98 protein-coding genes, 4 tRNA genes and 2 pseudogenes (1 of these 104 only partly in view) are annotated in these 114,225 nt (G+C 60.2%); 37 read left to right on the top strand and 67 right to left on the bottom strand.

From position 1 onward, the window contains the following. From flgK to PKE98_RS12530, 12 genes are all read right to left on the bottom strand, one after another. Positions 1-543, bottom strand: the start of a protein-coding gene (flgK, locus tag PKE98_RS12585) for a flagellar hook-associated protein FlgK (RefSeq protein ID WP_271195637.1). The gene continues 1,488 nt to the left of window position 1, outside the view; the window shows 543 of its 2,031 coding nt (coding positions 1-543); its start codon is at positions 541-543; its stop codon lies off the left edge, out of view. Between the two features lie 35 nt (positions 544-578). Beyond that, positions 579-1,829 carry a flagellar assembly peptidoglycan hydrolase FlgJ gene (gene flgJ / locus PKE98_RS12580; protein WP_271195636.1) on the bottom strand — a complete coding sequence of 417 codons (1,251 nt, stop codon included), beginning with the start codon at positions 1,827-1,829 and terminating at the stop codon, positions 579-581. Between the two features lie 11 nt (positions 1,830-1,840). Beyond that, positions 1,841-2,941, bottom strand: a complete 1,101-nt coding sequence (locus tag PKE98_RS12575; RefSeq protein ID WP_271195635.1) for a flagellar basal body P-ring protein FlgI — start codon at positions 2,939-2,941, stop codon at positions 1,841-1,843. Positions 2,942-2,950: 9 nt separating this feature from the next. Beyond that, the gene (gene flgH, locus PKE98_RS12570; protein ID WP_271195633.1) at positions 2,951-3,661 is read right to left on the bottom strand and encodes a flagellar basal body L-ring protein FlgH; all 711 of its coding nucleotides are present in this window, start codon (positions 3,659-3,661) and stop codon (positions 2,951-2,953) included. Positions 3,662-3,788: 127 nt separating this feature from the next. Further along, a complete protein-coding gene (gene flgG, locus PKE98_RS12565; protein ID WP_271195632.1) occupies positions 3,789-4,574 on the bottom strand; it encodes a flagellar basal-body rod protein FlgG in 786 nt (261 codons plus the stop codon). A gap of 46 nt (positions 4,575-4,620) precedes the next feature. Beyond that, on the bottom strand, positions 4,621-5,361 hold the full coding sequence (locus PKE98_RS12560; protein ID WP_271195630.1) for a flagellar basal body rod protein FlgF: 741 nt from the start codon (positions 5,359-5,361) through the stop codon (positions 4,621-4,623). A gap of 194 nt (positions 5,362-5,555) precedes the next feature. Further along, positions 5,556-6,887 (bottom strand): flagellar hook protein FlgE, encoded by a 1,332-nt coding sequence (gene flgE / locus PKE98_RS12555; RefSeq protein ID WP_271195628.1) that lies wholly within the window; start codon positions 6,885-6,887, stop codon positions 5,556-5,558. Positions 6,888-6,921: 34 nt separating this feature from the next. Next, complete coding sequence (locus tag PKE98_RS12550) at positions 6,922-7,599, bottom strand: flagellar hook assembly protein FlgD (protein WP_271195627.1); 678 nt, start codon at positions 7,597-7,599, stop codon at positions 6,922-6,924. Between the two features lie 20 nt (positions 7,600-7,619). Further along, positions 7,620-8,072, bottom strand: coding sequence for a flagellar basal body rod protein FlgC (gene flgC / locus PKE98_RS12545; RefSeq protein WP_271195626.1), 453 nt, complete (start codon positions 8,070-8,072; stop codon positions 7,620-7,622). Between the two features lie 14 nt (positions 8,073-8,086). Then, positions 8,087-8,491 carry a flagellar basal body rod protein FlgB gene (gene flgB, locus PKE98_RS12540; protein ID WP_271195625.1) on the bottom strand — a complete coding sequence of 135 codons (405 nt, stop codon included), beginning with the start codon at positions 8,489-8,491 and terminating at the stop codon, positions 8,087-8,089. A 284-nt stretch (positions 8,492-8,775) separates the two neighbouring features. Beyond that, positions 8,776-9,603 carry a protein-glutamate O-methyltransferase CheR gene (gene cheR, locus PKE98_RS12535; RefSeq protein ID WP_271195624.1) on the bottom strand — a complete coding sequence of 276 codons (828 nt, stop codon included), beginning with the start codon at positions 9,601-9,603 and terminating at the stop codon, positions 8,776-8,778. A 48-nt stretch (positions 9,604-9,651) separates the two neighbouring features. Further along, positions 9,652-10,584 (bottom strand): chemotaxis protein CheV, encoded by a 933-nt coding sequence (locus PKE98_RS12530; protein ID WP_271195623.1) that lies wholly within the window; start codon positions 10,582-10,584, stop codon positions 9,652-9,654. 79 nt (positions 10,585-10,663) lie between these two features. Between PKE98_RS12530 and flgA the strand changes: the two genes are divergently transcribed. The 4 genes from flgA to PKE98_RS12510 all read left to right on the top strand — a co-directional run bounded on the left by flgA (position 10,664) and on the right by PKE98_RS12510 (position 13,301). After that, on the top strand, positions 10,664-11,422 hold the full coding sequence (flgA, locus tag PKE98_RS12525; protein WP_271195622.1) for a flagellar basal body P-ring formation chaperone FlgA: 759 nt from the start codon (positions 10,664-10,666) through the stop codon (positions 11,420-11,422). Between the two features lie 164 nt (positions 11,423-11,586). Then, entirely contained in the window at positions 11,587-11,925 is a 339-nt protein-coding gene (gene flgM / locus PKE98_RS12520) for a flagellar biosynthesis anti-sigma factor FlgM (protein ID WP_271195621.1), read from the top strand. A gap of 56 nt (positions 11,926-11,981) precedes the next feature. Continuing rightward, a complete protein-coding gene (locus PKE98_RS12515) occupies positions 11,982-12,452 on the top strand; it encodes a flagella synthesis protein FlgN (RefSeq protein ID WP_271195620.1) in 471 nt (156 codons plus the stop codon). Between the two features lie 63 nt (positions 12,453-12,515). Continuing rightward, a complete protein-coding gene (locus PKE98_RS12510; RefSeq protein WP_271195619.1) occupies positions 12,516-13,301 on the top strand; it encodes a flagellar brake protein in 786 nt (261 codons plus the stop codon). Between the two features lie 57 nt (positions 13,302-13,358). Here the strand turns inward: PKE98_RS12510 and PKE98_RS12505 are convergent, their stop codons facing one another. From PKE98_RS12505 to PKE98_RS12490, 4 genes are all read right to left on the bottom strand, one after another. Beyond that, entirely contained in the window at positions 13,359-14,663 is a 1,305-nt protein-coding gene (locus tag PKE98_RS12505; RefSeq protein WP_271195618.1) for an MFS transporter, read from the bottom strand. Positions 14,664-14,721: 58 nt separating this feature from the next. After that, positions 14,722-15,963, bottom strand: coding sequence for a glutamine synthetase family protein (locus PKE98_RS12500; protein WP_271195801.1), 1,242 nt, complete (start codon positions 15,961-15,963; stop codon positions 14,722-14,724). Positions 15,964-16,216: 253 nt separating this feature from the next. Continuing rightward, a tRNA-Arg gene (locus PKE98_RS12495) sits at positions 16,217-16,291 on the bottom strand. 133 nt (positions 16,292-16,424) lie between these two features. Beyond that, a complete protein-coding gene (locus tag PKE98_RS12490; RefSeq protein ID WP_271195617.1) occupies positions 16,425-19,910 on the bottom strand; it encodes an indolepyruvate ferredoxin oxidoreductase family protein in 3,486 nt (1,161 codons plus the stop codon). Between the two features lie 200 nt (positions 19,911-20,110). Here PKE98_RS12490 and PKE98_RS12485 point away from each other — a divergent pair, with 200 nt between their 5' ends. Continuing rightward, a complete protein-coding gene (locus tag PKE98_RS12485; RefSeq protein ID WP_271195616.1) occupies positions 20,111-20,584 on the top strand; it encodes an Lrp/AsnC family transcriptional regulator in 474 nt (157 codons plus the stop codon). On the opposite strand, the gene phnN is transcribed toward PKE98_RS12485, so the two are convergent. Next, entirely contained in the window at positions 20,581-21,135 is a 555-nt protein-coding gene (gene phnN / locus PKE98_RS12480; protein WP_271195615.1) for a phosphonate metabolism protein/1,5-bisphosphokinase (PRPP-forming) PhnN, read from the bottom strand. The genes PKE98_RS12485 and phnN overlap by 4 nt on opposite strands. Before the next feature lie 404 nt (positions 21,136-21,539). Here phnN and PKE98_RS12475 point away from each other — a divergent pair, with 404 nt between their 5' ends. After that, on the top strand, positions 21,540-21,866 hold the full coding sequence (locus PKE98_RS12475) for an Arc family DNA-binding protein (protein ID WP_110617953.1): 327 nt from the start codon (positions 21,540-21,542) through the stop codon (positions 21,864-21,866). Positions 21,867-21,954: 88 nt separating this feature from the next. Here PKE98_RS12475 and mgtE read toward each other — a convergent pair whose 3' ends face one another. Beyond that, positions 21,955-23,397 (bottom strand): magnesium transporter, encoded by a 1,443-nt coding sequence (gene mgtE, locus PKE98_RS12470; RefSeq protein ID WP_271195614.1) that lies wholly within the window; start codon positions 23,395-23,397, stop codon positions 21,955-21,957. A gap of 318 nt (positions 23,398-23,715) precedes the next feature. Here mgtE and bamE point away from each other — a divergent pair, with 318 nt between their 5' ends. Further along, a complete protein-coding gene (gene bamE / locus PKE98_RS12465) occupies positions 23,716-24,204 on the top strand; it encodes an outer membrane protein assembly factor BamE domain-containing protein (RefSeq protein ID WP_271195613.1) in 489 nt (162 codons plus the stop codon). Positions 24,205-24,245: 41 nt separating this feature from the next. Here the strand turns inward: bamE and PKE98_RS12460 are convergent. The 21 genes from PKE98_RS12460 to PKE98_RS12360 all read right to left on the bottom strand — a co-directional run bounded on the left by PKE98_RS12460 (position 24,246) and on the right by PKE98_RS12360 (position 46,976). Continuing rightward, a tRNA-Arg gene (locus tag PKE98_RS12460) sits at positions 24,246-24,322 on the bottom strand. A 94-nt stretch (positions 24,323-24,416) separates the two neighbouring features. Further along, positions 24,417-24,493 (bottom strand) — tRNA-Arg (locus tag PKE98_RS12455). A gap of 106 nt (positions 24,494-24,599) precedes the next feature. After that, positions 24,600-24,690: transfer RNA gene (locus tag PKE98_RS12450), tRNA-Ser, on the bottom strand. A gap of 61 nt (positions 24,691-24,751) precedes the next feature. Further along, a complete protein-coding gene (gene csrA / locus PKE98_RS12445; protein ID WP_003283978.1) occupies positions 24,752-24,937 on the bottom strand; it encodes a carbon storage regulator CsrA in 186 nt (61 codons plus the stop codon). 195 nt (positions 24,938-25,132) lie between these two features. After that, positions 25,133-26,368 carry an aspartate kinase gene (locus PKE98_RS12440; RefSeq protein WP_271195611.1) on the bottom strand — a complete coding sequence of 412 codons (1,236 nt, stop codon included), beginning with the start codon at positions 26,366-26,368 and terminating at the stop codon, positions 25,133-25,135. Positions 26,369-26,455: 87 nt separating this feature from the next. Beyond that, complete coding sequence (gene alaS / locus PKE98_RS12435; RefSeq protein ID WP_271195610.1) at positions 26,456-29,080, bottom strand: alanine--tRNA ligase; 2,625 nt, start codon at positions 29,078-29,080, stop codon at positions 26,456-26,458. A 167-nt stretch (positions 29,081-29,247) separates the two neighbouring features. Further along, on the bottom strand, positions 29,248-30,249 hold the full coding sequence (ltaE, locus tag PKE98_RS12430; protein ID WP_271195609.1) for a low-specificity L-threonine aldolase: 1,002 nt from the start codon (positions 30,247-30,249) through the stop codon (positions 29,248-29,250). An 80-nt stretch (positions 30,250-30,329) separates the two neighbouring features. Beyond that, positions 30,330-31,349, bottom strand: a complete 1,020-nt coding sequence (gene astE, locus PKE98_RS12425) for a succinylglutamate desuccinylase (protein WP_271195608.1) — start codon at positions 31,347-31,349, stop codon at positions 30,330-30,332. Between the two features lie 31 nt (positions 31,350-31,380). Next, positions 31,381-31,668: a topoisomerase II gene (locus tag PKE98_RS12420; RefSeq protein WP_271195800.1), complete on the bottom strand. Its 288-nt coding sequence runs from the start codon at positions 31,666-31,668 to the stop codon at positions 31,381-31,383. 13 nt (positions 31,669-31,681) lie between these two features. After that, on the bottom strand, positions 31,682-33,049 hold the full coding sequence (gene astB / locus PKE98_RS12415) for an N-succinylarginine dihydrolase (protein WP_271195607.1): 1,368 nt from the start codon (positions 33,047-33,049) through the stop codon (positions 31,682-31,684). After that, positions 33,046-34,509, bottom strand: a complete 1,464-nt coding sequence (gene astD, locus PKE98_RS12410) for a succinylglutamate-semialdehyde dehydrogenase (protein ID WP_271195606.1) — start codon at positions 34,507-34,509, stop codon at positions 33,046-33,048. The genes astB and astD overlap by 4 nt, the downstream gene beginning before the upstream one ends. Next, entirely contained in the window at positions 34,506-35,537 is a 1,032-nt protein-coding gene (aruG, locus tag PKE98_RS12405) for an arginine N-succinyltransferase (RefSeq protein ID WP_271195605.1), read from the bottom strand. Before aruG ends, astD begins: the two co-directional genes overlap by 4 nt. 11 nt (positions 35,538-35,548) lie before the next feature. After that, positions 35,549-36,562 carry an arginine/ornithine succinyltransferase subunit alpha gene (gene aruF / locus PKE98_RS12400; protein WP_271195604.1) on the bottom strand — a complete coding sequence of 338 codons (1,014 nt, stop codon included), beginning with the start codon at positions 36,560-36,562 and terminating at the stop codon, positions 35,549-35,551. A gap of 101 nt (positions 36,563-36,663) precedes the next feature. Beyond that, the gene (locus tag PKE98_RS12395; RefSeq protein WP_271195603.1) at positions 36,664-37,884 is read right to left on the bottom strand and encodes an aspartate aminotransferase family protein; all 1,221 of its coding nucleotides are present in this window, start codon (positions 37,882-37,884) and stop codon (positions 36,664-36,666) included. Between the two features lie 352 nt (positions 37,885-38,236). Continuing rightward, on the bottom strand, positions 38,237-39,217 hold the full coding sequence (gene argR, locus PKE98_RS12390; RefSeq protein ID WP_271195602.1) for a transcriptional regulator ArgR: 981 nt from the start codon (positions 39,215-39,217) through the stop codon (positions 38,237-38,239). A gap of 89 nt (positions 39,218-39,306) precedes the next feature. Further along, positions 39,307-40,071, bottom strand: coding sequence for an ABC transporter ATP-binding protein (locus tag PKE98_RS12385; RefSeq protein ID WP_271195601.1), 765 nt, complete (start codon positions 40,069-40,071; stop codon positions 39,307-39,309). A gap of 61 nt (positions 40,072-40,132) precedes the next feature. After that, positions 40,133-40,831, bottom strand: a complete 699-nt coding sequence (locus PKE98_RS12380; protein WP_271195600.1) for an ABC transporter permease — start codon at positions 40,829-40,831, stop codon at positions 40,133-40,135. Continuing rightward, a complete protein-coding gene (locus tag PKE98_RS12375) occupies positions 40,828-41,517 on the bottom strand; it encodes an ABC transporter permease (protein WP_271195599.1) in 690 nt (229 codons plus the stop codon). The genes PKE98_RS12380 and PKE98_RS12375 overlap by 4 nt, the downstream gene beginning before the upstream one ends. A gap of 116 nt (positions 41,518-41,633) precedes the next feature. After that, positions 41,634-42,413, bottom strand: a complete 780-nt coding sequence (gene aotJ / locus PKE98_RS12370; RefSeq protein WP_271195598.1) for an L-arginine-binding protein AotJ — start codon at positions 42,411-42,413, stop codon at positions 41,634-41,636. A gap of 571 nt (positions 42,414-42,984) precedes the next feature. Then, positions 42,985-44,946 carry an acetate--CoA ligase gene (acs, locus tag PKE98_RS12365; RefSeq protein WP_271195597.1) on the bottom strand — a complete coding sequence of 654 codons (1,962 nt, stop codon included), beginning with the start codon at positions 44,944-44,946 and terminating at the stop codon, positions 42,985-42,987. A 476-nt stretch (positions 44,947-45,422) separates the two neighbouring features. Then, positions 45,423-46,976, bottom strand: a complete 1,554-nt coding sequence (locus PKE98_RS12360) for a sigma-54-dependent transcriptional regulator (protein ID WP_271195596.1) — start codon at positions 46,974-46,976, stop codon at positions 45,423-45,425. A gap of 251 nt (positions 46,977-47,227) precedes the next feature. Between PKE98_RS12360 and phhA the strand changes: the two genes are divergently transcribed. Next, a complete protein-coding gene (phhA, locus tag PKE98_RS12355; RefSeq protein ID WP_271195595.1) occupies positions 47,228-48,013 on the top strand; it encodes a phenylalanine 4-monooxygenase in 786 nt (261 codons plus the stop codon). Positions 48,014-48,034: 21 nt separating this feature from the next. Then, positions 48,035-48,376, top strand: a complete 342-nt coding sequence (locus PKE98_RS12350; RefSeq protein WP_271195594.1) for a 4a-hydroxytetrahydrobiopterin dehydratase — start codon at positions 48,035-48,037, stop codon at positions 48,374-48,376. Positions 48,377-48,464: 88 nt separating this feature from the next. On the opposite strand, the gene arfB is transcribed toward PKE98_RS12350, so the two are convergent. From arfB to PKE98_RS12320, 5 genes and pseudogenes are all read right to left on the bottom strand, one after another. Then, complete coding sequence (arfB, locus tag PKE98_RS12345; RefSeq protein ID WP_271195593.1) at positions 48,465-48,878, bottom strand: alternative ribosome rescue aminoacyl-tRNA hydrolase ArfB; 414 nt, start codon at positions 48,876-48,878, stop codon at positions 48,465-48,467. Between the two features lie 26 nt (positions 48,879-48,904). Further along, on the bottom strand, positions 48,905-50,287 hold the full coding sequence (locus PKE98_RS12340; protein ID WP_271195592.1) for an amino acid permease: 1,383 nt from the start codon (positions 50,285-50,287) through the stop codon (positions 48,905-48,907). Between the two features lie 292 nt (positions 50,288-50,579). Then, on the bottom strand, positions 50,580-51,677 hold the full coding sequence (gene hppD / locus PKE98_RS12330; RefSeq protein ID WP_271195591.1) for a 4-hydroxyphenylpyruvate dioxygenase: 1,098 nt from the start codon (positions 51,675-51,677) through the stop codon (positions 50,580-50,582). A gap of 366 nt (positions 51,678-52,043) precedes the next feature. Further along, positions 52,044-54,466, bottom strand: a pseudogene (locus PKE98_RS12325) (EAL domain-containing protein). Positions 54,467-54,596: 130 nt separating this feature from the next. After that, complete coding sequence (locus PKE98_RS12320; protein WP_271195590.1) at positions 54,597-54,824, bottom strand: DUF3820 family protein; 228 nt, start codon at positions 54,822-54,824, stop codon at positions 54,597-54,599. 381 nt (positions 54,825-55,205) lie between these two features. On the opposite strand from PKE98_RS12320, the gene PKE98_RS12315 reads away from it, so the two are divergent. Continuing rightward, on the top strand, positions 55,206-55,913 hold the full coding sequence (locus tag PKE98_RS12315; protein ID WP_271195589.1) for a 4'-phosphopantetheinyl transferase family protein: 708 nt from the start codon (positions 55,206-55,208) through the stop codon (positions 55,911-55,913). 77 nt (positions 55,914-55,990) lie between these two features. Here PKE98_RS12315 and PKE98_RS12310 read toward each other — a convergent pair whose 3' ends face one another. From PKE98_RS12310 to PKE98_RS12300, 3 genes are all read right to left on the bottom strand, one after another. Then, on the bottom strand, positions 55,991-56,983 hold the full coding sequence (locus tag PKE98_RS12310; protein ID WP_271195588.1) for a type II secretion system F family protein: 993 nt from the start codon (positions 56,981-56,983) through the stop codon (positions 55,991-55,993). A 155-nt stretch (positions 56,984-57,138) separates the two neighbouring features. Continuing rightward, positions 57,139-58,740 (bottom strand): ATP-binding protein, encoded by a 1,602-nt coding sequence (locus tag PKE98_RS12305; protein ID WP_271195587.1) that lies wholly within the window; start codon positions 58,738-58,740, stop codon positions 57,139-57,141. A 39-nt stretch (positions 58,741-58,779) separates the two neighbouring features. After that, complete coding sequence (locus PKE98_RS12300) at positions 58,780-59,508, bottom strand: response regulator (RefSeq protein ID WP_271195586.1); 729 nt, start codon at positions 59,506-59,508, stop codon at positions 58,780-58,782. Between the two features lie 882 nt (positions 59,509-60,390). Between PKE98_RS12300 and PKE98_RS12295 the strand changes: the two genes are divergently transcribed. The 5 genes from PKE98_RS12295 to PKE98_RS12275 all read left to right on the top strand — a co-directional run bounded on the left by PKE98_RS12295 (position 60,391) and on the right by PKE98_RS12275 (position 67,115). Further along, positions 60,391-63,300 carry a ribonucleoside-diphosphate reductase subunit alpha gene (locus PKE98_RS12295; RefSeq protein WP_271195585.1) on the top strand — a complete coding sequence of 970 codons (2,910 nt, stop codon included), beginning with the start codon at positions 60,391-60,393 and terminating at the stop codon, positions 63,298-63,300. Positions 63,301-63,630: 330 nt separating this feature from the next. Continuing rightward, on the top strand, positions 63,631-64,878 hold the full coding sequence (locus PKE98_RS12290) for a ribonucleotide-diphosphate reductase subunit beta (RefSeq protein ID WP_271195584.1): 1,248 nt from the start codon (positions 63,631-63,633) through the stop codon (positions 64,876-64,878). A 436-nt stretch (positions 64,879-65,314) separates the two neighbouring features. Continuing rightward, positions 65,315-65,767: a PAAR domain-containing protein gene (locus PKE98_RS12285; protein ID WP_271195583.1), complete on the top strand. Its 453-nt coding sequence runs from the start codon at positions 65,315-65,317 to the stop codon at positions 65,765-65,767. Beyond that, the gene (locus PKE98_RS12280; RefSeq protein ID WP_271195582.1) at positions 65,764-66,729 is read left to right on the top strand and encodes a hypothetical protein; all 966 of its coding nucleotides are present in this window, start codon (positions 65,764-65,766) and stop codon (positions 66,727-66,729) included. The genes PKE98_RS12285 and PKE98_RS12280 overlap by 4 nt, the downstream gene beginning before the upstream one ends. Next, positions 66,726-67,115 carry a hypothetical protein gene (locus PKE98_RS12275; RefSeq protein WP_271195581.1) on the top strand — a complete coding sequence of 130 codons (390 nt, stop codon included), beginning with the start codon at positions 66,726-66,728 and terminating at the stop codon, positions 67,113-67,115. The genes PKE98_RS12280 and PKE98_RS12275 overlap by 4 nt, the downstream gene beginning before the upstream one ends. 378 nt (positions 67,116-67,493) lie before the next feature. Here PKE98_RS12275 and PKE98_RS12270 read toward each other — a convergent pair whose 3' ends face one another. Beyond that, positions 67,494-68,021 carry a hypothetical protein gene (locus PKE98_RS12270; protein ID WP_271195580.1) on the bottom strand — a complete coding sequence of 176 codons (528 nt, stop codon included), beginning with the start codon at positions 68,019-68,021 and terminating at the stop codon, positions 67,494-67,496. Between the two features lie 586 nt (positions 68,022-68,607). Between PKE98_RS12270 and PKE98_RS12265 the strand changes: the two genes are divergently transcribed. From PKE98_RS12265 to PKE98_RS12250, 4 genes are all read left to right on the top strand, one after another. Then, complete coding sequence (locus PKE98_RS12265; RefSeq protein WP_271195579.1) at positions 68,608-70,017, top strand: PAAR domain-containing protein; 1,410 nt, start codon at positions 68,608-68,610, stop codon at positions 70,015-70,017. 596 nt (positions 70,018-70,613) lie between these two features. Then, on the top strand, positions 70,614-71,000 hold the full coding sequence (locus PKE98_RS12260; protein ID WP_271195578.1) for a hypothetical protein: 387 nt from the start codon (positions 70,614-70,616) through the stop codon (positions 70,998-71,000). Positions 71,001-71,081: 81 nt separating this feature from the next. Further along, a complete protein-coding gene (locus PKE98_RS12255) occupies positions 71,082-71,465 on the top strand; it encodes a hypothetical protein (RefSeq protein WP_271195577.1) in 384 nt (127 codons plus the stop codon). Between the two features lie 109 nt (positions 71,466-71,574). After that, the gene (locus tag PKE98_RS12250) at positions 71,575-71,958 is read left to right on the top strand and encodes a hypothetical protein (RefSeq protein WP_271195576.1); all 384 of its coding nucleotides are present in this window, start codon (positions 71,575-71,577) and stop codon (positions 71,956-71,958) included. Between the two features lie 523 nt (positions 71,959-72,481). Here PKE98_RS12250 and PKE98_RS12245 read toward each other — a convergent pair. After that, the gene (locus PKE98_RS12245) at positions 72,482-73,225 is read right to left on the bottom strand and encodes a class I SAM-dependent DNA methyltransferase (protein WP_271195575.1); all 744 of its coding nucleotides are present in this window, start codon (positions 73,223-73,225) and stop codon (positions 72,482-72,484) included. Between the two features lie 186 nt (positions 73,226-73,411). On the opposite strand from PKE98_RS12245, the gene PKE98_RS12240 reads away from it, so the two are divergent. From PKE98_RS12240 to PKE98_RS12230, 3 genes are all read left to right on the top strand, one after another. Further along, the gene (locus PKE98_RS12240) at positions 73,412-74,212 is read left to right on the top strand and encodes a hypothetical protein (protein WP_271195574.1); all 801 of its coding nucleotides are present in this window, start codon (positions 73,412-73,414) and stop codon (positions 74,210-74,212) included. A gap of 22 nt (positions 74,213-74,234) precedes the next feature. After that, entirely contained in the window at positions 74,235-74,738 is a 504-nt protein-coding gene (locus PKE98_RS12235; RefSeq protein WP_271195573.1) for a hypothetical protein, read from the top strand. Between the two features lie 450 nt (positions 74,739-75,188). Next, complete coding sequence (locus PKE98_RS12230; RefSeq protein WP_271195572.1) at positions 75,189-75,515, top strand: DUF3077 domain-containing protein; 327 nt, start codon at positions 75,189-75,191, stop codon at positions 75,513-75,515. 232 nt (positions 75,516-75,747) lie between these two features. Here PKE98_RS12230 and PKE98_RS12225 read toward each other — a convergent pair whose 3' ends face one another. Continuing rightward, a complete protein-coding gene (locus PKE98_RS12225; RefSeq protein ID WP_271195571.1) occupies positions 75,748-76,278 on the bottom strand; it encodes a hypothetical protein in 531 nt (176 codons plus the stop codon). Between the two features lie 219 nt (positions 76,279-76,497). On the opposite strand from PKE98_RS12225, the gene PKE98_RS12220 reads away from it, so the two are divergent. Further along, positions 76,498-77,082 carry an MFS transporter permease gene (locus tag PKE98_RS12220; RefSeq protein WP_271195570.1) on the top strand — a complete coding sequence of 195 codons (585 nt, stop codon included), beginning with the start codon at positions 76,498-76,500 and terminating at the stop codon, positions 77,080-77,082. A gap of 284 nt (positions 77,083-77,366) precedes the next feature. Here PKE98_RS12220 and PKE98_RS12215 read toward each other — a convergent pair whose 3' ends face one another. Continuing rightward, positions 77,367-77,897: an acyl-CoA thioesterase gene (locus PKE98_RS12215; protein ID WP_271195569.1), complete on the bottom strand. Its 531-nt coding sequence runs from the start codon at positions 77,895-77,897 to the stop codon at positions 77,367-77,369. A 215-nt stretch (positions 77,898-78,112) separates the two neighbouring features. Here PKE98_RS12215 and PKE98_RS12210 point away from each other — a divergent pair, with 215 nt between their 5' ends. Together PKE98_RS12210 and PKE98_RS12205 are read left to right on the top strand one after the other, a co-directional pair. Next, positions 78,113-78,856, top strand: coding sequence for a Crp/Fnr family transcriptional regulator (locus PKE98_RS12210; protein ID WP_271195568.1), 744 nt, complete (start codon positions 78,113-78,115; stop codon positions 78,854-78,856). 834 nt (positions 78,857-79,690) lie between these two features. Further along, positions 79,691-88,306 carry a glycoside hydrolase family 94 protein gene (locus tag PKE98_RS12205; protein WP_271195567.1) on the top strand — a complete coding sequence of 2,872 codons (8,616 nt, stop codon included), beginning with the start codon at positions 79,691-79,693 and terminating at the stop codon, positions 88,304-88,306. A 165-nt stretch (positions 88,307-88,471) separates the two neighbouring features. Here the strand turns inward: PKE98_RS12205 and PKE98_RS12200 are convergent, their stop codons facing one another. Beyond that, positions 88,472-88,648 carry a hypothetical protein gene (locus PKE98_RS12200; RefSeq protein ID WP_271195566.1) on the bottom strand — a complete coding sequence of 59 codons (177 nt, stop codon included), beginning with the start codon at positions 88,646-88,648 and terminating at the stop codon, positions 88,472-88,474. A 439-nt stretch (positions 88,649-89,087) separates the two neighbouring features. Between PKE98_RS12200 and PKE98_RS12195 the strand changes: the two genes are divergently transcribed. Then, a complete protein-coding gene (locus tag PKE98_RS12195; RefSeq protein ID WP_271195565.1) occupies positions 89,088-90,119 on the top strand; it encodes a sensor domain-containing diguanylate cyclase in 1,032 nt (343 codons plus the stop codon). Positions 90,120-90,267: 148 nt separating this feature from the next. Here the strand turns inward: PKE98_RS12195 and uraH are convergent, their stop codons facing one another. Then, the gene (gene uraH / locus PKE98_RS12190; protein ID WP_271195564.1) at positions 90,268-90,678 is read right to left on the bottom strand and encodes a hydroxyisourate hydrolase; all 411 of its coding nucleotides are present in this window, start codon (positions 90,676-90,678) and stop codon (positions 90,268-90,270) included. Between the two features lie 16 nt (positions 90,679-90,694). Beyond that, positions 90,695-91,189, bottom strand: coding sequence for a GlcG/HbpS family heme-binding protein (locus PKE98_RS12185; RefSeq protein WP_373877854.1), 495 nt, complete (start codon positions 91,187-91,189; stop codon positions 90,695-90,697). Positions 91,190-91,333: 144 nt separating this feature from the next. On the opposite strand from PKE98_RS12185, the gene PKE98_RS12180 reads away from it, so the two are divergent. Both PKE98_RS12180 and PKE98_RS12175 read left to right on the top strand, forming a co-directional pair. Beyond that, a complete protein-coding gene (locus PKE98_RS12180; protein ID WP_271195562.1) occupies positions 91,334-92,005 on the top strand; it encodes a heavy metal response regulator transcription factor in 672 nt (223 codons plus the stop codon). After that, a complete protein-coding gene (locus PKE98_RS12175; protein WP_271195561.1) occupies positions 92,002-93,360 on the top strand; it encodes a heavy metal sensor histidine kinase in 1,359 nt (452 codons plus the stop codon). The genes PKE98_RS12180 and PKE98_RS12175 overlap by 4 nt, the downstream gene beginning before the upstream one ends. A gap of 296 nt (positions 93,361-93,656) precedes the next feature. On the opposite strand, the gene PKE98_RS12170 is transcribed toward PKE98_RS12175, so the two are convergent. After that, on the bottom strand, positions 93,657-94,433 hold the full coding sequence (locus tag PKE98_RS12170) for an alpha/beta fold hydrolase (protein WP_271195560.1): 777 nt from the start codon (positions 94,431-94,433) through the stop codon (positions 93,657-93,659). Positions 94,434-94,508: 75 nt separating this feature from the next. Continuing rightward, on the bottom strand, positions 94,509-95,141 hold the full coding sequence (ycaC, locus tag PKE98_RS12165; RefSeq protein WP_271195559.1) for an isochorismate family cysteine hydrolase YcaC: 633 nt from the start codon (positions 95,139-95,141) through the stop codon (positions 94,509-94,511). 157 nt (positions 95,142-95,298) lie between these two features. Between ycaC and PKE98_RS12160 the strand changes: the two genes are divergently transcribed. After that, positions 95,299-96,204: a LysR family transcriptional regulator gene (locus tag PKE98_RS12160; protein WP_271195558.1), complete on the top strand. Its 906-nt coding sequence runs from the start codon at positions 95,299-95,301 to the stop codon at positions 96,202-96,204. 200 nt (positions 96,205-96,404) lie between these two features. On the opposite strand, the gene PKE98_RS12155 is transcribed toward PKE98_RS12160, so the two are convergent. Next, the gene (locus PKE98_RS12155; protein ID WP_271195557.1) at positions 96,405-98,090 is read right to left on the bottom strand and encodes an amidase; all 1,686 of its coding nucleotides are present in this window, start codon (positions 98,088-98,090) and stop codon (positions 96,405-96,407) included. Positions 98,091-98,218: 128 nt separating this feature from the next. On the opposite strand from PKE98_RS12155, the gene PKE98_RS12150 reads away from it, so the two are divergent. After that, on the top strand, positions 98,219-99,136 hold the full coding sequence (locus PKE98_RS12150; RefSeq protein WP_271195556.1) for a bestrophin family protein: 918 nt from the start codon (positions 98,219-98,221) through the stop codon (positions 99,134-99,136). Between the two features lie 43 nt (positions 99,137-99,179). Here PKE98_RS12150 and PKE98_RS12145 read toward each other — a convergent pair whose 3' ends face one another. From PKE98_RS12145 to PKE98_RS12135, 3 genes are all read right to left on the bottom strand, one after another. Further along, positions 99,180-99,788 (bottom strand): M24 family metallopeptidase, encoded by a 609-nt coding sequence (locus PKE98_RS12145; RefSeq protein ID WP_271195799.1) that lies wholly within the window; start codon positions 99,786-99,788, stop codon positions 99,180-99,182. A gap of 50 nt (positions 99,789-99,838) precedes the next feature. Beyond that, a complete protein-coding gene (locus tag PKE98_RS12140) occupies positions 99,839-100,078 on the bottom strand; it encodes a DUF6434 domain-containing protein (protein WP_271195555.1) in 240 nt (79 codons plus the stop codon). 154 nt (positions 100,079-100,232) lie between these two features. After that, complete coding sequence (locus PKE98_RS12135; RefSeq protein ID WP_271195554.1) at positions 100,233-101,051, bottom strand: alpha/beta fold hydrolase; 819 nt, start codon at positions 101,049-101,051, stop codon at positions 100,233-100,235. A gap of 223 nt (positions 101,052-101,274) precedes the next feature. Between PKE98_RS12135 and PKE98_RS12130 the strand changes: the two genes are divergently transcribed. Continuing rightward, the gene (locus PKE98_RS12130; RefSeq protein WP_271195553.1) at positions 101,275-102,306 is read left to right on the top strand and encodes a putative urea ABC transporter substrate-binding protein; all 1,032 of its coding nucleotides are present in this window, start codon (positions 101,275-101,277) and stop codon (positions 102,304-102,306) included. A 179-nt stretch (positions 102,307-102,485) separates the two neighbouring features. Here PKE98_RS12130 and PKE98_RS12125 read toward each other — a convergent pair whose 3' ends face one another. The 3 genes from PKE98_RS12125 to PKE98_RS12115 form a co-directional block, all read right to left on the bottom strand. Then, complete coding sequence (locus PKE98_RS12125; RefSeq protein ID WP_271195552.1) at positions 102,486-102,734, bottom strand: DUF1145 domain-containing protein; 249 nt, start codon at positions 102,732-102,734, stop codon at positions 102,486-102,488. 74 nt (positions 102,735-102,808) lie between these two features. Next, complete coding sequence (locus PKE98_RS12120) at positions 102,809-104,179, bottom strand: DUF1254 domain-containing protein (protein ID WP_271195551.1); 1,371 nt, start codon at positions 104,177-104,179, stop codon at positions 102,809-102,811. 1 nt (position 104,180) lies between these two features. Further along, positions 104,181-105,968 carry an alkyl/aryl-sulfatase gene (locus PKE98_RS12115; protein ID WP_271195550.1) on the bottom strand — a complete coding sequence of 596 codons (1,788 nt, stop codon included), beginning with the start codon at positions 105,966-105,968 and terminating at the stop codon, positions 104,181-104,183. 98 nt (positions 105,969-106,066) lie between these two features. On the opposite strand from PKE98_RS12115, the gene PKE98_RS12110 reads away from it, so the two are divergent. Beyond that, positions 106,067-106,957 carry a LysR family transcriptional regulator gene (locus PKE98_RS12110; RefSeq protein ID WP_271195549.1) on the top strand — a complete coding sequence of 297 codons (891 nt, stop codon included), beginning with the start codon at positions 106,067-106,069 and terminating at the stop codon, positions 106,955-106,957. 115 nt (positions 106,958-107,072) lie between these two features. On the opposite strand, the gene PKE98_RS12105 is transcribed toward PKE98_RS12110, so the two are convergent. Then, positions 107,073-107,921: a cache domain-containing protein gene (locus PKE98_RS12105; RefSeq protein ID WP_309298751.1), complete on the bottom strand. Its 849-nt coding sequence runs from the start codon at positions 107,919-107,921 to the stop codon at positions 107,073-107,075. Positions 107,922-108,052: 131 nt separating this feature from the next. Here PKE98_RS12105 and PKE98_RS12100 point away from each other — a divergent pair, with 131 nt between their 5' ends. Further along, complete coding sequence (locus tag PKE98_RS12100) at positions 108,053-108,481, top strand: hypothetical protein (RefSeq protein ID WP_271195548.1); 429 nt, start codon at positions 108,053-108,055, stop codon at positions 108,479-108,481. A 112-nt stretch (positions 108,482-108,593) separates the two neighbouring features. On the opposite strand, the gene PKE98_RS12095 is transcribed toward PKE98_RS12100, so the two are convergent. The 3 genes from PKE98_RS12095 to PKE98_RS12085 form a co-directional block, all read right to left on the bottom strand. After that, entirely contained in the window at positions 108,594-109,391 is a 798-nt protein-coding gene (locus tag PKE98_RS12095) for a phosphodiesterase (RefSeq protein WP_271195547.1), read from the bottom strand. A 144-nt stretch (positions 109,392-109,535) separates the two neighbouring features. After that, complete coding sequence (locus PKE98_RS12090) at positions 109,536-110,060, bottom strand: cytochrome b (RefSeq protein ID WP_271195546.1); 525 nt, start codon at positions 110,058-110,060, stop codon at positions 109,536-109,538. Continuing rightward, positions 110,057-111,127: a catalase family peroxidase gene (locus PKE98_RS12085; RefSeq protein ID WP_271195545.1), complete on the bottom strand. Its 1,071-nt coding sequence runs from the start codon at positions 111,125-111,127 to the stop codon at positions 110,057-110,059. Before PKE98_RS12085 ends, PKE98_RS12090 begins: the two co-directional genes overlap by 4 nt. A 157-nt stretch (positions 111,128-111,284) precedes the next feature. On the opposite strand from PKE98_RS12085, the gene PKE98_RS12080 reads away from it, so the two are divergent. The 4 genes and pseudogenes from PKE98_RS12080 to PKE98_RS12065 all read left to right on the top strand — a co-directional run. Next, positions 111,285-111,797 (top strand): sigma-70 family RNA polymerase sigma factor, encoded by a 513-nt coding sequence (locus PKE98_RS12080; RefSeq protein WP_271195544.1) that lies wholly within the window; start codon positions 111,285-111,287, stop codon positions 111,795-111,797. After that, complete coding sequence (locus PKE98_RS12075; RefSeq protein ID WP_271195543.1) at positions 111,794-112,552, top strand: anti-sigma factor family protein; 759 nt, start codon at positions 111,794-111,796, stop codon at positions 112,550-112,552. The genes PKE98_RS12080 and PKE98_RS12075 overlap by 4 nt, the downstream gene beginning before the upstream one ends. Positions 112,553-112,650: 98 nt before the next feature. Continuing rightward, a complete protein-coding gene (locus PKE98_RS12070; protein ID WP_271195542.1) occupies positions 112,651-113,913 on the top strand; it encodes an NAD(P)/FAD-dependent oxidoreductase in 1,263 nt (420 codons plus the stop codon). Positions 113,914-114,023: 110 nt separating this feature from the next. Then, positions 114,024-114,225 (top strand): annotated as a pseudogene (locus tag PKE98_RS12065) (IS256 family transposase); the annotation flags it as partial.

Here is a 114,225-nt window from a genome sequence, read left to right as displayed (position 1 = left end):
GTCGTTATAGCTGGCCACGCTGGCGGCCATGGAGTTCACCTGAGTGGTCAGGGCGCTGAGTTGCTGATTGATCAGGCTGTTCTGCTTGTCCAGTTGGTCGTACATGGTGTTGAACGAGTCCGACAGCCCGGCCGCCTGCGACAGTACCGCCTCGCGCGCAGCCGTGGAGGACGGGTCTTGCGAGGCGGTTTGCAGGGAGGCAAAGAACTTCTGCAACGCCGGGCTGATACCCGTGGTGCTGTTGGACAGCAGCGAGTCGAGCTGCTCGATCTGGCTTTTGAACGACTGCAGCTCAGTATTGGAGCTGGTGGCGGTGCGTACCTGATTGGTAAGGAAGTCGCTGGCCAGGCGGCGAACGTCCACCACCTGACTGCCGGAGCCGATATACCCGGCACCGGTGAACTGGGCAATATTGGTCTGCTGCACCGACTCCTGGCGCGAATAGCCTGGGGTGTTGACGTTGGTGATGTTATGCCCGGTCACCGTCAGGGCAGTCTGCGCACTGCGCAGGCCCGACAGCCCAATTGATAACAAGTCAGCCATGTCTATTCCTCGCTAAAAACATCATCACAGCATCCTTACAAACGCGTGGCGGTGGTTTCGCCCGCGGCGATGGTCTGGTACGTCTGCATCTGTTTGGCGATCTGCGCCACTTTATTGGCGTACTGCGGGTCGGTGGCATAACCGGCCTGCTGCAGCTCGCGCACGAACTGTTTCGGGTTGGCGGTCTTGTCCAGCGCCTTGTCGTAGCGGTCGTTGTCCTGCAGGAAGCTCACGTAATCGTTGAAGCTTTCCTGAAAGCTGTCGTAGGAGCGAAATGCCGCCGCTTCCTTCACCGCCTGGCCACCTTTGTATTCTGTGGTTACTGCGCGAGCCGAATCGCCGTCCCAGCCGCCTGCGGCCTTGATGCCGAACAGGTTGTGACTGCTGGAGCCGTCGGAGTCACGAATGATCGACTTGCCCCAACCGGTTTCCAGCGCGGCCTGGGCCACCAGGTACGCTGGGTCTACGCCGATCTTGGCGGCCGCTTGCTGGGCCATTGGCAGCATGGTGGAAATAAACTCGTCAGCCGACTTGAAGGCCGCCTTGCCCGGCGCCAGCGGCGGCTGCGCCAGACGCCGGCCGGAGCTGGCATCGATGGCGTTGAGGTCCACCTTCTTGCTGCTGCCAATGGCCGTGCTGTTGCTGGTGTTGTTGGCAGCCAGCCAGTCGTTCTGAGCCAACGGTTTACCGTCGTTGGTGGCGCCCGCTGTTGTAGTTGGGACAATGCCTGCCAGCAAACGGTCGGACAATGTTCCCGGCAGCGACAGGCGGCGCTTGTTGAGCAGCTTGCTGTCGTCACGGTTTTTATCCACTGCCGGCAATTCTTTGATGGCGTGGCTGGTGAGCGTCTTGTTGGAGGTGTCGCTGGCGGTGGTGGCGCCGGCAGCCGCCGTCGCGTTGACGGCATTGACCTCATCGCCATGGGCAAAGGGGTTGGCCTTGTGCGTGGGGGCTTTCATTTTCGACATTTGCCGCGCCAGCACATCGGCCAGACCAATACCGCCCTCTTTGGACATTTTGACCGCCAGCTCCTGGTCGTACATTTGCTGGTAGGTCTTGGCCTCGTTGCTGTTCATGAAGTTGCCTTCGGAGAAGGCTTCGTTGGCCGAACGCATGGCCTTGAGCATCTGGTTGAGAAACAGCGACTCGAATTCCTGGGCAACTTTCTTGATATTGCCTTCGCTGTCGCGGTCCTGACCGACTTTGAGGTTGGCCAGGCGATTGAGGTCGCTGTAGGCGCCGCTGTCGAGCTTGGAGCCAATCCCGGATGTCAATTTTGCGTCCATGGTTTGCCTCCTTAAATCACGATCAAATCGGCTTGCAAGGCGCCGGCTTGTTTCAAGGCCTCGAGAATGGCCATCAGGTCAGACGGCGACGCGCCGACCTGGTTAACCGCCCGTACGATTTCATCCAGCGTGGTACCGGGGCCGAATTTGAACATCGGCTTGGTTTCCTGATCCGCACTCACTTTCGAGCGCGGGACTACGGCGGTCTGACCGTTGGACAAGGCACCCGGCTGGCTGACAATCGGGTCTTCGGTGATGCTCACGGTCAGGCTGCCGTGGGTAACGGCGGCCGGCTGAACTTTGACGTTCTGGCCGATGACGATGGTGCCGGTACGCGAGTTGATGATGACCTTGGCCACCGCTTGGCCGGCATCCACTTCAAGGTTTTCCAGAATCGACAGGTAGTCCACGCGCTGGTTGGGGTCCAGCGGCGCGCTGACGCGAATCGAGCCGCCGTCGATAGCCTGGGCCACGCCTGGGCCGAGCAGTTCGTTGATCTGGTCAACCATATGCTTGGCGGTGGTGAAGTCCGGGCGATTGAGGTTAAGGGTCAGGGTGTTGCCCTGGTCGAAGCCGCTCGGCACCGGCCGCTCTACGGTCGCGCCGCTGGGAATGCGGCCGGCAGAGGGCACGTTGACGGTGATTTTCGAGCCATCGGCGCCCTGGGCATCGAAGCCACCCACCACCAAATTGCCTTGGGCAATGGCGTATACGTTGCCGTCGATACCTTTCAACGGCGTCATCAGCAGGCTGCCGCCACGCAAGCTCTTGGCGTTACCGATGGACGAGATCGTCACGTCGATGGTTTGCCCCGGCTTGGCGAACGCCGGCAGGTCGGCATGGATGGACACCGCCGCGACGTTTTTCAATTGCACGTTGCCGCCTGCAGGCACCTTGATGCCGAACTGGGCCAGCATGTTGTTGAAGGTCTGCACGGTAAACGGCGTTTGCGTGGTCTGGTCGCCGCTGCCGTTGAGGCCGACTACCAGGCCGTAGCCGATCAACTGGTTGGCGCGCACGCCCTGGATGGTCACCAGGTCTTTGATCCGCTCAGCCTGCACCGCCGAAGTGGCGAGCAGGAGACAGCAGGCGGTAAGCAGTCGTTTGATCATGACCGGCACTCAGAAAGGGAACAGCGGGCTGCTGAAGAAGCGGTCGAACCAACCCGGCTGGTTGGCATCGGCAAAAGCGCCGGTTCCCGAATAGGTAATGCGCGCATCGGCCACGCGGGCGGACGACACGGTGTTGTCGGTAGCGATGTCATCGGCGCGCACCAGGCCGGCAATGCGCACCAGCTCGTCGCCGGTATTGAGTGTCATCCACTTCTCGCCGCGTACTGCCAGAATGCCGTTGGGCAGAACTTCGGCGATGGTCACGGTGACCGAGCCGGTCAGGCTGTTGCTCTGGGCGGCGGTGCTTTTACCCACGGCTTTACGCGAGCCGGCATAACCGGCGTCCAGGCTCAGCTCCTGGGCATTGAGCGGGTTGATGCCAACACTGGGGTTGTCCACCGACACGCCGCCGCCAAACAGCGAGGTCAGGCCGATGGTGGTGTTGCTGTTCTTGGCGATGTCGGAGTTGGCCGCTTTGCTGGCCGAGGTGCGCTCGTTCAGGGTGATGGTAATGATGTCACCCACACGATAGGCCTTGCGGTCGCCATACAAGTTGTTTTCAAAACCGGTCTGGTAGATCGAGCCATTGTTCTGCGCAGCCGGCAGCGGGGTGCGCGGCAGCACTGGCGCGTAGTACGGGTCGTTCGGCTTGGCTGTAGGCGCGACGCAGCCGCCAAGAGCAACGAGGCCAAGCAGGGGAAGAAGAACAAGCCGTTTCATAACGCGTACCTCACATATTTTCTGCACAGAGCAAACGCAACACACAGTGCCCAACCCAAGCGAACCACCCACTGCCTACCAGCTCCTTATGGCGGGCCAAACGGGCCATGGCTAACCCGGCCGGCGGTTAAAGATTCTGGGTAATAAACGACAGCATCTGGTCGGCGGTGGAAATCACCTTGGAGTTCATTTCGTAGGCGCGCTGGGTGGTGATCATGTTCACCATCTCCTCCACCACGCTGACGTTGGAGTTTTCCAGGGTGTTCTGTTCGATGGTGCCCAGGCCGGTCAGGCCGGGAGTGCCAACCTGCGGCGCACCGCTGGCAGCGGTTTCCAGGAACAGGTTTTTGCCGATGGCTTCCAGACCGCCCGGGTTGATGAAGTCGGCGGTTTGAATGTTGCCCACGATCTGCGGTGTCGGGTTGCCGGCGGTGGTCACCGAGGCGGTACCGTCCTCACCCACGGTGAAGGTGCGCGTTTCGGCGGGAATCACGATGGCTGGCTCCAGCGGGAAGCCGTTGGAGGTGACGACCTGGCCGTCGGAGTTCAGGTGAAAACTACCGTCGCGGGTGTAAGCGATGGTGCCGTCAGGCTGCAAAACCTGGAAGAAACCACGACCGTTGACCGCCATGTCCAGCGGCTGCTCGGTGGTTTGCAGGCTGCCGATGGTGAACATTTTCTGCGTGCCGGCAATGCGCACACCGGTACCTAATTGCAGGCCGGAGGGCAGTTGGCTGTCCTGGGTGCTCTGCGCGCCGGGTTGACGGCGGATTTGGTAGAGCAAGTCCTGGAATTCGGCGCGGTCACGTTTGAAACCCGTGGTCGACACGTTGGCCAAGTTGTTGGAAATGGTCGTCAGGTTCATGTCCTGGGCGGACAAACCGGTTTTACTGACCCACAGAGCCGGAAGCATGAATGTTCTCCTCGGGCGCCGACATCACGGCGCCGCGTACTGATATTTAGCTAAGTTGCAAAACACGAGCCAGGGATGTGGCGTCGTCTTCGGCCGTTCGCATCATCTTCACTTGCAGTTCGAACTGGCGGGACAGTGAGAGGATCGAGGTCATCTCCTCCACCGCATTGACGTTACTGGTTTCGACAAAGCCCGATTCCAGCTTGACGCTGTCGTCGGCCAGCAGCGGGTCGCTGCCTTTGTAATGGATCATGCCGTCCACGCCCTTTTCCATCTGCTTGAGGTCGGGGTTGACCAGCTTGATGCGGTCCACCTCGGCCAGCACATTGGGGGCTTCGCCCAGGGCGCGAATGGTGATGGTGCCGTCCTGGCCGATTTCCACTTTCTGTTCCGGCGGAACGGCAATCGGCCCGCCATTGCCCAAAACCGGCAAACCGGTGCCGGTGCGCAATTGGCCCAGGCCATCGATTTTCAGGCTGGCGGTACGTACATAGGCCTCTTTGCCGTCCGGCGTTTGCACGGCCATCCAGCCCTGCCCGCTCACGGCTACATCCATAGGATTGCCAGTGTCTTGCAGGGTGCCGGGGGTGAAGTCGGTACCGGGGCGTTCGCTCATGGCGTAGACCCGTGACGGAAAGCTGTCGCCGAACACCTGCATCGAACGCGCTTGTTCGAAGTCACGGCGAAAACCGTTGGTGGAGATGTTCGCCAAATTGTTGGCATGGGCCCGCTGAGCCATTGTGTTCTGGCTAGCCCCTGTCATCGCGACGTAAAGCATTTTATCCATGGTATTTCTCCGAGATCGGGCCCTGCCAAACGCTGGCGGCCTGCGGCTCTATGCAAGCTACAAAGCAGGCATCGTGCCAATCTCGAAAAAATTATGTACACCATTGATAAACAAGGTTTTTTACAAACAACAAAGGGCTTCCGAGGAAGCCCTTTGCAGGTGTGCGGCGACGGTTTGCCGCCGGCGGCAACGCGTTAACGCAGGTTGATGATGGTTTGCGTGACTGCGTTTTCGGTTTCGATGGTTTTGGCGTTGGCCTGGTAGTTACGCTGCGCCACGATCAGGTCGACCAGCTCGGTGGAGATATCCACGTTGGAGGCCTCCAGCGCGCCGGCCGTCAACGAACCCAGGGTGCCGGCACGCGGCGTACCAATTACCGGCTCACCCGAATCGGCGGACTGCACCCACTGGGTTTTGCCCACGGGCGTCAGGCCTTGCACGTTGGCGAAGTTGGCCAGAATCACCTGCCCCTGAATCTTCGACTGGCCATTGGTGTAACGGGCGAAGATCTGGCCGGTATCGTCAATTTCCAGGCCCGACAGTTGGCCGGTGGTGTAACCGTCCTGAGTAACGGCGTTCACCGCGAAGGCGCTGGAAAACTGCGTGGAGCCGCGAATATCGAAAGAAATCGCAGCACTGGCAGTGGCACCGTTGGACGACCAGGTAGCCGGGGTAGCGCCGTCGGACTGCGCCGGCACCCAACCATCGATGCTCAGCTTGTTGTTGGCAAAACTGATGCCGGCCGTGGTCGGGGTGATGTTGGCCAGGTCCAGTTGCCCGGCGCCATCGAACGGGATGGTCACGCTTTCAGGCACGGTGCTGGTCGGGTCTTGCGGGTTACGCCCGTCGATCAGCACGTTCATGGTCCAGTTGTTGGCCACCGGCGGCGCGGCGGTTGGGTCGGCATTGTTGAGGAAGTACTGCGTCATCACGTGGGCGTTGCCCTGCGCGTCGTAGATATTCACCGAGGTCGACGAGGTGTAGCTGGTCGGGTCCGCCGGGTCGAACGGCGTGGTGGTCGGCTTCAGGCTGCTGGAGTTCAGGTTGAAGCTCTGGGTAATGGCCGTGGTCGCCTTCGGCGCCTGGTTGGCGGTCTGAATACTCAGGTTGCCGACCACGCCGTTTTGAATCTGGCCATTGGCATTGACCGAGTAGCCCTGCAGGTTATAGCCGTTGTTGTCGACGATATTGCCGGCCTTGTCGGTACCAAAGTAACCGGCACGGGTGTAGCTGATCGAACCGTTATTGCTGGTGATGAAAAAGCCGTTGCCGTTGATACCCATGTCCAGGGCGTTTTCGGTGTAGTCGATGGTGCCCTGGTTGAACAGCTGGGCCACGTTGCCGAGCAACACACCGCTACCGATGGCGTTGCTGCTGGAGGCCAGCATGGACGAGGAATACAGGTCCTGAAATTCGGCACGGGACTGTTTAAAGCCCACGGTGCCGGCGTTGGCAATGTTGTTACCAGTGATATTCAGGTCACTGGAGGCGGCTTTGATACCGCTGAGTCCGATATTGAACGACATGGGATGCTCCTGAAACGGCCGGGGTTGCCGGCGGTTATTGACCGATCACTTGAACTTTGGAAATGCCGATGCTGCCCAGGCCCGCGAGGTTGAGCAGCATTTCGCCGCCGTTGATCCCCAGGGTGACGCTATCGACGTTGGCCGGCAGACTGGTGCCCATGGCCACTTCTTTGCCGTCGACCGATGCAATGGCATCGAAGCTGTAAGTACCAGGTGCCATGACATTGCCGCTGGAATCTTTGCCGTCCCACATAAAGGTGATCTGGCCGGTTTTCTGTTGGCCCAGGTTGATGCGCGATACCTGGTTGCCTTTGCTGTCGAGCACGTTGACGTAAAGGTTGTCGGTACCGTTGGTGAGCGCAATGCTGCCTTTGAACGTTTCGCTGGTATCGACCACCGCAGTATCGGTGGAGAGGATGACCTTGCGACCCACCAGCGACGAGGCTTGCAGCGCCTGCGAGGACTGGGTGCTGGAAAGAATGCTCTCCACGCTGGTGTTGAGATTGTCCAGGCTTTCCACCTGAGTGAACTGGGCCAGTTGCGCCACGAATTCACTGTTGGTTTGCGGGTCCAGCGGGTTCTGGTTGTTCATCTGGGCTACCAGCAGTTGCAGGAACTGATCCTTGCCCAGGGTCTTGTCCGTGGTAGTAGTGTCCTTGACGGCATACTGGTCCAGTACCGAACTCTGGGTGCTTACACTATCGACGGCCATTTCTTTCCCCTACGTTCGAATTACTGACCCAGGGTCAGAACCTTGGTCATCATTTGTTTGGCGGTATTCATCATTTCGGTGTTGGTCTGGAAGGCGCGGCTGGCGGAGATCATGTCGGCCATCTCTTCCACTACGTTGACGTTGGGGTAGTAGACGTAACCGTCTTTATCCGCCGCCGGGTGGTTAGGCTCGTAGCGCGGCATCAGGCTGCTCTGGTCTTCCACTACCGCGGTGACCTGCACGCCACGACCGGAGTTGTCCTGGTCGGCGAACAGCGAGGTGCTGCTGCCAGCCTGTTGCGCTTGCTGGTCGGTGAACATGGTGGCGAATACCGGGTGGCGGGCGCGGTAGGTTTTGTCCACGCTCGAGGACACGGTTTCGGCGTTGGCGATGTTGCTGGAGATGGTGTTCAGGCGGGTGGTCTGAGCACTCATGCCGGTACCGGCGATATTGAAGACACTGGAAAGGGACATGGGGGTCGTCTCCGTTATTCGCCGCGAATCGCAGCAACAAGGCCTTTGAATTTGGCGTTCAGCAGGGTGAAGCTGGCTTGGAACTGCACAGCGTTTTCTGCGTAGTTGGATTGTTCGATCTGCTCATCGACAGTGTTCTGGTCCACCGAGGGTTGCGTCGGCACCCGGTAGTTCAGCCCGGCATTACCGGCGTCCAGCCCTTCAGCGGCAATGTGGCCGGTGTTGGTGGTCGCCAGCGAGAACGCGCCGTGGTTCTTTTCCGCCTGGGCGGCAAGCACCGAAGCGAAGTCCAGATCACGGGCCTTGAAGTTCGGGGTATCGGCGTTGGCGAGGTTGTTGGCCAACACTTCGGCACGCTGGGAGCGATAGCCCAATGCCTTTTCGTGAATGCCGAGTGCTGAATCGAAGCTGATGCTCATGGTGCGAACCTTGCCAACTGGCGAACTGGATTTGCGTGCAAGACAATTAGCAAACCCTGTGCCAACTTATTTAAGCCTTATAAATCAATAGATTGACAAATAATCGGGCGAAAAAACCAACCACAACGGCAAGGGTTTTCCGCTGCCCGGCAATGGCAACGGGTTTTGTGGCTAAGGGTTTTGCCGCTTGTGGCAAAAGCGGCAACCGAGCGGTCGGGCAAAACGTGCGGGCATAAAAAAGGAGGCCAATTGGCCTCCTCTCTCGACGTCCCGCAGAAACGACGTCACTTCACCTTGTAAATGATGCCCGGGCTGCACTGCACCATCTGGTAATGATCGGGTAACCCATTCAGCGCCTCCGAAGCGCCGAGAAACAGGTAACCACCGGGTTTGAGCGTGGCGTGAATGCGCAGCAGGATGTCTTTCTTCACCTCGGCGGAAAAGTAGATCAACACGTTGCGGCAGAACACGATGTCGAACTTGCCGAGGCTCGCGTAGCTGTCCAACAGATTGAGCGCTCGGAACTCCACACGGGTGCGAATCGCCGGCTTGATGGCAAAACGACCGCCGCCCTTGGGGTCGAAGTAACGCTGCAGGCGTTCCTGCGACAGACCACGGCCAATGGCCAGGCTGTCGTACTCCCCGGACTTGCAGGCTTGCAGCATGGCGCTGGACAAATCGGTCGCCACAATCTGCACGCCGCCTTTCAGCTGACCGAGGTTGGTGCGCTCGAACTCATCGGTAGCCATCGATAGCGAATACGGCTCCTGCCCCGAGGATGAAGCCGCCGACCAGATGCGCAACCGCGCACTGGGGTTGGCCTTGAGCAGTTCGGGGTAGACACGGTTCTTCAGCACTTCGAAGGGATAGGTATCGCGAAACCACAGGGTTTCATTGGTGGTCATGGCATCAACCACCTGCTCGCGCAAACCGCCGCGCGGCATGCTTTGCATGCGTTGCACCAGCTCGCCGAGGGTTTTGATGCTGTTCTGCTCCATCAGCTTGTTCAGCCGGCTGGAAACCAGGTACTGCTTATTGGCACCCAACACGATGCCACAGGCCTTTTCCAGGAAAATCCGGAACTGCTCAAAATCCACGTTACCTGAAGACACTAGCGCTGCCTCACCATACATATAGGTTGCTATAGGGCCGCAAGGCCCTTAGCCCTCATCCGAAACTTTGATGCGCTCAACCACGCGGGAAGCCAGGTCGTCTGGACGGAATTTGGCGAGGAAGTCATCAGCCCCCACCTTTTTCACCATCGCCTGGTTGAATACGCCCGACAGGGAAGTATGCAGGAGGATATGCAGCTTCTGCATGCGCGAATCCGCGCGGATCTCCGCTGTCAGGGTGTAGCCATCCATTTCCGGCATCTCGATATCGGAAATCAGCATGATGAATTCGTCTTCCGGACGCTTGCCCTCGTCTGCCAACTTGCGCAGGAATTCCAGGGCTTGTCGGCCATCGTTCAGGGCGGTTACTTCAACACCCACAGATTGCAGACAACGGGTGACCTGCTTTCGTGCCACCGACGAGTCGTCGACGATCAACACGTGTTTGGTCACCGCCTTGCCCTGGGTCTCGACATCGATCACACCGGCGCTGATCACTTCCGAGATCGGCGCCACCTCGGCGAGGATTTTCTCCACGTCGATGATTTCCACCAGTTGCTGGTCCAGGTGGGTCACGGCGGTCAGGTAATGATCGCGCCCGGTACCCTTGGGTGGCGGATGAATCTCTTCCCAGTTCATGTTGACGATGCGCTCCACCGAGCGCACCAGAAAGCCCTGAACCTTGGTGTTGTATTCGGTGATGATGACGAAAGCACTGCTCAGGTCCGAGAGGCCTGAACGGCCGGTCGCCATCGAGAGATCAAGAATAGGAATGGTGCCGCCACGAATGTTGGCCACGCCGCGTACCACCGGGCTCGATTTCGGCATGATGGTGAGCTTGGGACACTGCAGCACCTCTTTCACCTTGAACACGTTGATGCCGTACAGCTGCTTGCTATCCAGGCGGAATAACAACAGCTCCAGTCGGTTCTGACCCACCAACTGCGTACGCTGGTTAACCGAGTCCATCACTCCGGCCATACCCTGCCCCTCTTTAAGTTTGACCACCGTGCCCCTGCTTAGCCTAGCAGCCGGCACGGGCTTTGCTTTGAAGCTGACTATGAAACTGAAAACGCCACTTTTTCGACACTTCTCAATCCGGCCGCACGTGCTGCATGGATCATGGCTGGCTTTGCTGGCATTTGGCCACATTAATTACGCAGCTGCTGCGCTGACATTACCTGAACAACTTATCGGCGCAAGCCAAGGGTTTCTTGAGGTCATGGTTCAGGACTATTTAGAGCGTAGCGAAATTGAAGCCCGGCAAGAGATTCAAATCAAACCACTCGACCCGCGGTTGCAATTGGCCTTCTGCGACCAGGACTTGACCACCGCACTGGAAAGCCCGGCCCAACCGGTTGGGCGCGTCACCGTGAGGGTCAGCTGCGAAGGCTCGACGCCCTGGACCGTATTTGTGCCGGCCCAGGTAAAACTGTTTAGAAAGGTGGTGGTTGCCATTCGCCCACTAAAACGCACCGATGTGCTGAGCGAAGATGATGTGGCGTTGGTAGAACGCGATGTCGGTTTACTGACGCAAGGCTACCTCACCGATATGAACCAGGCGCTTGGCACGCGGCTCACACGCAGCGTGATGCCCGATCAGGTGTTGGCACCGGTGCTGGTGGAGATGACCGAAGCCATTCGCAAAAGCGACCAGGTGGTGATCAGCGCCAAAAAAGGCGGCATCAATGTGCGCATGCCGGGTGAAGCGTTGTCCAAGGGCGTGATTGGCGAACAGATCCGCGTCCGTAATCTGAGCTCAAACCGGGTAATCCGCGCTCGAGTGGTAGGCCCGGGCCAGGTCGAAGTACCCATGTAAGGTAAGCGGCCAGATCAAGGTTTTTTAAGCAATTTGCCGTGGCTTTTCATACACTGACGGCCTGTAGGACGCGGTAAACGGCCTGGTTAAAAAAGAATTAAAGTTTTCTCAACCAGCGCCGACAAGCTAGGCAAGCGTCCAAACACCGTCTGAGGTTTTGCATCATGGCCATCGATATCAACCGGCTAAACAATGCCGCCGCGTCCACCAGCACCAGTCGTACCAATACGACCCAAACTGGTAGCCGCAACGATGCCGCGACCGCTACACAGCCCGCCGCACCGGCCAATGCAGCCGAAGCCAGCACCGCTAAAACCGGTGAATCGGTGCAGTTGAGCCAGCAGGCACAGCAGTTGCAGAAAGTAACCGACAAACTTAGTGAGCAACCGATTGTCGACAAAGAACGCGTCGCCCGCCTGAAACAGGCCGTGGCCGATGGCAGCTATCAGGTCGACAGCAAACGCGTAGCCAGTAAACTGCTCGATTTCGAATCCCAGCGTTAATCCCGTCTCGGGCGACTCTGGGGGTGTTGTTGGACGCCTAACTCCGAGAGTTCGCCATGCACGATACGACCCTGCTGCACCTGTTCAAGCAAGACATCGGCACCGCCTCGCAGTTACTTGAACTGATCGACGCCGAATTCCAAGCCCTCACCGACCGCGACCTGCCGTTGCTGGAAAGCATTCTGGCGAACAAGCAGCCGCTGCTTGCCGTTCTCGGCCAGCATGGCGGTGAACGCAACAAGCTGCTTACCTCCCTCAAGCTCAGCCCCGACCAGGCAGGCCTCAACGCCATCGCCGAACAATCGTCTGTGGGCGGCGAATTGCTTGAGCGCGGTGCCGAGCTCAGTGCCCTGCTGGAGCGCTGTCAGGCCGCCAACACCCGCAATGGTCGATTGATTCGCGTGAACCAGGCCTCGGTCGGCGGCATGCTCGGTATTCTGCGCGGCAACTCCGATACCCCAGGGCTCTATGACAGCCGTGGCGGTGCCGCTAGAATCGGCCAGCAGCGCCCGCTCAGTCAGGCCTGATAACTTAATTACAAGAAGGCGCAGGGGGCGTGCAGGCACAATGCCAGTATGCTAAAACCCCTTATGGATCGTGCCACCGTATTTAGCTTCGGAGAATTCTGGACCGTGTCCAACCCCTTCGCCGCGGGTGATGGCCCGCAACCACCGAAAGTCCTAAAAGCTCCGTTGGAAGTTTTTGCTGCTCTTCGCCAGTTGGAAGAACACCGCGACCCACTGATCATCACCTTCCATGAACGCAGCATGCGTTTTCAGACCTTTATCATCCAGATCAACCGCGAACGCGGCGTGTTGGCTCTGGATGAAATGGTGCCCAACGATGGCGAACGCTTTCTGAAAGCAGGCGAAAGCTTTCGCATTGAAGGGTTTCACGAAGGCGTGCGCATCGCCTGGGAATACACGCAGCAGGTGCAGGTCGGGCAAATGGAAGGCTCGAACTGCTACTGGTGCCCGATGCCGACCGAGGTGTTGTATCACCAGCGTCGCAACGCCTACCGCGCTCCGCTCAAACAAGCGCAGCCGGTGAATATCGAGCTCGGTGGCGACCGCCTGAGAGTGCCGGTCAAGGGCGTGCTGCTGGATATCTCCGCCACTGGTTGCAAACTGCGTTTCGCCGGCGATGCCAGCAAAAGCCTGCAGCCTGGTCAGGTGTATGAACGCCTAATGGCGCAGTTGCCATTCGGGGCGATCACCACAGCGGTGGAGTTGCGCCATCTGGTGTACGACGAAAAACTCGATATGACCTTTGTCGGCATGCGCTTTCACCGCATGAATGGCCTGGAACAACGGCAGATCGACCGCTTCGTTTACCAACTGCAACGCGAAGCGCGGCGCGACGATATCGACGACTGACGCCACGCCGCCAACAAAAACGCCACCTCAAGGGTGGCGTTTTCATTTGCGTCTCGATCAGGTCGATTTGGTATCGGCCGGATCTTCCACCGTTGTCGGTTGGGTTTGCATCTGGTCCTGCACAATCTGCTCGGTCACACGCGGGTCCAGCGCAGCCACCAGGGGCGAGCTGGTCATGTTGTCGGGCATCGACATATGGTGCAGCGGCGCATCCTCCACCTGGTGCAGGTGGGTGACCGCATCAGGGCGAATACGCAGCACCAGCACCGCCGCACAGAAGCACACGAACGCAAACAGCATGTTGGGGCCGAACTGGCGCATCAGGCCGCCAGCCACCAACGGGCCGATACAGGCACCCACGCCGAAGGTCACCAGCAGAATCGCCGTCAACGACACGCGCCGCTCGCCTTCCACATGGTCATTGGAAAACGCCACCGCCAGTGGATACAGACTGAACTGCAGCAGGCTGAGCACAAAACCCACCGGTATCAGCACCTCCAGCGGCACGGTAGGCATAACCGCCAGCGGCAGCGCCGCCAGCACCAGCAGACCGGCGCAGCCACGGATAAGCACGGCACGATCATGGCGGTCAGATAACCAGCCCAACGGCCATTGCACGACCAGCGCCGCCAATACGCAGCAACCCATAAACAAACCGACCTGCTCGTTGGTCAGGCCCTGACGTGCCGCGTACAGCGGCGCCAACCCGTAGAACGAACCGATGACCAGACCGGACACCAATGTGGTGGTTAGAGACTGCGGCACCCGCTTGATAAAAAACCGCGGCTCCAGCGGCGCAGGCCGCATGGGCGCCGGGTGAATCTTGCGGGTAACCGCCACCGGCACCAGGCAGAGGGAAAAACACATCGCCACCAGAATCAGCAGCTCCAGCCCCAGGGCCGGGTGCAGCACCAGCACCAGTTGCCCGAGCACCAAACCCAGATACGAGGCGATCATGTACCCGGAAAACACCAGGCCGCGCTGACTGGCCTCAGCTTGTTCGTTAAGCCAGCTCTCGATGACCATGTACTGGCACATCATGCCCACACCGACGATGGCCCGCAGCACCACCCAGGCCGGCAGCCAGTCGATCAGCCCGTGCCCCAGCACGGCCGCAGTCACCACCCCCGCGCAGGTGACGTAGGCGCGAATATGGCCCACCCGCGCAATCATGCGGTGCCCCACCTTGCCGCCTAACACCAGGCCAAAGTAATACGCCGCCATCAGGGCACCGACCCATAGCGAGTCGGTTTTATCGGCGGCCAGGCGCAAGCCCAGGTAGGTGCTTAAAAGACCCGACCCGATCAGCATCAACAGGCTGGCGAAATAAAGCGCTCGAAAAGACTTCCAGATTCGACGCATTGGCTTTCCGAGCGGCTCCTTGAATGAGTGCCAGGCCCAATGGCCTGGCGGGTAACGCTTAGGCTTGGGCCGCCAACACACGACGCTCCCAAGGGGTGATTTCATCGAAGAAGCTGGTGAGCTCCATCGTCTTAGTAGCAATGTAGCCGTCAATGAACTCGTTGCCGAACATCTCGCGCGCTAGGTCGCTGCGCTGCAGGCGGTCAATTGCGGCCTGCATCGTAGACGGTAACCGCAAGGCATCCGGCACGTCGAATTCGCCTTGGATGGCGTCTGTCGGTTGCAGTTCCTGCTCAATGCCATACAAGCCTGCTGCCAAGCTGGCAGCCAGCGCCAGATAAGGGTTGGCGTCGGCACCGGGCAAGCGGTTTTCCACCCGCCGCGCCGCTGGCGAACTGGCTGGAATGCGCAGGCCCGCCGCACGGTTGTCATGCGACCAACAGGCATTGTTGGGCGATGCGTAGGGATGGAACAGGCGCTGATACGAATTCACGTTGGGCGCAAACAGTAAGGTGAAATCCGCCATGGCAGCCTGCTGCCCGCCAATAAATTGATAGAACGCCGGCGTCGCCTCACCCTGTTCGTCGCTGAAAATATTCCGCCCGCTACCCTGCTCCACCACGCTTTGGTGAATGTGCATCGAGCTGCCCGGCGTGTGAGCCAATGGCTTGGCCATGCAAACCACGGTTACGCCGTGCTTGAGCGCTACCTCCTTGAGCATGTGCTTGAACAGGAACGTCTGATCGGCCAGCAACAGCGCATCGCCGTGCAGCAGGTTGATCTCGAACTGACTCACGCCCATCTCATGCATAAAGGTATCGCGCGGCAGGCCCAGGGCCGCCATGCAGCGATACACCTCATTGAAGAACGGGCGCAGACCGTTGTTGGACGACACGCCAAACGCCGAGCAGCCATCTTCGCGGCGACCATCCAGGCCCAGCGGCGGCTGGAACGGCCGCTGCGGATCCGGGTTCGGCGCAAACACAAAAAACTCCAGTTCGGTCGCCACCACCGGCGCCAGACCACGGGCGCTGTACTGGGCCAGCACGCGCTTGAGCAGACCGCGGGTCGACAATCCCGAGCTGCTGCCATCGAACTCATCGGCATCGCAGATGGCCAACGCGCGCGGCACGTCGCTCCAGGGCAGACGGTGAATTTGCGTAGGCTCGGCGACCAATGCCAGGTCGCCATCGTCCCCGCCATAGAACGGCGCCGGCGGGTAGCCGCCCATAATGCATTGCAACAACACACCTCGCGCCAGCTGCAGCCGGCGACCCTCCAGAAAGCCGGCGGCCGTCATCACTTTGCCGCGAGGCACACCGTTGAGGTCAGGGGTTACGCATTCAATTTCGTCGATGCCGGCCAACTGGTCGGCATAGGAACTGGGGCCATCTGTACTCATCACTTGTTGTCCTTGTTAGAGCCTGTCCGCACGCTAGCGCAGGCGCGTACAAAATACGCATCAGGTGTTCAGGATTTCAAGCAGCGCACACAGATAAACCGCCGCCGGTGCTGGCAGCAGAAATGGCGAGAAGGAAAAGCGCGGATGGAGATGGCGTCCCCTGCTGGAGTCGAACCAGCATCTAGCCCTTAGGAGGGGCTTATTCTATCCATTGAACTAAGGAGACAGACACGCAGAGCCGGCAACGCTTCCGACCGGGCGGCATGTTAACGGCGAGCAGCGTTTTTGTCATGTGTTTGCCCGGCGCAAAAAAACGCGGTCGCCGTGGGCGAATGGCGACCGCGTGAGCCGTGCTGCGATCAGGCAGCCGCCACGTACAGCGTGGACGGTGCGTTGCTCTCGTCACGCAACGTACGACGCAGCTCTTCGGCCTGATGGGTGACGGCCAGCAATGCCTGATCCTTGACGTGGCCGTAACCGCGAATACGTTCCGGCACTCGCGCCAGCGCCAAGGCACTGTGGCGTTTGGCGTCGCTCAGGCGCTGCACGATCAACTCCACATCGCCTTCGTACGCGGTAATCAACTCCCGCTCCAGAAGACGCTCATGGCTGTAGCCAAACGGATCCAGCCGAGTGCCGCGCAGGAATTTAAACCGGGCCAGCAGCGCGAATGCCTGCAACATCCAGGGCCCGAAGCTGCGTTTGCGCAACTCGCCGGTACGCGGGTCACGCTTACTCAGCCATGACGGCGCCAGGTGAAACTGCAGCCGATAATCGCCTTCGAATTGCGCAGTGAGTTGCCGGTTGAATTCGCCGTTGCTGTAGAGGCGCGCGACTTCGTATTCGTCCTTGTAGGCCAGCAGCTTGAAGTAGTTGAACGCCACCGCTTCAGTCAGCGCCAACGGCTGGCCGGGGAACACACGCACCTCGGCTTCGCGAACGCGGTTGAGCAGCTTCAGGTAGCGCTCGGCGTAGGCATCGTTCTGATACTCACGCAGCGTGGCGGCATTGCGCTCGATGCGTTGTTCAAGGGTTTGCTCCTTGTCAGCCAAGTGCGCGGCCGCATCGGGTTTTGCCAACTTGGCCACGGCTTCAGGCGCAAACGCCGCGCGACGGCCCCACAGAAACGCCTGCTGATTGAGCGCCACCGCCACCGAGTTTAACTCGATGGCCTGGTTGATCGCTTCTGCACTCACCGGCACCAAGCCCTGTTGGTAGGCGAAGCCGAGCATAAACAGGTTGGTGGCGATGCTATCGCCCATCAAGCCGGTGGCCAGTTCGGTCGCTTCGACAAAATGGGTTTTGCTTGCCCCCACCGCTTCGACGATGGCCTGTTGCATGGCTGCGCCGGGAAACTCGGCGTTGGGGTTGCGGGTGAACTCGGCCGTCGCTGCTTCGTGACTGTTCACGACCGCATGGGCGATTTGCTCGTTGAGTTTGGCCAAGGCTTCTTCGCTGGCCGCCACCACCAGATCGCAGCCCAACAGCAGATCGGTTTCGCCAGCGGCGATGCGCACCGCGTAGATATCGTCCTGCGCAGCGGCGATGCGGATATGGGTAATCACCGGGCCGAATTTCTGCGCCAAGCCGGCTTGGTCGAGCACGCTGCACCCTTTGCCTTCAAGATGCGCCGCCATGCCGAGCAAGGCGCCAACAGTGGTCACCCCGCTGCCACCAACGCCGGGCAGCAGAATGTTATAGGGCCGCTCCAATGTAGGTTGTACGGGCTCAGGCAGTGACGGAAAGTCGGCACCATGGCCCAAGGCTTCGGGTTGACGCAGACGGCCGCCGTGCACCGTGACAAAGCTCGGGCAAAAGCCATCGACGCAAGTGAAATCCTTGTTGCAGGAATTCTGGTCGATTTCCCGTTTGCGCCCTTGCGCCGTTTCCAGCGGCAGCACCGACAGGCAATTGGATTTCACACTGCAATCGCCGCAGCCTTCGCACACTGCAGAATTGATAAACGCGCGCTTGGCCGGATCGACCAACTTGCCGCGTTTACGCCGCCGACGTTTTTCCGTGGCGCAGGTCTGGTCATAGATGATCACCGACGTGCCTTTGAACTCGCGCAGTTCACGTTGCACCGCATCCAGTTCGCGGCGGTGGTGGAACGTGACAATCGGGGCAAAGCCGGCGCGGCTTGGGTACTTGTCTGGCTCGTCGGAAACCAGCGCAATACGTTTAACGCCTTCGGCAAACACTTGCTGGCTCAGTTGATCAACGCGCAGTTCACCGTCAATGGGCTGGCCGCCGGTCATGGCCACGGCGTCGTTATAGAGAATCTTGTAGGTGATATTCACCCCGGCAGCGACCGCCGCACGCAGCGCCAATTGGCCGGAGTGAAAATAGGTGCCGTCGCCGAGGTTCTGGAAGATATGCGGGGTGTCGGTAAAGGGTGCCTGACCGATCCACGTGGCGCCCTCACCACCCATTTGGGTAAAGGTGTCGGTGTTACGGTCCATCCATTGCGTCATGTAATGGCAGCCGATTCCGCCTTGCGCGCGGCTGCCCTCTGGCACTTTGGTAGAGGTGTTGTGCGGGCAGCCGGAGCAGAAATGCGGAGTGCGCACGGTCGTGTGTTTAGGCGCGGCCAGGGCTTTTTCCTTGGCGGCCAGAAAAGCCAGGCGCGACTCGATTTGCTCGCTGGAATAGATCGGCGCCAGGCGCTTGGCAATGGCGCGGGCAATCATTGCCGGTGTCAGTTCGCTGAGGTTTGGCAGCAGCGACACGCCCTCTTCGTCAAACTCGCCGACCACCCGCGGGCGTTTATCCACCGGCCAGTTGTAGAGCTGCCCGGTGAGCTGGTCCTCGATGATGCTGCGCTTCTCCTCTACCACCAGGATCTCGTCCAGGCCCTGGGCAAATTCATGCACGGAAACCGGCTCCAGCGGCCAGCTCATGCCGACTTTGAGAACCCGCAGTCCCACTTGCGCGCAAAGGTCGTCGTCCAGGCCGAGATCAACAAGCGCTTGGCGCACGTCCAGATACGACTTGCCGGTGGTGATAATGCCCAGCCGCGGATTAGGCGAATCGAGCTTCACCTGGTTGAGATTGTTCGCCAGAGCAAAAGCACGAGCGGCGTAGATCTTGTAGGTGTTCAGGCGTTTTTCCTGCACCAGGGGCGGGTCTGGCCAGCGGATATGCACGCCGTCTTCGGGCAGTTGGAAATCGCTCGGCACCTGCACACTGACGCGCAAGGGATCGACGTCGACCACGGCGGAGGAGTCGACGTTTTCGGCGATGGTCTTCAGCGCCACCCAGCAACCGCTGTAGCGCGACAGCTCCCAGCCAAGAATGCCGTAGTCCAGAATTTCCTGAACGTTGGCCGGGTTAAGCACCGGAATCGAGGCGGCGATAAACGCATGCTCGCTCTGGTTGGCGATACTAGAAGACTTGCAGCCATGGTCATCGCCGGCCAGCAGCAGAACGCCGCCATGGGCCGAAACGCCGGCGGAGTTGCCGTGTTTGAAGACGTCCCCACAGCGGTCTACACCCGGCCCTTTGCCGTACCACATGGCGAACACGCCGTCGTAGCGCGCGCCGGGAAACAGGCTGGTTTGCTGACTGCCCCACACGGCCGTGGCGGCCAACTCTTCGTTGACGCCAGGCTGGAAGTGAATGTGGTTGTCTTGCAAAAAGGTTTTGGCTTCCCACAGGCTCTTGTCGAGATTGCCCAGGGGCGAGCCGCGATAGCCGGAAATAAAGCAGGCGGTGTTCAGGCCATGGGCACTGTCGCGCTGTTTTTGCAGCATCGGCAGACGGGTAAGCGCCTGGGTGCCGGTGAGGTAGAGATGACCGGTTGCGAGTCGGTACTTGTCATCCAGGCGGATCTCGGCCAGTGACATAGCGGGCGCTCCTTTTATTTTTATGGCGACCTGGGCGGCGACGGTGAACGCCCCCCTTGCTTGTTTCGAGCAGGATCACTGCCCTAAACGTATGGCTAAGAATATGACTGGACGGTTCAGCTTTTTTCTTTCTATTTGCGAGCCTTCACGCCACTCTTGTGCATGAACTATCCAATAAAAAGAACAATCGGGAATGAGTCATGCAGAACCCTCTTAGCCCTATCGATCGGAAGATTCTTCGCTTGCTGCAACACAATGCTGATTTGTCGGCGGCTGAAGTTGCAGAGAAGGTCGAACTGTCGCAGTCACCGTGCTGGCGACGCATTCATCGCATGCAAGAAGAAGGACTGATCGAGCGCAAGGTGGCCCTGCTAAACCCCACGTTGCTTGGTTTTTCCATCACGGTGTTCGTCAACATCAAACTCTCGGCCCACGGGCGCAACAACCTCACCGAGTTCGAGGAGGCGATTGTGGGTTATCCGCAGGTGCTGGAGTGCTTCACCATGGCCGGAGGCTCGGATTACCTGCTCAAGGTGGTGGCCAAGGACATCGCCAGCTACGAGCGCTTTTTGCGCGACCAACTTCTGCAGCGCCCCCATGTGCTGGAGGCGCATTCAAATATCGCGATGAGCGAGGTGAAGCGCACCACCGAGCTGCCGCTGGATCTGGTTTAGCGGCGCTGTTGCGCGATCAGATCGAGCAGCTCGGCAACGGTGCGCTCGAAGTGCGAAGAGTTGTCCAGTAGATGTAGGGACTGATCCTCATCACCTTCGGGCTGAAACTGCCCGTTGCGCGCCAGGCGCGCGTCGATTTCCGCCACGGACTCCCGCCCGCGCGCCAGCAGACGCTGGCGCAGTACGGCGGGGTCGACCATGAGCAGAATCGCCAGCATATTGGGATAGCGGCGCCGCGCCTCGGGCAGGTAGGCACGTGAGCCATTGACCAACACATCGTGCCCGGCCGCCAGCCAGTCATTTATCTGCACAGGTATACCGTAAGCCAAGCCATTGGCGCGCCAGCTCATGGCAAAGGCGCCCACCGCTTCCATACGGTCAAATTGTTCGGGACTCACAGCTTCGGCCTCCTCGCCCACCGCTTCGGCCGAACGCGTTATCACGCGCCGCACGATATGGCAGCCTTGAGCCTCAAGGGCCGGGCGCGCAGCCTGCAGCAGGCTGTCTTTGCCTGAGCCGGACGGCCCGATCAGATAAATCAGTGTGCCCATCTACTAATACCTCAAGACCACTGCGCAGCCTGGCGCGCCATCGGGCGGCAATCTTGCCTGAACGTCACCAAATGGTGACGAACAAAATGGTGAAACCGCTCTAATCTGCAGCCTTGCACCTGTGACACCAGGCAGAACATCGGCTTTACTACGCAGCACGCGAGTACCAAATTAATCGACTTTGACAAGTGGCGCGCATTTTCGACAGTTGGTGCTGGCACAAAGCCTTTAGTCAGTTCAAAATGTGACACAGATTTGGCGTCAAATAACTGATGCAGTGACTGCTAAGTCAACAGGGGTTTCTTCACTCCCCGTTGAACGGCTAGTGCTAATGATGGTCAAACCGGTGACAATCATGCAGCCAAGTGCCAGCATCGCTTCCCTGAACTAACCGGTTTAAATGTATGCGCCCTATGAAACAGGCTATTTATTCCAGCCGTACGGCTGACAAGTTCGTCGTTCGCTTACCCGATGGCATGCGCGAGCGCATCGCGGATGTGGCTCGTAATCATCACCGCAGCATGAACTCCGAGATCATCGCTCGTCTGGAACAGAGCATGCTCCAGGAAGGCTCGTTGGACGAAGACCTGAGCATGCGCCTGGATAGACCGGAACTTTCGTTGCATGAGCGCGAGCTGCTGCAACGGTTTCGCCAACTGTCCCGTCGTCAGCAAAACGCTTTGGTTTCTCTGATCGCCCACGATGCCGAGATGAATGCAGAAGAGGCCTAAGTCGGCCCGATGCTTCACTGACTAGCTTCGATAAAAAAACCGCCAAGTTGGCGGTTTTTTTATGTCTGGCAGCTTGGTTAAAGCTGGCTTACAGCAGGAACAATGTCGCCAGGCCGAGGAAAATAAAGAAGCCGCCACTGTCGGTTACGGCTGTGATCATCACACTGGAACCCAGCGCCGGATCGCGCCCCAGGCGAGTGAGCGTCATGGGAATCAGCACGCCCATTAACGCTGCCAACAAGAGGTTCAGCGTCATGGCCGCTGTCATCACAATGCCCAGCGACCAACTGCCATAGAGCATGTAAGCAACTACGCCGATCACCCCGCCCCAGACCACGCCATTGAACAGCGACACCGCCAATTCCTTGCGCATCAGTCGCGAGGTATTGCCGGTGCTTACCTGGTCCAGCGCCATCGCGCGCACGATCATGGTGATCGTCTGATTACCCGAGTTGCCGCCGATGCCCGCCACGATCGGCATCAACGCCGCCAGCGCTACCAGCTTCTCGATGGAGCCTTCGAATAGCCCGATAACCCGCGACGCAATGAACGCGGTAATAAGGTTGACGGCCAGCCAGGCCCAGCGGTTACGTAGCGATTTCCACACCGAGGCGAAGATATCTTCCTCCTCGCGCAGACCCGCCATATTCAACACTTCGGTTTCGCTTTCTTCACGAATCAAGTCGACCATTTCGTCGATGGTCAGACGGCCGATCAGCTTGCCGTTCTTGTCGACAACAGGCGCGGAAATCAAGTCATAACGCTCAAACGCTTGCGCGGCGTCGTAGGCATCTTCGTCCGGATGAAAACTTACCGGATCATCGGCCATTACCTCAGCCACCTGCTTGTCCGGATCATTTACCAAAAGGCGCTTGATCGGCAGCACGCCTTTGAGGACGCCATCGTAATCGACCACGAAGAGCTTGTCGGTGTGGCCGGGCAGCTCTTTCAACCGACGCAGATAGCGCAACACGACTTCCAGGCTGACATCTTCGCGGATGGTGACCATCTCGAAGTCCATCAGTGCCCCGACCTGATCCTCCTCGTAGGACAACGCCGAACGCACGCGCTCGCGTTGTTGCGCGTCGAGGGTTTCCATCAGCTCGTGAACCACATCGCGCGGCAGTTCGGGCGCAAGGTCGGCGAGTTCGTCTGCGTCCATGTCCTTGGCGGCAGCAAGAATCTCGTGATCGTCCATGTCGGCGATCAGTGTTTCTCGCACCGAGTCAGATACTTCGAGCAGGATGTCGCCGTCGCGCTCGGCTTTGACCAACTGCCATACGGTCAGACGGTCATCGAGCGGTAATGCTTCGAGAATGTGGGCAACGTCGGCGGAGTGGAGGTCGTCAAGCTTGCGTTGCAACTCGACGAGGTTCTGCCGGTGGACCAGGCTTTCAACCCGCTCCTGATGCTGGCCTTCCTGACGGTGCGTCAGGTCTTCGACCAGCCTGTGCCGATGCAGCAGCTCAACGACTTGTGCGAGTCGGTCCTGCAGGCTTTCTTGCGGCTTTTTTGCTTCTACTTCTGTCATAGCACACTCCACCCCCAGCGGCAGAGCGCGCCAAAGGGATCAATCAGTCAATTCTTGATTGGTAAAGCGAGGTTTTGAGCTACTACTGGGTAAGTCCATGATGGCAATCCATAAGCCTCGGCGAGGCTGACCGGCAAATGATACCACTGCTCCAAGGCTTTGCATGCGACAAAATCTAGGCAAGAACAAGCGCTTGCGCCACAAAGCTAGGATTATTCTGAATCATGTGTACGACGTATTGGAAAGCGCTTGAGGCACGCCAGCTCGAATAAAAAACAGGCGTAGGGTGATCCTCCAACCGTCACGGAGGACACGTTCATGCGCTTATCCCCTCTCCTGCTAGCCGCCGCTATATCCCTATCCCCTTTCGCACTGTTCGCCGCCACTGTGCACCGGTGCGAGGACCACCACGGCCACATCACTTTTACCCATCTCGGCTGCCCTGGCGACCAGCAATTGCTTTTGCAGACTGCAGACAACCCACTGCCCGGCACTGTTCCACCAGCAGTCAAGACGCCAGAAAAAACGGCTAATAAAGGGATCGCTAACAAACCGCTCTACTCCATATCCGGCACCGCAGAACGCCAGGACGGCTGCGGCAATCAGGTCACCGCCAGTGCCCGACGCAAAGCAATGATCAACAAGGAAGTGCGAAGCGGAATGACGCGAGCCGACGTCGAAAGCATGCTGGGCAAACCCGACGCAATCAGCAGCCAGAATGGCAAAGTGCGTTACAGCTACGTGGACAAGCAAAGCGGCCGAAAGCGCAGCGTGAGTTTTGATGGCGACGATTGTGTAAAACCGTAGGCAATAAAAAAGGGCCTGCATTTCTGCAGGCCCTTTAAATATGGTGCACTCAGGAGGATTCGAACCTCCGACCGCTCGGTTCGTAGCCGAGTACTCTATCCAGCTGAGCTATGAGTGCAAAGTACAACTTTTAACTACTGTTCAGAGACTCTGATGCTACATCTCTGACTTAAACTGCCTACTTGTTTTAGCAACAAATGAGGCTATTTAAATGGTGCACTCAGGAGGATTCGAACCTCCGACCGCTCGGTTCGTAGCCGAGTACTCTATCCAGCTGAGCTATGAGTGCATTGTGGAGCAAATTATAAAGCTTCGAAATTGATCGTCAATCAATTTTTCCAGTAATTTCAACGACTTAGCGTAAAACCCTAGAACATCAATTTCGTTGAAATTAATGGCGGAGAAGGGGGGATTCGAACCCCCGACACCCTTTTGAGGTGTACTCCCTTAGCAGGGGAGCGCCTTCGGCCACTCGGCCACCTCTCCGCAACACGGGGCGCATGATATCCATGTTTTCCCCGTTTGCAAAGCCAAAAATTGATAAAAATTAGTGGCTTGGTTCTTGGTCCTTCTCTTTCTGGATGCGCTGGTAAATTTCCTCACGGTGCACAGCGACTTCCTTCGGCGCATTTACGCCAATTCGCACCTGATTACCTTTAACGCCCAACACGGTGACAGTGACATCGTCACCAACCATCAGGGTCTCTCCGACCCGGCGAGTCAGAATCAGCATTCCCTTTCTCCTTACGGATTTCAGTTCAGGACAACTAGACAGTCTGCAAAATTAAAATGGTGACGGCAGCGGTGCATATCAACCTACGCCGCTGCCGTCACCCAAGTATTGACTAGTGTAGGCAGAAAGAAAGTTCAACCTACCCTGCCAAAAAGACAAAAGGCGCGGAATCAACCGCGCCTCTCGAATAATCGCTTATTCGCCCTGCCGTGCCGGGGCGTCCAGCTCAAAAGCCGTGTGCAGTGCACGCACTGCCAGCTCAAGGTATTTCTCTTCGATCACCACCGACACCTTGATTTCCGAGGTCGAGATCATCTGGATATTAATGCTTTCCTTGGCCAGTGCCTCAAACATGCGGCTGGCAACGCCGGCGTGGGAACGCATGCCGACGCCAACGATCGATACCTTGGCAATCTTCAGGTCACCACTGACTTCACGCGCATTGATCTCGCGCGCGGTCTGCTCCAGCACTTGCTGGGCGTTCTGGTAGTCGTTGCGGTGCACGGTGAAGGTGAAGTCGGTGGTGTTATCGTGCGCGACATTCTGCACGATCATGTCCACTTCAATGTTCGCAGCGCTGATCGGGCCGAGAATTTTGAAGGCTACACCGGGGGTATCCGGCACGCCACGGATGGTCAGCTTGGCTTCGTCGCGGTTGAAGGCGATGCCGGAGATGATCGGCTGTTCCATGGATTCCTCTTCATCAATAGTAATAAGGGTGCCCGGACCCTCTTGGAAGCTGTGCAGCACGCGCAGCGGGACGTTGTACTTGCCGGCAAATTCCACCGAGCGAATCTGCAACACCTTGGAACCCAGGCTGGCCATTTCCAGCATTTCTTCGAAGGTGATCTTGTCCAGGCGGCGTGCCTGGGGCACTACGCGCGGGTCCGTGGTATAGACACCATCCACGTCGGTATAAATCTGGCATTCATCTGCCTTCAATGCTGCCGCCAGCGCCACACCCGTGGTGTCGGAGCCGCCGCGGCCTAGCGTGGTGATGTTGCCCTGCTCGTCCACACCCTGAAAACCTGCCACAACCACTACACGACCGGCTTTGAGATCGGTGCGAATCTTCTGATCGTCGATCTGCAGAATGCGCGCCTTGTTGTGCGCGCTGTCGGTAAGAATGCGAACCTGGTTGCCGGTGTAAGACACCGCCGGCACACCGCGTTTAATCAGCGCCATGGCCAACAGAGCAATGGTCACCTGCTCACCCGTGGACACCATCACATCCAGCTCGCGCGGAACCGGTTGCTCGCTAATTTGCTTGGCCAGGTCGATCAGGCGGTTGGTTTCCCCGCTCATGGCCGACAACACGATCACCAGCTCATTGCCGGCCTCGTGGAATTTCTTGACCTTCTCGGCCACCTGCTCGATACGCTCGACGGTGCCGACGGAGGTGCCCCCAAACTTCTGTACGATCAAAGCCATTTGCAGCTGCCTCAGCCCCTCATTAATCAATCGCCTCGACCCGTTGCCAACACCTGCTGGGCGGCAGGCGGCAACATGAGCCGAGCGTTATAGGCCCTGTTCGACGAAGGGCGCGGTCAGTGCCAGCGCGGCATCCAGTGCGCCGGCGTCAACGCCGCCACCCTGCGCCATGTCCGGGCGACCACCGCCCTTGCCGCCAACCGCCTGGGCGGCCTGCTTCATCAAATCACCAGCCTTGAGCTGCGCGGTCAGGTCTTGGGTAACGCCTGCGACCAGCACAACTTTGTCATCGCTCACCCCGCCAAGCAGGATCACTGCGCGGCCGAGCTTGTTCTTCAGTTGGTCGACCAGCGCCAGCAGCGCTTTGCCATCCAAACCATCCAGACGATGGGCGAGTACCTTCACGCCTTTCACATCTACTGCCGAACCGGAGAGGTCATCACCGGCCGCGCTGGCGGCCTTGGCTTTGAGTTGCTCCAGTTCTTTTTCCAGCTGGCGGTTGCGCTCGACCAGACCACCCAACTTGTCCAGAAGGTTGTCACGGTTACCTTTGACCAGCACCGCCGCTTCTTTCAGCTGTTCTTCCGCGCCATTCAAGTAGGCCAGCGCCGCAGCGCCAGTGACTGCTTCGATACGACGCACGCCAGCGGCCACGCCGCCTTCACTGATGATTTTGAACAGCGCGATATCGCCGGTGCGCTCGGCGTGAATACCGCCGCACAGCTCAACCGAGAAGCTACCGCCCATGCTCAATACGCGCACGTTGTCGCCGTACTTCTCGCCAAACAGCGCCATGGCGCCTTTGTTCTTGGCGGTTTCGATATCGGTTTCTTCGGTTTCAACTGCGGTGTTCTTGCGAATTTCGGCGTTGACGATGTCTTCCAGCGCCTTGATCTGCTCGGGCTTGATGGCCTCGAAGTGGCTGAAGTCGAAGCGCAGACGCTGGCTATCCACCAGAGAGCCCTTCTGCTGCACATGCTCGCCCAATACCTGACGCAGAGCGGCGTGCAGCAAGTGAGTAGCCGAGTGGTTCAGCGAAGTGGCTTTGCGCACATCCGCCTCAACCGTGGCCTCTACCGCGGCGCCAACATTCAAGCTGCCTTCGGTCACCAAACCATGATGCAAAAACGCGCCGCCGGCTTTGGTGGTGTCACGTACATCGAAGCGCACACCAGATGCCTGCAGGAACCCACAGTCGCCAATCTGGCCACCAGACTCGGCGTAGAACGGCGTCTGGTCGAGAACCACAACGCCCTCCTCGCCCGCAGCCAGGGCGTCGACTGCTTGCCCGGCCTTAAACAGGGCCAGCACCTTAGCGCTTCCGCTGGTGGCCTTGTAGCCGAGGAATACGGTTTCGCTGTCGACTTTGACGAGACTGTTGTAGTCCATTGCGAACGAGCTTGCCGAGCGAGCGCGCACACGCTGGGCCTCCATTTCGCGCTCGAAGCCGGCTTCGTCCAGGGTCAGCTCACGTTCACGGGCGATATCGCCGGTGAGGTCCATCGGGAAACCGAAGGTGTCGTACAGCTTGAAAATCACTTCGCCCGGAATCACGGTGCCTTTGAGCTCGGCCAGATCCTGCTCGAGAATCTTCAGCCCCTGCTCCAGGGTTTTGGCGAACTGCTCTTCTTCGGTTTTCAGCACGCGCTCGATATGCGCCTGCTGCTGTTTCAGCTCCGGGAACGCTTCGCCCATTTCGGCTACCAAGGCGGCAACAATTTGGTAGAAGAAGCTACCCTTGGCGCCCAGCTTGTTACCGTGACGGCAAGCGCGGCGAATGATGCGACGCAGCACGTAGCCGCGGCCTTCGTTAGACGGCGTTACGCCGTCGGCGATCAGAAAACCGCAGGAACGGATATGGTCAGCCACCACTTTCAGCGAAGGCTGATCGTCGTTGCTGCAGCCAATGGCCTTGGCGCAAGCGGCCAGCAGGCTTTGAAACAGGTCGATTTCATAGTTCGAATGCACGTGTTGCAGCACGGCACTGATGCGCTCCAGGCCCATGCCGGTGTCTACCGACGGCGCCGGCAACGGATGCAACACGCCATCGGCAGTGCGGTTGAACTGCATGAAAACGTTGTTCCAGATCTCGATGTAGCGATCGCCGTCTTCTTCTGGCGAGCCGGGTGGGCCGCCCCAAATATCAGCGCCGTGGTCGAAGAAAATCTCGGTGCAAGGGCCGCATGGGCCGGTGTCGCCCATGGTCCAGAAGTTGTCGGACGCGTAAGGCGCGCCTTTGTTGTCGCCAATACGGACCATGCGCTCAGCCGGCACGCCGACTTCCTTGGTCCAGATGTCGTACGCCTCGTCGTCGCTGGCATACACCGTCACCCAAAGTTTTTCCTTGGGCAGGTTAAGCCACTTTTCCGAGGTCAAAAATTGCCAAGCGTAATTGATCGCGTCGCGCTTGAAGTAGTCGCCGAAGCTGAAATTGCCCAGCATTTCGAAGAAGGTGTGGTGACGTGCGGTGTAACCGACGTTTTCCAAGTCGTTGTGCTTGCCGCCGGCCCGTACGCACTTCTGGCTGCTGACGGCACGGGTGTAGGCGCGTTTTTCCTGGCCGAGGAAGCAGTCCTTGAACTGGTTCATGCCGGCGTTGGTGAATAGCAGCGTCGGGTCATTGCCCGGAATCAACGAACTGGAAGCAACACGGGTATGACCCTGTTCTTCGAAGAAGCGGAGGAAGGCTTCACGGATTTCTGCGCTTTTCATAAATTTTTCCACGGGAAAGGCGGCGATCTAATTAGGTACAGCGCGCGATAGGGCTAATGGCTACCGCTTTTAGGCCGGCAAAGGGCCGCATTATATCGGCCCGCGGCCCACGGTATAGTGTCATTGTTTGATAGTTAGGGCAGTTTTCCAGCAGTTTTTTACGCCGGTTATCCGGCAAACGCCTTAAACGCTTCAATCACTTGCTCGATATCGGCTCGACTGACATCCAGGTGCGTCACTAGACGTAAACGCTCGGAAGCCGAAATGGTAATGCCACGCTCAGCCAGAAACGCCTTCAGCGCAGGCGCCCGCTCAGCCATCTGCACATAAACCATATTGGTCTGAACCGGCTCTACGCTGTAGCCCAGCTCCAGCAAACCAGAGGCCAAGGCCGCCGCATTGGCATGGTCATCGGCCAGACGCTCCACCTGATGTTCCAGCGCATACAGGCCCGCCGCCGCCAGAATACCGGCCTGCCGCATCCCGCCGCCGACCATCTTGCGCAGCCGCCGCGCCTTGCCGATCAACTGCTCGCTGCCCAGCAGCACCGAGCCAATCGGCGCACCCAGCCCCTTGGACAGGCATACCGATACCGAGTCGAAATACTGGGTAATTTCCCTCGGCGCCACGCCTTGTTTCACTGCTGCGTTGTACAGGCGCGCGCCGTCCAGATGCAGTTGCAAACCATGGGCCTTCGTCAACTTGCGGGCTTCAGCCAGGTAGCTAAGCGGCAGCACTTTGCTCTGCATGGTGTTTTCCAATGCCAGCAGACGAGTGCGGGCGAAGTGGAAATCGTCCGGTTTGATCGCGGCGGCAACTCGCGCGAGGTCCAGCGAACCATCAGCTTCTACCTGCAAAGGTTGCGGCTGAATCGAGCCCAGCACGGCCGCGCCGCCGCCTTCGTATTTATAGGTGTGCGCTTCTTGGCCAACGATGTACTCGTCGCCACGCTCGCAGTGCGCCATTAGGCCGAGCAGGTTGCTCATGGTGCCGCTGGGCACGAACAGCCCCTGGGCAAAGCCCAATTGCTGCGCCAGGTACGCTTGAAGGCGGATAACCGTGGGGTCCTCGCCGTACACGTCGTCGCCCACGGGGGCCCGCAACATGGCCTCGCGCATACCAGCAGTGGGTTGGGTGACGGTGTCGCTACGCAAATCGATAACGGGCATTACAGGTCTCCTTCACGGCGGACCCACGACCCTAAAGCAGCCGCCCGAGAGCGGCAAGAGGCTCTACGACTAAATAGCGACTAAAGCGCAGCGGCGCTGGTGGGCACCACGAGAATGCCGGCACGCAGGCCGTTTTTCACCTTGGGATTGGGGAAGATAATCCGCGTCCCCTTTTCTTCCACCACCCAGCGCATGCCGGCGATATCTTCGGCCAACAGATAGCCTATCGGCAGTTCGCTGAAGTTTTCGATATCGGCGGGCAGGTTCAGGTGAAAGGAGTCGCTGTGCTTGATGATTTCCCGGGCCACGGCAAACAGTTGCAGGCCGTCAAGGTTGTCGGGCTCAAGCGCCGGCTCGGTGTTCTCGATCAGGCACTTGAGGCGCGCTTCCAACATCTCCAGGTTAATGCCATCGTTCTGGCCAAACGCCCGAGCCTTACCCAACTCCAGCGTGAACGCCTCGGCGTTTAACTGCGCATAGGTGTAGGCACTGAAGGTGATCGAGGCCTTGCTTTGCAACAGTACCGCAGCCACGCCAGCGGCCTTCAGGCGAGCCAGTTCCAGCGCCGAGTGCCTGCAGCCCTCGCGCCACGGATAAAGCGCGAACTGCTCGATTTTCGAACCACGGATGGCGGTATGCAGGTCGTAATGCAGACGCTGCCTCGGCACATCGGCCGGGGCCTGATTGAAAAAAGTCGCGCTCAAGCGTTCCAGCTCACAGGCACGCAGCGCTTCAAAACCACTGCTTTGCTCGTGCCGGCCGTTGAACAGGCGATTGATATCCTGCTCGACATAACGCTCGCCCTTGCGCATAGCCTCAGGGTTACCGAATAGAAACAGAATGCGCGCCCGCGGTTTTAGCTCACCACGGGCAATGCCGTGCAGCAGGCGGTCGAGCAGTTCGATCGGAGCGGTTTCGTTGCCGTGAATACCGGCAGACAGGAGCAAATCAAGGCCGCTGTCCAACCCCGCCGGCGGGGTGATTTCCAATGCACCCTCGGCCAGCCAGCGCAGCCGCGCGCCCTCGGGCGTCAGCTGAATCTTGGCGGCCGGCTCGCGGCCTACCAGGGTCAGTTCCAGCAATTTGCCGAGGGCTAGCATCAGATAAGTTCCGTCTTAGTGAATGCAGGTATCAGTGATTGCAGTCCGGACCATGCACATGGTCGTCTTCGTCATCCAATACGCCGGCCGGCTCCATTTCCAGTTCCAGGCTCACTAGGTTGGTTGCCAGCGGGCGCAACAGCAGATTGGCGTACTCCTCGTCGCCCTCTTCCACGTCCACGCCGATGATCAACTGGCCACGGCCGTCTTGCTGAATCCACACTTCCTTGCCTTGCCAGATCACGGCAAAGCGGGTGCAGGAGGTTTCCAGCTGGGTGCCGTCGGTATCTTCGAGGATAAGTTGCAGGCTATCGGACATGGTCAAAACACTCTCAATTAAGCTGGAAGGGGTACACAGAGCCTAGTTTAAGGATCTGGGTCAGCTCATCCAATGCCGAACGGCATTCGACGAGCAGTTGCGGGTCAGCCAGATCGCTCTCGGCCATACGGTCGCGGTAATGCTTGTCGACCCACAGATTAAGGGTGTCGAACAGGGATGGCGTCATGATCACACCGCTGTTGACCGCGTTCAGTTCGGGCTCTTTGAGCGCCACGCGCAATCGTAAACACGCCGGGCCGCCGCCGTTTTGCATACTCTGCTTAAGATCGAACACTTTCACCTCTCGGATCGGTCCGTCGTCTGCAGTCAAACGCGACAAGTACTGCCACACACGCTCGTTGTTGCGGCACTCCTCCGGCACGATCAACAACATGCTGCCATCAGCGCGCGACAGCAGTTGGCTGTTGAACAGGTATGAATGCACAGCGTCTTCAACGCTCACAGCATCGCGCGGTACGCACACCGCTTGCAGGCGGCCACCACGGCGGCTGAGCTTGTCATGCAATTCGGCCAGCACTTTATCGGTCTCCAGGAACGCGTCCTGGTGATAGAACAGCACTTCGCCGTTGCCGACCGCGATCACGTCGTTATGGAATACGCCCTGGTCGATTACCGCCGGGTTCTGCTGGGCGTACACCACGCCGGAATCGTCAAGGCCATGCAAGCGGGCGACCGCCTGGCTGGCCTCCAGCGTCTGGCGCGCCGGATAGCGCTGCGGGCCGGGGAAACGCGCGTCGAAGGCGCTGCGGCCGAACACGAAAAACTCCACACCCGCATCACCGTAGTCTTTGCAGAACCGGGTGTGGTTGGCCGCGCCCTCATCGCCGAACTGGGCGACGGCAGGCAAGGCGGCGTGGTGAGCGAAGTGCGTCGGGTCGGCAAACATCGCCCCCAGAATGCGGCTGGTGGTCGGGTGCTCCAGACTGCGGTGAAACTTGCAGTTGAGGTTGGCTGCGGTGAAATGCACCTTCCCATCACGAGTGTCGGCGCTGGGGCTCACCGTGCAAGCGTTGGCGGTCCACATGCTGGATGCCGAGCAACTGGCAACCAATAAGGGCATCGCCTCTTTGGCGGCTCGGGCAATTACCTCGGCATCACTGCCGGTAAAGCCGATACGGCGCAGCGCGGCAACGTCCGGGCGTTCTTGCGGAGCGAGCACGCCCTGCTTGAAGCCCATCTCCATCAACGCCTTCATCTTCGCCAGGCCTTGCTTGGCGGCCTCTTGCGGGTTGGACACCTGCTGGCTGTTGCCTTGCGAGGCAACGTTGCCATACGACAGCCCGCCATAGTTATGGGTGGGGCCAACCAGGCCGTCGAAGTTCACTTCATAGGCGTTGTTGCTAGAGGTAGTGACGCTCACAGACTGACTCCCGGTGTCAGGGTTGCAGGCAGGCTCAGGCTCTCGCTTTCCAGCGAGGCAACGGGGTAGGCGCAATAATCAGCTGCGTAATAGGCACTGGCGCGGTGGTTGCCCGAGGCGCCCACGCCGCCGAACGGTGCCGAGCTGGCAGCGCCGGTCAGTTGCTTGTTCCAGTTGACGATGCCGGCGCGGCTTTCCAGCCAGAACTGCTGATATCGCTCGGCCGAATCCGACAGCAAACCTGCGGCCAGGCCGTACTGGGTGTTGTTGGCCTCGCGGATGGCGGCGGCGAAGTCGGCGTAGCGAATCACCTGCAGCAGCGGCCCGAAGAACTCTTCGTCCGGGCGCTCGGCCACGGCCGTTACGTCGAGAATGCCGGGAGTCAGCAACGCGGCGTTTTCCAGCGGCTGACTCATCGCCAGCAACGCCGTAGCCCCCGTGCTGAGCAAATGCGCCTGCGCCTTGAGCAGATGGCGCGCCGCATCCAGAGAAATCACCGAGCCCATAAAGGGCGCAGGCTGCGCGTCGAACGCGCCTACCTGAATGGTCGCGGCCACGGCCACCAGGCGCGCCAGCAAGGCATCGCCCCACTCGCCCTGCGGCACCAGCAGGCGGCGCGCGCAGGTGCAGCGCTGACCAGCGGAAATAAACGCCGACTGAATAATGGTGTACACCGCTGCGTCGAGGTCTTTCACCTCCTCCACCACCAGCGGGTTATTGCCGCCCATTTCCAGGGCCAGAATCTTGTCCGGGCGCCCGGCGAATTGTTGGTGCAGCAAGTTACCGGTACGACTGGAGCCGGTGAAGAACAGCCCATCGATACCGCCATGGGCCGCCAGCGCCACGCCCGTGTCACGACCACCCTGCACCAGGTTCAGCACGCCAGCTGGCAGGCCGGCTTCAATCCAGCACTGCACCGTCAGCTCGGCGACCTTGGGCGTCAATTCACTCGGCTTGAACACCACCGCGTTCCCGGCCAGCAATGCCGGCACGATATGACCGTTGGGCAGGTGCCCGGGGAAGTTATACGGACCAAACACCGCCACCACGCCGTGGGGCTTGTGGCGCAGCACGGCGGTGGCGTCGGCCAGCGGGCCGCTCTTCTCGCCGGTGCGCTCGCGGTAGCTCTGCACCGAGATGGCCACCTTGTTGACCATGCTGGTGACTTCGGTGGCCGATTCCCACAGCGGCTTGCCGGTTTCTTCACCGATAGTACGGGCCAGTTCGTCGCTGCGGGTTTTCAGTGTGGCGGCGAAGCGCTCAAGCACCGCAATGCGCTCATCCAGCGACAACCGGGCCCAGGCGGGAAATGCCTCACGGGCGGCCTGCACAGCGGCATCCACCTGGGCGGCGGTGGCGGCGTTGGCGCTCCACACCACGGCCTGGGTCACCGGGTTCAGCGATTCCAGGGCTTCACCGGCACCGGCTTGCCAGGCGCCTGCGATGTAATGGCTGCTCATCGGTTCAGCTCCTTGTTTTCCACCGCCAGCGGCACAGCACGCACCTGATCACCGGCTTTCAATTGCAGACGTTTGGCCGTGGCCTGATCCACCACCAGCGTGCCCGCCGCCAAGCGTGCCGGCGCGGCAGTAATGCGGCATTCCTCACGCTTGCGGTTATGCATCAGGAAGGTGGTGGCATCGTCGCCCGGAGTGCCAATGGCCAGCACCAGTGCCTGGCTATCACGCACCGCGCGAATCTTGTTGGTTTCGGCTTCGATGGCTGGGCCGGCGTCGAAAATATCGACGTAGCCCTGGTAGCTGAAACCTTCGGCCTTGAGCATGTTCAAGGCTGGCTCGGTATCGGGGTGCACGCGACCGATGATGTTGCGCGCCTCTTCTGAGAGAAAGCAGGTGTACAGCGGAAACTTGGGCATCAGCTCGGCGATAAACGCCTTGTTGCCCACGCCAGTAAGGTAGTCGGCGCGGGAGAACTCCATTTTGAAGAAGTGCCGGCCCAGGCTTTCCCAGAACGGCGAACGCCCCGCCTCGTCAGACATGCCGCGCATTTCGGCAATGATCTTGTTGCCGAACAACTGCGGGAATTCGGCGATAAACAGAAAACGCGCCTTCGACAACAAGCGGCCATTAAGGCCCGTACGGTGGTCGGCCTTTAAAAATAGCGAGCACAGTTCCGAGTTGCCGGTCAGGTCGTTGGCCAGAAACAGTGTCGGAATTTCGCGGTAAATATCCAGCTCCTGCGAGGCACTTACCGTGAGCCCCACGCGGTAGTTGTACCAAGGCTCACGAAGGCCAACAGCGCCAGCAACGGCGGAAATACCCACCACCTCGCCGTTATCGTCTTCGAGCACAAACAGGTAGTCGGCATCGGCACGGGTGGCTTCGCCGCGAAAGGCCTTTTCGGCCCAACCCACACGGTGGGCCAGGCGCTCTTCATTGGCGGGCAAAGTAGTCAAGCCAGCGCCGGTACTGCGGGCCAGGTTGATCAGGGCAGGCAAGTCGGCACTGCGCACGGGACGAACGATCATGGCTATTCCTCTTAAACCGCAACCAGGCGCACGCTTGCGCCCTCACCGACGCCCAAGGCCTCAGCAACATCAGCACTCAGGTTCACCGGCTTGCCCGGCACCCAATCCAGTTCAACCACCACGGCGCGGAAATCCTGCAACTGGCCGTTGGCAACTAGATAAAGGCGACCCTTGCCCGGCTCGCCGACCCGCGCGGGCACCACTCGGCTCTGCGCAATCGAGCGAATGCCCGAGGTGCGCGCATGCAGGGTCGGGCCGCCGTCGAAGATGTCGATGTAATGGTCGGTTTCAAAACCTTCGCGCATCAGAATATCGAAGGTGATCTGCGCACGCGGGTGCACCTGGCCCATGGCTTCCTGGGCGGCGTCCGGCAGCAGCGGCACATAGATCGGGTAATGGGGCATCAGCTCGGCGAGGAAGGTGCGGCTTTTCAGGCCGCACAAGCGCTCGGCTTCGGCGTAATTGAGGTCGAAGAAGTTGCGGCCCACGGCATCCCAAAACGGCGAATCGCCCTGCTCGTCGCTGTGGCCAACAATTTCCACCACCACCGCATCGGCAAAGCGCTCCGGGTGGCTGGCCACAAACAACAGGCGACCACGGGAATTGAGTTCGGCCCACGGCGAATCCACCAGCGGTTGTTCGACGTAGAAGCTGGTAAGCAGGCTATTGCCCGTCAGGTCGTGACACAGCGACAGCACGTGGATCTTGTTGTGGATCGACAGCGAGCGCGAGGCGTGCACAAAGGTTTCGTTACGGAAGCTGTAGAACGGCTCGGAATACCCGGCCGAAGCCACCACCCCGGAGCAGCCGACCAGGCGGCCGGTGTCGGTGTCTTCCAGCACGAAGAAATAGCTCTCTTCACCGTTAAAGCTTACTTCCGCGGCAAACGAGGCTTCGGACGCAGCGATCTTGTCGCCCAGCCGACCGGCATCGTCCGGCAGCGAAGTAACACCAACCGGGCTGTCCGCAGCCAGACGTTGCACGTCAGCCAAGTCAGCCATTTGCGCAGGGCGCATCACCAGCATGGTGTTACTCCTTAAATTCTCTTTTGAAATGAAAGCAGAACGCTGGGGACACCAACCTCTCCCGCCAGCGCGGGAGAGACCTCAGCGTTCCGTTGTAGCCGTCAGGCTTGGGTAAGCTTGGCCACGGCGCGCTCGAAGCGGTCGAGGCCTTCGTCGATGTCCGCATCCGGAATCACCAGACTTGGGGCGAAACGCACCACGTCGGGACCGGCTTGCAGCACCATCACGCATTCTTTTTCGGCGGCGTTGAGCACGTCGCGCGCTTTGCCTTTCCAGGCATCGCTCAGGGCCGCACCGATCAATAGGCCCAGGCCACGCACTTCGGTGAAGATGCCGTACTTGGCAGCAATCGCTTCAAGTCGTGTTCTGAAGCGCTCGTGTTTGGCTTTTACGCCATTGAGCACTTCAGGGGTGTTGATCACGTCGACCACGGCACCGGCCACGGCACAGGCCAGCGGGTTGCCGCCGTAGGTGGTGCCGTGCACGCCCACCGCCAGGTGCGCGGCGATTTCGGTGGTGGTGAGCATGGCGCCAATTGGGAAACCGCCGCCCAGGCTTTTCGCGCTGGTGAGGATGTCCGGCGTCACACCGTAGTTCATATAGGCAAACAGCTCGCCGCTGCGGCCCATGCCGCTCTGCACTTCGTCGAATACCAGCAGCGCGTTGTGTGCATCACACAGTTCACGCACGCCCTGCAGATACGCCTGGTCAGCCGGCAGAATGCCGCCCTCGCCCTGAATAGGCTCCAGCACCACGGCGCAGGTTTTGTCCGAGATGGCGGCTTTCATGGCGGCCAGGTCGTTGAACGGTACGTGGGTCACGCCCTCGATCTTCGGCCCAAAACCATCGGAATACTTCGGCTGACCGCCCACTGTTACGGTGAACAGGGTGCGACCGTGGAAGCTGTTGGTGGCGGCGATGATTTCGAATTTCTCGGCACCATACACATCGTTGGCATACCGACGGGCCAGCTTGAAGGCGGCCTCGTTGGCCTCGGCGCCGGAGTTGGCGAGGAACACGCGCTCGGCGAAGGTGGCATCCACCAGCTTGTGCGCCAGGCGCAGGGCCGGCTCGTTGGTGAACACGTTGGACACATGCCAGATCTGGTTGGCTTGTTCAGTGAGTGCTTTTACCAGTGCCGGGTGGGCATGGCCCAGGGAATTCACCGCGATGCCGCCAGCAAAGTCGATCAGCTCTCGGCCGCTCTGATCCCAGACTCGGGAACCCTCGCCGCGCACCGGAATAAAGGCTGCCGGGGCGTAGTTGGGAACCATCACCTGATCGAAATCGGCGCGCTGTACCTGCACTTGCTCAACGGACATCGAAGCTCTCCTGACAAGGACCGCCGACCCCACAGGTCGGCGTTGGAATGAATTGTAGGGACTGATTTGGGGAGGGCATTGTCGGCATGCGACAACTTCTTATAGCGCCAACCCGCGAATTTTCGAGGCTTTCATAAACGCGACAGAAGGTGTCGCGAAGGCGCAGTCTAAACGCTGTTGCCAGGATGACCAACGATCAGCTGCGCGCCGCTGCTACAGCGTTAAAAATGCGTTTTGAATGCTCATGGGCGTAGGGCGAATATCGCCGCAGGCGATATCCGCAGCTTCACGATCGGCGAATAGGCGGATATCCGCTTTGCGGATATTCGCCCTACGTCCGCACAGACCCGGCTTAGCCGCGCTCGGAAGGAATGGAGCTCAACTCGAACGGGCTGCTGCTGCGCCGCTGGTTGCGGTCTTCGCGCGGGGTGGCGCCGAAGAAGTTGCGGTAGGCGCTGGAGAAGTGCGGGCCGGAGGAGAAGCCGCAGGACAGGCCGATCTGGATGATCGATTTGCTGGTTTGCATCAGCAACTGGCGGGCTTTGTTCAAACGCAGTTCCAGGTAGTACTGGCTGGGAACGCGGTTGAGGTATTGCTTGAAGATGCGCTCCAACTGACGTCGCGACACACAGACGTGCTGGGCAATTTCGTCGGTGGTCAACGGCTCTTCGATATTGGCTTCCATCAACAGCACGGCCTGAGTCAGCTTCGGGTGGCTGGAGCCCAGGCGGTTTTGCAACGGAATACGCTGGCGCTCACCGCCTTCACGAATGCGCTCCACCACCAGCTCTTCCGATACTGCGCCAGCCAACTCGGCACCATGGTCGCGGGCCAACACCGCCAGCAGCAGATCCAGCACTGCCAGACCACCACAGGCGCTGAGGCGATCACGGTCCCAGTCAAACAGATGGCTGGTGGCGATCACTTTGGGGAAACGTTCGGTGAAGTCGTCCTGCCAGCGCCAGTGCACGGCGGCGCGGTAGCCGTCGAGCAAACCCAACTGTGCCAAGGGATACACACCGGCGGACAAACCGCCAATCACGCAGCCGGCCCGCACCACCTGTTTCAATGCACTGGAGAGCGCCGGGGCCAGATGGCCAGGCGGCTCGTCGGCAAGCAAAAACAGTTTCTGACAGCCCTCCAGCTTGCCCGCCCACGGCTCGCCCGGCAGGCGCCAGGCGCCCTCGGCGGCGGGCTCGGCCTGCAGAAACACCAGTTCATAAGCCACATCCGGGTGCACCCGCTGGGCGACACGCAGGGCTTCTTCGGCCAGCGCCAGGGTCATGGCCTTGGTGTTGGGCCAGAGGAGAAAACCAATTCGGTGGGCAGTCATGGCTGGCAGTTTAGGCTCTGTTTGCATGCATTCACATGCGAGGTGTGCTGCCCGTTAGGCAGTCTTGGGTTCATTCACCGCGCTGAAGCTTACTTCAAGCTGCCGGAAAGAAATTGCTTCAAACGATCGGACTGCGGATTCACCAGCACTTCTTTCGGGCACCCGCGCTCTTCCACAACGCCCTTGTGTAGGAATACCAACTGGTTGGAGACCTCACGGGCAAAGCCCATCTCGTGGGTGACCACCACCATGGTGCGACCTTCCTGGGCAAGGTCCTGCATCACTTTCAGCACTTCGCCGACCAACTCCGGGTCAAGCGCCGACGTCGGTTCGTCGAACAGCATCACTTCCGGCTCCATCGCCAGCGCCCGGGCAATGGCCACGCGTTGCTGTTCGCCGCCGGACATATGCGCCGGGTAGGCGCCCTTGCGATGGGCCACACCCACCTTGTTCAGGTAGTGCTCGGCCTTTTCGATGGCCTCTTTTTTCGGCACGCCCAGTACATGCACCGGCGCTTCGATAATGTTTTCCAGGGCGGTCATATGCGCCCACAGATTGAAGTGCTGGAACACCATCGACAGGCGCGAACGCATACGCTGCAACTGCTTGGGGTCGGCCGCCTTCAATGCGCCTTCCTTGTTCGCCACCAGTTTCAGCTCTTCGCCGTTGAGCAGAATCTTGCCGCCATGGGGCTGTTCCAGCAGGTTGATGCAGCGCAAAAACGTACTTTTGCCCGAACCACTGGAACCGATGATGCTGATCACATCGCCAGCCTTGGCCGCCAGCGACACGCCCTTGAGCACTTCATGGCTGCCGTAGCGTTTATGCAGGTCTTGGACTTCGAGTTTGTACATGGTTCAGGTTCTCGACAGGCAATGGTTCAGCCGCAGCTGGCGTTGCTAAAACGGAAAATTCTCAGGCCTTGCGTGGCGCCAGATAAGCCAGCCAGCGGCGCTCGGCCAGCTTGAACAGGCGCACCAGCACGAAGGTCAGGCACAGGTAAATGGCACCGGCAGTGATATAGGCCTCGAAGGCCAGATAGAACTGCGAGTTGATGGTTTTTGCCGCACCGGTGATGTCCACCAGGGTGACGATGGACGCCAGGCTCGTGGTGTGCAGCATCATGATCACTTCGTTGCTGTACTGCGGCAGCGCCCGGCGCAGGGCCGATGGCAGCAGAATGCGGCGGTACAGCTTGGCGCGCGACATGCCCATGGCCTTGGCTGCTTCAATTTCACCGTGGGGAATCGACTTCAGGCTGCCGGCCAGAATCTCGGCGCTGTAGGCGCTGGTGTTGATGGCAAACGCCAGGCAAGCGCAGAACGTGGCATTGGAAAGGTACGGCCACAGCATGCTTTCACGCACCGCGGCAAACTGCGCCAGCCCGTAATAGATGAGAAACAGCTGCACCAGCATCGGCGTGCCGCGGATCACATAGGTGTACAGCCAGGCTATGGCATTCACCAGCGGCTGCTTCGACACCCGCATCAAGCCCAGCGGAATGGCAGCTGCCAGGCCGAACGTCAGCGAAATCGCCAGCAGCTTCAGGGTAATCAGGATGCCACCCAGGTACAGGTGGATGTTTTCCCAGATAGGCGAGAAATCGAAAATCATAATTCAGCCACCTTCATGCCTACCGAATAGCGTTTTTCCAACGCCCGTAACAGCAGCAGCGACACACTGGTAATCGCCAGATACAACGCTGCCACCACCAGGTAGAAGGTGAACGGCTGATGCGTGGCATCTGCGGCGTTCTTGGCCTTGAACATCATGTCCTGCAGGCTCACCGTGGACACCAGCGCAGTGGCCTTGACCAGCACCAGCCAGTTATTGGTGAAACCAGGGATGGCAAAACGGATCATCTGCGGCACCAGCACGCGAAAGAACACTTGCATGCCACTCATACCGTAGGCCGCACCCGCTTCGCTCTGCCCTTTGGGGATTGCCATAAAGGCACCGCGGAAAGTTTCCGACAGGTACGCCCCAAAGATAAAACCCATGGTAAATACGCCAGTGGCGAACGGGTCGAGGTCGATGTAGTCCTCAAAACCCAGCAGCGGCGCCACCCGGTTCACCACGTCCTGACCACCGTAGAAAATCAGCAGAATCAACACCAGGTCGGGAATGCCACGAATCACTGTGGCGTAGGTTTCGCCCAACAGCGCCAGCCACTTGATCGGCGACAAACGAAACGCCGCGCCGATCAGGCCGAGCACAATCGCCAGTGCCATCGAGGTCAGCGCCAGGGAAATGGTCAGCCATGCGCCATCAAGAATGGTCGAGCCGTAGCCGTTGAGCATAAGAAAAGCCCGCTAGGTGAGAAGTGCTGTGCCGCTCCAACGGAAATCGGCGACCCAAATAAAAAGTGGCACATCCCCGGAGTTATCGAGCCTGTGCCACTTTCAGTGAGTGCTAGTTACTTGCCGTAAACGTCGAAGGCGAAGTACTTGTCTTGCACTTGTTTGTATTTGCCGTTGGCGCGGATGGCCAGGATGGCAGCGCTGATCTTGTCGGCCAGGGCCTTGTCACCCTTGCGCACAGCAATACCCTGGCCTTCGCCGAAGTATTTTTCTTCGGTGAAGTCGGGGCCGGCGAAGGCAAAACCTTTGCCCGCGTCGGTTTTCAGGAAACCGTCATCGATGTTCACCGAATCCGCCAGGGTGGCGTCCAGACGGCCCGAGGTCAGGTCCAGGAACACTTCGTTCTGCGAGCTGTAACGCACGATTTCGGCGCCGGCCGGAGCGAAGACTTCGGTGGCATAACGGTCGTAAACGGACGAACGCTGCACGCCGATTTTCTTGCCTTTGAGATCGCTCAGCGGGTCGTTGATAACGGTACCGGCCTTCATCGCCAGCTTGGCTGGGGTGGAGTAGTACTTGCCGGTGAAATCCACGGACTTCTTGCGGTCGTCAGTGATGGACATGGACGACAGAATGGCGTCGAACTTGCGCACCTTGAGAGCCGGAATCAGGCCGTCGAACTCTTGTTCGATCCACTTGCACTGCACTTTCATCTCTTCGCACAGGGCCATGCCGATGTCGTAGTCAAAGCCGGTGATCTTGTCGTCGGGCGTTTTGAAGGCGAAGGGCGGGTAAGCCGCTTCGATACCGATACGCAGGGGCTTGGCATCATCGGCCATGGCAAGTGGCGACAGCAGGGACACCGCCAGGGCGCCGAGAAGGGCGAGCTTCTTCATCGTGGACTCCTTCGAATAGGTCGAGCGCTGGATGGCAGGCTGACCGTGAAATTATAGGAAGAGTCGCCATCTTTGCCGGGGGGATAACCCGAAAGGACGAAGCTCATCGGCCGACGCGCGAGTGGCGGCGTCTGGGTGGCGGCATTCTAACGACACCCCCAAAGCCGATATTTCTTCAATGCGACAACTAATTACAAAAGGGCTTGGCGCGGGATTCAGACTATTGACAGGCGCCACCAAAACAGGCAGCGCGCAGAGGATGGGTAAACGAGAAACTACAGCAAGTTTTGGGCCTGTTTTTTAGTAAGCCTTGCCAGAACTGGGTTGTTACCCAAAATGGATTTTTAGCCGGGTGGAAAAACGCCCCTCAAACGTGCGTACTGTTTCCGATTGCCCCGTTGCAGATCGAGGGTGCTACCGCCGCCATCAAAGGCGGATAAATCTCCGTAGGGTGTGCTTTGCGCACCACGCGTTCTCCGCGTGGCCACCATGGTGCGCATAGCACACCCTACGAAAAGCAAAAAAAACGCCCGCATGATTGCGGGCGCTTTTTTGGTGGGGCGGCTAAGCGTCAAGCCACCGCTTGCTGCATCGCCTTGTGCTCATCGATCAGATGCTGCACCACACCTGGGTCCGCCAGGGTGGAAATATCCCCCAGGCTGTCGTACTCGGCCGTGGCGATCTTGCGCAGGATGCGGCGCATGATCTTGCCCGAGCGGGTCTTGGGCAGGCCCGGCGCCCACTGGATGACGTCCGGCGCGGCAATCGGGCCGATCTCTTTGCGCACCCAGGCCTTGAGCTCCTGGCGCAGCGCTTCGTTCGGCTCTTCGCCGCCGTTGAGCGTCACGTACACATAGATGCCCTGCCCTTTGATGTCGTGCGGCATGCCGACCACCGCAGCTTCCGCCACTTTCGGGTGGGCCACCATGGCGCTTTCGATTTCGGCGGTGCCCATGCGATGGCCGGATACGTTGAGCACGTCGTCGACGCGGCCGGTAATCCAGTAGTAACCGTCTTCATCGCGACGGGCGCCGTCACCGGTGAAGTACATGCCACGGAAGGTTTTGAAGTAGGTGTCCACAAAGCGGTCGTGGTCGCCGTACAGGGTACGGGCCTGACCTGGCCAGGAATCCAGAATCACCAGGTTGCCTTCGGCGGCGCCTTCGATCAGGTTGCCGAGGTTATCCACCAGCGCCGGCACCACGCCGAAGAACGGACGGGTAGCCGAACCAGGTTTGAGGGCCGTAGCACCTGGCAACGGGCTGATCAGTACGCCGCCGGTTTCGGTTTGCCACCAGGTATCAACGATCGGGCAGCGCGATTGGCCCACGGTTTCGTAGTACCAGTTCCAGGCTTCCGGATTGATCGGCTCACCCACCGAACCGAGCAAGCGCAGGCTGGAGCCGTCGGCGCCTTCGATGGCGGCCTTGCCCTGGGCCATCATGGCGCGAATGGCGGTTGGTGCGGTGTAGAGAATATTGACCTTGTGCTTGTCGATGATTTTCGACACCCGGGTAATGTCCGGGTAGTTCGGAATGCCTTCGAACAGCAAAGTGGTCGCGCCGTTGGCCAACGGGCCGTAAACGATGTAGCTGTGGCCGGTCACCCAGCCCACGTCGGCGGTGCACCAGTAGACTTCGCCAGGCTTGTAGTCGAACACCCGCTCATGGGTGAGCGCGGCATACAGCAGATAGCCGGCGCTGGTGTGCTGCACACCCTTGGGTTTGCCGGTGGAGCCGGAGGTGTAGAGGATAAACAGCGCTTCTTCGGCGCCCATTTCTTTCGGCGCGCAGACGGTGCCGGCCACCTTCATCAGGTCTTCGTACCAGATGTCGCGATGCTGGTTCCATTTGATCGGCGAGCCGGTGCGCTTGCACACGATCACCTTCTGAATGGAGCTGGTTTCCGGGTTGGTGAGGGCGTCGTCGACGTTGGCCTTGAGCGGGGTTTTCTTGCCGCCGCGCACGCCTTCATCGGCGGTGATCACCACCTTGGACCGGCAATCGATGATGCGTCCGGCCAGGGCTTCGGGCGAGAAGCCGCCGAACACCACCGAGTGAATAGCACCGATACGGGCACAGGCCAGCATGGCCACCACCGCCTCGGGAATCATCGGCATATAGATCGTCACCACATCGCCACGGTGCACATCCTGGCCGCGCAGCGCGTTGGCGAACTTGCAGACTTCTTCGTGCAGTTGGCGGTAGGTAATTTCGCGGTGGTCGGCCGGGTCGTCGCCTTCCCAGATGATTGCCAGTTGGTCGCCGCGCTCGGCCAGGTGACGGTCCAGGCAGTTGGCCGAGACGTTCAGGGTGCCGTCGGCGAACCATTTGATATCCACATGGTGATCGTCGAACGAGGTCTGTTTCACTGCTGTGAAGGGCTTGATCCAGTCCAGGCGTTTGGCCTGCTCACGCCAGAAACCGTCGGGGTTGACCACTGACTGTTGGTACATGGACTTGTACGTCGCCTCATCGGTCAGGGTATTGGCCGCAACCTCGGGACGAACGGGATACAGTGACGCAGCACTCATCGGGGATACCTCGGTGAATAGTTGTTTTTGTATGGTGCCTTTTGTAGCCCTCCCCTCCCCGCCGGGCCATTCGACCATGGTCTTACCGGCTTAGGACCATGGTCGCAGATGGGTTTTGGAAAAATCCCAGGCAAAAAAAAGGCGACCATCGGGCCGCCCAGTCGAATCATTCCGGGGGAGGAACGTTCGCAATACCTTGCCTGTGATCACGCAGAACGCAGGACGTGAGTATTGAACACCTGCCCAGGGAGGTCGGCCATTGCACCTAAGTCGTATGCCAGGTCAAGACAGCAATAGTCGTCGGCCTGAAAACCAGTACGTCGGTAGATTCTCGATCCCAGTCTGCGCTGGGATGACGGATGTTTTAGCTGATACCACCGTCGTCCCAGCGCAGGCTGGGACCCAAAATAATGGGGTGGACTCCGGGCGGGACCCAACCCAAATTGCGCGACGATGGCCTCGACTAATGCATCCGTTTACGCCTTCCCCACCCCATACTGCCGAAGTTTGTTGGCAATGGTGGTATGCGAAACCCCCAACCGTTTCCCCAACTGCCGGCTACTGGGATGTTCCTGATACAGGCGTTCCAGCACGGCCTGCTCAAAGCGCCCGAGAATCGCGTCCAGCCCGCCCTCCAGGGAAAAATCCCCCAACGGCTGCGGCGCACCGTAATCCGGCAAACGGATATGTTCGGCCTTTACCAGCGCCCCATCGCACAACGACACGGCCTGAAACAACACGTTCTCCAACTGCCGCACATTGCCCGGCCAATGGTAGTGGCTCAGCCGCTCGAACGCCGGGGCTGCCAGCGCGGGCAATGGGCAACCAATCTGCCGGCTGGCCTGGTCCAGAAAATGTTCAGCCAACGGCATCAATCCATCCAGGCATTCGCGCAGCGGCGGAATATGCAGGCTCAGCACATTCAGGCGGTGATACAGGTCCTGGCGAAATTCACCCTTGGCGCACAGCTCCGACAGGTCAACCTGCGTGGCGCAAATCACCCGCACATCCAGGTACACCTCTTCATCACTGCCCACCCGGCGAAAGCAGCCGTCTTGCAGAAAGCGCAACAGCTTGGCCTGCAAACGCGGGCTCATTTCGCCGACGCCGTCGAGAAACAGCGTGCCGCCCGCCGTCAGCTCCAGCAGCCCCAACTTGCCTTCCGGCCGTGCCCCTTCAAAGGCCCCCGGGCCATAGCCGAACAGCTCGGTTTCGGCCATGGACTCCGGCAGCCCGGCACAGTTGAGGGCCATAAACGGCGACTGCCCACGCGGGCTGGCCAGGTGGCAGGCGCGGGCCAGCAACTCCTTGCCGGTGCCGGTTTCGCCCTCGATCAATAGCGGCGCATCCAACGGCGCCATCCGCCGCGCCTCGCGCACCACGGCCGCCAATACCCGTGAGCTCTGAAAAATGCTGTCGAAGCCGCGCAGCTCCTGTTTGCGCACATGGTAAATACGCTCGCCCACACGGTCCGCGCGGTGCAGGGTCAGTACCGCGCCGGCCATCGCATCGCTTTCTTCATGCTCGGTTTGCAGCGGGGCGATGTCAGCGAGAAACACATCGCCTTTGATCTTTACCCGCAGCCCGTTGATGCGTGATTTATTGGCGCGCACCAGCTCCGGCAAATCGAAGTCTTCGGCATAGCGCGCCAGCGGCAGGCCGGGCACCTCATCTACACGCACCCCCAACAACTGCGCCGCCGCGCGGTTGGCGGCGACGATGGAGCCGGCCATGTCGATGGACAACACCGGAAACTCCAATGCCCCCAGCAACGCGTTTAATTCCAGGTGCCGGCGCTCGCTGGGCATCAACCCCACGCGCTTGACGCCGAACACCCCGGCAATGGCTTCAAACTGCGGCCGCAACGATTGAAACTGCAGGTTGATCAGGTTTGGGCAATGCAGGTAGATGGCGTTGCCGTGCTCGCCGCCCACTTCACCACGGGCCACGTTAATGCCGTACTCGACGAGCAGGTTGAGGATGTCGCGCAGAATGCCGATCCGGTTCTGGCAATGCACTTTGATACGCATGACAGGCTCGCTTTTTTGTTGTTGTAGTCGCCGCCTGGGAAATATCTGACGATGCGGCGCAATTTTCGTAAAGGATAGTTTACGGTTTACTGCACCAGCAACACCGCCCGCTGCCCTTCGCGCCCAGCCGTCAGTATTTCGTTACGCAATGAGCGATTGCTTGGCCTTGGGCGCGCCTCTGGCAGGGCAGAAATCCTGCACGCCAGCGGTTATTGCTAGTCGTACATAACAACAACTCAAGAGAGGCGGCGATGAAGCAGTCGCACTACGTGGCGCGTGAACCGGATGGCAGCGGGTTTATCGATTACCCCGAGGCTGAGCATGCGGTGTGGCACACCCTGATCACCCGCCAGTTGAAGGTGATTGAATGCCGCGCCTGCGAGGAATATTTAAGCGGCATCGAGCAACTGGCCCTGCCGCTGGAACACATTCCCCAACTCGCCGATATCAACCGTGTATTGCAAGCCAGCACGGGGTGGCAGGTGGCGCGGGTGCCGGCGCTGATTCCGTTCCAAACCTTCTTCGAGCTGCTGGCCAGCAAGCGCTTTCCCGTCGCCACCTTTATTCGCACCCCGCAAGAACTCGACTACCTGCAAGAGCCGGATATCTTTCACGAGGTGTTTGGCCACTGCCCGCTGCTGACCAACCCCTGGTTCGCCGAATTCACCCACACTTACGGCAAGCTTGGCCTCGCTGCCAGCAAAGAGCAGCGCGTGTTTCTCGCCAGGCTGTACTGGATGACCATCGAATTCGGCCTGGTGGACACCCCGCAAGGCCGCAAGATTTACGGTGGCGGCATTCTTTCCTCGCCCAAGGAAACCCTCTACAGCTTGTCGCAAACGCCGGAACACCAGCCCTTCAACCCGGTGGAAGCCATGCGTACGCCGTACCGGATCGACATTCTGCAACCGCTGTACTTTGTGCTGCCCGACCTCAAGCGCCTGTTCGATCTCGCCCAGCAAGATGTGATGGCGATGGTTGCCCAGGCTGCGCAACTGGGTTTGCATGCGCCTAAATTCCCGCCCAAAGCGGCTTAATTTTTAAACCAGGAAGCCCCGATGACAGCCCTGAACCAAGCCCACTGCGAAGCCTGCAAAGCCGATGCACCGAAAGTGTCGGAAGAAGAACTGGCGGTCCTGCTCAAAGAGATTTCAGACTGGAATATCGAAGTGCGCGACGGCGTGCTGCAACTGGAGAAGGTCTACACCTTCAAAAACTTCAAACAGGCCCTGGCGTTCACCAACGCCGTGGGCGAAATCGCCGAAGCCCAAGGGCATCACCCCGGCATGTTGACCGAATGGGGCAAGGTAACGGTGACCTGGTGGAGCCATTCGATCAAAGGGCTGCACCGTAATGACTTCATCATGGCGGCGCGCACGGACCAGGTGCGTAACGCCTGACGGCGTTTGATCTCGGAGGGTGTGCTCCGCGCACCGTAGCGATTCTCCCGCTATCGCTTGGTGCGCATAGCACCCCCTACAAAAGCGCTTAGAAATCGACCTTGCCGCGTCCGGCCTTTATCGCCCCGCGCTGGCTTTTGCCTTCCAACCGCCGCTTCTTCGAGCCCAAGGTCGGCTTGGTCGGCCGGCGTTTCTTTTCCACTTTGCTGGCGGCCAGAATCAGTTCTTTCAGACGCTCAAGGGCATCGGCACGGTTCTGTTCCTGGGTGCGGTATTGCTGGGCCTTGATCACCACCACGCCATCGCTGGTAATCCGACTGTCGCGCCATTCCAGAAGCCGCTCTTTGTAGAACGGCGGCAAGGACGAAGCATTGATATCGAAGCGCAGGTGCACGGCGCTGGAGACTTTATTGACGTTCTGCCCACCCGCACCCTGAGCGCGGATGGCGCTCAGCTCGATATCGGCATCGGGCAGGTGGACGTTGTTGGAGATCACCAGCATGAAAGCACCCAGTCGTTGAAAAGGCGTTAGCGGGCCCGGGCCACTTTCACCCGGTAGCACGCCCACATAATCACCAGCCACACCGGAATCGCGTACACCGCCACGTTAATGCCTGGAATCAGCAGAATCACGCCAAGGATAAACAGCACAAACGCCAGGCACAGGTAGTTGCCGTAAGGGAAAATGAGAGCGCGGAAGGCAGTACGCACACCGCGCTGCTCCATGCGCTGGCGAAATTTCAGGTGTGAGCAACTGATCATGGCCCAGTTGATCATCAGCGCCGCCACCGACAGCGACATCAGCAGCTCCAAGGCATTTTTCGGCACCAGGTAGTTCACCACCACGGCCAGAAAGGTTAGCAACGCGGTGAGCAGCAACGCGTTCACCGGCACGCCGCGTTTATCCACCTTGGCAAACGCCTTGGGCGCATCGCCCTGCTCGGCCAGGCCCAGCAACATGCGGCCGTTGCAGTAGGTACCGCCGTTGTAAACCGACACGGCCGCCGTCAGCACCACAAAGTTGAGCAGGTGCGCAGCGGTGTTGCTGCCCAGCAAGGAAAACACCTGCACGAACGGACTGCCGCTGTAGGGGTCGCCGGCACTGTTGATATGCTCGAGCAGCACGTTCCAGGGCGTTAGCGAGAGCAACACCACCAGCGCGCCAACGTAGAAAATCAGGATGCGGTAGATCACCTGATTGATGGCTTTGGGGATCACGGTTTTCGGTTGGTCGGTCTCGGCGGCGGTGAAGCCGAGCATTTCCAGGCCGCCAAACGAAAACATGATAAAGGCCATGGCCATGACCAGACCGCTGATGCCGTTGGGGAAGAAACCGCCGTGCGCCCACAGGTTGGTGACCGTGGCCTGCTCGCCGCCAGCGCCGCTGAACAGCAGGTAGCAGCCGAGCACGATCATGCCGACGATGGCCACCACCTTGATCATGGCGAACCAGAATTCGGTCTCGCCAAACAGCTTTACGTTGGCCAGGTTCACGGCATTAACCAACACAAAAAACACCGCCGCCGACACCCAGGTCGGAATCTCCGGCCACCAGTAGTGAATGTATTTACCCACCGCCGTGAGCTCGGACATGCCCACCAGAATGTACAGAACCCAGCAGTTCCAGCCCGACAAAAAGCCGGCAAAGCCGCCCCAGTACGTGTGCGCAAAATGGCTAAAGGAGCCGGCCACCGGCTCTTCGACGATCATTTCACCGAGTTGACGCATGATCAGAAAGGCAATAAAGCCGCAAATGGCGTAGCCCAGAATCATCGACGGCCCGGCGCTTTTCAGCACCCCGGCCGAGCCGAGAAACAGGCCTGTACCGATGGCTCCGCCCAGGGCAATCAATTGGATATGGCGATTTTTCAGGCCGCGTTTGAGTTGGCCTGAGGCAAGACTGTCGTGCATGGAACGTCACCTGTAAGGCGTTTAGCTGTGACGGAATCGGACCCGCCGCACGTGTGGCGCAGCGGAATTACGCAAGGCAGGTGTAGCCAGCAAACGGCCTTGATGCGCTCGGGCGCGCTGGCGATATGGCCGCTGGCAGTGCTCGAACACAGCGAGAACGCGTGGGTACGTAAGGAGGTCACAGCTAAAACGGCGGGCATTGTACACCTGCGCCGCCCGGCAGGCTTCCCGTTAACCGGGTCGCTCGCCACGGGCAGTGCGACGATTGCCGTCGCCCTGCCCCGGCGCGTTGTCAGTCTGCGCTGATCACGCCACGACGAACCTGGTCTTCTTCAATCGACTCGAATAGCGCTTTGAAATTGCCCTCGCCAAAGCCCTGGTTGCCCTTGCGCTGGATGATTTCAAAGAAGATAGGACCGATCACCGTGTTAGTGAAAATCTGCAACAGAATGCCGTCGTCGTCCGGCGCCCCGTCGATCAGCAGGTTAAGTTCCTGCAACACGGCGGTGGGTTCGCTATGGCCGGCCACGCGCGTGTCGACCTTGGCGTAATAGGTGTCGGGCGTGGTCATGAAGTCCACCCCATTGGCGCGCAACTGGCGCACGGTGGAATAGATGTCGGCGCTGGCCAGGGCGATGTGTTGAATGCCTTCGCCGTGATACTCGCGGATAAATTCCTCGATCTGCGATTTGTCGTCGGCCGACTCATTGATGGGAATACGGATCTTGCCGCACGGCGCGGTCATGGCGCGCGACAGCAGGCCGGTGAGTTTGCCCTCGATATCGAAATAGCGAATCTCGCGGAAGTTGGCGATGCGCTCGTAAAAGCCCGACCACACATCCATCTGCCCACGGTTGACGTTGTGGGTCAGGTGGTCAATTTCAGTCAGGCCGACGGCATTGTCCTGCGGGGTGCGGCCGTCGATGTATTCGAAGTCGACGTCGTAGATGGTCTTGTCGCCGTAGCGGTCCACCAAATACAGCAGCGAGCCGCCGATGCCTTCCACACACGGAATATTCAGCTCGCCAAAGTTGGCGTGGCTACCCACCAGTTTCGCGCCCTGCGCCTCTACATAGGCGGCGGCTTGCGCGGCGTTCTGCACCCGGAAGGCCATGGCGCAGGCGCTGGGGCCATGTTTTAGACCGAACTCGCGAACATGGCCGGTGGGGCTGCCGTTGAGCACAAAGTTGATGTCGTTCTGCTGGAACAGAAACACTTCCTTGGACCGGTGCTTGGCGGTTTCGGTAAAGCCCATGGCGGTGAACAGTTCACGCAGCTGCTCAATGCCTTCGGGGGTTGGCGCGGTGTATTCGACGAACTCGAAGCCGTCGGTTCCAATCGGGTTGTGGGTTTCGATGGGGCTGGTGTTGAGAGCGTGTGCGGCGTTCATGGCGCCTCCCGGGTTTGTTGTTATGGGGGTTGGGGTCATAACAACCGGTGTGGGTAGGGGGAGCAAGGTGGGGAATCCGCTTGTGAAACGAGGGTGAGAGGTGGGTTGGCAATTAATCGTTACGGGGGTTTTGCTGCGGTCATTCCCGGCTACGCAGAACGTCTGCCCTCACCCCCAGCCCCTCTCCCGCAAGCGGGCGAGGGGAGCCTAAGCGCGTGCGGTCCACCCCCCTCTCCCCTCGTGGGAGAGGGTTGGGGTGAGGGGGTTGGTGCAGCCTGCGCGAATTAGCGGCCTGCGTAACGAAAACCTGCCACCCCGGCCCGATTCCTTGCCACCTACTCCGGCCCCGTAGCAGCGAGCTGGCTCCTACAAAAACACTGCCGGCACCGGCTCCCCATACGCGCTAAACCGCACTTCGTGACCAAACGGCAACGGCCTGGCAATCGCATACCCCTGGGCGTAATCCACTCCCACTTCGGCCAAGGCCTGCATGATTTCCGGGGTTTCCACAAACTCGGCGATGGTGAGCTTGCCCATCACATGGCCAATCTGATTGATGGATTCCACCATCGCCCGGTCAATCGGGTCTTCGAGCATGTCTTTGACGAAACTGCCGTCAATCTTCAGGTAATCCACCGGCAGGTGCTTGAGGTAGCCGAATGACGACATGCCCGCGCCAAAGTCATCGAGCGAAAAGCGGCAGCCCAGGCTCTTGAGCTCACCAATAAAGTGCATGGCGCTGCCCAGGTTGGCGATCGCGCTGGTTTCGGTAATTTCAAAACACACCTGCTGTGGCGGGATATTAAAACGGGCGAACTGCTCGCGCAGAAAACCCAGAAACGCCTGGTCGCCAAAGGTCGGGCCCGACAAGTTGATGGCGCAGGTGGCAATCGGGTCGCTGTCAGCGGCGGCCTGGCGCTGGGCCAATACGCTGAAGGCATGGCTGACCACCCAGCGGTCAATCAGCGGCATCAGGCCGTAACGTTCGGCAGCGGGAATAAAGCGAATGGGCGGCACCAGTTGGCCGTCTTCGTCGCGCAGGCGCAGCAGCAGTTCCAGGTGTGCGCCCTGCCCGTGCGCAGCGGCTACCGGGGCGATCTGCTGGTAGTAGAGGCAGAAACGTCCTCTTCCAGGGCGGCGTGTATCCGTTGCACCCAGGCCATTTCACCGAAGCGGTTGGACATTTCCGAGTCGTCGCTCTGGTACACCTGCACACGGTTGCGGCCTTTTTCCTTGGCCATGTAGCAGGCCATATCGGCCGAGCGCAGGGCCTCGGCCAGGCTCGTGCGCGACTGCGCCAGGCTCACCAGCCCGATGCTTACGCCAATGTTGAAATTGCGCCCATCCCAAGCGAAATGCAGCTCTTGCACCGTCAGGCGCAGCAACTCGGCAATGCGCGCAGCGGGGGCCGCCGGGCAGTTTTCCAGCAGGATGCCAAATTCGTCTCCGCCCAGGCGCGCCAGGGTATCGCCGTCGCGCAGGTGCTCTTGCAGCAAAACGCAAATCTGCCGTAGCAACTGATCGCCCGCCGCATGCCCGCACGTGTCATTCACCACCTTGAATTGGTCGAGGTCCAGAAACATCAAGGCGTGTTGGCCGGGATGGGTGTCCAGCCGGGCCAGCGCACTTTCCAGGCGCTGCTCGAACTCGCGGCGGTTGACCAGGCCGGTCAAGGCATCATGGGAGGCCTGCCACGACAAGGTGTCGATGTACTGGCGCTCGCGGGTCATGTCGTGCAACACCAGCACCGCGCCGGCCACTCGCCCGGCAATGCGAATCGGCGCGCCCACCAGGGCCACGGCCACCTTGCTGCCGTCCAGGCGCACCACCTGCTGGGCGTGGGCACTGCCACCGATTTCGCCGGCCAGAATGCGCTCCACCAACGACGCGTCGGGCAATTGGCTGTCGCTGTCTTGCAGGTGAAACAACGCGGCGAGCGAGCGCCCGCGGGCGTGGTCGAAGCGGCACAGAATCAGGTCCTCGGCGGCCGGGTTGAGGTATTCCACGCGGCCCTGGCTGTCGGTACGAATCACGGCATCGCCAATCGAGGCCAGCGTGGTCTGCGCGCGTTCTTTCTCCGCCCGCAGCGCGAGGTCAAACGCTTCGCGCTGCTGCACCAGCTTTAACGTACGTAAGGTAGCCAGCCCGATCAGCACTACCGCCGCCAGCACATTGGCACCGAGCAGCAGACGCTGGATAAAACGCGAGCCCTCGCCCAGGGTGTCGGAGAAGGCTTTTTCCACCGGGGTGACCTGCACATTGATGGTGTAAATCTGCTGCTTCCACGCCTCCAGTTCTGCCGCCGTGGCCTTGCCGCTGCCAATGCGCTGGTGCATCTGGTTGGCCAGGTCTTCGAGCGCCAGCACAAACTGGTCGCCCACCTGCCAATGGCCGATGGCGCGTTTGAGGTAACTGAATTCGCCGAAATCGCGGTACAGCCAGATCAGCCCGGGAATGTCCTGCGGGTGCGTGCCGCCGCGTAAAAAACCTTCATAGGCGGCGCGGTAATCGGGGTTGGGTAGGTCCATGGCCAGGCGTGCGGCATGGTCGCCCAGGGGAATGGCGATGGCATTCTGGTAAGCGCGGTAATCGGCTTCATCCAGGGTGTCGGCGTATAGATGCAGGTAGGAGATGGCGTCCTTCTGGCCCTTGGACCACAGGCTTTCACCCGTCACATAGGCACGCACCGAAGACAGCACTTCCAGGCTGATGCCCGCCAGCAGCGCCTGCAGCACGACAATGGCGATAAAAGGCCACACCAACACGAACAGGCGACGTTTGTCCCGCATTCGAAGTGCCCCGCACAATCCTTATGAAGCGAAAGCGCTTCAAGCGCTCGCGTGTCCCCCAACCGCCCGCATAGGCGAGGCAGTTTTTGCAGCATAGAAGCAAACCGGGAAAGTTGCGCAAGGCGCGTGGTCAGCGGCGTACCGGCGGTTTCTTGCGCAGCGGCGTGAGCAGTTCACCGAGCCCGTTGTGGTCGATCTCCTGCATCAGTTGCAGCAGCTGACCGATCTCGCCCTTGGGAAAACCTTCGCGGGCAAACCAATTGAGGTAAGGCCCTGGCAAATCCGCAATCAGCCGGCCCTTGTACTTGCCATAGGGCATCTCGCGGGTGACTAGCAGCAGAAGGTCTTCGGGTTTCATGGCAGGCCTTGGGGCAATTGCTTGGCAAGGCCGTAGGGTAAGAGATCAGGGTCAAAAACTCGAGGCTGAAGCCTCTCCTGCACGGATGGAGGTATCTGTAGGAGAGGCTTTAGCCTCGATTCCTGGAAAAGGTAATGTATCCGCGCAAAAAAAACGGGAGCCCAAACGGGCTCCCGCACTTAAATCAGTGACTAAGGTCTGGTGCCACACACCTCGAAGCGGCGCCACCAAACTACAACCTCACCTGCGTTCCGAAGAAACGCGGCGGCAGTCTGGCAAATATGGCCGACACAATCCGTGTCGCTTTGTTGCCGTTATGAAAAGAAATGTAAACGCCAACACCCGCTGGCCCCCCGTGCGCCGACGCGGCAGAATGCCGCCATGCTAACTTATCCTCTCCCCGCCTGCTGCACCCCGCTCTCCGATCACTGGCCTTTGCCGCAGCCGCTGGCCAATACCCGCTTTATCAGCACTGAGTTCAACCCGGCCCAGCTGGCGCCTGATGACTTTCAACGCAGCCAGATTGCGCCCGCCCATGGCGTGGCCAAGCGCCAGGCCGAGTTTCTCGCCGGCCGCGTGTGTGCGCGCGAAGCACTGAGGCGGTTGAACGGCGGCGATGTAGTGCCCGCCGTCGGCGCCGACCGTGCGCCGCAATGGCCAGCCGGTATCAGCGGCTCCATTACCCACGGCAAAAACTGGGCGGCGGCGATTGTGGCCAACAGCGGCGACTGGCGCGGCCTGGGGCTGGACGTGGAAAACCTGCTGAGCACCGACCGCGCCAAGCGCCTGCAAGGGGAAATTCTCACTCCCGTGGAGCTGCGCCGCGCCAGCCTGCTGGACCTGGAGCAACTGGCGCTGCTGGTGACGCTGACGTTTTCGCTGAAGGAAAGCCTGTTCAAAGCGCTGTACCCGCTGACGCTCAAGCGCTTCTATTTCGAGCATGCCGAAGTGTTGGAGTGGAGCACGGACGGCACGGCGCGGCTGCGGTTGTTGACCGACTTGTCGGCTGAGTGGAAAAGCGGCAGTGAACTTGAGGGGCAGTTCGGACAATTTGATGGGCGTTTGCTAAGCCTGATCGCCGTCGCGTAGGGCGAATATCGCAAAGCGATATCCGCCTATGCACGATTGCCCGCGCGAGGGCGGATACCCGCAAGCGGGCATGGGCCCTACAACCCTTCCGGCATCGGTGGAACACCGGCGCCGATGATCAGGCTGTACGCCATCCACGTCGCTACGCCGATATACAGCAACCGTGGCAACCAGGTGAGCAAGGTATCTTGCTGGTTGGCCAGGGTCTGGCTCTCGCGGGTCGCGTAGGCCAATAGCGTTTGCGCCAACGTGCCGCTCGCCTCGCCTGTGTGCACCAGGTTCATCAGCTGTGGCCGGCCTAGAAAGCCCATCGGCGCCATGGCTTGGGACAGGGCCTCGCCCGCCAGCACCCGCTGCTGCATGGCGCTGAACTCACGGCGCAACGCGTGGTTACTCACGCTCGCCGCTGCCTTGGGCAACGCTTCGAACATCGGCATGCCCGCCTCCAGCATCAAGCCTAGGCTTTCGAAATAGTCCCGCGTATTGCGCCGCGAATAGGCACTGCCCAACAGCGGCACCTGCAGCATCCAGGCGTCCGCGGCGGTTGCGTTCAGCGGCGCCGGCTTTTCCAGGCGTCTCAGCAGCGTCTTGCCCAGCCACCCCGCCATCATCAGCCCCAGCAGCGGATACGCCACGCCCCAGCAATACTCGGCAACGCTCAGCGTACCCGCCACCAGTTCCGGCAACGGTTGCACCAGCAGGCCGAGCAGCAACACGCCAAGCGGCATCAGCAACCGCGAGCGCAGGGTTTTGATTTGTTGGGCGCGCACGCTGTAGCTGTCGGCCAGGCGCTGGTACACCCGCGCCGGGCTGCCGGCCGATTGCGCGGCACGCACCAGCGCGACCTCCAACGGGGAAAACAAAGCAGACGCCAGCCCTGCGCTGGCCACGTCGGTGCCTTGGTTCAGCAGGCGCGCGGCCACTTCGATGCGCTTTTGCGTCGGCGGGCTTATTTGCAGGGTTTTAAAGGCGGACGCCACCGGCATTCCCGCGTTTTCCAGAGCGGCCAGTTGGCTGAATAGCAGAGCGCGTTCAGCGTAAGGCAGGGGTTTGTGGCGAGTGGAGGCCATCGAGAGTTCCGGGAGTGCGCTTAAGTGGGAGTGCGCTGTACGCACCTTATGGAAATACCAGCAATCGCGGGGCCTTAGAGCGAATATCGAAATGCGATAAGCGCCGCTGCTCGATTGCCCGCGTAACGGCCGATACCCGCAAGCGGGTATTCGCCCTACTGTTTACGCGGCCACACCAGGCTAAAGCACGCACCACCCAACGCTTCACTGCGGCTGATCTGCGCCCGCCCGCCGTGCCAGTAAATAATGCGCCGCACAATCGACAAGCCCAGCCCGTGCCCGCCCGAGGCGCGGGTGCGGCTGTCGTCCAGGCGTAGAAACGGGGTAAACAGCCGCTCCCACTCGGCCTCGGGAATACCGGGGCCATCGTCTTCCACGTCCAGCCGGCAACGCTTCAAGCCCACCTGATAACTCAAGCGCACCCGCGACTCGGCGTGGCGCATGGCGTTGCTCACCAGGTTCTGCAGGGCGCGGTGCAGGTAGCGCCATTCGGCTTCCACCAGCGCGCCGCTGCCGTCCACGGCGGGAATACTCGGCCCCCGCTCCACACGCACGCCAGGGCGCAGCGGGGCCAGCTCGTCGATCACCTGGTCGAGCAAGGCGTCGAGGTCGATGGGCTGGAAATTCAGCGCCGGCGCGCCTTGCTCCAGGCGGGCGTAGGTGAGCATTTCGTCCACCAGCTTATCCAGGTCCTGGATATCGCCGTCCATGCCGTCCATGTACTTGCGCCGCGCCGCATCGGTTTGCGCATCGCCGATCATTTCCAGGCCAAACCGCAAGCGCGCCACCGGCGTGCGCAGCTCGTGGCTGACGGCACGCACCATCTCGCGTTGAATGGTCAGCGAGCGCTGCAGGTGTTCGGCCATGGCGTTGAAGGCCGCGGCCAGGCGCCCGACCGAATCGGCGCCGCCGCCCGGCACGCGAGATTCCAGCTTGCCAAGGGCAATACGGGTGGCGGTTTCTTCCAGGCCCAACAGGCGCTGTTCCAACTGGCGCACTAGCAGGTACACGATCAGGCCGATCAGGCTCAGGGCAATAACCCCGATCAACACCAACAGCTGCGGCGGATAGGGGTTCATCTGGTACAGCGGGCCGATTTCCAGCACCCAAGGCGTGCCGGTGACGCCGGAGAATACATGGATGGAATCGCCCTCCTTGCCCAGCGCCATCACCGTGTCGCCCTCGTCGATACGGCGGCGCTGGTCGTCGTCCAGCTCCGCGTCCTGCGGCTTGACCAGGCGCAGGTTGAAGCCGAACTCCTTGGAGGCCGCCAGCGCTTGCAGGCGTTGGGGTTGCTCGGCAATGGGGAAGCGAATGAGTTCGTCGATCAGCAGGTACACGGTGGCGCGAGCCAGTTGCTCGCTGATTTGCTGCACCTCACCCACCAGCACCAGTTGCTCGGTGTCGCTCATCAGGCCGTACACCTTGGCGGCATGCGGGCCGGTTTGTTCCACCAGCACCTGACCATCGAGCAGGCGATTGCGCGCACGGCTGTCCAACTGTTGCCCGGCCAGCGGCTCCAGCGCCAGGGGAATGCCCAGCAAGCGGCCCCATACCACCACGGCGCGGCGGCGCTCCACCGGGGTCATGGCGGCGAGGTTGTCGGTCATCAAACTGAAGGTGCCGCGCGCCAGGCGCTCGCGGTATTGGTCACTGCGCACTTCGTTGAGCAAATGCAGGCTCAGCACGCCCAGCAGCGCCACCAGCACGAAGGCCGTCAGCATGCCGCCATAGATGCGCAGGAAAATCGAGTTCATCTACCGGGCGTCCCGTTGTTCTTCTTTATATAGAGAGGTTTAGCTGGCCAGCGCTTCGGCCGCTTCGGCCACAAACAGATAACCTTTGCTGCGCACGGTCTTGATCAGGCGCGGGTGCATCGGATCGTCACCGATTTTGGGGCGAATACGGGAGATGCGCACATCGATGGAACGGTCCAGGCCGTCGTACTCAATGCCGCGCAAGGCGGTAAAGATCTCCTCACGCGAGAGAATGCGTCCGGCATTGGAGGCCAGCAGCCAGAGCAAATCGAATTCGGCGCTGGTGAGTTCGATGCTCTGCTCACGCAACCAGGCTTCGCGCATGGCGCTGTCGATAACGAGCACGCCGTATTCCAGACGGCGCTGGTTATCCACAGGGGCGGCCTCGCTAACGCCTTCGCTGCGGCGCAACAGTGCCCGAATTCGGGCCAGCAACACGCGCGGGCGCACCGGTTTGCACACGTAATCGTCGGCGCCCATCTCTAGGCCCAGGACCTGGTCCATGTCATCGCTGCGGGCAGTGAGCATCAGAATCGGGCCGTGGTAACTGGGGCGAACCTTGCGGCAGATGGACAAGCCGTCTTCACCGGGCAGCATAAGGTCGAGTACTACCAGATCGGGTTGGTCACGCAGAATGCGCGCCGCCGCCTTGGCGCCATCCGATTCGATAGCCACCTTCAAGCCATTGCTTTGCAGGTACTCACGCGTCAGCTCGGCCAGACGCTCGTCGTCTTCGACAATAAGGATTTGCCAGGCTTCTTGCTCCACCACTGTCTCCTACTGCTTGGGCCGTGACCGGAAAGGGCGGCATTGTATATCGCCAAACCAACGCCGGGCTGTTGTAGGAGCGAGCTTGCTCGCGAATTGGCCGGAACCGAAACCGCATCTGGGCCGCCATTCGCCAGCAAGCTGGCTCCTACGAATTGGTGTTTTGCCAGGCCCTCGCGAACTGCACACCCCATGCCAAGGCTGCAACAAAAAACACAACATGTAGTGGTAAGGTGCAAAAGCGCAAAGTAGGACCACTCCTACATTTGCACTCGTTTCGTCAGCGACGAGTGGTGCAAATCAAGCAATCCCAGTGACCGCGCGGGCTAAGCCCAGTTACCCCAAAGTAACCCACAGCTTTATCCACAGGCTGTGTGTAACAGTCGTCTTGCAATGCGTCGGTGACCGCTCTATCTTGTATCCCCATCGCGCCAAACACCTATATGTAGGGTTTTGGCAGCCGACCGGGCACTACTAGAATGAAACGCCCCGGCCCCTTCGCAGGCCACCACCGGTCGCACAAAATGCTCTTTAATTCCCCATTCGCCGCCTCGGTGGCGAATTTGAAAACTGGCCCGGAAAATGCGTGACGAACGGCCAGCTTTCGGTGTAACGCCACCAGGCAAGCACCACTAGGTATTGTGGTTACGTTTTAACCAACGAACTGTAACTTTTTGAGCCATGGAAGCGCTTGAGCCTTACCCAACACCCTGCTGTAAGACCTTGCTGCCAGCCCTTCGCTGCTTGATAGGCGCTGTGTGCAGGGCATTTGGATGGTCGAATTAGTGGTTCTAGAAACACCTGGTACATAGCAAACAATGGAATGAACGGCGTCCACACGCGGTGTCCAAACTTAGATAAATGCAGAACACGGAGACTTCAATGCAGACCGACCTCTCTCGCGAGAACCCCCAGGCCGTAGCGCCTCAAGTGCCTGATACCACCCAGGACCTGAACGCCACCGCCCCAGGCCAACTGCGCGTGATCAAACGTAACGGCACCGTGGTGCCGTACACCGATGACAAAATCACCGTAGCCATCACCAAGGCCTTTCTCGCAGTTGAGGGCGGCACCGCTGCCGCTTCGTCGCGCATTCACGAGACCGTTGCCCGCCTGACCGAACAGGTCAGCGCCACCTTCAAGCGCCGCATGCCATCGGGCGGCACTATTCACATCGAAGAAATCCAGGACCAGGTTGAACTGGCCCTGATGCGTGCCGGCGAGCAGAAAGTGGCCCGCGACTACGTCATCTACCGCGACGCCCGCACCAAAGAGCGCGCCGTACGTGGCAGCAACGAGCCGGCCCAGCCGCACCCAAGCATCCGCGTTACCCACAGCGACGGCAGCGTTACGCCGCTGGACCTGGGCCGCCTGAACACCATCGTGACCGAAGCCTGCGAAGGCCTGGCTGAAGTCGACGGCGACCTGATCCAACGCGAAACCCTGAAAAACCTCTACGACGGCGTAGCGCAGAGCGACGTCAACACCGCCCTGGTGATGACCGCCCGTACCCTGGTAGAGCGCGAGCCGAACTACTCCTACGTGACCGCGCGCCTGTTGATGGACAACATCCGCGCCGAAGGCCTGGGCTTCCTCGGTGTCGCCACCAGCGCCACCCACCACGAGATGGTAGACCTGTACGCCAAAGCGCTGCCGGCCTACATCGAAAAAGGCATCGAGTTCGAACTGCTGAACCCCGTACTGCGTGACTTCGACCTGGAAAAACTGGGCAAAGCCATAAACCACGAGCGCGACCAGCAATTCACCTACCTGGGCCTGCAAACCCTGTACGACCGCTACTTCATTCACAAAGACGGCATCCGGTTCGAACTGCCGCAAGTGTTCTTCATGCGCGTGGCCATGGGCCTGGCGATTGAAGAGAAGCAGAAAGAAGACCGCGCGATCGAGTTCTACAACCTGCTGTCCTCGTTCGACTACATGAGCTCCACCCCTACCCTGTTCAACGCCGGTACCCTGCGTGCACAGCTCTCCTCTTGCTACCTGACCACCGTGCCGGACGACCTGGGCGGCATCTACGACGCCATCCGCGACAACGCCCTGCTGAGCAAATTCGCCGGCGGCCTGGGTAACGACTGGACGCCAGTTCGGTCGCTGGGCGCCTACATCAAAGGCACCAACGGCAAATCGCAAGGCGTTGTGCCCTTCCTCAAGGTGGTCAACGACACCGCCGTAGCGGTAAACCAGGGCGGCAAGCGCAAAGGCGCGGTATGTGCCTACCTGGAAACCTGGCACATGGACATCGAAGAGTTCATCGAGCTGCGTAAAAACACCGGTGACGACCGTCGCCGCACCCACGACATGAACACCGCCAACTGGATTCCAGACCTGTTCATGAAGCGCGTATTCGACGACGGCCCATGGACCCTGTTCTCGCCAAGCGAAGTGCCAGACCTGCACGACCTGACCGGTAAAGCCTTCGAAGAGCGCTACGAGTACTACGAAGCCCTGACCCAATACGGCGGCAAGATCAAACTGTTCAAGACCATCCAAGCCAAAGACCTGTGGCGCAAGATGCTGTCCATGTTGTTTGAAACCGGCCACCCATGGCTGACCTTCAAAGACCCCTGCAACCTGCGCAGCCCGCAGCAGCACGTGGGCGTGGTTCACAGCTCCAACCTGTGCACCGAGATCACCTTGAACACCAACAAGGACGAGATCGCCGTTTGCAACCTGGGCTCCATCAACCTGCCGAACCACATCGTCGACGGCAAGCTGGACCTGGCCAAACTGCAACGCACCGTGAACACCGCCGTCCGCATGCTCGATAACGTTATCGACATCAACTACTACTCGGTGCCACAAGCGCGTAACTCGAACTTCAAACACCGCCCCGTGGGCCTGGGCATCATGGGCTTCCAGGACGCCTTGTACCTGCAGCACATTCCGTACGGCTCCGACGCTGCCGTGCAATTTGCCGACAGCTCGATGGAAGCGGTGAGCTACTACGCCATTCAAGCCTCGTGCGACCTGGCTGATGAGCGTGGCGCCTACGAAACCTTCCAGGGCTCGCTGTGGAGCAAAGGCATTCTGCCGCTCGACTCGCAGCAGATCCTGATCGAGCAACGTGGCCAGAAATACATCGACGTCGACCTCGCCGAAAGCCTGGACTGGGCGCCGGTACGTGCCCGCGTGCAGAAAGGTATTCGTAACTCCAACATCATGGCCATCGCACCGACCGCCACCATCGCCAACATCACTGGCGTGTCGCAGTCGATCGAACCGACCTACCAGAACCTGTACGTGAAATCGAACCTCTCGGGCGAATTCACCGTGATCAACCCGTACCTGGTTCGCGACCTCAAAGCCCGCGGCCTGTGGGACTCGGTCATGATCAACGACCTGAAGTACTACGACGGTTCGGTACAGCAGATCGAGCGTATTCCGCAGGAACTCAAAGACCTCTACGCCACCGCGTTTGAAGTCGACACCAAGTGGATCGTGGACGCCGCCAGCCGTCGCCAGAAATGGATCGACCAGGCCCAGTCCCTGAACCTGTACATCGCTGGCGCCAGCGGCAAGAAACTGGACGTGACCTACCGCATGGCTTGGTACCGTGGCCTGAAAACCACCTACTACCTCCGTGCCCTGGCCGCCACCAGCACCGAAAAATCCACCATCAACACCGGCAAGCTGAACGCCGTGTCGAGCGGCGGCGGCGAAAGCCAAAGCGCAGCACCGGCCCAGTCGGCAGCGCCAGCCCCACAAGCCGGCCCAGCTCCGGTGCCGAAGGCTTGCGCGATTGATGAGCCGGATTGCGAGGCTTGCCAATAAGCACCACCCAAAACCGGGCCCCTAGGGGCTCGGTTTCGTAGGGTGCGCTGTGCGCACCAGCGTTTCCCCGGGAACCGCAACGGTGCGCGAAGCACACCCTACGAACAGCACCACCGTGCGCCCCCTCCCCCCCCGGGAGAGGGCTGGGGTGAGGGGAAAGCCCCAACGCAAATCCCCAAGAACAATCCAAACCAACCCGGCAACCCATCGCCGAGCTGGATAAAACCAAAGGTCAGTCATTGCTTTGTGTGCACGAGCAGCGAACTAGACTGGAAACTCACACGGCCGCCCGCCCAAGGCGCACGGCCTAGAAGCGGGAGCAAAGACACCATGCTGAGCTGGGACGAATTCGACAAAGAAGACGGCGCCGAAACGGCCGCCGCCACCACCACTGCCACCGTTAACGACATGAGCCTGGACAAGCTCAACCAGGTCGGCGGCAACGCAGCCCTGGAAGCACGCGCGGTAGATGCCAGCGACTCCGACGCCGTCGCCCGCGCCAAAAGCGCCCTGAACGACCTCGACATCCAGGAAGGCCTCGACGACCTGGCCGGCACCAGCGCCCGCGTACACGTGGGCGACAAGCAAATGATCAACGCCCGTGCCGACCTCAACCAACTCGTACCCTTCAAGTACGACTGGGCCTGGCAGAAATACCTCGACGGCTGCGCCAACCACTGGATGCCGCAAGAAGTAAACATGAACGCCGACATCGCCCTGTGGAAGAGCAATGACGGCCTGAGCGAAGACGAGCGCCGCATCGTCATGCGCAACCTCGGCTTCTTCTCCACCGCCGACTCCCTCGTTGCCAACAACCTTGTGCTGGCCGTGTACCGTTTGATCACCAACCCTGAATGCCGCCAGTACATCCTGCGCCAGGCCTTCGAAGAGGCGATCCACACCCACGCCTACCAATACTGCATCGAATCGCTGGGCATGGACGAAGGCGAGATCTTCAACATGTACCACGAGATTCCATCGGTCGCTAAAAAGGCCAGCTGGGGTCTTAAATACACCCGCTCCATCTCCGACCCGAAATTCGAAACCGGCACCCCGGAAACCGACCGTCAATTCCTGCGCAACCTGATCGCCTACTACTGCGTACTGGAAGGCATCTTCTTCTACTGCGGCTTCACCCAGATTCTCTCCATGGGCCGCCGCAACAAAATGACCGGTACCGCCGAGCAGTTCCAATACATCCTGCGCGACGAAAGCATGCACCTGAACTTCGGCATCGACGTGATCAACCAGATCAAAATCGAAAACCCACACCTGTGGGATGCCCAGATGAAAGACGAAGCCACCCAGATGATTCTTCAGGGCACCCAACTGGAAATCGAATACGCCCGCGACACTATGCCTCGCGGCGTACTGGGCATGAACGCAGCGATGATGGAGGACTACCTCAAATTCATCGCCAACCGTCGCCTGTCGCAGATTGGTTTGAAAGAGGAATACCCAGGTACCACTAACCCGTTCCCATGGATGAGCGAGATCATGGACTTGAAGAAAGAGAAGAACTTCTTTGAGACGCGCGTGATTGAGTATCAGACTGGCGGGGCGTTGAGCTGGGATTGACAGTTCGCTACGCTGAAAAACCTACGTCATTTGGCGTAGGTTTTTTTTCGTCTGCGTACTTGCCTGGTTATCCGCCGTAGTACTTCGCCTTATATGGACAAACCGTAAGACACCCAAACGAAATTCCCCGCATTACACCCCCTCCCCGTAGCCGATAGCACCCTCCCATTCGGCGCTTTGAAGCTCTGCTCCTCAGAAGCATCTGATTTATCCGAAATCGCCTTGGAGCCAAGGTGGTGTCCAGCTATTCGCCGTCTCTCTTCTGCTGCTGACCAGGCACCAAGCGTGTCGCCGTCAACGAGCGAAGAAGCGGTGAATGCTCCCCATGGCTCAGGATTTCAAAAATGAATACGTCCTTCCCATCGCGCTTTGTACGTAGCCCGCAGAGGCCTGCCGAGATTGGAAATCGACCTGCCCCCCATCGAGGGCTATCCCAATGACGGAAGGTTTTTTCATTGGCAAGGGCGATAAAACCACCTGCGGTGGGGAGGTGCTGGATGGCGATGCCAGGGTCAATATGTTCGGCATCCTGCATGCCCGCGAAGGTGATCGGGTTTCGTGTGGCAAGGACGGGAAAATCTATCAAGTCTCCGGCGGCGTTCCGTTTATAGATAGCCACGGCAAGTTGATGGCCGGCACGCTGGATAGCTGGAGCACTTGCCCCTGTAATGCCCGGCTGATCGCCTCGGTGTACGGCGCCAGCTACTACAAGGAAGACCCGGCGCCGCCGGCGAGTGGAACATTTGCACAACCAACTTCTTCAACAGCGGCGAGCACTCCAGCAACACCACAGCAGTCCGCTTTCAGGCCTTCGGGCGTGCCGGCTTCGGCCGCATATACCGGCGTTGAGCCTCAGGAGCCAGGCTTTATGTTGTGCCAAAAAGCATGAGCCGCCAGGCGTTGGAGGCCACGCTTTTTCCGCAGCCCGACCCGGCGGTGATGCGCAAATTCAACGCGCTTAATCCTTGGGTCAGCGAGCTTAAGGCTGGCTCAATGGTTGTGTTGAGTGATCCTAACAACACCTCCTGTACGTATCAGGAAGCGCTATTGATGCAGGCAGCCGAGCAGGTTAACGAGGCCCTGGAGCCTCTGACTCCCGCAGAAGCTGAGTTTCTATTTAGTCACGGCGCCGAAATCGCAAGGTTCACCGGCCACACTTCAACTTGGCTTGGTGTTAGCGCAGCGGTGATGGAAACGCACCTGACAAATCTACGTGACACATTGCAGGCTATCGAACGCCTGCATCAAGACACCTACCGCCAGCACGGCAACCTTAAAACGCCGCAGTTCTTAGCTAAACGCAAGCTCCTGCTTGACCAGTTGGATGCCCACCTACTGAACTCCACTCGGCTGCGCGGCTACACCAGCCTGGGCGATCATCCCAAACTGAAAACCAATCTCGGTATTTCTAGCAAAAGCCTGGTGCATAACTGGAATAAAGTCGGTGCACCGGGGCAGATACCGGGATATGCCACGCACGTGAACGGATTGAGTCGTGCGGCTAAGTACATGGCGGCGGGTGGTTACATCGGAATTGGTATTGGCGGGGTGTCGTCGTTGCTGGCTATTAAAGAAGTGTGTGGCGGTGATTCGGGGGCGGCGTGTGAGAAGGTAAAGCTCACTGAAAGCGGGAAGTTTGGAGGAGCAACGGCTGGTGGAATGGTAGGCGCCCGCGTGGCCGCATCCGCCGCCGCACCAATCTGTTTAGCACTTGGTGTCTCAACATTTGTTGTTGGAGGCATTGCGTGCGTCGCGGCGGTAGTGGGTACAGGCGCATGGGTGGGTTCGAGCTTCGGCGGCATCGGTGGTGAATACATGGGTGAAAAAATATATGAAGCCAAACATCCATGAGCAGTATCGATAACTTGCCCGTCTGGCTTGCAATCGTTGTTGCCGGCGGTCCTATTCTGCTGGGGTTCATAGGTATTGCATACAGCCTATACCTGAGTCGTTGCCACTTGGATGCAATGATGGCCGCGCTTAAAAACAGTCGTTATAGCTACACTTGGGGCCCAATATTGCGCGAGCAAGGTTGGATGGGGTCGATGTTGGTCGTAGCACAAATCACCGGAATGATTTTGATGCCAAAGCCATCAATCCGCATAGGTGATCTGCACCCTAAGGACCTTGAAAACTTTCCTTCAAATCTCAGGTGTCTGCTCAAAATCGACGCAGCGATAATGCTGAGTTGTTTCGTGTGGATGGTGATCGTAGGGACGCTGCTGAAGTTTAAATAATAAAGCTAGTAGGCGAAGTACTTGGTGGGAGGAAGCAACGGGCAGTGTCGCAGGCGAGGAAATTGGCGAAAGCACTTGCTCACTACAATGCCGCGGTGATTAAGATCAGAGCGTTGCGCTGACGTAAAAATGCCATGCCCTCATAGGCGCGTTCCAATGTAAAAAATCCGCCAACTCTTCTCGACATTCCCCTAACCGCCATCCGTTACCGCGATCAGCCTCGCATTCTTAAACAAGCAAACAACGTCCACTCCTCCGCCAAGGTGAACCCCGCAAGATAAGCTACCGTACGCAAAACCCTGGCTGCCTGCCGTGAACACTACTCAGCCAAACAATCGCGCCGGTGGGCGCCTCTAAACGATGGCCCACCTGCCCAGTTCAACGGCCTATTACCTGCGAATTCATTTCTATTGAACCGCCAAGCCCATCAGCCAACTCCCCCACTTTGGCTATTAAGTTGCCGATGTCCTCGTCCGGATCAACGTAGAAGTAATCGATGGCAAACCGCAGCGTCGTGCCAAATTGATTTCCAACAGGCGGAAGTGCCAACGCCCTGATCTGTATTGGACTGCCGCCGCGTGCACTGTCACGCACCCACCACGCGATAAATTCGAGGGCATCGAGCCCTTTTGAATCACGCGAAATGCCGAAGTTAACAGAAATCAATACCTCGTTCGCCCCGCCGCCTCTGGTGCGGCGCAGCGCGCCCAAAGGCAAGTCGCCGTAGGGAGGAAGACTGAAGTCGCTCTCGGGAATTGCAGAAAGGTCGACCTTTTCCACTACGGCATCGGTGATACCTGGAATGGATTCGATGGTGTGTTGCAGCTTTAGCACTTCGGGCGGCATGTCAGCTCCGACGGACAGGACGGGTGAAAGAAAGAACAGCACTAACAGGACACGAAACATAAACGCCCTCCCTCGTTCAGCGGCACTGTTTTGCCGCTGATGCGCTGCAGCCAAACAACAAATTCGTGGTTATCCAACATCTTCTTTGTTGATATGAAACGGAAGCGACACTGAGCGCCATACCTCACGCAGCGGCTCTGCACGACAAATAAGCCATGCTCTCTTTGCCAATCAACGGTGAAGGGGACGGATTGACCACCCCTATCTCTCAAAGCTTCAGGTATGCGCATGCCGCCAATCCTATATCGACAAACCGCGAGACAGCCAAGCTAACTTCCCCACCTTAGACCCCTCCCCGTAGCCGTTACCACACTCCCATCCGGCTCTTTGAAGCGCCGCATCTCAGAAGCATCTGATTTAGTTGAAATCGTCCTGGCGCCAAGGTGGTGTCCAGCTATTCGCCGTCTCTCTTCTGCTGCTGACCAGGCACCAAGCGTGTCCCCGTCAACGAGCGAAGAAGCAGTGAGTGCACCCCATGGCTCAGGATTTCAAAAATGAATACGTCGTTCCCATCGCGCTTTGTACGTAGCCTGCGGAGGCCTGCCGAGATCGGAAAACGCCCTGCCTCCCATCGAGGGCTACCCCAATGACTGAAGGTTTTTTCGTTGGCAAGGGCGATAAAACCACCTGCGGTGGGGAGGTGCTGGATGGCGATGCCAGGGTCAATATGTTCGGCATCCTGCATGCCCGCGAAGGTGATCGGGTTTCGTGTGGCAAGGACGGGAAAATCTATCAAATCTCCGGCGGCGTTCCGTTTATAGACAGCCACGGCAAGTTGATGGCCGGCACGCTGGATAGCTGGAGCACTTGCCCCTGTAAAGCCCGACTGATCGCCTCCGTGCACGGCGCCAGCTACTACAAGGAAGACCTGGCGCCGCAGGCGAGCAGAACGGTTGCCCAACCGTTCTCTTCAACGGCGGCTAGCCCTCCGGCAACACCACAGCAGTCCGCTTTCATGCCTTCGGGCGTGCCGGCTTCGGCCGCATTTACCGGCGTTGAGCCTCAGGAGCCAGGCTTTTATGTTGTGCCAAAAAGCATGAGCCGCCAGGCGTTGGAGGCCACGCTTTTCCCTGAGCCCGACCCGGCGGTGATGCGCAAATTCAATGCGCTGAACCTTGGGGTTGGAGAGGTTAAGGCTGGCTCAATGATTGTGTTGAGCGATCCCGATAACAGCTCCTGCACGTATCAGGAAGCGCTGCTGATGGAAGCAGCGGCCAAGGCCAATGACGCCCTCAAACCACTGAGCGCGGACGAAGCCGATTTTATGATGCAGCACCACGACGAGATCGAGGCCTTCCTGGCTCACGGGGCAACCGCTATAGGCATCGGTGAAACCATCTTCGCGAAGCATCTGGAGAACGTAAGAACCGTACTGCGGGATATTGAAGAACTACACCAGCGCTCGTTCCAGAGAGACGGGCATTTGAGGTCGCAGCAGTTTTTTGCGCAACGTAAACGGCTGCTCTCATTACTCGACAACAACCTGAATGACCTGACTCGAAAAGGTATTGGCCTTTCCGATCACCCTAACTTGAAACACACGCTAGGCATTTCCAACAAGAGCTTGGTTCATAAATGGACGCAGGCCGGGGCTGCTGGGCAGATTCCGGGTTATGCCACGCATATTGATGGTGTTTCAAAGGCAGCCAAGGTTGTTAAGTACGGCGGTTGGGTAGGAACGGCGGTAGGTGGCGGTGCTTCGTATATGAAGGTGCAGGATGTGTGTTCGGCAGGCTCAACTGAAGAATGTGAAAAAGTAAAATTTACTGAGACGGCTAGCTTTATTGGCGGCGCTATAGGTGGGGCCGCTGCGGGTTTCTACTTAACAGGATCTGCAGTAGGGACTTTATGTCTTGCGATAGGCGTTCCAACCTTAGGAGCGGGCGGTCTAGTTTGTGGGATTGTTGTTGTTGGAGTGAGCTCTTTTGCTGCTGGCGCAATTACTGAAAAGGCGACAGAGATAGCAGCAGAAAAGATTTATGAGGTAACCAAATGAGCCTGAGTCTCGCTGATAAGATTTATGTCGCCGCCGTCCTAATTGACGTCGGCGGACTGTTAATTCTTTTCGGAGTTTGTTTGCACATGGCATACACTAAAATGGACTTGCTGCTAGAGCATCTCAAGAACTGCAAAGGCGTGACAATGAGGGCACCACTAAGGCATTGCGGTATATGGGGTAATTTTTTATTGATCGGCGGAATATCCGGGCTCGTCACGTTCCCAAAGCTGCATCTTAAAATAGGACTTCTAGATGTTAAAGATTTACAAGACCTCCCACATGCTATCAAGCGTAAATTAGCAATATTACAGTGGTCGACAATTGTTATGTTATTAATCCTGTTTTTCTTGGCAGGCGTCGCGCATCTAGGGCTCGTCTGATGGAGTGCCAAACAGAGATATCCCTATCAACAGCTGCCTTTGCTTCACGGTTTCCCTACTGGCTGCCAGCAAAGTCTCATTGCCTGGAAACATATTGCGGAATATCCGTCTAGCCGTGATGCTCACTATAGGCTTCCCAGGGTATTTAGCTGGTGGAGCCATCGGCGCAAAGTCTTTTGAATGAACTGCAGAGAATATATATGAGGCCACCAAATGAGTTTGAGTGTCGTGGACAAAGTTTTCCTAGTTGTCGGCATCATTGACTTTGTTGGTCTACTGGTCTGGATCGGTACCTGCTTGCTTCTAGCGCACACCAAACTGGATCTGATGTTGGAGCATCTAAAAAACTGCTCTGCCGTCATGGCCAGAACTCCTCTCAAACATGGTGGTCCTTTAGGAAAAATACTACTGATTGGTGGCATTTCAGGATTAGTTACATTTCCAAGCTTTTATTTAAAAAGGGGTGAATTAAGCGCAGACGATTTAAATAATTTTCCAGCTTCGCTTAAACACACCCTTGCGATATTGCAGTGGTGCGGAATTTCGCTAGTGCTAATTATGTGTGTAATGTGGGCCGCTATTCAATTGGGCATCATCTGAAAGCTGCTCCGAACAACTAATTTCATACCAAATATACGAGAAAGGCCCTGACCCTTTATGGGAAATTTACGAGAACATCAAATGAATTATGCCGAGCAAACAATGGCAATTTTGGGTGGTTCGGGAATTCTCTGCCTGGCTATCTGGATCTGCATTGCATTACGCATTGGTTACACCCAGATGGATAGCATGCTTGCGCACCTCAAGAACAGTTCTGCTGTTGTAGCCCTAGCTCCACTAAAGAACGGAGGGCCTTGGGGCGTTTTACTACTTGTGGGAGGAATTTCAGGCTTCCTAACATTCCCTGAGTTCTATATAAAACGCGGCACCATAAATGCGAAAGACATCGAAGAATTTCCTGCCAAACTAAAACGCAAACTAACCATACTTCAATGGAGCGTAATAGCTCTAATGAGCCTTATGACACTACTTTTCGCAATAAGAAAAACAGGACTACTAAAATAACAACACACATTAAAACGACATAATAGCGTATACACTACCAAATGAGATTTGCCCCCGTCAATTAGCTTTACTGAAGCACATCATTAAAGTGACTTACGAGAATAGAAAAATGAGTACCGCCAAATATATTATCGGCATTCTCAGTGGACTGGTGGTTATCGGCCAAATCATCTGGATTTTAATTGCGTTGCGAATTGGCTATACAAAATTGGATGTAATGCTTTCTCACCTCAAAAAAAGCTCTTCAATTATCGCTTTAGCCCCACTCCGACACGGCGGCGTATGGGGAAAACTTCTATTAGTCGGCGGCATTTCCGGAGTTGTTACATTTGCCAACCTTTATCTAAGATTCGGCACTGTTAGCGCAGAAGACATAAGCAATTTCCCAGCTCCATTAAAACGAAAATTAGCGATATTGCAATGGACTGTAATAGGCCTAGTTGGCGCCATGGTGATACTCGCCACGATAATTAAATCAGGACTAGTAAAATAGTCCTGCGATATATGAGGACACCAAATTATTTTGAGCCTTGCGAACAAAATAGTAATTTCGAGAGTTTCAAATGAGCCTAAACCTCACAGATAAAATCTTTCTGGCTGTTGGTTTGGTCGACTTCGGCTTGGCATTTATTTGCATCGGCATTGCACTGTACATGGCACACACAAAGATAGACGTAATGCTACAGCACCTTCGGAATAGCCCTCTGATTACAACATTGTCACCACTCAAATACGGCGGGCTCTGGGGTAAGTTGATGTTGATAGGTTGTATTTCAGGAGCACTTGCATTTCCGATTTTTTACGTTAAGCGACGGCACTTAAATGCTGATGACTTGAAGAAATTTCCGGCTCCACTCAAGAGAAAACTAGTAGTGCTGTATTGGTGTTCTATTGCGCTCTTACTGGTCATGGTCGGACTTGCCGCGTTCGCCAAACTTGGCCTGCTGAAGCACCAGCATCCCGCCACGCCATTACCCCAAGCTACCCCTCCATGGCCTATCGCTCACGCTCTCCCCTTACCCCTTCACACAAACAAACAACCCATTCCCCGCCACCCCATCCCACTCCACCAGCTTCTGGTAGTCATGCGCTAACACATGCACCTCAAAGTACGGCGCCAGCAGCGCCTGTAGTTCTACAAAGCTCACCGCCACCATCGGATGCTCGTCGTGCCACACCTGGGTATCACCCGCCTGCGTGCGCTCTATCCGCAGCTTGAGCGTTTGTCGCTCCCCTGCCCCGGAATAATTCCACCCCGAGCTAAACCCGAACAGGCTGCCGTCATGGGTGGCGTTGTGGGAAACGAACGAGGTGTTGTCGATGGTGTTTTTATCCACGGCGTTGAAGCAGAACACGCCACCCACGGCCAACGCGCTGTGCGCAGCGGCGATGCAGGCTTTCAGGCGGTCGATACTGGCGCTGTAGTGGATGGAGTAGAGAAAGCAGGTAATCAGGTCTACCGGTTCGTTCAGGGTGAAGCCGCACATGTCCTGGGCGCAGAACTGCGCTTCGGGGCAGCGCAGGGCGGCGTGGTCGAGCATGGGTTGGTTGATGTCGAGGCCGGCGCTTTGGTAGCCGGCGTCGATAAAGTGGCGCACGTGGGGGCCGGTGCCGCAGGCCAGGTCCAGGTGACGGGTGCCGGCGTTGCCGAAGATCTGTTGCACGCGGTGTACGCAGGCGCTTTGGGCGCGGTAGTCGATGTCGGCGCACATCAGGTCGTAGTAACCGGACAGGTCGGTGTAGAGGGCGTTGCCGGGCATGGTGACCTGTGGGGTTAACCGGGAGTTTGCGGGGCGCGGAGCATAGCCGAAGCAGGTGGCTTTACGGAAAAAATAGGACGTGGGGCAATTGGGGGCTTCGGTGCTTGATGCTGTGTCAGCACAAGGCGAAGATGGCCCGCGGCTACGTACTGCCCATCCGAATGCTGTATCGACAAGGAGTGTTAAGTGACCGTCTCCACCCTGCCGCTCGCCGAGTTGTCCAACCGCGAGCTTGCTAACTTGTATGCACACGCGTTGAAAGACATACCGCCAAGCCTCTTGGCAGGCTTTTCCGAGGGCGACCGGGGCGGACTTTCTGGCCTGTATCTGCCGGCCATTCCCGATGGGTATTGGCAGGCGGCCACTCGCGTAATGATTGTTGGCCGCGAGACCCGCGGGTGGGGCGTTGTGCCCAAGGATGAGGTGTGCGGTGATCTGACCGCCTATATCGAGCGCTCCATTGCACTGCAAAAGAAATTTCAAGCTGATCATATCGGTCAGTTGCCAGACGCAAAGGCCACGTTTTACAACCTGGCCCGCCAGGTAGCCAAGCGCTGCGGCCAAAGCGGCGTGGTGGTCGGCAATCTCTTCTGCATTGCTCATCAGAAAACCATCCCCACTGCTTCTGGCCGCTACGTGGAGATCCTGCGTTACTCGGAAATTCTGCTGAAACTGCAGATTGAATTGCTGCGCCCGCACATCGTGATTTTCGCCAATGGCAGTAGCTCTGCTGCACAACGCCGGGCGTTTTTCCCAACTAAGGGCAACAACAAGGTCTGCTTCAATGGGCGTTATTTCCTGAAAGATGGAATTTCCAAAAACCATCTCTGGGCCTTCGAAATGAACGGCATGCAGTGCTACCGAGTCCATCACCCCAGCAGCCTGCATCGTAAAAAAGCAGATAATGCGCGGCGCTTTCTGATGACATTGCTACCTGGGTCCGACACCAACGCGGCAGTCTCTGCTCCAATGGCCTCGTCGCTTTAAACGCTCCCCCAGGACTCTGCATATGGATCTGCGTCTGCTCACCCTCCCTGAAATCCATAAGGTGCATTTCTATCGCCTGATTACGCTGGTTTGCCTTTCGGTGATTGGGGTAATGACGGTGTTTGCGCTATTGGAAAAAACCACTACCGAGGCGCAGGTGTTTGCGCTTGTGGTGCTGGTGATGCTGGCGCGTTTCGGCTGGGAGTGGGTAACGGTATCCAGGTGCACGCCGGTGTTTGTGCTCGGCGATGAGTTGGTGCTGGCCGGCGAGCACGGTAGCCGCCGTGTTCCACTTACCCAGGTGCGTGAGGTGACATCCCGCCATGCGATTTTTATGACGCGGCGTTATCGCTCGTGGTCGGAGCATCTGGCGTTTATGCAGCTTACGTTGGCAACGGGTGAGCGCATTTTTACCTTGGCCGAAAGCGGTGTGTTTGAGTTTCCAGCGGGCAAGATCACCCTGGCGGCATTGCAGGCGGTGGTGCTGGAGGCGAAAACCAGGAGCCTTACAGCATCGGCGAGATAACGTTCTGCACCTGAGGTTGCCCAAGGGTTTGTAGGCAGGCGGATAGGCCCTTTGCAGTGCCATTACGGCGATGCCTTGCGGCACGTTGTGTGGCGCGAATTTCCTAAAAAAATTTTGGCAATTTACTGGCGCAATGCCTGCGTTGCCGTTGTTTCACGACCCTCTTAAGGTCCCTCCCCGGTGCTTAAGAACACCATCCAGAGCGGTTATCCGCACCCGACAGCTATGCGGCATTTTTTTGCCTGCGGTTCTTCTACGCTTGCAAGAAACCTCGCCATGTCGGGAGTGGGTGAATAAAAGACCCGAAAGGGGAATAAGCCCGGCTCGTCTCTGGAGAGCTTCTTAAGCTCCCGACACCTAAATCACGCATTAAGAAATTATTCAGAGGTATACGGAAATGCCACACCTAACCGCAGTAACCAACCGCTCCACCCGTCTGGAGGTGCTCGCATGAACGCACTCACCTCCGCACTCACTCATAAACGCTCGTTCTGCCGGGTAGATAAGCTCAAGCTGTTTTCGGTAAATGCCGGCGTGCCGGTTGAGCTGGCGTTGGAGCAGGCCTCCACGCTGTTGGGCTGTATCGAAGCCTTGGTGCTAAGTCGCGGCGCAGCCAACGACGATGCCACCGATTCGGCGCTGCAGTACCTCACCCAAATGACCCGCGCCGTGGTGGATGCGTGCCATCAACAAGACCCGGTCTTCCTCGCTCAGGCCCACCGCATGGCCAAAGCCGCGCACGAGCCGAAGGCCAAGGTTGAGCCGGTTTCGGGTTGAGGGGCCTCACACGAGGCGCGTGAGTTGACGTTGGGCGCCTTTATCAACACGAAGCCTCGCTATGCGGGGCTTTGTTTATCTGTGCTCTACGTAGACGGAGCCCTTACAGGGTTGCCGCCAACTTCTGCCCCACGTAAACCTAAGGGCCCTGCCGAGCCCAATGCGCTCGCATTAATGCCGACCAACACGTTTCACCGCTACCGCTTGCGCCCCATCGCCGCAGCCTCTCAACTCAGCGAAATTGAACACCGAAAGCGGGCTCCTTTTTACGGAGCCAAATTACCGCGCTGTAGAAAAAACCGACCAGGCAAAACGAGCTGGAGCCGGCATAAACGGGAAAGTTAAGCCTCGCCATCGTGAGGAGCACGTCCCAACGCTTCGGCTCCGAATGGCTCGGGATAAATTCGCAGTTCAACGCACCGCCAAAGCCTAACCACAATGCGGCCATCAAGAAGGCGGCGGCATTTACGCTCCCGCCTTTGCGGCTGGTTTTAAAGTATTTGCGTTGCCACACGCCCCAGCGATGAAATACGCCGATGCCGACGAAGGCCATCACCAACGCCACGACGAAGGGCGGGACATATGTGGCGGGCACGGCCAGGGTTCCACCACAAACGTAGACCATCGGGGCAAGGGTTGCGGCGGAGAAGCCAAGGTGTTCGGCGATGTTTGAGTAGTGCATGGCCAGCATGGTCAGCCACAACACCGGCAAATAGGTGCTAAACGACGCGTCAACGTCGAGCAGGCGTTTACCTAGGCTCATTTATTACCGCCTGCGCATTGCCATGGCATCTGTCGGTCTCTCGTCCTTGAAAACTGCAGCACTGTATACGAACCGAGCCGCCGTAAAAAAGCCGGGGGCTGTTGATTTTCACCCTGCCCGGCCCTGACACTACGCACCTTGCACGGATGCATCTCCCCGTCTGCCATCGCAGCTACAAACGCTGCCTTTCCTGTGCAGCCACTCCACCAAGGACCGGTCATGGAAAATCTCTACGACGCCCCCAAAGCCGAACTCATCGACAAACCGCTCGCTCCTTTCGGCCCGCCTTTTTTTGTGACATCCACTCGCAAGCTCTGCGTGTTGTACCTGTGCACGTTCGGCTACTACACGCTGTATTGGAGCTTCAAACAGTGGTTTAGCCAGCGCCGTAGTGCGGGCTACAAGGTGCTGCCGGCGGCGCGGGGGCTATTTTATATTTTCTTTGTGCACAGTTTGTCGGCGCTGATCAGCAAGCGCCTGATGTTGATGGAACGTCCGTCGTGGCGGTATGACTCGGCGCCTACATGGTTGGTGGGGCTGGTGGTGTTGGGCTGGGTGGTGAATGGCTTTGAGCGCTACGGAGCGTGGTCGCAGGTGGTGGCCATGCCGTTGATCGTGTTGGTGCTGGTAGCAAAAGTGCTGCCGCTCATTGGCATGCAGCGCCAAGCCAACTTGGCCAGCGGCGACCCGGCCGGGCAAAGCAACGACGCGTTTTCGGGGTGGAACTGGTTTTTCGTGGTGCCTGGCGCACTGATCTGGGTAATGGCGACAGTGGGTTTTGTGCTCCTGGCGCTGGGGTCCTAGCCCGGCATGTAAAGGCTTTGGCGGCCCCAACTCCGTTACAGGATCAAAAGCTCGAGGCTAAAGCCTCTCCCACAGGCAGCGCGACTCCTGCAGGAGAGGCTTCAGCCTCGAGCCTTGTTGCGGGCCCAGTCGGCCCCATGCAGCCCACCCCACAAGTGCCCTGTTGCGCCAGCCATGCCGTTGAACGCGAATTCGCGCGCAAGTGATGGTGTTCTGGCTAGTTGTCATCGCCGGATTTGTGTTGATCTCGCTGGGGTTGGACGGCAAGTAGCACCCGTGCCGGGTCAGCCCTTTTTTACAGGGGCTGGCGCGGTCGCTTGCGACCCTTGTAATGCCGCCTCCCAACGCTGCACCTGCTCGGGCACCTGCGCAAAGCTCACAGCCAAAAACGCAGCCGGCGCCACCGTCGCCCTGCCCCGTTTGAACTTCATTTTCACCAGCACTTCCGCCGCCAGCGTGCCTTTGGCAAACAGGCGGTGGGCGAAGTAGGCGCATTTGTCGGTGGTGTAGAGCAATCGGGTTTCCACGGTCACGCGGCTGAACAGCGGCACGGGGCGGAAAAATTGCACCTGTAGGGCCACGTTCACAAAGCTGGCGCCGCTGCGCAGCACCGGAAAGAACTGGCCGATGTGCAGCAGGTAGTCGAGTTGCGCGGTCTCGGCGTATTGCAGGTATTTGTCGCTTTTGAGCACCTTGAGGCCGGCGTCCAGCGGGGTGACCCAGAAGGTGGTGGTCACGGTGCTGTCGGCGTTTTTGCGGTTGTGGTGCAACAGGCCAATCAGCAGGGCGAGCAGGTTGCGCAGCAGGCCGGACATGGGCGGCTCCTTGCTTGGTGGATGCGCCACGCTAATGCAGCGCTGCGCGGGCTGGCCAGGTTTGCGCGGTATTCGCGGGGCTTATGGCGGGTACGCCCGTGCACAAACAAACCGAAGGTTTCGCCTGGGGGGTAGTCTCATACTCTGCACTCCCGCAATTGCGGTGCTGCACCACCTTGGCAACAGCCAGCGTGTTTCTCACTCAGGTGGTAGTTATGTCTACGGTATCGCCCCCCGCACCAACGTCTCCACTGAGCAATCACTTGTTGGCGGCCTTGCCCGACGATGTACAGCAGCGCCTGTTTACCCATCTGGAGCCAGTGTCGTTGACGCTCGGTGAGGTGGTGTATGAGTCGGGCAGTACGCTGCGCCATGTGTATTTTCCGACCGATGCCATTGTCTCGCTGCTGTATGTGATGGAGAGCGGCGCCTCGGCGGAGATCGCCGTGGTGGGCAATGACGGGCTGATTGGCGTGGCGGTGTTTATGGGGGGTGAAAGCACGCCCAGCCGCGCCGTGGTGCAAAGCGCGGGGCAGGCGTTTCGGCTGCCGGGGCAGCGGCTCAAGGATGAGTTCAATCGCCATGGCGAGTTGTTGCAGTTGATGCTGCGGTATACCCAGGCGTTGATTACGCAGATGTCGCAGACGGCGGTGTGCAATCGGCATCATTCGATTGATCAGCAGCTGTGCCGGTGGTTGTTGTTGTCGCTGGATCGCCTGCCGGGCAATGAGTTGGTTATGACGCAGGAGTTGATCGCCAATATGCTCGGCGTGCGTCGTGAGGGGGTGACTGATGCTGCGGGCAAGCTGCAGCGGCTGGGGGTTATTGAGTACAGCCGGGGGCGGATTACGGTGTTGGACCGGGCCAAGTTGGAGCGGTTGAGTTGTGAGTGTTATGCGGTGGTGAAGCGGGAAACGGATCGGTTGTTGCCCTACCTGCATGCGCCGAGGGTGGGCTGAGCGCCTTGAGGCTTTTGTAGGGTGTGCTATGCGCACCTTTGCGGTTTTCTGGCGAGCGGTGTTTTTTCTGTTTTACCGCGTGCGCTGAACGTTTTGTTTCGCGCCTTACGCGCGAGGCTTTTGTAGGGTGTGCTGCGCGCACCTTTTCGCTTTTCTGGCGAGCGGTGTTTTTTCTGTTTTACCGCGTGCGCTGAACGTTTTGTTTCGCGCCTTACGCGCGAGTTTCTTTTTCCAATCGATGAAAAAGAAACCAAAAAATCTTGCCCCTACCTGGGCCCTACGCTGCGCTTCGGGTTCCCTCCCTACGTCGTTACTCCAGGGGCCGGGCTGAGGGCCATCCATGGCCCCATCCCTCTTCGCGGCTCCCGGCCGCTACGACCCCTTACGCAACGACTCCACTCGGCCTGGCGCTAAAGGGGCGGGTAGATCACAAACGATAGATCAAGAGCGGCAGATCAAGAGCGGTAGATCAAGAGCGGCAGATCAAGAGCGGTAGATCAAGAGCGGTAGATCAAGAGCGGTAGATCAAGAGCGGTAGATCAAGAGCGGTAGATCAAGAACTCCAGGCTGAAGCCTCTCCTACAGGGGGCGCGTTTTTGTCGGAGCGGCTTCAGCCGCGATTGGTCGGGCCTGCAAGCACCGCCCTCCCCGGCTATGTGTGCTACCGAACATACACCTCTCCCTCCACGCGCCCACACTGCAAGCCGGTAAGGCGCCGCGCCTGCGCGGCCAGCTTTATCGTCTTCAGGGCCCCGGCCCACCTCGCGATGCCCATTGGCGTCGCCCTTCATCACTGCCACGTGGTGTGCTTTACCCGTGGTGGCCAAGGAATTGATGAACAGTCTATGGAACCGCGTACTCGCGCCGCTGCGCCCGTCACCGCCGAAATTTGAGTATGAGCCGGTGCTGCGCGCCGAGTTGTTCAGCACGGAGCAAATGGCTAACCACGGCCTGCAGTTGGCGAGCGATCACACGTTGGCCAAGGGCACCAGCGCCGACACGTTGCTGGCCCGGTTGACGGAAAACGAGGCGTTGCTGGCGCGCAGTGTCGCGTTGCTGAATGAGGTGCCGCCGGCCACTCGCCGCGCCACGCCGGCGGCGGAGTGGTTGCTGGATAATTTTTACCTGGTGGAAGAGCAGATTCGTACCGCGCGCAAGCATTTGCCGCGTGGCTATAGCCGCGAGTTGCCGCGCCTGGCAAGTGGCCCCAGCAAGGGGTTGCCACGGGTATATGACATTGCCCTGGAAACCATTTCCCACGGCGATGGCCGGGTGGACAGCGAAAGCCTCACACGTTTTTTGCAGGCGTATCAGTCGGTGGAGCCGCTTACCCTCGGGGAGCTGTGGGCCATCCCTATCATGCTGCGCCTGGCGCTTATCGATAACTTGCGCCGCGTCGCCTCGCGGGTGATGGCCAACTGGGCTGACCGCAATCTGGCCAACGATTGGGCCGACCGTTTAAGCGAAACCGTGGAGTTGGATGCCAAGAGCGTGGTGCTGACGGTGGCCGACATGGCCCGCTCGCAGCCGCCTATGACCAGCTCGTTTGTCGCTGAACTGGCCAGGCGGCTGCAGGGGCAAAGTGCGGCGTTGATTTTGCCGTTGAATTGGATTGAGCAGGTGCTGGCCGAGGGCGGTTTGAATATCGAGCGCCTGGTGCAATTGGATGCCCAGCAGCAGGCAGCCGAGCAGGTGTCGGTGGGCAACAGCATTCGCAGCTTGCGCGTGCTGGCGGCGACCGACTGGCGCGGCTTTGTCGAGCGCCTGAGCCGGGTGGAAGAGGTGCTGTGCGGCGACCCGGCCGGCGTGTATGCCAGTATGGATTTCGCTACCCGCGACCACTACCGCCATGTCATCGAGCGCGTAGCCAAGCACAGTGGCCAGCGCGAGGAACACGTGGCGCGCACAGCCTTGGCACTGGCCCAGGCCAGTCCGGCGGACGTGGCAGACCCCGGGGTGAAGGCCCATGTCGGTTTTTATCTGGTGGATCGCGGGCGGGCGTTGCTGGAGCGCCAGTTGGGCGCCCGCAGCACCTTCAGGGAAGGCTGGCAGCGGCTGCTGCAACGGGCGCCGCTGACGTTTTTTCTGACCCCGGTGGTGGTGCTGAGCGTGCTGTTTGCCTGGCCGTTTTTGCACACTGCGCACCTGGCAGGCCTGGGCGGCGTGGGCTTGTGGTTGCTTGGCACGGCGGCGTTGGTGATGACCAGTCGCCTGGCCATCGGGCTGGTCAATTGGCTGGTCACGCTCACGGTGGCGCCGGATGTATTGCCGCGTATGGATTACAGCGAGGGCATTGCCGACCACGCGCGCACTCTGGTGGTGGTGCCGACGCTGATGGGCTCGGCGCGCGATGTGGAGGAATTGGTGGAAGGCCTGGAGGTGCGTTTTCTGGCCAACCGCGACGCCAACCTGCACTTCGCCTTGCTCACGGATTTTATGGACGCCGCCAGCGAAGTAATGCCCGGCGACGCCGCGCTGCTGCAACTGGCCAGCGCATTGATCGAGGCGCTTAACCGCCAGTACCCGGCCGCCGGCGCGCCGTATTTTTACCTGTTGCATCGGCCCCGGCGTTGGAGTGCCAGCGAAGGCGTATGGATGGGCTTTGAGCGCAAACGCGGCAAGCTTGCCGAGCTCAATGCCGTGTTGCGAGGCCAGGGCCTTGAGCGCTTTGCCCTGATTGTCGGCGCTATTGATGAGCTGCCCACGGTGCGTTACGTCATCACCCTGGACACCGACACCCAGCTCCCCCGCGACGTGGCCCGCCAGTTGGTCGGCGCCATGGCCCACCCGCTTAACCAGGCCGTGTTCGACCCGGTATCCCGACGGGTCACCGCCGGCTACGCCATTTTGCAGCCACGGGTCAGCATCAGCCTGCCCAGTGTGGCGCGTTCGCTGTATGCCCAGTTGTTTGGCAGTGATGCCGGAGTAGACCCCTACACCCGTGCCGTCTCCGACGTGTACCAGGACCTCTTTCAGCAGGGCTCGTTTATCGGCAAAGGCATCTACGCCGTAGACGCTTTCGAGCTGGCACTGGCCGAGCGCTTTCCCGATAACTGCATCCTCAGCCACGACCTGATCGAGGGCTGTTATGCCCGCGCCGGCTTGCTCAGCGATGTGCAGTTGTACGAGGAACATCCGGCCCACTACAGCGCCGACTCCAAGCGCCGCCACCGCTGGATCCGCGGTGACTGGCAGTTGCTACCGTGGCTGTTGCCGCGGGTGTTTGCCAGCGATGCGCAACGTGTGCAACTCGATGCCCTGGCGCGTTGGAAGCTGTTCGACAACCTGCGCCGCAGCCTGGAGCCATTGGCGTTTTTGTTGATGCTGGTGTGGGGCTGGGTGGCGCTGGAGTCGGTGTTGTCCTGGACCCTGGCCGTGCTGGTTTTGGTGCTGACCCAGCCGCTGCTCAACTCCTTGCTGGAGTTGCTGCGCAAGGCCCATGACATTCCGCTGGTGCAACACCTGCGCGTCACCTGGTGGGCCGCCACCCTGCACTTTGCCCGGGCCTTGCTGGCCTTGGTGTGGTTGCCGTTTGAAACGGCGCTCAGCCTGGATGCCATCGGCCGCACGCTGTGGCGCATGGGCATCAGCCGTCGGCGGTTGTTGCAGTGGAGCCCCTCGCGGGAGGTGGAGCGTTCGGACAGCAATGGCTTGCTGGGCCTGTATCGCCTGATGTGGGCCGCGCCACTATTGAGCACGTTGGTGGCAGGGCTGTTGGTCACCCGCCCTTTCGCCTTGCTGGTGGCCGCGCCGTTTCTGCTGCTGTGGTGGGCCAGCCCGTGCATCGCCTGGTGGCTGAGCCGGCCGCGACGGCGTGCGGTGTTTACGCCGAGCCGCGATGAGTTGCTGTTTTTGCGCCTGCTGGCGCGCAAGACCTGGGCCTTTTTCGACCGGTTTGTCGGGCCGGCGGATAACTGGCTGCCGCCGGACAATATGCAGGAGCAGCCAATAGCTGTGGTGGCGCACCGCACCTCGCCGACCAATATGGGCATGGCGTTGCTGTCGCACCTAGCGGCTTATGATTTCGGCTACCTGAGCGCTACCCGCCTGCTGCTGCGCTTGGAATTTTCGCTGAACAGCATGGCCGGGCTGGAGCGTCATCGCCGGCATTTTTATAACTGGTACGACACGCAAACCTTGCAACCGCTGCCGCCTCACTATGTGTCGACGGTGGACAGCGGCAACCTTGCCGGCCTGCTGCTGACCCTGCGCGCCGGCCTGATGGAGTTGCCCACCCAACCGTTGTTCGGCGCCCGCCTGTTTACCGGGCTTGGCGACACCCTGGCGGTAATGAAAGCAGCCTGGTTGAAGGACGGCTTGGCCGAGCCACCCTTGGCGGCGCTGGAGCAAGCCCTGGCCGCTATCGTGCAGCCCCCCCCGGCCGATCTGGAGGCCAGTTGGCAGTGCGTTAACCGCCTGTACGGGCAAGCGGTGGCGCTCTGGGAGAACCACCGGCCGCCGGCCGGCAGCGAGGCCCAGGCGTGGCTGAGCCTGCTGCTGGGCCATTGCAATGATTTATGCAGCGAGCTGGCCGATATACGCCTGCCGGTGGCAAGCGGCGAGCGGCTGGCGCAGTTGCCCACCACCTGGGCGGAACTCGCGCAGGTGGAAAGCGACCTCTGGCCGCCCCAGCAGCAAGCCCAGGTGGCGAGCGTGTGCAGCTATGCGCGACGGCGCATTGCCAGTGCCGAGCACCTGGCGCAACTGGCCGGCGACTTGGCACAGATGGATTTCAGCTTTTTGTACGACGCCAGTCGCGACCTGTTTGCCATCGGTTACAACGCCGATGAAAACCGCCTGGACCGCGCCTATTACGACCTGCTCGCTTCCGAAGCGCGGCTAACCAATTTTGTCGTGATCGCCCAGGGCCAACTGCCCCAGGAAGGCTGGTTTACCCTCGGCCGTTTGCTCACCAGCAATGGCGGCGAACCGGTGTTGCTGTCCTGGACCGGCTCGATGTTCGAGTACCTGATGCCGCAGCTGGTAATGCCCACCTACGCCGGCACCCTGCTGGACCAGACCTGCAATGCCGCGGTGGCGCGGCAGATGGAACATGGCAACCAGTTAGGCCTGCCGTGGGGGGTATCGGAGTCGGGGTACAACGTGTTCGACGCCCACTTCAATTACCAGTACCGCGCCTTTGGCGTGCCGGGCCTGGGGCTTAAACGCGGGCTCGGTGAAGACGTGGTGGTGGCGCCCTACGCCTCGGTTTTGGCCTTGATGGTGGCGCCGCACGCGGCGTGTAAAAACCTGCAGCGCCTGGCCGGCATGGGCCTGGCCGGTGCCTATGGCTTGTATGAGGCGGTGGACTTCACCCCGGCGCGCCTGCCCCGTGGCCAGAGCCAGGCGGTGGTGCAATCGTTTATGGCGCACCACCAGGGCATGAGTTTGCTGGCCCTGGCGTATGTGCTGCTGGACCGGCCGATGCAACGGCGGTTTGAGTCGGACCCGCAGTTCAAGGCCACTGCCCTGCTGCTGCAAGAACGGGTGCCGAAAAGCGCCGCGCAGTATTTGCACGCGGCCAACGCGCCGGTGGCCGATGCAGCCGCGCGGGAAACGGAAACCAAGCTGCGCGTATACACCGACCCGGACCGCAAACGCCCGGCGGTGCAGCTGCTTTCCAATGGCCGTTATCACGTGATGGTCAGCAGCGCCGGCGGCGGTTACAGCCGCTGCAATGAGTTGGCGGTCACCCGTTGGCACGAGGACATCAGCAGCGAGAACCTGGGCCTGTTCTGTTACCTGCGCGATGTGGCCAGCGGCAGCTTCTGGTCCACCGCGCACCAGCCCACCCTGCAACCGGTGGACAGTTACGAGGCGATTTTCACCGATGCCCGCGCCGAATTCCGCGTGCGTGAACGGGAGTTCGATACGCACACCGAAATCGTCGTGTCACCCGAAGACGATATCGAGCTGCGCCGCCTGCACCTCACCAACCGTGCGCGGGTGCGGCGCACCATCGAGCTCACCAGTTATGCCGAAGTGGTGTTGGCGCCGACCACCGCCGATGCCTTGCACCCGGCCTTCAGCAAGCTGTTTGTGCAGACCGAGTTGCTGCTGCCGTTGCAGGCCATTTTGTGTAGCCGGCGGCCGCGTTCCAGCCATGAGCCGGTGCCGTGGATGTGCCATTTGCTGGCGGCCCATGGGGTGGATATCGAGGCCATTTCCTATGAAACCGACCGTGCCCGCTTTATCGGCCGCGGCCGCAACCTGAGCGAACCGGCGGCCATGGACAGCGGCAACGAACGGCTGTCCGGTAGCGCAGGCTCGGTGCTCGACCCGGTGGTGGCGATTCGTTGCCGCATCACCCTGGACCCCGGCCAGACCGCCACCATCGACCTGGTGACGGGCATGGGCCAAAGCCGCGAGCATTGCTTGCAGTTGATCGACAAATACCGCGACAAACACCTGGCCGACCGGGTGTTTGGCCTGGCCTGGACCCACAGCCAGGTGCTGCTGCGCCAGCTCAATGCCTCGCTGTCGGATGCCCGCCTGTTCGAGCAGATGGCCGCCTCGATTGTGTATGCCAACGCCTCGCTGCGCGCCGATGCCAGTGTGCTGACGGGGAACCAGCGCAACCAGTCCGGCTTGTGGGGCCAGGCGATTTCCGGCGACTTGCCGATTGTGCTGGTGCAGATTGCCGACCCGGCCAACATCGAACTGGTGCGCCAGTTGGTGCAGGCCCACGCCTACTGGCGGCAGAAAGGCCTGGCGGTGGATTTGGTGATCTGGAACGAAGACCAGGTGGGCTATCGCCAGCAGTTGCAGGACCTGATCATGGCCTTGGTAACGTCCGGCAGCGAAGCGGCGCTGGTGGACCGCCCGGGCGGCATTTTTGTGCGGCCGGCGCAGCAGCTCTCCAGCGAGGACCGTTTGCTGATGCTCGCTGTTGCCCGTCTGGTGCTGAGCGACAGCCGCGGCAGCCTGGCCGAACAAATACACAAGCGCCGCGCCGAACCGCCGTTGCCGCGTTTTGATGCAGGCCTGATGCGTCGCCCGCGCCGCCAGGCGACACCGGCAGAACCACAGCCAGCTTTGTTACTGGGCAACCAATACGGCGGCTTTAGCGCCGATGGCAGCGAGTACGTTATTCACCTGGGCCAAGGCAGCAGCACGCCAGCGCCGTGGGCCAACGTGTTGGCTAACCCCCACTTTGGCACGGTGATCAGCGAAAGTGGCGGCGCCTACACCTGGGCGGAAAACGCCCATGAATTTCGCCTGAGCCCGTGGCACAACGACCCGGTATCCGATGGCAGCGATGAGGCGCTGTACCTGCGCGATGAAGACAGCGGCCATTACTGGTCACCCACCCCACTGCCTCGCGCAGGCTCAGGGGGCTATGTCACCCGCCATGGCTTCGGCTACAGCGTGTTCGAGCACGAGGAGGACGGCATTCACAGCGAGCTGTGGGTGTATGTGGCGCTGGATGCGTCGGTGAAGTTCTCGCGGCTGAAAATTCGTAATACCAGCGGCCGCAGCCGGCGGCTTTCGGCGACCGGCTATGTGGCCTGGGTGCTGGGCGATTTACGGGAAAAGTCGGCCATGCATGTGGTGACCGAACAGGACCCGCTCAGCGGTGCGTTACTGGCGCGCAATGCGTTTTCCATCGAGTTTCCTGGCCGCGTGGGCTTTTTTGATGTGGACGCGCCAGTGCGCAGCATCAGCGGCGACCGCACCGAGTTTCTCGGCCGCAACGGCAGTCTCAATGCGCCGGCGGCGATGAGCAAAGCGCGGTTGTCGGGGCGCACCGGCGGCGGCCTGGACCCGTGCGCCGCCCTGCGCGTGGAGCTGCAGTTGGCCGAGGGCGAAAGCCAGGAGCTGACCTTCCGCCTCGGCGCTGCTATTGACCGTCCGGCTGCCCTGGCGCTGGTGCAGCGCTTTCGCGGTGCCAGTGCGGCGGCGCAGGCATTGAGCCAGGTGCGCACCCATTGGCAAACCACCTTGGGCACCGTGCAGGTGCAAACGCCGGAGCCGCATATCGACGTGCTGGTGAACGGCTGGCTGATGTACCAGACCATCGCCTGCCGCTTCTGGGCCCGCAGTGGGTATTACCAGTCGGGCGGGGCCATCGGCTTTCGCGATCAGCTGCAAGACAGCATGGCCATGCTGCACGCCAGCCCGCTTGCCTGCCGCGCCCATCTGCTGCTGTGTGCTACCCATCAATTTTTCGAGGGCGATGTGCAGCACTGGTGGCACCCGCCGCAAAACCGTGGGGTGCGCACCAGTTGCTCGGACGATTACCTGTGGCTACCGCTGGCCACCAGCCGGTATGTGCGCGTGACCGCCGACCAGGGCGTACTGGACGAATCGGTGGCTTATCTGGGCGGGCGTCTGCTCAATGCCGGCGAAGAAAGTTATTACGACCTGCCGACCCACGCCGGTGAACAGGAAAGCCTGTATCAGCATTGCGTACGCGCCATCGAGCATGGCCTGACCCAAGGCGTGCATGGCCTGCCGCTGATGGGCGGCGGCGACTGGAACGACGGCATGAACCGTGTGGGCGAACAGGGCCGGGGTGAAAGTGTGTGGCTGGGGTTTTTCCTCTACCACGTGCTACTGCAGTTCGCCCCGACCGCCCGCCTGCACGGGGATGAGCCGTTTGCGCTGCACTGCGAAACCTACGCGGCCGGCCTGCGGGCGAACCTGGAGCAGCATGGCTGGGACGGCAGCTGGTACCGCCGCGCCTACTTTGACGACGGCACGCCGCTGGGCTCGGCGAGTAACGAGGAATGCCGCATCGACTCCATTGCCCAGAGTTGGTCGGTGCTATCGAAGGCCGGCAGTAGCAGCCGGCAACACACGGCCATGAATGCCTTGGAGCAGCACTTGCTGCGCCGCGACCTGGGCTTGGTGCAATTGCTCGATCCGCCGTTCGATAAAAGCGCGCTGGACCCCGGCTATATCAAAGGCTACGTGCCCGGCGTGCGCGAAAACGGCGGGCAATACACCCATGCGGCAGTGTGGGCGAGCATGGCCTTTGCGGCGCTGGGCGACAGCGAGCGCGCCTGGGAGCTACTGCGCTTGATCAACCCGGTGAACCACGGCAGCGACGAGGCCATCGCGGTGTACAAGGTGGAGCCCTATGTGATGGCCGCCGATGTCTACGGTGTGGCACCGCATGCCGGGCGTGGAGGCTGGACTTGGTACACCGGCTCGGCGGGCTGGATGTACCGGCTGATCGTCGAATCGCTTCTGGGTCTGCAGCGCACCGGCAACACCTTGCGCATGGCGCCGGTGCTACCGGCCGATTGGCCGGGCTTTACCCTGCGCTATAGGGTGGGGGCCACGGTGTACGTGATTGAGGTGGTTCAGGAGGTGGGCCAGCCGCCGGCCTGGCACCTTGATGGCGTGCTGCAAAGCGCAGACGGCTTAGTGCTGCAAGACGATGGCGCGGAGCATCAGGTGCGGATCATCTGTGCGCCATCGGCACCGGTGTATCAAGTGGGATAACGCACCGACGGGCCTTCCAAGGCCCGCCATTGTTGAGCGTACCACGTGGCTCAATCAGCTCTATCCACGTGATGCCTGCAATTTCGAGGAATTGATCAGCCGCGCCGATGCTGCCGTGTACCGGGCCAAGGCGGCCGGTGGCGGCCAGTACCGCGTGTGTAACATCTAGCGCTCGGTAATCGGTGGCTCGGACGTGGCGCGCGGCGCGCGGGGTTTGGCGCGGCTGAAAATGCGAATGCCGGCTTTGGGCTTTTCCGGTGGGTCGCTCTCGGTGATGAAGAACCACACCCGTCTGAGCACCTGAACGCCACCTTTGAGCACTGCCATCGCTGTGGTTTTCATGATTCATCCGCGAGGGGCTGAGCCGTGGATGCCAGAGCGCCAGCATCGGGTTCGGCAACGAACGGTTGGTTGGCCGCACGCTGCTCGACCACGCGCGGGGCGCGCGCTGTTTTTTCCGGATGAGCCAAAAGATTGCGATTAGGCAATGGGCCGAGGATCACCCGCGGTTCACGCACGCCATCACTCCAGTTGGCCGGTTTTGCTCGGTCGTTTTCAGGTCGGTCCACGGTGCCCTCAGGTAGCCTTGCTCCCACACGATGGCGTAGGTTGCGCGGCCCAGCGTGCATGGCCTGGCAGGCATTCGTCTGTGCGCTGGCACACCCAGACAGAAACAACGGGTACGGCGAGAGATACCGCACACCCTGTCGGCCTGACGCTATCCAGAATGTAAGACTTTTGCTATCACTATGAGAGTAGCCAGCCAGTACCGAGCCTCGCCATGGACCATCTCCTGTCGTTTTTATCGGAAACCGTGCCCAAGGCCAGGACGGTCGAGCAACTCACCCGCCCATTGTTGACGCTGCTGCACCGCGTCACTGGCATGGAATCCACGTACCTCACCACCATTGACCTCGAGCACGGTGTGCAACGCATCGAGTTCGCCCGCAATATGGGTGAGATGACCATTCCCGAGGGGTTGGTGGTGCCGTGGGAAGACACCCTGTGCAAACGCGCCCTGGATGAAAACCGCCTGTATTCGGACAACGTGGCCGAGTGCTGGGGCGATTCGCAAGCGGCGCAGGCGTTGGGCATTCGCACCTATGTAAGCGCGCCGATCCGCGCCCAGGACGGCCGCGTGCTGGGCACGGTGTGTGCGGCCAGCGCCTCACAGGTGGCCCGCTCGCCGGAAGTGGAGCCGATGTTGCTGTTGCTGTCGGCCTTGCTCGGTTATTCGCTGGAGCGCGAGTCGCTGGTGGAGCAGTTGCAAACCACCAACACCGAGCTTGCGACCCTGGCGCTGACCGACGCCCTCACCGGCCTGTACAACCGCCGGGCGATTTTGAGCGAAGTGCAGCGCGTGCTCGCGCTGGCGCGGCGTGAGGGGCGTTATGTGCTGGTGGGCATGGTGGATCTGGATGGCTTCAAGCAAGTGAATGACACCTACGGCCATCAGTCCGGCGATACCTTTTTGCAGGAGGTGTCCGCCCACCTCAAAGACTGCCTGCGCGCCAGCGATGTGCTGGGGCGCACCGGTGGTGATGAGTTCGTGGTGGTGGCGTTGGGTGTGCAGGTTGAGCAGGCCGAGTTGCCGACAGCCATGCGCCATGCCGCCGAGCACCTGCAACAGCGCCTGACCACGGCGACCATCGGCCGCTATGCGCTGGGCAATGGCGACCTGCGTTATGCCGGCGCCAGTGTGGGCGTGGTGGCGTTGCTGCCCGATGGGCTGGATGCCGACGAGGCCATCAAGCTGGCGGATCGGGAGATGTACAGGGTCAAGCAGCAGCGCAAGGCTGCGCCGGTGGTGTGAGCCAGGCGTTGCCCTTACGCGAGCCCGACGGTGCTCTGAACAAAACCCTCCGTCGTCCCAGCGTAGGCTGGGACCCGGAATGTCGAATCAAACGATTAGCTCAGCAAGCACGCACCGGCCGGGGCTTCGTTTATCTGTACTTTGTCACTCAGTTGCCGCGATAGGTCGAGAACCCATATGGGCTCAGCAGCAACGGAATGTGGTAGTGCGCCACCGCGCCATCAACACTGAACATTACTGGCACTTCGGGGAAGAAGGTGGCGGCGTTGTGGCTGCGAAACCAGTCGCCGGTTTTGAAGGTGACGCGGTAAGTACCTTTTTCCAGCGACTTGCCTTCAGGGTACAGGGCAGGAATTCGCCCTTGTTCGTTGGTGCTGCCGCTGTTGAGCAGGGTCCAGGTGGTGCCAGTCTGTTGTTCGAGGGTGACGCGCACACCGGCCGACGGCAGGCCGTCTTGCAGGTTGAGCACGTGCACGCTCAAGGGGTTGTCGGCAGCGTAGGTGAGACTGGCGACGGCGCTCAAGGCCAGGCTGGCGAGCAGGGTGGCAAGGCGTTTCATGGTGGAACTCCTGGGGTTATGGTTGAGTGGACAGGTGTTGGGTGATGGCTGTTTGCGCGCAGGCTTCATCGTTCGCACTGCCACCGGCGCCGGCAACGCCGATGGCGCCAATTACCTGATCGCCCACGCGCAGCGGCAAGCCGCCGCCTAAAAGCAGCAGCTCGTTGAGGGTGGTGAGGTTGGTGGCATCGGGGTTGCTGCGGGCGCGCTCGGCCAGCACACTGGTGGCGGTTTTAGTCGAGAGCGCGGTAAAGGCTTTGCGCTGCGCGGCCACAGTGTTGTGCGGGCCGACATTGTCGTCACGCTGCAGCGCCACCAGGTTGCCGCCGCGATCCACCACCGCCGCCACGGCCGTCTGGCCAAGGGCGTGGCAGCTGGTGATGGCGGTATTGAGCAGTTGGTTGGCCAGGGCCAGGGTGATATCGGCACGTTGCGCCACGGGCGGCGTGGTGGCAGCCATGGCGTGGGCGCTGAGCGTCAGGGCAAACAGGGTGGTGGGAGCAAGTCGCAAAAACATGGCGGTGTCCGTTGAGTGGCAAGTGGCGGCCATGCTGCACCGCCCTGCCCCACGGGCCGATTACGCCTGCATTACGAATTTGTAATGGGAGAACGGCGCATAAGCGCCTAGCCTTGTGCGCTTGTGGTGGAGGAACCGATGCGCATCCTGTTGGTGGAAGACGAAGTAAAAACGGCCGATTACCTGCGTAAGGGCCTGAGTGAGTCGGGCTATCTGGTCGAGGTGGCGCACAGCGGCCTGGACGGCCAGCACCTGGCGCAAGAGCACGCCTTTGATCTGATCATTCTGGATGTGCAGTTGCCGGGCCTCGACGGCTGGCAGTTGCTGCAGATCATCCGCCGCACCCAGCAAACACCCGTGCTGTTTTTAACCGCCCGCGATGCCGTGGAAGACCGCGTAAAGGGCCTGGAGCTGGGCGCTGACGATTACCTGGTAAAGCCGTTTTCCTATGCCGAGTTGCTGGCACGGGTGCGCACCTTGCTGCGCCGGGGCCCACCGCGCGAAGTGGAGCACTTTCTGCTGGCTGATTTGCACCTGGATTTGCTGCGCCGCCAGGTGACGCGCCAGGGCCAGCGGCTGAGCTTGACCAACAAGGAATTTGCCCTGCTGCACTTGCTGATCAGCCGCGAGGGTGAAGTGCTGTCGCGGGCGCAGATTGCTTCGCAGGTGTGGCAGATGAATTTCGACAGCGACACCAACGTGGTGGACGTGGCCATCCGCCGCTTGCGCGCCAAGGTGGACGATCCCTTTTCCTTGAAGCTTATCCACACGGTACGCGGCATGGGCTACACGCTGGCGGTGCAACCGTGAAGCGCTGGGCGCCGAGCGCGCTGAGCGTGCGGCTGGCGCTGATGTTCGCGCTGGTAAGCATGCTGCTGTTGGGCGCCATCGGCTTTTACCTGTACCACGCGTTGCACAAGGAAATTGCCTGGCGTGATGACCAGGCGCTGTTGGGCCGGGTGCAGCGCATGCAGGCGATTTTGACCGACAGCCGCAGCATCGAAGCGCTGCGCGAACGCCCCCAGCTCTACGAAAATATGTTGGGCAATCGCGACAACCTGTTGTGGGTGGTGGACGCCGCCGGCCAGGTGCTGATCGAAATCAACCCGCCCGGCCTGCCGCGCCCGACGCTGCCCGCCACCGCAACGGCGCAGTTGGCCGATGACCCGAACGGTGCACCGCTGCGCCTGGCGTGGCAGAACATGGAGCGCGGCGAACAGCGGCTTACGCTTATCGCCGGCAAGGTGCTGAGCGAGCGTGAGCAGATGCTTGCCGCCTATCGACTCAAGTTGGGGGCGGCGTTGGGCTGCGGCATGGTCCTGGCATTTGCCCTGGGCTGGCTGGTGAGCCAACGCGGGCTGCGTCCGGTACGCGAACTGGCACAACGCACGGCGGCCATCGATAGCCAGCACTTGCACTTGCGCCTGGATGAGTACCACAGCACAGCGGAATTGCAGGCCCTGAGCCAGGCACTCAACCATATGCTGGCACGCCTTGAGGGCGGCTTCGGACAACTGTCGCGTTTCTGTGAAGACCTGGCCCACGAGATGCGCACGCCGCTGAGTAACCTGATGGGCCACACCCAGCAAACACTGCAACGCGAACGCACGGTGGCGGTGTATGAAGACTTGCTGGTGTCCAACCAGGAGGAATACGAACGGCTGGCGCGGATGATCGACAGCATGCTGTTTCTCGCTCGCACCGAGCAGGCGGCGCTCAATGTGCAGCCGGTCGATTTGCATGCGCTGGGCGAGCAGTTGTGCGAATACTTCGAGGGCATGGCCGAAGAGCGTGGGGTGGTGCTGCGTAATGAGGCGGACGGTGAGTTGCTGGCCGATGCCGATTTGCTGCGCCGGGCGCTGGCGAATTTGCTGGCCAATGCCTTGCGCTACGGTGCGCCCGGCCAGCCTATTACCCTTTCCACTCGCCGCGAAGGTGAGCGGTTGGCGGTGAGTGTGCATAACCTGGGGCCCGTCATTGGTGTAGAGCATTTGCCCCATCTGTTCGAACGTTTTTATCGCTGCGATCCGTCGCGTGCGCAGCCAGGTGACTCGGGCGGGTTGGGGTTGGCGATTGTGCGGTCGATCATGCAGGCGCATGGAGGCGAAGTGCGGGTGCGCAGTGATGAGGGTGGAACGGCGTTTGTTTTGGTGTTTGCGGCGTAATTCAAGGTCAAGGGCCGCCCTCTCCCCAGCCCCGGTTTTTTTTCGTTTCCGGCTGCTTACTGCTTGGCGTTGTAGCGGGCGAAGCGAAGTGGCGAGTCCTCGCGTTCCCTGCACAAGCCTGGGTCCCAGCCTGCGCTGGGACGACGGTGATCTAGGCAAAAACTTCAGTCGTCCCAGCGAAAGCTGGGACCCGGAATCTGGGACCAAACGAGCTAGCAGGCCCAGCGCGTAAATGGCGCCGATAAAAAAACCGCCACCCGTATCCAACCAGGCAGCGGTTTTTTCATGCAGCAGGTTTACCCCCCCTTGGCAGCCTTCTCAATCACCTGAGCCACCGTTTTAGGGTTGGAAATCATCACCACGTGCGACGCACCTTTCACCACCACTGTCTCTTTGGCATGCGCCCGCTCAGCCATAAACTTCATTGCCTGCGGCGGGATGTTTTTGTCAGCATCGCCATACACCCACCAGTTTGGAATGGTTTTCCAAGCAGGCTCGGTGGCCGCTTCGTTAAGCGCCACGTCAGTTACGGGGCGCTGAGTCGCAGCCATCAACTTGGCGTCGGCTTTGGGCACGTCAGCGGCAAACTGGGAGGGGAATTTGTCTTGCTGGATATACAAGTCATTCGCCCCACCGGCCAACGGCACGGGCGCCGCCAAGGTTGGGCCCAATGTGCCGCCCGGGTACTTGCCACTGAGGGCCACCGCACTTTCACCTACATCCGGCGCAAACGCCGCCACATACACCAGCGCTTTGACATTGGCTTGCCCGTAGGCCGCCTCGCTGATCACCGGCCCGCCATACGAATGGCCCACCAGCACCACCGGACTTGGGATCGTTTTCAGCAGCTCGGTGACCGACTGCGCATCACCTTTCAGGCTGCGCAGCGGGTTGGCCGCGGCCACCACGGTGTAGCCGTCGTGCTCGAGCACCTTCACCACACCATTCCAACTGGAAGAGTCAGCGAACGCGCCGTGCACCAGCACGATGGTGGGTTTTACGGGAGCGGCCTGGGCCGTTGCGGTAACCGCCACGGCCAATGCCAGGCTGGTGAACAGGGTGGTGAGTTTCATGAGCGGGTCCGTCCTTGCGAATCAGGGGAGAGGCTGCAGCAGGCTGCTGCAGCGCTCAGGGTGCGGCGTGACCGATTACTTGCTGGCGGTCAATGCGTTGTAGCTGGTGAACAGGTTGCGGTAGTCAGGAATGTGGTTCGCGCACAGAGTGCCCAGGCCTTCGATGTCGTTGCGCCAGTCGCGGTGCAGCTCACAGGCCACGCCAAACCAGTTCATCAGTTGCGCACCGGCGGCGGACATACGGTTCCACGCGGCATCGCGGGTCATTTCGTTGAAGGTGCCGGAGGCGTCGGTCACCACGAACACATCAAACCCTTCTTCGATGGCGGCCAGCGCCGGGAAGGCTACGCACACTTCGGTGACTACGCCGGCGATGATCAGTTGTTTCTTGCCGGTGGCCTTGATGGCTTTGACGAAGTCTTCGTTGTCCCAAGCATTGATCTGGCCAGGGCGGGCAATGTACGGCGCGTCCGGGAACATCTCTTTCAGCTCTGGCATCAGCGGGCCGTTGGGGCCGGTTTCAAAGCTGGTGGTGAGGATGGTTGGCAGCTTGAAGAACTTGGCGAGGTCGGCCACGGCCAGCACGTTGTTTTTGAATTTGTCCGGTTCGATATCGCGAACCAGGGAGAGCAAACCAGCCTGGTGATCAACCAGCAGAACCACGGCGTTGTCTTTGTCCAGACGGTTGTATTTGTAAGAAGTGGTCATGGTGCGTTCCTCGCTATCTGTTTGGGTGCCCGCTGTTGGGCGTTAAGGTTTTTTGCGTGGCTGCCGTGTTGTTGCGGCATGGGTAAAGCTTAAAATCGACACCCTTCTTGCACTAGACTGTAAAAATTGCCTCTAGCGTTCCATTTGGAGAACGATCATGGAAGACCTCAACACCCTCTACTACTTCACCCAGGTGGTGGAGCACGGCGGGTTTGCCGCCGCTGGCCGCGCGCTGGACATGCCCAAGAGCAAGCTGAGCCGGCGCATTACGCAACTTGAAGAACGCCTGGGCGTTCGCCTGTTGCAGCGCACCAGCCGGCACAGCGCGCTGACCGAAATCGGCCAGGCGTATTACCAGCGCTGCGTGGCTATGCGCGTGGAGGCCGAAAGCGCCGCCGAGGTCATTGAGCGCAACCGCAGCGAACCGCGCGGGCTTATTCGCCTGGCCTGCCCCACGACCCTGCTGAACTCCTGGGTGGGGCCGATGCTGACGCGCTATATGCTCAAGTACCCGTTGGTGGAGTTGGCACTGGAGGCCACCAATCGCCGGGTGGACGTACTGCATGAGGGGTTTGATATCGCCCTGCGCGTGCGCTTTCCGCCGCTGGAAAACACCGACATGGTGATGAAGGTATTGGCCAACAGCACCCAATGCCTGGTGGGCCACCCGCAGTACGCCCAGTGCCTGGGCGTGGGCTTTGCGCCAGACGAATTAAGCCGTTTGCCGAGCCTGTTCTGGGGCGGGCAGCAGCGCGAGTATCACTGGGAGTTGTTCAACGCCGAGGGCGCAGGGGTACAGATTGCCCACCGGCCCCGGATGGTGACCGATGACTTGCGCGCACTGCGGGATGCGGCGCTGGCGGGGGTGGGCATTGTGCACTTGCCAAAGGTAGCGGTACGGGATGATCTGGCGGGCGGCACGCTGGTGGAAATGCTGCCGGGTTGGACGCCCAAGTGCGGGATTGTGCACGCCATCTTCCCTTCGCGGCGCGGATTGTTGCCCTCGGTGAGGACGTTGATTGATTTTCTCGGGGAGGAGTTTAGTCAGAGTGATATGGCGTGATTGACCTTGTTTGCAGGTTCAGCCTCGAGATTTTGATCTTCCTAGCCCAATGCGTTTGCATCAGCCCTGGCTGTTTTTACCCAACAACTCTGAGCGCCCGATAAGCCGGCCCGGCTTTGGCGCTGCTCTGTAGCCCTTGAGCTACAAAAAACACGAAAAACCTGTTTTTTGTAGCCCAAGAGCATCGATTCCCCCCTCTCCTACAAGGCCGGGGTACGCGGCGGAATCAGGCGTTTGCTACCCGTGGCCTCATACGCCGACGCCAAGCGCAACAACGCCGAATCATCGTAGGCCCGCCCGGCAAACGTCAGCCCCACCGGCATACCGATATCCGCCATCACGCCCATCGGCACGGTGACGGTCGGCACGCCCAGGTGGCGAATGGCGAGGTTGCCGTTGGCTACCCAGATACCGTTGCTCCAGGCGATATCCGCCGACGCCGGGTTGACGTCGGCATCCGCCGGGCCCACGTCGGCCACGGTGGGGAACAGCACGGCGTCGAGGCCCAGGTTGTCCATCCAGTCTTCGAGGTCGAGGCGGCGGGTTTTCTCCAGGCCGCGCAGGCCGTCGGCCAGGGTGGGAATCTGGTCCCAGGGGGTGATGCCTCGCTCGGCCATGCGTACGTATTCGTCCATGCCGGCGGCCAGGTCGCCTTCACGGTTGGGCAAGGTGCCGGGGTCGTGGGGGAAGATTTTCGCGCCGTCTACGTCGACCAGGCGGTTGAGCTTGGGGTCGCCGTTGGCTTGCAGAAAGTCGTCGAAGGCCCAGGCGGACAGGCCCCACAATTCATGGTTGAGAAACTCCGGCGACACCAGGCCACGGTTGAACACCGTGGGCGCGCCGGGGCGGTCACCTTCGCAGTTGGACACCAGCGGGAAGTCCACCTCCACCACTTCGGCACCGGCCGCTTCCAGGGCTTTGCGCGCCTGGTTCCACAGCTCGATCACCGAATCGCGGGTGATGATGCGCTGGCCGGTCGGGCCGCCAATGCCGGGGTTGTCGCTGGTACCGGCCTCAGGGTCGGCGTTGATAAACATACGCGGCACACCCAGGCGTTTGCCGGCCAGGGCTTGCGGGGTGGCGGCCAGTTCCAGGTAAGACGCGGGCCGCACATCGGCGACCTTTGGCAGCGGCACCCAGGGTTGCAGGCGCCAGAGGTCGCCACGGGTGTCGGGGTCTTCGGCCACCACCTGGTCGAGCACTTCCAGCAGATCGGCCATGGTGCGGGCGTAGGGCACCACCACGTCCATGGTCGGCGTCAGCGGCCAGTTGCCGCGCACCGAAATCACCCCGCGCGAGGGCGTATAGGCGCACAAGCCGTTGTTGGAAGCCGGACCACGGCCGCTGGACCAGGTTTCCTCGGCCAGGCCAAACGCGGCAAAGCTCGCCGCCGTGGCGGTGCCAGCGCCGTTGGAGGAGCCGGAGGCAAAGGGGGCGGTGAGGTAGTTGGCGTTGTACGGGCTTTCGGCGCGGCCATATACGCCGCGCTGCATGCCACCGTTGGCCATCGGCGGCATATTGGTTTTGCCCAGGCAAATGGCGCCAGCGGCACGCAGACGCTCGATGGTGAAGGCGTCGCGTTGGGCGACCAGGTTGGCGAAGGCCGGGCTGCCCGAGGCGGCGGTCAGGCCTTTGACCAGGTAGCTGTCTTTGGCGGTATAGGGAATGCCGTCCAACGGACCGAGTACCTTGCCTTGGGCGCGGCGCTCATCAGAGGCCTGGGCTTCTGCCAGGGCTTCGGGGTTGCGTACGACCACGGCGTTGAGGGCACCGTCGTAGGCCTCGATTCGTGCGAGGTAGGCCTGCACCAGTTCTACGGCGGTGGTGCGGCCGCTTTCGAGCGCAGCGCGCAGTTCGCTAATGGACACCTCGGTGACTTCGATCATGCTGGCCTCGATTGGGGTTGGCAGTGGCAAGGCGCCTATTCTGCCTCAAGCACATAGCAGATGAAGAGTGGCAAGCCAGGTGGTGGATGCCGCAGAATCGACCATCGTTTCACCGCCCGAGGCCGCGCATGATTACCCGCCCGCAGAATCCTTCCGCCTTTGTGCTGCTGTTCTCGCTCAAGGGTTCGATCATTACGGCGATCTGGCGCAAGGTGCTGTTTACCGTGCTGATCAGTTCGGTGGTGGTGGCTACCCACGGCACGCTGTACCACTACAAGGTGGTGCTCACGGCCACGCCGTTCACCCTGTGGGGCCTGACACTGGCGATCTGCCTGGGCTTTCGCAATACCGTGGCGTACCAGCGCTTTTGGGAAGCGCGCACCCTGTGGGGCGAGCTGTCGATCATCACCCGCAACCTGACCCGGCAAATCCTTACCCTGCTGCCAATGGCGGCCGATCACGAGCGCCGCCAGCTGCTCGACCTGCTGATCGGCTTTGGGTACACGCTTAAAGACTTTCTGCGGCGCACCGGGCCCAGTGAGGAACTAAGCCGCCTGCTGGACGAACCCGCCCGCGAAGCCATCGCCGGTAAGCAAAGCCCGCCCAGCGCGCTACTGCATCAACTCGGCGAGCGCACCATTAACCTGGCCCGGCAAAGCGGCGCCAGCGATATGGTGCAGGTGCATCTGGATGAACAGCTCACGCGCATGAATTACGTGCTGGGCGGCTGCGAGCGCATCAAGAACACGCCCATCCCCTACCCCTACATTCTGATGCTGCACCGCATCGTGCACCTGTACTGCTTTTTGCTGCCGTTTTGCCTGGTGGACAGCATCGGCTGGTTTACCCCGTTTGCGGTGTGCGTGTTGGCGTATACGTTTTTTGGTCTGGACGCGTTGGGCGATCAGATTGCCGACCCGTTCGATACGCAGCCCAATGACTTGCCGTTGGACGCCATGTGCCGCGGGAATGAAATTGCGGTGCTGGAGATGCTGGGCGAGCAAGCGCCGGCGGCCGCGCAGCCGGTGAATGGGGTGTTGTTGTAGAGCGGAGAAAGAAGAGGCCCTGAGAAGGCATGCAGCGCAAGCCTCACACCAGCAGGTCTTCGTAAAACGCGCCAAACGGCCGCGTGGGATGGGCCAGCTGGATTTCCAGAATCCACAATCCACGGCCAGGCGTTTCAGCGAAATCCCCCAGGTCGCCCCCACGGTAAATGGCGTGGGGGAAGTCGCTAACGCGGTGGCCTTTGATATCCAGGTTCAGCACCCACCCCATTTCAATGGCCTGCGCCTGAGCGTAATCGTAGAGCTGCTGGCCGCTGACGCCGCCGGTTCGCCAGTGCACGCGTACGCGGTCGAACAAGGTTTTCGCGGCGGCGGCGCAGGCTTGCATCTCAGAGTCGGAACCAGTGGTGAACGTGGCGCCGGCATCGCCTTCATGGCCGCCGAACACAACGCCCAGGTCGATGAAAAAGATGTCGTTGGCGCCCAGCTGGGGGTCGCCGTTGGAGCGCTGCTTGAAGGTCTTCAGGGTATTGGCGCCGAAGCGGATCAGCACCGGGTGCCAAATGCGTTGCATGCCCAACTCGGCCAGCACCTGTTTGGCGATGACCTGGGCGTCGGACTCACGCAGCCCCGGCTTGATCTGCGCGGCGATCGCTTCGATAACGCGCCAGGTCATCTGTTGCGCGTACTGCATGGCATGCACACTGTAATGTTGGCCAACCGCTTCTTTGCTCGATTCGGCAGTCACTGCGCGCTCCCTGGCTCGTTAGAGCCGTGTGGTGTGTGACGACGCATCCATTCGGCGGCCACCTCACCCATGGTCTGCGGCACGCCGCTGCGGATCCACGCCATGAATTCGCGGTTGAATGTGAAATGCTCGCCGCACTGGGCGGTCATGAAACGGCGCACGTTCTGGGTGCAGCGGTAGTGTTTATCCAACGGGGTTTGCGCGGTGATGGGGTCGGCGTGCCAGTCGAAGGGCATGGGAGTTCTTCCGTGACGGGGGACGGTGTTTTAACCCAAAACGCCGGCACCTGAAAGAGCCTGGATCCCCGCCTGCGCGGGGATGACGGTGAGGTATTGAGACGCTCCGTCGTTCCCGCGCAGGCGGGAACCCAAAATTTCGAGTTGCCCTCAATCAGTCGGCAATAAAGCTCAACAAATCCTCATTCAGCTGCTGCGCATGGGTCACCGCAAACCCGTGCGGCGCGCCTTTGTACACTTTCAACTGCGCGCCCTTGATCAACTGCGCGGCCAGCTTGCCGGTGGTTTCGAAGGGTACGATCTGGTCGCCATCGCCGTGGATCACCAGGGTAGGCACATCAATCTTGGCCATGTCCGGGCGGAAGTCGGTGTCGGCAAAAGCCGTCACGCAGTCCACGGTGCCTTTGAGCGATGCCAGCAGGGCAATATTCAGGGTTTGCGTCAGCACGCCGTCGGACACGACCTGACCCTGATTGATGCCATAGAACGGTGTGGCGAAGTCGCTGATAAATTGCGCGCGGTCTTTCAACAGTCCGCCTTTGATTCCGTCAAAAACAGACTTTTCGACGCCCTGCGGGAAGTCGGCGGTCTGCCCGAAAATCGGCGTGACCGCGCCCAGCAGCGCTAGCTTGGCCACGCGTGCGGAGCCGTATTTGCCGATATAACGGCTAACGTCACCGCCGCCCATGGAGAAGCCCACCAGGGTCACCTCCTTGAGGTCCAGGTGGTCGATCAGCTGGGCGATATCGTCGGCGAAGGTGTCGTAGTCGTAGCCGCTCCACGGCTGGCTCGAGCGCCCGAACCCACGGCGGTCGAAGGCGATGGTGCGGTAGCCGCGCGAGCTCAGGTACTCCATCTGGTACTCCCACATGTCGGCGTCCAGCGGCCAGCCATGGCTAAACAACACGGGCTTGCCGCTGCCCCAATCCTTGAAATAGATCTCGGTGCCGTCTTTGGTTTTGAAGGTGCTCATGCAGGTCTCCTGAAGTGTCCGTGTTTCATCGAGTAAAAAGACAAGAGGTTTTGTCACTGCCCACTATCGGCCTGGAATATGACGGCGCATTGGATGGCTGTGCTGGATTGAAAATTTGCTTACAGAGGTAAGCACGGTTCTCAATTTTGTCGACACACACCGCGCACTCAACCGCTCTGGGATAAGCTCGCGGCGCCTATCCTTTGCCTGCGCCGGAGCCTCCATGCCGCCTTCCCGTTTTCTGGTCCTTGCCCTCGCCCTGCTGCTGGCCAGCACCGGCGCCCAGGCCCGTGACCAATTTCGCGTGTGCTGGAGCAACGCCGCCAGCGCGCTGCCGTGGGGCTATGCGGCGCAGCAGAAGATCGTCGCCAAGTGGGCCCGCAAATACCGCATCAGCATCGACGTGGTGCGCGTGGACGACCCACGCGAGGCTGCCCAGCAGTACACCGCCGGCCAGTTCGATGGCTGCACCATGAACAACCTGCACGCCCTGACCCTGCCCGCTGCGGCCGGTATCGATACCACGGCGTTGATCATCGGCGACTTCTCCGCTGGCAACGACGGCGTGCTGCTGCGTGGCAAGGGCGTGCGCGCGCAAGACCTCAGGGGCAAGACGGTGCAGGTGGAGGAAAACTCGGTGGCGCATTACCTGCTGGTACGCGCGCTGGAGTCGGTGCAGTTGGATGAAGAGGATGTGACCGTGGCGCCGGTCACCGAGCCCGATGCCGGCTTTGAGGCCACCGCCGCCTCAAACCCGCAGTTGGCCCAGTTGCAAGCGCGCGGCGACAGCTCGCTGGTGTACAGCTCGCACCGTATTCCTGGGGAAATCGTTCATCTGCTGGCGGTGAATACCGCCACCCTCCGCGAGAACCCGGCTCTGGGTCGCGCGCTGACGGGCGCCTGGTTCGAGTTGACGACGCGCATGAGCGCCCGCGACGACAAAGGCGCCGCCACGCTTGGCGCCATCGCAAAAAACGCTGGCCTTGAGTTGGCTGACTACCACGACCAACTGAGCAAAGCCCGCTCGTTCTACTCCCCCCGCAGCGCCGTGGCCTTTGCCGACAACCCGGCGCTACCGGCGGCCATGGAACGGATGGCGACCTTTGCCTTTAAGCACGGCATGCTCGGCAAGGCGCTGAGTGCGCAGAGCATTGGGATGTCGTTCGCCAATGGGGTGGTGGTGGGCAGCCCGGCGAATATCAAACTGCGGTTTGATTCGGCGTTTATGCAGGTGGCGGCGGATGGGCGGTTGTGACTCGATTGCCTTTACACCCACCCCCCTCACCCTAGCCCTCTCCCCGCAGGGGCGAGGGGACTGAACCGCACGCGCATTGGCTTCCTCACCCGCCTGCGCAAGAGGTGCTGGGTTTGAACCGCACGCGCATAGGCTCCCCTCGCCCGCTTGCGGGAGAGGGGCTGGGGGTGAGGGCCGCTCTAGCGCGCCAGCCCGCGCAAATGCAGAAAGCCGAACAACAGCACCTGCAGCCGTTCGACCCAAGGAAATGCCTGGCGCTTGAGGCGGTTGTTGAACAGCAGCGCTTCACCCACATGCGCGGCCAGAAGCACGCCGGTAACCAACAGCAACGGCCGGTGCAGCGGTTCGCCAAAGGGATAGATGATATTGAGCAGGGCCATCAGCCAGAACATGGCGAGGGCACCTTTGAGAAAGGACATCAGGTGCATGGGTGTTCCTTGTTGGGGGATCAGCCGTCAGTGTGACGGCTGATCTTTTTCCCCTCCCCGCACTTTTGGGTGGCTCACGGCACCCGAACGATCGCCGGCATGTTCCATTGGCCGGACAAAATCACCGCCTCCGGCCAATACAACCGCGCGGTCAGCGCAAAGCCACCGTCCCTGGGAATCGGCAGCCAGTTGGCCTGCCACTCACTGGCGGGCGCGTCGGCTTGCAGGTAGATATCCAGCGAACCATCGGCGTTGCGTTTAAGCGCATCGCGATCCCCTAGGGCGTAGCGGTTCAGCGGGTTGTCGACCAGGTAGCCGTCGGCGTCGTACACGGTTACCGACCAGAACGCACGTACCGGCGGCAGCTGCCCGGCGGCAAAGTGCAGGCGGTAGCGCTGGCCGCCTTGCAGGGGTTTGCCGTCGGCATCTTGCAGGGCATTGGGGTAAATGGCGTCTTCGGCCAGGTTGGCGCCGAAGCCGGCCATGGCCACTGCAGCACGCAGGCCATATTCACTGCCATAGCGGCCGACCTGCGGCGGCGGCACGCGCCAGCCCGCTTTGAGTGCCGGCGGGTGGGCAATGGCGTCCTGCAACTTGCGCTCGGCCAGCCAGATACCCAGCGCCACTGCACGCTGTTGCAGCCAGCCCCAGGCGCGCACGTCTTGCCCCGGTTGTACGCCCAGACGGGCCAAGCCTTGCAGCGCTTGCTGATCGACGTTGGCCGTCGGCGGATTGCTGGCCATCAACCGCGCCAGACGCTGAAAGAAGTCGCGGCTATCCAGCGCTCGCATCTGAAACAGCGGCGGCACACCCCGTTTCACGTTCACCGGCGGCACCAGCGACTCGCTGCGTTTGCCCTGTTGCCAGTCATCGAGCGGGGTCAGGCGGATGTGCTGCTGAATGCCATGCACGGTGTCGTAGTCGGCCACGCCATTGGTTTGCAGGCGGCCCAGCAGCCAGGCAATGGTGGTGGGCGAGCGCAATACCCGCATGCCGGCTGGGGTATCGCCTTTCCAACTGGGCCCTACCAGCAAGTAGGTGCCAGCCCCTTTGCCGGTGGTGCGTGGGCCGAGCGAGGCGTAGACGTTGGTCCAGGCGTCGAGAAACTGCATCACGTTGTAGCGCTCGGTGGCTGGCATTTCGAACACCAGTGCCTGCTCGCTCAGGTCCAGCCAGGCCACCGAATACAAGGTGTCGACGTTGGGCCTGACGATCTCGCGGAAATGCGCATCCGGGAATTTCTGCACATGCACCAGGTGCTGCAGCGGCGCCAGGCTGTTGTTGAAGCCATCGCGGGTCAGCTCGGTGATCACCAGCGGATAACCAAACACATAGCCTTCGGCCGCATCGCGAATGGTCTGGCGCTGGCTGAACAGCACAGCGGCTGCCAGTAGCACCAGCACGCCGAGCGCGGCAACGCCCTTAAGGAGGAAGCGGCTTCGCATATCAACGCACCGTCAGGTTGATGGGGCTGTCGCTGAAATCGAAGCAGCCAAGGAAGGTTTTGATATCCAGCAGGTTGCCGTCCACTTTGACATCGCCCAACACCGCGCCCTTGAGCAAGCTGTTCTGGCCGCTGATGACGGTGTCCAGGTAGGTTTTGTCGAGGGTCAGTTTCAGTGCGGTGCCTTCAGGAATACCGGGGTGCAGTTGCACCACGCCACGGCGCACTTCCAGCGCCCACTGCTCGTTGATATCGGGGAACACAAAGCCCAGGGTCAGGCTGACGTCGTTGGCTTTGTCCGGATCGACGCGGGTCACCCAGTTCTGCAGGAACACTTTCACCGGCAGGTTTTTCAGCATGTCGGGCGACAGGAAGGTGCCGCGCAAACGCTTGGCCATTTCTGCCAGCTGCTCCTCGCCAAGGGTGCCTTCGAGCTCCATGGCGCTCATCAGGTACCAGTTGCGCCAGTTGATGTTCATCTGCGCGTAGCCCAGTTTGCGGAAGCTGCGGGCTTTGATGTCGCGGGCCAGTTTGTCTTCGTGATCGATGCGGATCACATAGGTGGCCAGCTCCGCCGCCCATTGGTAATCGCCTTTCAAATACGCATCGCCAGCGGCCAGCAGCACGTTGTCGTGGCCGCCCATGAGCGCCACCATGCGGGTGGCTTTTTCCACCGGGGGAATTGGGTTGAGGTCGACCGGGTCGCCCTTGAACCAGCCCAGGTAGCCTTCGTAAATCTGCCGCACGCTGTGTTTCACGGTGCCGTAGTACTCACGCAGGTACGGGGTGTAGCCGGCCAGGTGCGGCGGCAGTTGCACCTTTTCCACCAACTCGTCGGGGGTCAGGCCTTTGTTCATCCAGCGCACGGTCTGGTCGTGGATATAGGCAATGCCGTCGCGGGTCATGCGCAGCACTTCTTCCACTTTTTCTGCGCCACTTACCGGGCGGCCGTGGGACGGCACCATGTACTGGGCGTGGAAGTCGCGCAGCAGGTCGAGGCTGTTTACCCACGCCACCGGGTCGCGGAATTTGGCGCCGCGCAGGGTGTGGATATTGGGCAGTGTCGGGCCCTGGTCCACTTCGGCACTGAGCAGCACGCCGCTACTGGGGATATACATCACGATCTCGTCGGGCGCCTCGCTCGGTGCCCAACGCAACTGCACCGGCAGGCCGGCGATGGTGGTGTCGAGTTTGTCTTTGAAGGTGATGGTGGGCGCGATGAACGTGCTCTGCCCGCCGACGGCAATCGGGCCGATGCCGCCGTTCATGTCCTTGCGGTCGGCGGCATTGAGCGCGGCGCCGAAGGTGTAGGCCGAACGCATGGCCAGAATCGGGCCGACCAGCGCGCCCTGGGTGACCACGTTGTCGAGCAGGGTTTCATGGGCGTAGATCTGCACCTCGCCGCTTTTCACTTGCTCTTCGCTGACAAAGCCTTTCACGCCATTGATATGGTCGGGGTGAAAGTGGCTGTAGACGATGGCCTTGACCGGCTTGTCGCTGATTTTGCGGAACTCGGCGAACACCTTGGCCGACTCTTCTGGCGATTCTCCGGTGTCGAAAATGATCAAGCCTTCTGGGGCGATCACCATCACGCTGTTGGCGATGCTCCAGCCCACGGCGGAGTAAACGTTGTCGGTGACTTTGTAGATTTCTTTGTTGAACACTTTGGTGTGTTCGGCCAGCTCGGCATTGATCGAGGGTTGAATGGTTTCCGGCGGCAAGTCGGCCAGGGCAGTCAAAGGCAGGGTAGCGGCCAGCAGCAGGCCGCTGAAACGGTTGAGTGCGCTCATGGAAGGATTTTCTTTTGTTGTTATGGACGGGCGCAGGTTGGCAAAGGCAGACTGATAATTCCAATGCAAAATTATCCGGCTTTTGATGCGAGAACTGCATGAATGACCTGCGCCAGCTTCGCCACTTTGTCGCCGTTGCCGAGTACGGCCATTTCGCCCGCGCAGCCGAGGCTATCAACCTCAGCCAACCGGCCCTGTCGCGCAGTATTCAAGCGTTGGAAACCAGCCTGGGTTGCCGCCTGCTGGACCGTGGCTCGCGCAATGCGGTGCTCACCGCTCACGGGCAGCTCGTGTTGGAGCACGCGCAGCGCCTGTTGCAAGCCAGCCGCTCCATGCGCAACGCGGTCAGCCAGCTGGCTAATCTGGAAGCCGGTGAACTGCGCCTGGGCGCCGGCCCCTACCCCGCCGCACGCCTGATTCCGCGCGCACTGGGGCAACTGGTCACGCGTTTTCCCAAGGTGCACGTGCAACTGGTGATCGACGGCTGGCTGCCGCTGCGCGAACAACTGCTCAACGACAGCCTGGAGCTGTTTGTGGCCGATATCCGCGAGTTTGCCGGCGACCCACTGCTGCATATCGAACCGCTGCGCAGCCACCCCGGGGTGTTCTTCTGCCGCCCCGGTCACCCGTTACTGAGCGAAACCACCATCAACCGGGAAAAGCTCGGCCGTTACCCGCTGGCCGGCACGCAACTGCCCGACGTAGTGGCGGCGGCGTTGGGCCAACTGAGTGGCCGTCAGCAATTGCTGGAGATCGAGTGCAACAACTTTCTGGTGCTCAAGGCGCTGGTGGCCAGCAGCGATGTGATCAGCATGTCGCCCTGGGATGTGGTGGCCGAGGATGTGCAGAACGGCCGCCTGGAGGTACTGCCCCTGGTTGGCGACCAGCCGACGCAGCAATCGGCGTACGGCGTGGTGACGCGCGCCGGGCACAGTTTGTCACCGGCGGCGCAGGCGATGTTGGAAGAGATAAGGCGCGAGGATACGTAAGGTTCCACAACTCTGGATCCCCGCCTGCGCGGGGATGACGGAGGTCTTTTCCGTATCACCGTCTTCCCCGCGTAGGCGGGGATCCAGAATAGTAAGGGGTACGCAATCCCAACCGTTACCGCGAGTAATACCCCACCGCCACCAGGTAATTCCCCACGCGTTCCAGGTACGCATGCTTATGCTCATTGCGCTCAGTCACCGGGTTGCGCCACAGGTATTCCAGCTCGCCTTTGCCGTCCTTGTTCACGGCATCGAGCATGCGCTGACCAATTTCGGCGCCATCGGGTGCCTTCAGATTGGCGAAGTCGGTGCCGATCAGACGGCGGTTGTAGCCATGGGCGACAAAACGTTTGCTGGTGAGGTCGACCACAAACACATAGAGGTCGTCTTGCAGATAACGCCGGTCGAGGTCGTTGATGGCGGCAAACGTGGTTTGCGGGTCTTTGTTGATGGCGGCTACGGCCTCGCCCAGCAGCTTCTTCGCCGCGTCCGGGGTGGCCCGTGGCAGGTAGTAGCCGACGGCCAGAATGCGGTCGTTGATGCGCTGGTAGAAGGTGTGTTTGCGCTCCACCTTACCGTCCTGGCGGTTCACCCAGCGGTACTCGGCTTCGTGCATCTCCCCTTGCGGTTCGCTGATGGCGCGGGCAAAGGCGCGCTTGGTGTCCTCGTCCAGCGTGGCCGATACATCGCGGCCCACCAGCATCACTGAAGGCCCGCCGCTGGCGAGCATTACGCCCTGGGTGTTTACCACGTAGACATACAGCTGGCCGGTGACGAACTCGCCCTGGCGGCTGAAGGCGGCGAACGCGGCGTCGCCGTTTTTCTCGTAATAGTCCACCGCCTTGAGCAGCAGCGCCTTGGCGTGCTGCGCTTCTTCCTGGTAGGCGGCGTCGGACTGCGCCAGCGCATTGAAACCACACAACGACAGCAACAGCGTCAGCAACAGTCGAGGAGCCAGGGTCATGGATGCGTTCTCTTGTTTTGGGTTCAGTGCAGTGTAGACATCCCGCCATCAATACCATTCATCCAACCTGCTGAACCAAAGACGCCATCACCTTTTCACAACCCAAAGCCCCCCAACAAAAGGCCGCCACCATGAATACCCGCGTACTTGTTGTACTGCTGACCAGCTTCGCCGCAAACGGCGCCTGGGCCGAAGCCTGCATGGTCGAGACCCGCGCGCAGAGCGCAGCGGTGCCGATGGTGGAAGGTAAATCCTGCTACGAATACAAAGGCGTGCCGGCCGGCAGCATTGACTGGTCGTGCAGCAACGAAAGCAAAGAGACGCTGACCAGCCAGAAAAAAAAAGTCGCCAGCTGCCCGCAGAACGCGGTAGGCACCTGCAAAGCGACCCTGACCCAGGAATCGATGGCCAATCAGCATTCCAGCAGCAAGGACAGCCAGGCCGAGTCGGCCAATATCCCCAAAGGCGCGCAGATTCTGACGTATTACTACGACCTCAAGGATCAATCGCAGGCGCGCACCGACTGCGAAAAAGCCGGTGGCCAGTGGCAGACCGAGTAGGGCGAATACCCGCTCGCGGGTATCCGCCGATACGCCTCACCACGCCCCACAATACATTTCTTTCGTGCTACTCGATGTGAATCGGCGGATATCGCCTTTGGCGATATTCGCCCTACGCAAAGGGTAACGGTCCCTCAAACACCCCAATTGGCAGCCAATGAGTAATCAGCCCCACATCTTCCTGCCAGTGATGCAACAGCAACGCCGGCGGTTCGATATAGGAGGCCTCCTGCGCATCAGCCCGCAGCCGCAAGGCAATCGCCGTAGTAGTACTGGGCGCGGTGCATAACAGCGTGCCGCCAAAGCGCAGTTGCATAAACCGGTGGATATGCCCGCACACCACCCGCTCCACCTGCGGATGCCGCTGGAGCACGTGCGCCAGGCGCGGTCCGTTGTGGCAGGCATACAGGTCGATATAGGGAATGCCGCTGGCAAAGGGCGGCTGGTGCAGCATCACCAGCGTCGGGCGTTGCGGTTCGGCAGCCAGGGTGTGCTCCAGCCAGGCGGCGGCAGGGTCGTCGAAGTCGCCGTGGTGCAAGCCGGGGATGGTGATATCCAGCGCCACAATGCGCAGCGGCCCGTACTGCTCGGCCACAAAATGCAGCGGCCCGCTGGCGGGCAGATAGCCCAGTTCGGCAAAGGCCTCGCGAAAGGCTTCACGCTCATCATGATTGCCGGGAATCAGCAGCAGCGGTTGAATGATGCCGGCCAGCAGTTTCTTGGCGTGGGCATAAGAAGCCGGCGTTCCATCGTCTATCAGATCGCCGGTGATAATCACCACATCGGCAGGTGGATCCAGCGCCGCCACCTGCGCTACGGCGGCGAGAAACATCGCGTTGGAATCCACCAGGCCCTGGTACAGCTCGCCCTCGGGGCAGATATGGGGGTCGGACAAATGGGCGATCAGCATTTTTTTGCGTCTACCGTGATTGGCGAAAGCTCAAACGTATGTAAAGCAAGCAACATGCCGCGCTGTCGTAGGGTGTGCTCCGCGCACCTGGAGATTCATGGGAGATCGCAACGGTGCGCGGAGCACACCCTACAAAAGCAAACGCTACCTGAGCATGCTCTTGAGCACCTCATCACGCCGAATCCAGGCATGGAACAGCGCCCCGGCCAGGTGCAGCAACACCGTGGCGAACAGCAGGTAAGCCAGATAAGTATGGGTTTTGCGCAGCAGCGCAAAAGTCGGCGCATCGGCGCTGAGCAAGGCGGGCAAGCGTACGCTGCTGCTGAGCATCACCGGGTCGCCGGCCGCTGAAATCATCGCCCAGCCCACCAACGGCAAGGCCAGCATCAAGACGTAAAGCAACACATGTGACAGCTTCGCTGCGAGCTTCTGCACGCTGGGCAAATCGGCCGGCAGCGGCGGTGTCACGTGGGTAAAGCGCACCACCAGGCGGACGATCACCAACAGCAAGATGGCGATGCCCAGTGGCTTGTGCAGGTTGATCAACCATTGGTGGCGCTCGGACACCGAGGCCACCATGCCCACGCCGATAAACAACATGGCGAAGATCATCGCCGCCATCAGCCAGTGCAGCACCCGCGCAGGCTTGGAAAAATGTTGAGTGCTCATGGGCGATTCCCCTCTTTTGGCAGCGATTCAACTTCGCCCGTGCGGCGTTCGTACGAAGCCGCGTAGGCGGCGGAACGGGCGGCGAGCAAGGGGTCGTCGGAACCCTCGATGCCGGCCGGAAGAATCAGCGGGTCGTAGTTGATGTCGCGGCACTCGCCGCTGTCTTGCGGCTGTTCGTGTTCGATCACCAAGGTGCCGGCGTTGACGGTGCGGTGCTCGCCACTCCAGGTTTTACTGGCGTCATTACTGGGGTCGCCGGGGTTGGCCAGCGTAAGCACCAGGTTCCAGCGCAGCGGGCCGGCGGCCAGGTGCTGTTGCAGATCGGCTTGCAGGTAGTCATCGGTTTGCGGCGCGGCGCCGCTGGCATCAACGGTGGCGACCATGCTCCAGCGCACCGCCTGACGAACACCGGCGGCATTGGTGAGGTAGAAGGCGTTGACGCTGTTATAGGTTTCGCTGGCAAAGCTGGCCGCCGGTTTAGCGGTTTTCACCCAGGCCAGAAAGGCGCCGGTCTCAGGGTGCGCGGCAAAAAAGGCCCCGGCTTTTTCCGGGTTGGGTTTGCCGGTGGCAGGGTCCGGTGCGGTGGCTTGCAGCAGCCCGTAGAACGCCTCGGGCGTACCCACCGGAAACACCGCCATGCTGTTCATGCCGGTGCGCCATTGTTGGCCGTTGGCTTGTTGAAAACGCAGGGCCATGCTCCGCAGCGGCGCAGCGCTGTCGGGCGAATAGGGGTTGCCGGTGGGCAAGGAAAAACGCCCCTGCACCGGCGTGCGGGTGGCAGAAAACACTTGGGCCGAAGACAGCTCGGCCGCCGCACCATTGCTCTGGAAGTAGCCGGTGACGCAAATGCCTTTGGGGTGGTTGCGGCGAAAGCCCGGGTGCTGGCCATTGTTGTGTTCGAGCTGGTCGACCACCCGCGCCGGCGTCACGCGGTCAGGGCTGAAATAGCCGCCGGTGTAGGCCAGTGCTGCGGCAATTACCACGGTAACAGCGCCGATGGCGCCGAGGCGCAGGGCCAGGTTTAGCGGGCTTAGGGGTGGGCGGTGTTGCGGGTCACTGTCGGCCATGGGTGGCTCCAGAGTCAGGCGAAGGTGCAGTCAGACGCCCCCGCTTCGGGTTTATTCCCGGCCGCGAATTGATTTATTTTTTTACGGCAGCGGGAATAAAGTCGCCGCACCGTCGTCTTGCTCGCCACACTCTGCTGAAACTTTCCCCTGGACCGCCATGCACGGCATCGATAACCAACTGCGCGACCTGCTGCCCCGCCTGCGCCGCTTTGCCCAGTCGCTGACGCGCCACCCGGCCAGCGCCGACGACCTGGTGCAGGCGAGCCTGGAAAAAGCCCTGGGCGCCTGGGCCAGCAAGCAACCGGACGGCGACTTGCGCGCCTGGTTGTTTGCCATCCTCTATCGCCAGTTTCTCGACACCCAGCGCAGCGCCAGCCGCTATCGCCGTCTGCTGACGCTGTTTGGCGGCGGCCAGGACGACCATCACGTGCCCTCGGCCGAACGCACGGTGGTGGCGCAAACCACCCTCGCTGCCTTCGAGCGCTTGCCCCATGAGCAGCGGGCGATTCTGCTCTGGGTGACGGTGGAGGGCCTGCGGTATCAGGAGATCGCCGATATTCTCGGCGTGCCGATTGGCACTGTGATGTCCCGTTTATCGCGCGCGCGGCAGGCCTTGCGCCAGCTCAGCGAAGGCGAAATCACCACCCCTTCCTTACGGGTTCTGAAATGATCACTCTGCCCCCCAGCGACCAGGATCTGCACGCCTACGTCGACGGCCACCTGAACGAGGCCGACCGTGAACAGTTACAGTTGTACCTCGCCGCCCACCCCGCTATCGCCGCCAAGGTTCAGGCCTGGCAACAGGATGCCCAGCACCTGCGAGCAGCCCTGAGCGGTGCTCTGCACGTGGTGCCCAATCCGCAATTGGATCCCACCGCCATTCGCCATAACCTGCGTCGCCAACGCCGCCGCCACTTCGCCACGGCCGCCCTGCTGCTGATTGCTGTGAGCGTCGGCGGCGTAGGTGGCTGGCAGGCGCGCACGCTCAACTTCGCCAGTCATATGTTGCCGATGGCCGATGCCGTACAGGCCTACCGTATGTTCGCCGTCAAAGACGGTATGGCCAGCGACTGGACCGCCAGCACCAGCAACGACCCGCAGCGCTGGCTGGACCAGCATTTCGCCCGTGCCGACCGCATTCCCGACCTTGCCGATGCCGGCTTCAAACCGGTGGGTGGGCGGATGATCAGCACTGAGCAAGGTGCGGCGGCCATGCTGGTGTATGAAGACGGCAGCGGGCGCAAGGCGAGTTTCTACATCCGCCCGCCGGGCCCGCAGCATTATTTGCTGGCCCGTGGGGCGCGCAGAGATGGCGAGTTGCAGGCCGATTACTGGTCCAGCGATGAGTACAACTACGCGTTGGTGACCCAGGCCGATGATGAGGCGGCGAAGCGGGTGCGTAGTGCGTTGGGGCGGTCGATTTAACGCCCGGATATCCGTGCGTGCCCGCGGCCAAACACGCCAGGGTGCCAGCGGGTAAGGTTGCGTTCAGAATTGATGCAACCCGATAACGAGCCCGCACAATGACAACAAACCCGAACACACGCGGCAATGCGCTGGTAGTCGGCGCCGGGGTGGTGGGCATTGCCACCGCCCTGTGGCTGCAACGCCACGGCTGGACCGTCACCCTGCTGGACCGCCAGCCCCCCGGCACCGCGACCTCCTTCGGCAACGCCTGCACCTTCGCCACCTATTCGGTGGAGCCGGTGGCCACCCCCGGCATCTGGCGCCAGGCTCCGGCTTTGCTGTTCAAGCCCGACAGCCCACTGAAAGTACGCCCCGCCTACCTGGGCAAGATTGCGCCGTGGCTATGGCAATTCCTGCGCGCCTCCAGCGAGCGGCGGGTGCACGGCATAAGCCGCGACCTGGATACGTTGCTCAAACCCTGCATGAGCTCATGGAGCACCCTGCTCGACGATGCCCAGGCCAATCACCTGATTCGTCACGACGGCTCGCTGTATATCTTTGAAGCCCACGAGCGGCCTGTGGCTGAGGAGATGGTGGCCTACCACCTGCCCTTCGATGTGCCGATCCGCCTGGTGGAAAACCACGAGCTGCACGCCATGGAACCGGCGCTGAACGCCCGCGCGGCACTGGGTGTGGAATTGCCAAAGGTCAGTCGTACGCTGGACCCTTACGCGTTGAGCCTGCGCTTGTTCCAACGGTTTCTGGAAATGGGCGGGCATTTTCTGCGCGGTGAACTGCGCGATATTCAACGCCATGCCGTGGATAGCGAGCAGGTGGTGGCGCACCTGGCGAGCGGGCAAACCCTGACGGCCGCGCGCGTGGCATTGTGCACGGGGGCCTGGTCGAAGCAGTTGGCGGGTTCGCTGGGCGACCACCTGCCGCAAGACACCGAGCGCGGGTACCACGTGTTGTTCGAGCAGGCCGGCCAATTGCTTAATCGGCCGGTGTGCTGGGGGGCTGGTGGGTTCTATATGACGCCCATGGCGCAGGGGTTGCGGGTGGGCGGCACGGTGGAGTTCGCCGGGACTCAGGCGTTGCCGGACCCGCGGCGTTATCGGTATCTGGCCAGCGGTGCGCGGCGGTTTCTCAATTTGCAGCATGAGCCGTCTTCGCAGTGGATGGGGTTCAGGTCGTCGATGCCCGATAGCAAGCCGGTGGTGGGCAGGTCGCACCTGTTGCCGCAGGTTTTCTACAACTTTGGGCATGGGCATGTGGGGCTGACGTTGGGGGCCATTACTGGGCAGTTAGTGGCCCAGATGGCGAGTGGGGTGCCTACGGCGGTTGAGGTGGAGGCGTTTTCGGCTAGGCGGTTTTTGTAGGTTTTTGAAGGTTTTTAGGGTTGTGGAGGTCTTCGTAACCGCGTGTGCTGGACGTTTTGGGGGTGTCAGAAATTTTGTGTTCGGGCATAACATGAGTAAGAGGTGCATGTATGCCGACCAAGAAGAAACCCACGTTGCGAGAGCTACCGAAAATCCCGAAAGAGCTGCTCGCGCAATTCACCGATGGACCGATGACCGCTGAAGCCATTGAGGACGCCTCTGCGGCGTTCAAGAAGGCCTTGATCGAGCGAGCCCTGAGTGCTGAGCTTGGCCACCACCTGGGCTATCCGCCGGGCGCGCAGCGCCCAGAGG

This window comes from Pseudomonas turukhanskensis (assembly GCF_027922365.1).
Lineage (GTDB): Bacteria > Pseudomonadota > Gammaproteobacteria > Pseudomonadales > Pseudomonadaceae > Aquipseudomonas > Aquipseudomonas turukhanskensis.
Note: the sequence above shows the minus strand (reverse complement) of the source record. Positions and strands in the feature narration are given on the sequence as shown.

What these genes read in the sequence shown, in the direction of transcription:
- PKE98_RS12395 (WP_271195603.1), bottom strand. Translation starts at nt 37,884, where the DNA reads ATGTCCGTTGAGCAAGTGCAGGTACAGCGCGCCGATTTCGATCAGGTG.
- flgC (WP_271195626.1), bottom strand. Translation starts at nt 8,072, where the DNA reads ATGTCCCTTTCCAGTGTCTTCAATATCGCCGGTACCGGCATGAGTGCT.
- PKE98_RS12075 (WP_271195543.1), top strand. Translation starts at nt 111,794, where the DNA reads ATGATCACTCTGCCCCCCAGCGACCAGGATCTGCACGCCTACGTCGAC.
- PKE98_RS12250 (WP_271195576.1), top strand. Translation starts at nt 71,575, where the DNA reads ATGAGTACCGCCAAATATATTATCGGCATTCTCAGTGGACTGGTGGTT.
- PKE98_RS12205 (WP_271195567.1), top strand. Translation starts at nt 79,691, where the DNA reads ATGAACAGTCTATGGAACCGCGTACTCGCGCCGCTGCGCCCGTCACCG.
- PKE98_RS12485 (WP_271195616.1), top strand. Translation starts at nt 20,111, where the DNA reads ATGCAGAACCCTCTTAGCCCTATCGATCGGAAGATTCTTCGCTTGCTG.
- PKE98_RS12320 (WP_271195590.1), bottom strand. Translation starts at nt 54,824, where the DNA reads ATGAAACCCGAAGACCTTCTGCTGCTAGTCACCCGCGAGATGCCCTAT.
- PKE98_RS12360 (WP_271195596.1), bottom strand. Translation starts at nt 46,976, where the DNA reads ATGCGTATCAAAGTGCATTGCCAGAACCGGATCGGCATTCTGCGCGAC.
- uraH (WP_271195564.1), bottom strand. Translation starts at nt 90,678, where the DNA reads ATGAAACGCCTTGCCACCCTGCTCGCCAGCCTGGCCTTGAGCGCCGTC.
- PKE98_RS12085 (WP_271195545.1), bottom strand. Translation starts at nt 111,127, where the DNA reads ATGGCCGACAGTGACCCGCAACACCGCCCACCCCTAAGCCCGCTAAAC.
- flgG (WP_271195632.1), bottom strand. Translation starts at nt 4,574, where the DNA reads ATGCTTCCGGCTCTGTGGGTCAGTAAAACCGGTTTGTCCGCCCAGGAC.
- alaS (WP_271195610.1), bottom strand. Translation starts at nt 29,080, where the DNA reads ATGAAAAGCGCAGAAATCCGTGAAGCCTTCCTCCGCTTCTTCGAAGAA.
- arfB (WP_271195593.1), bottom strand. Translation starts at nt 48,878, where the DNA reads ATGCTGGTGATCTCCAACAACGTCCACCTGCCCGATGCCGATATCGAG.
- PKE98_RS12225 (WP_271195571.1), bottom strand. Translation starts at nt 76,278, where the DNA reads ATGAGCCTAGGTAAACGCCTGCTCGACGTTGACGCGTCGTTTAGCACC.
- PKE98_RS12150 (WP_271195556.1), top strand. Translation starts at nt 98,219, where the DNA reads ATGATTACCCGCCCGCAGAATCCTTCCGCCTTTGTGCTGCTGTTCTCG.
- PKE98_RS12070 (WP_271195542.1), top strand. Translation starts at nt 112,651, where the DNA reads ATGACAACAAACCCGAACACACGCGGCAATGCGCTGGTAGTCGGCGCC.
- PKE98_RS12090 (WP_271195546.1), bottom strand. Translation starts at nt 110,060, where the DNA reads ATGAGCACTCAACATTTTTCCAAGCCTGCGCGGGTGCTGCACTGGCTG.
- PKE98_RS12290 (WP_271195584.1), top strand. Translation starts at nt 63,631, where the DNA reads ATGCTGAGCTGGGACGAATTCGACAAAGAAGACGGCGCCGAAACGGCC.
- PKE98_RS12440 (WP_271195611.1), bottom strand. Translation starts at nt 26,368, where the DNA reads ATGGCTTTGATCGTACAGAAGTTTGGGGGCACCTCCGTCGGCACCGTC.
- PKE98_RS12315 (WP_271195589.1), top strand. Translation starts at nt 55,206, where the DNA reads ATGCTAACTTATCCTCTCCCCGCCTGCTGCACCCCGCTCTCCGATCAC.
- mgtE (WP_271195614.1), bottom strand. Translation starts at nt 23,397, where the DNA reads ATGACAGAAGTAGAAGCAAAAAAGCCGCAAGAAAGCCTGCAGGACCGA.
- ycaC (WP_271195559.1), bottom strand. Translation starts at nt 95,141, where the DNA reads ATGACCACTTCTTACAAATACAACCGTCTGGACAAAGACAACGCCGTG.
- PKE98_RS12275 (WP_271195581.1), top strand. Translation starts at nt 66,726, where the DNA reads ATGAGCAGTATCGATAACTTGCCCGTCTGGCTTGCAATCGTTGTTGCC.
- PKE98_RS12245 (WP_271195575.1), bottom strand. Translation starts at nt 73,225, where the DNA reads ATGCCCGGCAACGCCCTCTACACCGACCTGTCCGGTTACTACGACCTG.
- hppD (WP_271195591.1), bottom strand. Translation starts at nt 51,677, where the DNA reads ATGAACGCCGCACACGCTCTCAACACCAGCCCCATCGAAACCCACAAC.
- PKE98_RS12280 (WP_271195582.1), top strand. Translation starts at nt 65,764, where the DNA reads ATGAGCCGCCAGGCGTTGGAGGCCACGCTTTTTCCGCAGCCCGACCCG.
- PKE98_RS12475 (WP_110617953.1), top strand. Translation starts at nt 21,540, where the DNA reads ATGCGCCCTATGAAACAGGCTATTTATTCCAGCCGTACGGCTGACAAG.
- aruF (WP_271195604.1), bottom strand. Translation starts at nt 36,562, where the DNA reads ATGCTGGTGATGCGCCCTGCGCAAATGGCTGACTTGGCTGACGTGCAA.
- PKE98_RS12265 (WP_271195579.1), top strand. Translation starts at nt 68,608, where the DNA reads ATGACTGAAGGTTTTTTCGTTGGCAAGGGCGATAAAACCACCTGCGGT.
- PKE98_RS12100 (WP_271195548.1), top strand. Translation starts at nt 108,053, where the DNA reads ATGAATACCCGCGTACTTGTTGTACTGCTGACCAGCTTCGCCGCAAAC.
- flgJ (WP_271195636.1), bottom strand. Translation starts at nt 1,829, where the DNA reads ATGGACGCAAAATTGACATCCGGGATTGGCTCCAAGCTCGACAGCGGC.
- PKE98_RS12375 (WP_271195599.1), bottom strand. Translation starts at nt 41,517, where the DNA reads ATGCTCAACGGCTACGGCTCGACCATTCTTGATGGCGCATGGCTGACC.
- PKE98_RS12380 (WP_271195600.1), bottom strand. Translation starts at nt 40,831, where the DNA reads ATGATTTTCGATTTCTCGCCTATCTGGGAAAACATCCACCTGTACCTG.
- PKE98_RS12135 (WP_271195554.1), bottom strand. Translation starts at nt 101,051, where the DNA reads ATGAGCACCTTCAAAACCAAAGACGGCACCGAGATCTATTTCAAGGAT.
- PKE98_RS12140 (WP_271195555.1), bottom strand. Translation starts at nt 100,078, where the DNA reads ATGCCCTTCGACTGGCACGCCGACCCCATCACCGCGCAAACCCCGTTG.
- bamE (WP_271195613.1), top strand. Translation starts at nt 23,716, where the DNA reads ATGCGCTTATCCCCTCTCCTGCTAGCCGCCGCTATATCCCTATCCCCT.
- PKE98_RS12285 (WP_271195583.1), top strand. Translation starts at nt 65,315, where the DNA reads ATGACGGAAGGTTTTTTCATTGGCAAGGGCGATAAAACCACCTGCGGT.
- PKE98_RS12270 (WP_271195580.1), bottom strand. Translation starts at nt 68,021, where the DNA reads ATGTTTCGTGTCCTGTTAGTGCTGTTCTTTCTTTCACCCGTCCTGTCC.
- PKE98_RS12505 (WP_271195618.1), bottom strand. Translation starts at nt 14,663, where the DNA reads ATGCGTCGAATCTGGAAGTCTTTTCGAGCGCTTTATTTCGCCAGCCTG.
- PKE98_RS12500 (WP_271195801.1), bottom strand. Translation starts at nt 15,963, where the DNA reads ATGACGGCCGCCGGCTTTCTGGAGGGTCGCCGGCTGCAGCTGGCGCGA.
- PKE98_RS12130 (WP_271195553.1), top strand. Translation starts at nt 101,275, where the DNA reads ATGCCGCCTTCCCGTTTTCTGGTCCTTGCCCTCGCCCTGCTGCTGGCC.
- PKE98_RS12145 (WP_271195799.1), bottom strand. Translation starts at nt 99,788, where the DNA reads ATGCAGTACGCGCAACAGATGACCTGGCGCGTTATCGAAGCGATCGCC.
- PKE98_RS12305 (WP_271195587.1), bottom strand. Translation starts at nt 58,740, where the DNA reads ATGAACTCGATTTTCCTGCGCATCTATGGCGGCATGCTGACGGCCTTC.
- PKE98_RS12210 (WP_271195568.1), top strand. Translation starts at nt 78,113, where the DNA reads ATGTCTACGGTATCGCCCCCCGCACCAACGTCTCCACTGAGCAATCAC.
- PKE98_RS12385 (WP_271195601.1), bottom strand. Translation starts at nt 40,071, where the DNA reads ATGTACAAACTCGAAGTCCAAGACCTGCATAAACGCTACGGCAGCCAT.
- PKE98_RS12340 (WP_271195592.1), bottom strand. Translation starts at nt 50,287, where the DNA reads ATGCACGACAGTCTTGCCTCAGGCCAACTCAAACGCGGCCTGAAAAAT.
- PKE98_RS12235 (WP_271195573.1), top strand. Translation starts at nt 74,235, where the DNA reads ATGGATCTGCGTCTGCTCACCCTCCCTGAAATCCATAAGGTGCATTTC.
- phnN (WP_271195615.1), bottom strand. Translation starts at nt 21,135, where the DNA reads ATGGGCACACTGATTTATCTGATCGGGCCGTCCGGCTCAGGCAAAGAC.
- astD (WP_271195606.1), bottom strand. Translation starts at nt 34,509, where the DNA reads ATGAGCAGCCATTACATCGCAGGCGCCTGGCAAGCCGGTGCCGGTGAA.
- PKE98_RS12200 (WP_271195566.1), bottom strand. Translation starts at nt 88,648, where the DNA reads ATGAAAACCACAGCGATGGCAGTGCTCAAAGGTGGCGTTCAGGTGCTC.
- flgE (WP_271195628.1), bottom strand. Translation starts at nt 6,887, where the DNA reads ATGTCGTTCAATATCGGACTCAGCGGTATCAAAGCCGCCTCCAGTGAC.
- PKE98_RS12120 (WP_271195551.1), bottom strand. Translation starts at nt 104,179, where the DNA reads ATGCGAAGCCGCTTCCTCCTTAAGGGCGTTGCCGCGCTCGGCGTGCTG.
- phhA (WP_271195595.1), top strand. Translation starts at nt 47,228, where the DNA reads ATGAAGCAGTCGCACTACGTGGCGCGTGAACCGGATGGCAGCGGGTTT.
- PKE98_RS12195 (WP_271195565.1), top strand. Translation starts at nt 89,088, where the DNA reads ATGGACCATCTCCTGTCGTTTTTATCGGAAACCGTGCCCAAGGCCAGG.
- PKE98_RS12115 (WP_271195550.1), bottom strand. Translation starts at nt 105,968, where the DNA reads ATGAGCGCACTCAACCGTTTCAGCGGCCTGCTGCTGGCCGCTACCCTG.
- flgB (WP_271195625.1), bottom strand. Translation starts at nt 8,491, where the DNA reads ATGAGCATCAGCTTCGATTCAGCACTCGGCATTCACGAAAAGGCATTG.
- PKE98_RS12350 (WP_271195594.1), top strand. Translation starts at nt 48,035, where the DNA reads ATGACAGCCCTGAACCAAGCCCACTGCGAAGCCTGCAAAGCCGATGCA.
- flgA (WP_271195622.1), top strand. Translation starts at nt 10,664, where the DNA reads ATGAAACTGAAAACGCCACTTTTTCGACACTTCTCAATCCGGCCGCAC.
- PKE98_RS12160 (WP_271195558.1), top strand. Translation starts at nt 95,299, where the DNA reads ATGGAAGACCTCAACACCCTCTACTACTTCACCCAGGTGGTGGAGCAC.
- PKE98_RS12180 (WP_271195562.1), top strand. Translation starts at nt 91,334, where the DNA reads ATGCGCATCCTGTTGGTGGAAGACGAAGTAAAAACGGCCGATTACCTG.
- PKE98_RS12420 (WP_271195800.1), bottom strand. Translation starts at nt 31,668, where the DNA reads ATGTCCGATAGCCTGCAACTTATCCTCGAAGATACCGACGGCACCCAG.
- PKE98_RS12110 (WP_271195549.1), top strand. Translation starts at nt 106,067, where the DNA reads ATGAATGACCTGCGCCAGCTTCGCCACTTTGTCGCCGTTGCCGAGTAC.
- PKE98_RS12255 (WP_271195577.1), top strand. Translation starts at nt 71,082, where the DNA reads ATGAATTATGCCGAGCAAACAATGGCAATTTTGGGTGGTTCGGGAATT.
- PKE98_RS12125 (WP_271195552.1), bottom strand. Translation starts at nt 102,734, where the DNA reads ATGCACCTGATGTCCTTTCTCAAAGGTGCCCTCGCCATGTTCTGGCTG.
- acs (WP_271195597.1), bottom strand. Translation starts at nt 44,946, where the DNA reads ATGAGTGCTGCGTCACTGTATCCCGTTCGTCCCGAGGTTGCGGCCAAT.
- PKE98_RS12490 (WP_271195617.1), bottom strand. Translation starts at nt 19,910, where the DNA reads ATGTCACTGGCCGAGATCCGCCTGGATGACAAGTACCGACTCGCAACC.
- PKE98_RS12260 (WP_271195578.1), top strand. Translation starts at nt 70,614, where the DNA reads ATGAGTTTGAGTGTCGTGGACAAAGTTTTCCTAGTTGTCGGCATCATT.
- PKE98_RS12550 (WP_271195627.1), bottom strand. Translation starts at nt 7,599, where the DNA reads ATGGCCGTCGATAGTGTAAGCACCCAGAGTTCGGTACTGGACCAGTAT.
- flgH (WP_271195633.1), bottom strand. Translation starts at nt 3,661, where the DNA reads ATGAAACGGCTTGTTCTTCTTCCCCTGCTTGGCCTCGTTGCTCTTGGC.
- PKE98_RS12155 (WP_271195557.1), bottom strand. Translation starts at nt 98,090, where the DNA reads ATGATCGAAGTCACCGAGGTGTCCATTAGCGAACTGCGCGCTGCGCTC.
- PKE98_RS12080 (WP_271195544.1), top strand. Translation starts at nt 111,285, where the DNA reads ATGCACGGCATCGATAACCAACTGCGCGACCTGCTGCCCCGCCTGCGC.
- PKE98_RS12575 (WP_271195635.1), bottom strand. Translation starts at nt 2,941, where the DNA reads ATGATCAAACGACTGCTTACCGCCTGCTGTCTCCTGCTCGCCACTTCG.
- PKE98_RS12560 (WP_271195630.1), bottom strand. Translation starts at nt 5,361, where the DNA reads ATGGATAAAATGCTTTACGTCGCGATGACAGGGGCTAGCCAGAACACA.
- PKE98_RS12530 (WP_271195623.1), bottom strand. Translation starts at nt 10,584, where the DNA reads ATGGCCGGAGTGATGGACTCGGTTAACCAGCGTACGCAGTTGGTGGGT.
- csrA (WP_003283978.1), bottom strand. Translation starts at nt 24,937, where the DNA reads ATGCTGATTCTGACTCGCCGGGTCGGAGAGACCCTGATGGTTGGTGAC.
- PKE98_RS12515 (WP_271195620.1), top strand. Translation starts at nt 11,982, where the DNA reads ATGCACGATACGACCCTGCTGCACCTGTTCAAGCAAGACATCGGCACC.
- PKE98_RS12230 (WP_271195572.1), top strand. Translation starts at nt 75,189, where the DNA reads ATGAACGCACTCACCTCCGCACTCACTCATAAACGCTCGTTCTGCCGG.
- PKE98_RS12105 (WP_309298751.1), bottom strand. Translation starts at nt 107,921, where the DNA reads ATGACCCTGGCTCCTCGACTGTTGCTGACGCTGTTGCTGTCGTTGTGT.
- argR (WP_271195602.1), bottom strand. Translation starts at nt 39,217, where the DNA reads ATGACTGCCCACCGAATTGGTTTTCTCCTCTGGCCCAACACCAAGGCC.
- PKE98_RS12295 (WP_271195585.1), top strand. Translation starts at nt 60,391, where the DNA reads ATGCAGACCGACCTCTCTCGCGAGAACCCCCAGGCCGTAGCGCCTCAA.
- PKE98_RS12215 (WP_271195569.1), bottom strand. Translation starts at nt 77,897, where the DNA reads ATGTCCGGCCTGCTGCGCAACCTGCTCGCCCTGCTGATTGGCCTGTTG.
- PKE98_RS12170 (WP_271195560.1), bottom strand. Translation starts at nt 94,433, where the DNA reads ATGAAACTCACCACCCTGTTCACCAGCCTGGCATTGGCCGTGGCGGTT.
- aotJ (WP_271195598.1), bottom strand. Translation starts at nt 42,413, where the DNA reads ATGAAGAAGCTCGCCCTTCTCGGCGCCCTGGCGGTGTCCCTGCTGTCG.
- flgM (WP_271195621.1), top strand. Translation starts at nt 11,587, where the DNA reads ATGGCCATCGATATCAACCGGCTAAACAATGCCGCCGCGTCCACCAGC.
- PKE98_RS12220 (WP_271195570.1), top strand. Translation starts at nt 76,498, where the DNA reads ATGGAAAATCTCTACGACGCCCCCAAAGCCGAACTCATCGACAAACCG.
- astE (WP_271195608.1), bottom strand. Translation starts at nt 31,349, where the DNA reads ATGCTAGCCCTCGGCAAATTGCTGGAACTGACCCTGGTAGGCCGCGAG.
- aruG (WP_271195605.1), bottom strand. Translation starts at nt 35,537, where the DNA reads ATGATCGTTCGTCCCGTGCGCAGTGCCGACTTGCCTGCCCTGATCAAC.
- ltaE (WP_271195609.1), bottom strand. Translation starts at nt 30,249, where the DNA reads ATGCCCGTTATCGATTTGCGTAGCGACACCGTCACCCAACCCACTGCT.
- PKE98_RS12510 (WP_271195619.1), top strand. Translation starts at nt 12,516, where the DNA reads ATGGATCGTGCCACCGTATTTAGCTTCGGAGAATTCTGGACCGTGTCC.
- PKE98_RS12095 (WP_271195547.1), bottom strand. Translation starts at nt 109,391, where the DNA reads ATGCTGATCGCCCATTTGTCCGACCCCCATATCTGCCCCGAGGGCGAG.
- PKE98_RS12310 (WP_271195588.1), bottom strand. Translation starts at nt 56,983, where the DNA reads ATGGCCTCCACTCGCCACAAACCCCTGCCTTACGCTGAACGCGCTCTG.